This is a genomic window from Paracidovorax citrulli (assembly GCF_900100305.1).
GTDB lineage: Bacteria > Pseudomonadota > Gammaproteobacteria > Burkholderiales > Burkholderiaceae_C > Paracidovorax > Paracidovorax citrulli.
Genome location: NZ_FNEY01000013.1, coordinates 1 through 112,233 on the forward strand (window position 1 = coordinate 1; position 112,233 = coordinate 112,233).

Here is a 112,233-nt window from a genome sequence, read left to right on the forward strand (position 1 = left end):
CCTTCGTTGCGAAAGCGGGCCATCCACTTGTAGCCGGTGCGCAGGCTCACGCCTGCGGCTTCGCTGGCTTGGCGCATCGTCCAGTTCTGCTGGAGCACTCTGTCGACCAGAAGGGCTCGACCTGCGCGGGTCAATCGCGCATGCTTATGACTGTTCATCCGGTGTCCTGTCCTGAGTTGCTGGGGCCTGGTAACCACAGCTTCCCAGGTCGGGCCTGGATGAACAACCTATTGAGACATCACACCTAGAGCCGGCTCTCCGCCCCCCAACCCCTTCAGGATCACCGACCGTGGACATAACAATCTCTCCCCCCGCGCTGCAGTACCGCGTGAACGGCGCGCGGCTGTGGCAGTCGCTGATGGACCTGGCGCGCATCGGCGCCACGCCGAAGGGCGGCGTGTGCCGGCTGGCGCTCACCGCGCTGGACGGCGAGGGCCGCGACCTGTTCGTGCGCTGGGCGCGCGAGGCCGGCTGCAGCGTGCGCATCGACGCCATCGGCAACATCTTCGCGCGCCGCGCCGGGCGCGACGACAGCCTGCCGCCCGTGATGACCGGCAGCCACATCGACACCCAGCCCACCGGCGGCAAATTCGACGGCAACTACGGCGTGCTGGCCGGCCTGGAGGTGGTGCGCAGCCTGAACGATGCGGGCATCGAGACCGAGGCCCCCATCGAGGTCGCGGTGTGGACCAACGAGGAAGGCTCGCGCTTCGTGCCCGTGATGATGGGCTCGGGCGTGTTCGCCGGCGCCTTCACCCTGGAGCATGCGCTCGCGCAGCGCGACGGCCACGGCACCAGCGTGGCGGAGGCGCTGGCCGCCATCGGCTATGCCGGCCAGGCGGTGCCCACGCCCGCGGTGGGCGCGTACTTCGAGGCGCACATCGAGCAGGGGCCCGTGCTGGAAACCAACGGCTGCGTGATCGGCGTGGTGCAGGGCGCCCTCGGGCAGCGCTGGTACGACGTGACCGTGCAGGGCATGGAAGCCCACGCGGGCCCCACGCCCATGGACCTGCGCCGCGACGCGCTGCTGGCCGCCGGCAGCCTGGTGGAAGAGGTGAACCGCATCGCCCTGGCGCACGCGCCGCACGCGCGCGGCACGGTGGGCGTGCTGGAGGTGTTTCCGAGTTCCCGCAACGTGATCCCCGGCAGCGTGCGCATGACCGTGGACCTGCGCGCCGCCGACGACGCGGTGCTGCTGCAGATGGACGCCGCCCTGCGCGAAGCCTGCGAGCGCATCGGCGCCGCCCGCCGCACGCCGGTGGCGGTGGAGCAGGTGGTGTACTTCCCCCCGCAGCCCTTCACCCCCGAGCTGGTCGAAGGTGTGCGCGCCGACGCGGCTGCGCTGGGCTACAGCGCCATGGACGTGGTGAGCGGCGCCGGGCACGACGCCGTTTACCTGGCGCGCCTGGCCCCCACGGCCATGGTCTTCGTGCCGTGCGCGGACGGCATCAGCCACAACGAGATCGAGGACGCCGAACCCGAACACCTGGAAGCCGGCTGCAACGTGCTGCTGCACGCCATGCTGCGCAGCGCGGGGGTGGCCGCATGACGATGAAGTTCCTGATCGCGCGCCTCAACCACGAGACCAACACCTTCTCGCCGGTGCCCACGCCGCTGGAAGCCTTCTCGCCCCGCTACGGGCAGGAGGCACTGCAGGACAACCTCGGCATGCGCACCGCCATGGCGGCCTTCATCGACCTGGCCCGGAGCCTGGACGCCGAGATGGTGACGCCCGTGTCGGCCATGGCCAACCCCAGCGGCCCGGTGCATGCCGCCGCCTACGACGAGCTCACGCGCCGCATCGTCGAGGCCGCGCCCGGCTGCGACGCCATCCTGCTGGACCTGCACGGCGCCATGGTGGCCGAGAACAGCCCCGACGGCGAAGGCGACCTCCTGGAGCGCGTGCGCGCGGCCGCGCCGGGCGTGCCCGTGGCCGTGGCGCTGGACCTGCACGGCAACATCACGCCCAGGATGATCGCCCACGCCGACGTGATGGTGGGCTTCAAGACCTATCCGCACATCGACATGTACGAAACCGGCGAGCACGCCGGCCGCCTGCTGCTGGACATGCTGCAGGGCCGGGCGCGCTACACCGTGCGCTGGCATCCGCTGCCCATGATGGGACACACCCTGCGCAGCACCACGCTGCAAGGCGCGATGCTGCGGGCGGTGGACGCGGCGCGCGCGGCCGAGGCCGAAGGGGTTCCCGCCGCCACGGTGTTCGCGGGCTTCTCGCTCGCCGACATCGAAGCCCCCTGCATGAGCGTGGTCGTCACCGCCGACGCCGACGACCCCGCGCCGGCCCAGGCCGCCGCCGACCGCATCGCCGCCGCGATCTGGGAGGAGCGTGCGGAATTCATCTACGACAGCGAACCGCTGGACGCGTCGCTGCGGCGCGCCCAGGCCCTGGCCGAGGGCGCCGACCGCCCCGTGCTGCTGCTGGACCACAGCGACAACTGCATGTCGGGCGGCACCTGCGACTCCATGGACGTGCTGCAGGCCGCGCTGGCCGAAGGCCTGGAGGACATCGCCGTGGGCCCGCTGTGCGACCCCGAGGCCGTCGCCGAACTGGTCGCGGCCGGCATGAGCGCGCGCACCACCGTCCGCCTGGGCAACAAGGTGCCGCTCACCCAGCTCGGCGTGGCCAAGGAGCCAGTGGCCGTCGAGGGCACGGTGGTGGCCATCAGCGATGGCGAATACACCGTCACCGGCCCTATCTACACCGGCCAGCGCTGCGCCATGGGCCGCACGGTGCTGTTCGACACGGGCAAGGCGCGCATCGTGGTGACCGAGCGCACGCACGAACCCTGGGACCTGGGCGTCTTTTCCTGCGTGGGAGTGGACCCGGCGGCCCACCGCTTCGTGCTGCTCAAGTCGCGCATGTACTGCCGGCCGGTGTTCGTGCCGCTCTCGCACGCGCTGGTCGAATGCGACAGCCCCACCGGGGTGACGACGTCCAACTACGCGCTGTTTCCGTTCAGGAACGTGCGGCGGCCGGTGTTTCCGCTCGATCCGGCCTGAGAACGTGGGCGTGGCGCAGACGGAGCGGGCGCACCGTCCTCAGGCCTGCAGGCTACTGCACGAGCTGCCAGAAGGTCACCTGCGCGAACTTGGCATCGCTGGCCCAGGGGTCCCATATGGTCTTGTCGCCCTTGCTGCGGGCGCCGGGCCAGCCGCCGCCGACGATGAGCGCACCGCCGCGCGCCAGCGCCCCCACCTGCGACGCAGGAACGGAGCGCCAATGGCGCTGGCCCTGCACATGGTCCATGAGCGCATTGGCATTCATCCACGGCTGGTTGGGCAGGTATTGCTGAATCACGTACCAGACCGAATGGCTGCAGGAATTGGGATAAAGGGCCGCGGCCTTATCGCAGGCCTGCTGGAGTTTGGCGACCGCTGCAGCATCTACGGGCATGGGGTGTGGTCCTGTGTCGATGAAGCCTTTGCGGTCTTCGCGGGGGAGGCACGGTAAAGGCGGGCTGCGCTGTCCCACCGCAGCGTGGGCAGGCGGTAGTCGCCGCCCTGCGCAGGCGAGCGCACCTGCAGCCGGATTTCCTGCGGAAGGCCGTCGCGCCAGCGACCCGGGCGCACCTCGAGGTCCTCGGGCGGGTCCACGGGAAAGAGGTGCGGCAACTGGGCCAGGCAACGGCCCGCCTCGTCCACCAGCAGCGGCAGGGGAAAGCGCTCCCATGGGGCATCCGCCGGCAGGTTGCGGTAATAGACATCGGTTAAACACCGCCACCAGGCGGACCCTGGCCGGCGCCCGGGCCGGTGCCTTGCCCACCGGGCGTTCGGTCAGGGCACACACGCGCGTCGCGTCGCGGTAGGGCGCCCACGCTGCAGGCAGCACCAGGTCGGCGCCGGGCGGCTGGCAGTGGGCGGGGTCGATGGCCGGGGACGCCTTGGTCCCCGCCTGGACCGCAGTGGACAGCGCAGCGGCCACCAGCCAGCCGGACCATGAAAGAACTGCGTTCATGGATGCATCAGGAAAAATGGAATGTTTCGGGCGCTTGCAGAGGCCTGGAGCCTCTGGCACGCATGGGACTGCAGGCGCGAAGTCTCGCCGCGGATTGCGGCAAATCGCTGCAAAACCCATCAGTTGGAAACTAATTGATTCAAAAATAACAGGCACAGCACAAAAAAGGTCGGGCGGCGCGGCAGAACGGTTGCGCCCCGCGCATACCCGTCGGTCCGGCGTTGCACCTCCAGGTCACGGCTGCTTCACCCTGGTTAAGCACAATTGCGTACCAGGGTTTCTACGGCAGGCTGACTACAATCTCACACCCTAAAACGCCGGCCCGCCCTGGAGCGCCCGCTTCCTGGCGAGGTCCGGCAGCCCTTCACAGAGCTGGAGACCCCTTGATGTCCGATACCCCCCCGGTCAACACCACGCCTGACAAACGCGCCCTGCTGCGCCAAGCGGCCCTCGAATACCACGAGTTTCCGAAACCGGGAAAGATCGCCATCGCCGCCACCAAGCAGATGGTCAACCAGCACGATCTGGCGCTGGCCTACTCGCCGGGCGTGGCAGCGCCCTGCGAGGAGATCGTCAAGGACCCCGCCGCCGCCTTCCGCTACACGTCGCGCGGCAACCTCGTGGGCGTGATCTCCAACGGCACGGCGGTGCTGGGCCTGGGCGACATCGGCGCACTGGCCTCCAAGCCCGTCATGGAAGGCAAGGCCGTCCTGTTCAAGAAGTTCGCCGGCGTCGATGTCTTCGACATCGAGATCAACGAGAAGGACCCGGCCAAGCTCGTCGAGGTCATCGCCGCCCTGGAACCCACCTTCGGCGCCATCAACCTCGAGGACATCAAGGCCCCCGACTGCTTCTACGTCGAGCGCGAACTGCGCAAGCGCCTGAACATCCCCGTCTTCCATGACGACCAGCACGGCACGGCCATCACCGTGGCGGCGGCCATGCTCAACGCCCTGAAGGTGGTGGGCAAGGACATCGGCGAGGTGCGCCTGGTCACCTCCGGCGCGGGCGCCGCGGCGCTCGCCTGCCTGAACCTGCTGCTGAAGGTGGGTCTCAAGCGCGAGAACGTGTTCGTCACCGACCTGGCCGGCGTGGTCTATGAAGGCCGCACCGAGCTGATGGACGAGGACAAGATCCAGTTCGCCCAGAAGACCGACGCCCGCACCCTGGCCGAAGTCATCGAAGGCGCCGACGTGTTCCTGGGCCTGTCGGCCGGCGGCGTGCTCAAGCCCGCCATGGTGGCGAAGATGGCGGCGCGCCCGGTCATCTTCGCGCTGGCCAACCCCAACCCGGAAATCACGCCCGAGGACGCCCACGCCGTGCGCGGCGACGTGGTGATGGCCACCGGCCGCACCGACTACCCGAACCAGGTCAACAACGTCCTGTGCTTCCCCTACATTTTCCGCGGTGCGCTCGACTGCGGCGCCACGACCATCACGCTGGAGATGGAGATCGCCGCGGTGCATGCCATCGCCGAGCTGGCCCAGGCCGAGCAGAGCGAGGTGGTGGCCGCGGCCTACGTGGGCGAGCCCCTGGCCTTCGGTCCCGAATACCTGATCCCGAAGCCGTTCGATCCGCGGCTGATGATCAAGATCGCGCCGGCCGTGGCCCAGGCCGCCGCCGACAGCGGCGTGGCCCAGCGCCCCATCGCCGACATGGACGCCTACCGCGACCACCTGCAGACCTTCGTCTATGCCTCCGGCACGATGATGAAGCCCATCGTCAATGCCGCCAAGCTGGCCGCCAGGAAGCGGGTGGCCTACGCCGAGGGCGAGGAAGAGCGCGTGCTGCGCGCCGCCCAGATCGTGGTGGACGAGAAGATCGCCCGCCCCACCCTGATCGGCCGCCCGGCCATCATCGCCCAGCGCGTCGAGAAGTTCGGCCTGCGCCTGAAGGAAGGCGTGGACTACGACGTGGTCAACGTCGAGAACGACCACCGCTACCGCGACTTCTGGCAGACCTACCACCGCATGACCGAGCGCAAGGGCATCACCGTGCCCATCGCCAAGATCGAGATGCGCCGCCGCCTGGCGCTGATCGCCTCCATGCTGCTGCACAAGGGCGAGGTGGACGGCATGATCTGCGGCACCTGGGGGCACACCGCGCACCACCTGAACTACATCGACCAGGTGATCGGCAAGCGCGCCGGCGTGAACACCTACGCCTGCATGAACGGCCTGTTGCTGCCCGACCGCCAAGTGTTCCTGGTGGACACGCACGTCAACTACGACCCCACGGCCGAACAGCTGGCGGAGATCACCGTGATGGCGGCCGAGGAAATGATGCGCTTCGGCATCAAGCCCAAGGCGGCATTGCTGTCGCACTCCAACTTCGGCTCCAGCACCCAGCCCAGCGCGGTGAAGATGCGGCAGACGCTGGAACTGCTGCGGGTGCAGGCTCCCTGGCTCGAAGTGGACGGCGAGATGCACGGCGACGTGGCGCTGGACGCCGCGCTGCGCACCCAGGTCATGCCGCACAGCACGCTGGCCGGAAGCGCCAACCTGCTGGTGCTGCCCAACATCGATGCGGCCAACATCTCCTACAACCTGCTCAAGACGGCGGCCGGCGGCGGCATCGCCATCGGCCCCGTGCTGCTCGGCGCGTCCGAGCCGGTGCACATCCTCACGGCCAGCGCGACCGTACGGCGCATCGTCAATATGACAGCGCTCACGGTGGCGGACGCCAACGCCGCTCGCTGACCGGCTCGGCCATAGCGAGCGCTAACTTTAAGAGGCTCCGAACCCCTCCGGCGCCTGCTCAATTATTGAGCAGGCGCTTGCTTTTTGGGGGTCTTTACGTCACACTACTGGCTCGAAATTTCGGGTAAACCCGTAGTTTCTGAAAGGTGTAGTTGATGCTGAAGGCCATCGCCATCCGGGCGTACACGGCAGGTATTGCATACGCTCTGGGTGCCGCGTTCGTTCTGGCCCCTCTCTCGGGGGAAGCCCGGAACGCTCCGTCCCCGGGCGGAACCGACACCATCGCATTGGCCGAACTTCCCACGCAAGGACGCGCCACCTTCCGTCTCATCCGCGAAGGCGGCCCCTTCCCCTACGACAAGGACGGCAGCGTCTTTGGCAACCGGGAGCGCCTGTTGCCCTCGCACAAGCGGGGCTACTACCGGGAATACACCGTCAGGACGCCGGGAGCGAGCAACCGTGGTGCACGGCGGATCGTATGCGGCGGCCCCCCGCGCACGCCGGACGCCTGCTACTACACCAGCGACCACTACGCGAGCTTTCGGAAGATCGTGGAATGACTTGGCTCCGGGCCTTTGCGGGCAGGAGCCGATGCACAGAACGATCACGGGCCTGCCGACTCTTTTCCTGAAAACCGCGCCATCCGGGCGGTTTCCGGCGATATTCCTCATTGGTGACTACATAAAGAAAGAGCAGCGGAGATGGAAATGCCACTTCGTAACGACCAGGACAACCCACTGCGCGGCGTGCGCCCCAACATAGTGCAGTCGATCCGGGCCTTCCGCGTGCAGGATCTGCAGGCCTCCGCCCAGGCGCTCGGCCAGCACTTCCTCTATGCCAACCTTGCGCACGCGCAGACCAAGCAGGACGTCCTGGAACTCATCGCGAGCCAGTTCATGTTCCCCGCGCACTTCGGCAAGAACTTCGATGCGCTGTACGACTGCATGACCGACCCCTTGCACAAATCGGGCCCGCAGCCCGGCTTCATCGTGGTACTGGAGCAGATTCCCACGACGGTGAAGTTCGACAAGGAAGCCCGCGAGCAGCTCCTGGACATCTTCCGCGAAGCGGCGGACTACTGGGGCGACCGCAAGATCGCCTTCCGGTGTTTCTATTCTTTTCTGTAGCCCGTTCTGCATCCAACAGCCAGGCAGAACGGGCGAACGAGGCTAAAGAGGCCGTGGCAGAGCCCATCCAGATCGCTCTCGCTGCAGGCGCCGAGAAGATGCCCACCGACAAGCTCGTGGACGTTTCCCCGCTCGCGCTGCGCATGAGCAGCCCGTTCAATGCGGGTTACTGGCTCGCTGCTGCCTGATTCGGTACATCCCCCTGAGGCGCTGCGGGCCTCCGCGCCGCCGCCAGAAGCGGCTGCTCTTCGGGCACGTCCCCAGCCTGCGCAGGCAGGCTGTGAGCCGCGGCCCTCAGCCCCTTCTCTCTACGCGCTTCGCGCTACGGGAAGGGGGACGCAGCCGGCGCGGCGGGGCGGCCCTTGCGCGGCTGCTGCCGGCCTGGGCCGTGACCGTTTCAAGCGCCGTGACGGTATCTTGCTGCGGGGTTACATGGGTCAGGCGCAGGCCTGCGCCAGGGCCACGTAGTCGGCCACGGGTACTTCCTCGGCGCGGCGCTGGGTATCGAAGGTGCCGGTGAACTGGCGGGCTTCGAGCCAGCGGCCCAGGGTGTGGCGCAGCAGCTTGCGGCGCTGGCTGAAGGCCACCTGCACGAGTTCCTCGAGCAGCCGGGGCGCCACCGGCGCGGGAGCGGCGTGCGGCACCATGCGCACGACGGCGCTGTCCACGCGCGGGGGCGGGTCGAAGCTCTCGGGCGGCACGAAAAGCACGTCTTCCATGGCGTAGCGCCATTGCAGCATCACCGAAAGGCGGCCGTAGTCGCTGGTGGCGGGTTGGGCCACCATGCGGTCGATGACCTCTTTCTGCAGCATGAAGTGCTGGTCCTCGACGACGTCCACGTGCTCGAGCAGGTGGAAGAGGATCGGGGTGGAGATGTTGTAGGGCAGGTTGCCCACGATCCGGATGCGGGTCGCGCCCAGGTCCGCGGCCACCGCGGAGAAATCCACCTTGAGCACGTCGGACTCGATCACGTCGAGCTGCCCGTGGCTGCGCAGGCGCTGGGCGAGGTCGCGGTCCAGCTCCACCACCGTCAGGCGGCCGAGCCGCTCGACCAGCGGCTGCGTGAGCGCGGCGAGGCCCGGGCCGATCTCCACCATCGGCTGGCCGGGCGCCGGCGCGATGGCACGGACGATGGCGTCGATGATGGCCTGGTCGGCCAGGAAGTGCTGGCCGAAGCGCTTGCGCGGAATGTGCTTCATTGCGGCGCGTCGCGGTATTCCACGTAGGCGCGGGCACGGGCTTCCTGGGCCCAGTTGGTGAACGCTTCCTCGAGCTTTTTCTCGCGCACGGCATCGCGCACCATGTCGCGCTGCTCGCGCTGCGTGAGCTTGGCCTCGCGCCGCTCCAGCAACTGGATCAGGTGCACGCCGAAGCGCGACACGACGGGCTGGCTGATCTCGTCCGGCTTGAGGGCGTCCACCGCCTCCTCGAACTCCGGCACATAGCGACCCGGGCCGGCCCAGCCCAGGTCACCGCCCTGCTTGGCGCTGCCGTCCTGGGAGTGCTCGCGCGCGAGCGTGGCGAAATCGGCCTGGCCCGACAGGATGCGGCGGCGGTACTCGGCCAGCCGCTCCGCGGCGGCGGCTTCGGTCAACTGCGGCCCGGTGCGCAGCAGGATGTGGCGGACATGGTTCTGCAGGGCCGTGGCGGGAATGCCCGCGCGCGAGCGTTCGATCACGCGCAGCACATGGAAGCCGGCGGGCGAGCGCACCGGGCCGGCGATGCCGCCCACAGGCACCTGCTGGACGGTCCGCAGGAAGAGGTCCGGGTAGCGGTCGGCCGGGCGCAGGCCCAGTTCGCCGCCGGTGGGCGCCTCCGGGGCGTCGGAGAGGTCGCGCGCAACCTTGGCGAAGTCCTCGCCGGCCCGCACGCGGTCGGCGGCCTGCTGCGCGCGCTGGCGGCGCTGCTCCACCACCTCCGGGCTGGCGTTCTCGGGAACGGAGACGAGGATGTGGCCGAGATTCAGCTCGATCTTGGACGGATCGGACATCGCGGACTGCTGCTGGTCGCGCATGTACTGGTCCACGTCGAGATCGCTCACGCGCACGCGCGACTCCACGTCGCGCTCGCGCAGCCGCTGGATCAGCAGCTGGTTGCGCAGTTCGCTGCGGAAGCGCTCCGGGCTGATGCCGTCGGCCGCGAGCCGGCGGTGCATTTCCGGAATGCTCACGCTGTTCTGCCGGGCGACGGACTGCTCGGCCTGGGAAACCGCGTAGTCGTCCACCTTGATGCCGCTCTCGGTGGCCATCTGCACCTGGATCTTCTCGTTGATCAGGCGTTCGAGCACTTCGCGGGCGATCACCCGCCGCGGCGGCCGTTCGCCGCCCTGGGCGGCCAACTGGTGCTCCACGCGCGCCACGCGGGCCTGCACCTCGTTGTTGGTGATCGGCTCGGTGTTCACCACGGCGACGATGTAGTCGGCCTGCCGGGCCGTGTCGGCGCCGCGGGCCGAGGGGCCGGGGTCCGGCAGCGTGATCTGGGGGGCGGCGCGCAGCGATGGCGAGGCCGACGGTGCCGACAGCCCCGTGCCGCCGGGCACGCGCAGGCCCTGCGCGCCCGCGGGCGCGACGGAAACGATGGCGGAGGCGAAGCCCGCGAGGCCCAGGATGAATGCTCGATGGTTCATGGAAAAGCGTCGGATGCGGATCGGGGCGATGGATCGGGGAACGGGCCGTCAGTCGTAGTTGGTGAACCGGCTCGGCGGAGGCACCGGCTCGCGCAGGTACTGGTAGCGCGGGATGTTCTGCTTGAGCGTCTGGATCGGGTCGGAGCCCAGCGACAGCCGGGAGAAGCCCACGAATTCGATCTGGAAGAGCAGCCGGGTGGTGGCCGTGGTCACGCTGCTCTGCAGGCGCTCGAGCACCACGCGCCCGATCCAGCAGCAGCTGTCGTATTCGAAACCGATCACCGTGTCCACGAGCTTGCGGTCCTGCAGGCTGTAGTTCAGGCGGCCCACGGAATACCAGCGCCCCCCGCCCTGCCCGCGGCCCGGGCCCAGGTTCTGGCCCTTGTCGCCCCAGAGGTCGTTGATGGGCCACTGCCACCCGACGTCGATCTGCTCGCTGGTGCCCCGCTGGAAGCGGTAGGCCGCGTTGATGACGCGGTAGTCGCTGGGGTTGTAGCGCGCCCCGATGGTAGAGCGGATGGAACGGCTGGTCTTGGGGTTGTACTGCACGGTGGAGTCGAAGCCCCACTGGCGCGTCCAGTTGATGCCGGCGCCCACCAGCACGTCCGAGAGGCGCTCGCTCACGGGCGCCTCGCCCGGCATGACCACTTTCTGGTCGCTGAAGCGCAGGCGCTGGGCAATGCCGAAGCGCGCCGCCTCGCCGCCGTCCTCGGGATCCAGAAGCCGGGTGGTGACGCCCAGGGTGAGCAGGTTGTTGTCCGCGATGCGGTCGCTGCCGCTGTAGCCGTTCTCGGTGTAGATGGTGGCGAAGTTGAAGTCGTTCGCCGCCGTGTCGTACACCGGGATCATGCTCTGGTCGCGGAACGGCGTGTAGGTATAGAAGGCGCGCGGCTCCAGCGTCTGCAGGAAGTTGCGGCCGAAGTAGCGCGCGTCGCGCTCGAAGACGAGGCCGCTGTCCAGGCTGAAGGTGGGCAGCACGCGCGATGCCGTGCGCCGTCCCGTGGAAGGCAGGGCGCTGTCGAAGTCGTATTGCGTGGCGTGGAACTGCAGCCGCGGCGTGATGAACCCCGCAGGCGCCAGGAACGGCCGGCTGAACTGCGCCATGGCGTAGCTGCGGCGCGCATTGGGCTGGCCGGTGAGCGCACGGTCCGCGCGGAAATCGGTGTAGTCGGCCTCGACGCTACCATCGAAGCCGCCGGGCAGCGACGACGGCATGTAGCCCCAGTGGATCTGGGGCATGCGGTCGTAGGGTGGCACGATGCGCGCGTTCACGTCCTGCAGCGTCTGCCACTTGAGGGTGCGCAGGCTCAGCGACATGTCGTTGGCGCCCCAGAACAGGGTCGCGTCCGCCGGCAGCAGACGCTGCGTGAGCTGGCTGATGCCGCCGTTGGTCCGGGTGCTGAAATCGCGCCAGTAGTTGTCGTCGCTCACGCGCGTCGCGTCCACGTTCAGCCCGATGCCGCCGATGCCGGTGTCGAAGACGCCGCGGTGCTTCAGGCCCAGCGCCCAGCGGTCGCGGTTGCGCAGCCGGTCCGACGGCATGTAGTCGCCCCGCAGCTCGCCGCTGTAGGTCGGCTCCAGGTAGCGGAATTCGCCGCTGGTGCTGACGCCCCGCTTGGACATGACCATGGGGGTGATGGTGGCGTCCCGGTTGGGCGCGATGTTCCAGTAGTAGGGCTGCGAGTACACGACGCCGCTCACGCTGTCGATGCCCACGGTGGGCGGCAGCAGGCCGGTCTTGCGCTTGTCGGACAGCGGGAACGTGAAGCTGCCGGGCACCGGCAGGATCGGCACGCCCTGGAACTCCAGCACGCCCCCTTCGGCCGTGCCCACCTGCTCGGCATTGTCGATCTTGATGCTGCGGGCGCGCACGATCCAGGCCGGTTTCCAGGTGGACTCGTCGTTCTTCTGGCAGGTGGTGTAGGTGGCTTCGTGGACCAGGGCGCGGTCGCGGTCGATGAAGTCCACGCGGCGCGCGTCGCCATAGGCGCCGTTCGCGAGGAAACGATAGCTGGCGTCGTCGAAGAAGCCGGAGAACGCATCCACCTGCAGCTCGAGCACCGACCCCTCGTACACGTTGCCGGCACGGTTGATGCGCACGTTGCCGCGCGCCTTGGCGAGGTCGTCTGGCACCGCGTAGTCGAGCCGGTCGGCGTGGATGATGGTGTCGCCGCGCCGCAGCTCGGCATTGCCTTCGACGGTGGCGTTGATGTCGGGCTGGCCGGACACATGGTCGCCCCGCACGAAGATCGGCAGCTTCGGCCGCGCGTCTTCGGGAATCTTCTCCTGCAGCAGCGGGCTGGACCGCAGGGCGGGTGCGGGCTCGGCCGTGGCGCCGGGGCCGGGGTCGGTCTGCGCGAGCGCTGCCAGCGGCAGCCCGCACACCATCCAGGCGGCCAGACGGGCCAGCGCCCGCTGCTCGAACCGCGGGGGTTCGGCACGGTCCCGGCGGCGGGCAGGCAGGCGGGAATGCGTCGGTCGGAGAGGATCGGGCAAGGAAGAAAGGTCCATGGATTCAACCGGTCGGCGGCGCGCCCGCTCGGGGCGGGCACCGCAGGCCACCCGGACGGGAGAGACCGGGTTTGTAAAATCGGATTATCCATGAGCCACCCCCGTCCCCCCTCCCCGGCCGCCGCTGCCGGAGCCCACGCCGTCGCGTGGCCCGATCCCGCCCGCCGCGCCGCGTTCGATGCCTGGCTGGCTCCGCTGGCGACCGCGCACGGCCTGGTGCCGTCCAGCCTGCGCCCCGCCTCCGCCGACGCGAGCTTCCGCCGCTACCTGCGCATCGACGGCGTGGACGGCGCGAGCCGCATCGTCATGGACGCCCCGCCGGACAAGGAAGACTGCCGCCCCTTCGCGCACGTGCAGCGGCTGATGGCCGAGGCGGGCCTGAATGTGCCGCGGATCCTGGCCTGGGACGAAGCCCACGGCTTCATGCTGCTGTCCGACCTGGGCCGCGAAACGGTGATCGAGCGCCTCGACCCGGCGCGCCCGGCCGACGCCCACGCCTGGTACCTGCAGGCCACCGACGTGCTGCTGCAGTGGCAGCAGGCTTCGCAGCCGGACACGCTGCCGCCCTATGACGCCGCGCTGCTGCGGCGCGAGCTGGCGCTGTTTCCCGACTGGTACCTGGCCCGCCACCGGGGCGTGGCGCTGGACGACGGACAGCAGGCGACGCTGGCGCGCGCGTTCGACACCATCGTCGCGGCCAACCTCGCCGCGCCCCCGGTCCATGTGCACCGCGACTTCATGATGCGCAACCTGATGGTGCCCTCCGAAGCCGGCGCCCCCCTGGGCGTGCTCGATTTCCAGGATGCCGTGTGGGGCCCCGTCACCTACGACATCGCCAGCCTGCTGCGCGATGCCTTCATCAGCTGGGACGAGGATTTCGTCATCGACATTACCGTACGTTACTGGGAGAAGGCCCGGCGTGCGGGCATTCTCGGCAGCGGCAGCGCCTCCGGCTGGGGCGACGACTTCGGCGAGTTCTACCGCGCGGTCGAATGGATGGGGCTGCAGCGCCACCTGAAGGTGGCCGGCATCTTCGCGCGGCTCACGCTGCGCGACGGCAAGCCCCGGTACCTGGCCGACACGCCCCGCTTCATCGGCTACATCCGCTCCACGGCCGGGCGCTACCGCGAACTCGTGCCGCTGCTGCGGCTCATCGACGCCATCGAGGGCACCGAAGCCGTGGCCGGCTACGCCTTCGGCCGGGTCTGAAGGGGACGGCCCGGGCTCCCGGGCCTTGCCTCCACAACACCGGGTGCCGCCCACCGCATTCCCCACTCCATCATCCTCCAACACCGACGACGCCAGCGTGAACATTCCCCGCTTCCATTGCCCCGAGCCGCTGTCCAGCGGAGCCGCGCTGGCCCTGCCGCCCGCTGCCGCGCGCCACGTGCAGGTCCTGCGCCTGCAGCCCGGCGACGCGATCACGCTGTTCGACGGGCGCGGCGGCGAGTACGCGGCCACGGTGGCGCGCATGGGCCGGTCCGATGTCGAAGTCCTGGTGGACGCGCACGACCCGGTGGAGCGCGAGGCCGGCCGCAGCGTCCACCTCGTCGTGGGCATGCCGGCCAACGAGCGCATGGACTGGCTCGTGGAGAAAGCCACCGAACTGGGCGTGGCGCGCATCCAGCCCGTGGCGGCGGCCCGCAGCGTGCTCAAGCTCTCCGGGGAGCGGGCGCTCAAGCGGCAGGCGCACTGGCAGGCGATCGCCGCGGCGGCCTGTGAACAGTGCGGGCGCAACCGCGTGCCGCGGGTGGAAGCCCCCTTGCCGCTGGCGGACTGGCTGCGGCTGCCTCCCGCGCCCGGTGCCGCGCGGCTGGTGCTGTCGCTGCGCGAAGGCAGCCGGCCGCTGCACGACGCCGCGGCGGGTGCCGCCTGCGTGCAGGTGCTGCACGGCCCCGAGGGCGGCCTCGCCCCGCACGAGGAAGACCTCGCCCTGGAGCGCGGTTTCCTGCCCGCGAGCCTCGGCCCGCGCGTGCTGCGCGCAGAAACGGCCTCGGTGGCGGCGCTTTCGCTGCTGGCGTGCGCATGATGGCGGCGCGCATGGAATCTTCCTCCCCGGCTCCCGGCGCCGACGCCCCCTGGGCGGACCTGGCGGACGCCGATGCCCTGCTGCCCGGCGGCCCGGACGAGGCGTCGGGCGCCCTGTTCGACTTCTTCCGCGACACGGACGCCGCCACGGACGATCCCCTGCTCTGGCGCATCGCGCGCGAGCAGGAGCTGTCGCAGGCGTTGAGCGGGCTGTTCCACGGCCCCGCCGCGCTGGTGCAGCTGCGCCTGTGGGCGTTCCTGCAGCTCGCCCGCCAGGGCGAGTCCCAGCTGTCCCGCGAGCGCATCGACGAACTCTTCCACGCGCTGCGGCCCGAGGCGCTGGACACCGTGCTCAAGCGCTTCCGCGACGTGGGCCTGCTGGCCTGGGATGACAGCGTGCGCGCCTATGCGCTGCCCCCCCTCGCGCAGCGCGTGGCCGGCCTGCTGGCGCCGCTGGCCAGCGGCGACGCGGCCGGGCAGGACGCCGAAGGCGGCGAACTGGCCGCGCTGCTCGGGCAGGTCGTGGGCGCGAACCAGCTCGGGGCGCTCGACGCGGGGCAGCTGCAGATGCTGCAGGCGCAGCTCACCCGGCTGCACGGCGAGTTCGCGGACGCGATCGCGAGCGGTTCGGAATTCCGGCTGCGCGCGGCGCGCCAGCGCTACGACCGCGCGGCCCTGCTGATCGACCGGGCCTCCGACGCCATTACCGCCATCATCGGCCATGCTCACGGCCACATCGCCATGGAACGTGCGGCCCGCGCCCTGGGTCAGGCGCAATCGCGCCTACTGGCGATGGCCAGCCAGTTCAACCGCGCGCTGCAGCAGGTGGACCGCCAGCGCGTGACGCTCGGCACCACCGGCATCACCAGCACCGATGTGAAGCGCTGGCTGCAGACGCTGCGCCAGCCTGCCGCGCTGCTCGACACCGCGCTGGCCGTGCCGGTCGGCCTGTGCGCCCTGGCCCCGCATGAACTGCTGGACGTGACCGAGGCCGAGTTCGAGCGCGACCGCCCCACCCAGGGCCCCGCGGAAGACCTGCCCGGCGCCCAGGAAGCCCCGGCCGGAACGCTGGCCGCCGTGGCCCTGCCGCGCGAACTGGGCGATCTGTCCGATCTGCTGGCGGCCTGGACGCTGGAGGCGCCCGCCGGAGAAGCGGCCGGCGGGCCGCGCGACGTGGCCGCCGCGCTGCTCGGCGCCGAGCCTCATTCCGCCCGCTATGCCCAGGTGGCCTACAAGGCCCAGTTGCTGCCGCTGCTGGGCGATCCGCAGGCCGGCGTGCTGCCCGGCGCCACCGGGGCGCTCGCGCGCCAGCCCTGGCGCGTGGAATGGGAGGCGGCCATCCAGGCCCTGGACCACCCCCAGGTGGAACTGGTGAGCCGGGGCCGGCTGGTTCCCGCGGACCCTCCGCCGGATACCGCCGGCTGAAGCTGCGGCCTGTTGCCTGCTCCCTGTTTTGGTTTCGTTTTTTCCTGACTGCCTTTTTCGTTTTCGGATGGACCGCTGCCCATGGACGACGCCGCCCTGCTGATCGCAGAACTCCTCACGCGCCGCTGGCTGCCGCGCAGCCACCCGCGGGTCAAACGCGCGCTGGTCGATGCCGAACTCTTCGCGCAGGTCGAGCAGCGCCTGGCGCAGTCCGGGCTGCGCTTCGTGGACAGCATCTACGCCGACCATGTCAGCCTCGCCCTGCTGCAACCCGCGCAGAACGCCGTGCTGGGCGAAGGCGCGCTCAACGCCAACAACAACCTGGACCTGCCGCGCGACGCGCAGGCCCTGCTGGTGGTGCTCTGGGCGCTCATCGTTTTGCCGAAGCGCGAACGCCAGACCAGCCGCACCGAGGCCGAGGGCGATGGCCAGAACGACTTCTTCCCCGGGGCCAAGCCCCTGCCTTCCGCGCGGCTCGTGAGCCCCGTGCTCTCGTACAAGACACTGCTGGAGGACTACGGCAACCAGCTCGGCAAGAAGCTCCGCCTGGATGCCAACCTCAAGCTGCTGGAGCGCCACGGCTTCATCACGCGGCGCCAGGACGAGATCGGCGAAGGCCCGCTGCTGGACGTGCTGCTCGATTACGACGTGCTCGCGCCGCGCATCCTCGACGGCGCCCTGGCCGACGTGCTCGCGCGCGAGCGCGCCGCGGCACCGGCGGCACCGGACGCTGCCGCCGACGCCGCCGCCCCTTCTTCCGGGTCCGAGACCCCCACGGCCTGACCGGGCCTCTCCACCCGCACATGTTCCACCTGCAAACCCTCGAACTCGTCCACTGGGACTACTGCCAGCGCGTCGCGCTGCCGCTGGACGCCTCCATCATCACCATCGCCGGCCCCAACGGTTCGGGCAAGACCACGCTGCTGGACGCCATGCGCACGCTGCTGGGCCTGCGCTGCTCGGCCCCGCGCGACTACCGCACCTATGCCCGCCATGCCGGCGCGCAGACCGCGTGGCTGCGCGCGGTCGTGGACAACCGCCCGCAGGGCCGCCAGACCTCCAGCCGGCCCTTCGCGCGCCGGCTGCTGTACGCCGATCAGGTCACGCTCGCCTGCCGCATCGACAAGAACGGCGGCGACTGGCAGCGGCGCTACTGCCTGCTCGACGGCGATGTCTCCATCGAGCAGTTGCGCGATACGCCCGAGAAGGATCTCGGCTTCATGGGCGTGGAGGCCTGGGGCCGCGTGCTCGGCGCGGCCGGCCTGTCTCCCGCCATCGCCCGCGTGCTGTCGCTCGAGCAGGGGCAGACCGACCGGCTGTGCGAATTCAGCCCGCGCGAACTGCTTCGGCTCGTCTTCGACGTGTTCGGCGACCAGCAGGTGCTCGATGCCTACGACCAGGCGCGCGAACACCAGCAGCAGCTCTCGCGCGAAATGGCGCAGGCCGAGCGCGAGCTCGACCACAGCCGCGCCCAGCTCACGGAACTGAGCAACCGCGTGACCAGCTACAAGACCTGGCAGCTCAAGCTGGCCGAACGCGAGCGGCTCGCCACCGAGGTCCTGCCCGTGCTCGGCTGGCACGGTGAGCGTGAAGGCCTGGCGAAGCAGGCGCGCGAACTGCGGCGCCAGAAGACACAGCACCGCGCCGCGCTGGCCGAGCAGGCCGCGCAGAACAAGCGCCTGCTCACGCTGCTGGACGAAAGCACCCGCGCCCAGGCCGATGCCGAGCGCCTGCGCGCCGAACGCGACGAAGCACGCTCGGCCCTGGACGACGCCACGCGCCACGAGGCACCGCTGGAGCAGCTGGCCAAGCGCGAGGCCGAACTGCTCGCGCTGGTGGACAAGGGCAGCAACGCCGACGAGCTGCAGGCCCACCTGCGGCAACTGCAGGAGCAGGAGTCCGCAGCGCAGGACGAGCGCTCCGCGCTGCAGCAGCGCCGCCGGATAGCGCAGGACGCCCTCAAGGCGCTCGAAGGCCAGTCGCTGCCGCCCCTGCCGCCCGAGGTGCAGCAGTTCCGCAGGCGTCTCACGGCCCAGGGGATCGGCCACCAGTTCGTGGCCGAGGTGATCGAGGTGGTGGACGAGGCCTGGCGCGCCGCGATCGAAGGCGTGCTACGCGGCCACCGCTGGGTGGTGCTGCTCGACAAGGAAAGCGATCTGGCCGAGGCCTACGACATCGGCGAGCGCGAGCGCTACCGCCATTACCTGGTCGGCCCCGGCGAAAAGCCGCTGCGCGGCGAGCCCGGTACCCTGCTCGCCCATGTGCGCTTCACGGCGCCCGTGCCGCGCTGGCTGGTGCAGCAGTTGCAGCAGCTGCGCTGCGTGGCCGACCCGCGCGAAGGCAAGCGCCTGGGCGGCACCTGGATCACGCCCCAGGCCTACATGCACGACGGGCGCGGGGCGCGCTCCATGTGGGTGGAGCCGCGCGACCACCAGTTCGGCGCCGCCGCCGTGCAGGCGCGCCGCGCCGCCGCCGAGCGCGACCTCGCGCAGATCGACGGCCAGCTCGCGCCCGTGCTCGACCGGCTCATGGCCCTGAAGCGGCAGATCACCGATACCCGCCGCGCGCTCGAAGGCCACAGCGCCGCGGAAGAGCTGGCGCGCCGCAGCGAAGAGTTCGCCCAGGCGCGCGAGGAACTGCCGGCGGCCAGGCAGGCGCGCATCGCCGCGGCCCAGCGCTGGCAGCGCCTGGACACCGAGGCTGCGCGTGTGCACGACCGCCACCGCGCCTTCACGGAGGAACACCAGCGGCTGGAGCAGCAGCTGCGGCGCTCGCGCAGCGATACCGAACGCGCCGCGCAGGAATGGACCGCGCGCCGCCGCGGGCACGTGGAGGCCGCAGCGCGCAGCCAGGCGCAGCGCCGCCAGTTCCCCGCCCGCTGGACGGCCGCGGAGACACTGAGCGCACTGGTGGACGAGTACGTGAACGACACCCAGGCGAAGCTGCGCCTGGCCGCCGTCGAGCAGGAGCTGGAACAGGGCACCTGGGAGCAGGACGCCACCGTGGAGGAGCGCTATCGCCGCATGGAAGCCACCGTGCGCGAGCAGGGCCTGAGCCTGTCGGACCACCAGGTCAAGAACGCCCAGGCCGGCACGGCCGTGATGAACGCGCGCGAAAGCTACATCGAGGTGCTGCGCAGCACCGTGCGGCGCTACCGCAAGAACATCCAGGAACTCGGCGCCCTGGCGGGCGTGGAGGTGGCGGCCGACCTGCCGCTGCTGGAGAACGACGACACCGTGCTCGCCCAGGCGGGCCTCAAGGTGCATTTCGCGTTCGACGGCAAGGGCAGCATCGGCCTCAACGACGGCGAGGCCTCGGGCGGCCAGCAGGTCATCAAGTCGCTGATCCTGCTCGTGGGGCTGCTCAAGGACGAGGAAAGCGGCTCGGGCGGCTTCGTCTTCATCGACGAGCCCTTCGCCCACCTGGACGTGCGCAACATCCAGCTGGTGGGCCACTTCCTGCGGTCCACCCAGGCGCAGTACGTGCTGACCACCCCCATCACCCACAACCTGGAAGTGTTCGAGCCGGCCGAGATCACGCTCGTGACCAGCAAGAAGCCCCAGGGCTCGCGCTGGGCCCCGCCCATCGCCGTGGCCAAGCGGCGCGGCGTGCCGCAGCTGGCGCCGATGGCGGGATAGCGGGGAGGCCGTGGCGGCGCTCGTGGTGCCGGCGGACCGCTGCGACCCGGACGGCTCGAGGAAACGCTCGAACGCGCCGACCGGCGCTCTACACGGCCAAGCGGGGGGGCCGCGACCGGACCGTCGAGCAAGCGCTTGACCCTGACACCATGGAAGCATGCAAGATCCGGCCATGACCTCCTCCCTCCGCCGCCCTCTGGGCCTGCTCGCCCTCTGCCAGGGGCTGTTCCTCACCAACAACGTCGTCTTCATCGCCATCAACGGGCTGGTGGGCCTGCAGCTCGCGCCACGCGGCTGGATGGCCACCCTGCCGGTGATGGGCTACGTGGTGGGCGGAGCACTGTCCACCGGCCCCGTGGCCCGGGCCCAGAGGCGCTGGGGGCGGCAGGCCTCCTTCCAGATCGGGCTGGCCGTGGCGGCGGCGTCGGCCTTGCTCTGCGCGCTGGCCGTGTGGATGCACGCGTTCTGGCTGCTGTGCGCTGCCACGCTGATGGCGGGCTACTACAGTGCCAACGGCCAGCTCTACCGCTTCGCCGCGGCCGAGATCGCGCCCGCGCCGCAGCGGGACACGGCCATGTCGCTGGTGATGGCCGGCGGCCTGCTGGGCGCGGTGGCCGGCCCCAACCTGGCCAACCACACGCGCGACCTGGTCTCGGTGCCATTCACCGGGGCCTACCTGGCACTGTTCGTGGTGGCCCTGGTGTCCATGGCCTGCATGGCGGGCATCCGCTTTCCGGCCGCTCCACCGGCGTCGGCGGCCGGCGCTGCCACGGGCCGCTCGGTGGCGCAGCTACTGCGCGATCCGGTGTTCGCGGTCGCGATGCTGGGGGCGGCGCTGGGCTACGGAGTGATGAACCTGCTGATGGCGGCCACGCCGCTGGCCATGCAGGTGTGCGGGCACGCCTTCGGCGACGCGGCCTTCGTGCTCGAATGGCACGTGATCGGCATGTTCGCCCCGGGCTTTTTCACGGGCCACCTGATCCGGCGATTCGGCGTGCTGCGCATCATGGCGGCCGGCGTGGCGCTCAATGCCGCCTGCGTGGCGATCGCGCTCTCCGGCGTGGAACTGGCGCATTTCGTGGCCGCGCTCTTCCTGCTGGGCGTGGGCTGGAACTTCCTCTTCACGGGCAGTACCGCGCTGGCGATGCGCGCCTACCGGCCCGAGGAGAAGGACCGCGCCCAGGCCGCGATCAATTTCGGGGTCTTCGCCACCATGGCGCTGACATCCTTCGCGTCGGGGGCGCTGGTCACCACCCAGGGCTGGACGCTGCTGAACTACGGCTCCCTGCTGCCCATCGGGCTCACCGGCGCGGGGCTCGCGTGGCTGGCACTGCGGCAACAGCAGCGTCAACCGTGACCCTCAGCCCTCCGCGCCCGGCTCCGGCAGGCTGACCACCACCTGCGCCACGGCGGCCGTGAGCTTCTTGGCGTAGGGCACGTGCAGGAACTCGTTCGGGCCGTGCGCGTTGCTCTTGGGCCCGAGCACCCCGCAGACCATCATCTGCGCCGTGGGGAAGCCCTGGCTCAGCATGTTCATGAGCGGGATGGTCCCGCCCTGGCCGATGTAGCCGCAGGGCGCGCCGAAGTGCGCCTGGCTCGCGGCATTGAGGGCGTTCTCGAACCACGGCGTGATCGCCGGCGCGTTCCAGCCGCTGGCGGCGCTGCCGGGCTCGAACGTCACGCGGGCCTGGTAGGGCGCGTTGTACTCCAGCAGGGCCTTGAGCTTCTGCACGCTTTCGGCGGCATCCACCACGGGCGGCAGGCGCAGGCTGAGCTTGAAGGCGGTATAGGGCCGCAGCACGTTGCCCGCGTCCTGCAGCGCAGGCAGGCCTTCAGCGCCGGTGACGCTGAGCGTCGGCGTCCAGGTGCGGTTGATCAGCGCCTGCACCGGGTCGGTGGTGGTCGGCAGCGCGAACGTGGTCGAGCCGCCGCAGTCGTAGTGCGCCCAGGGGAAGCGTTTCGTCACCTCGTCGCCCAGGATCGCGGCCGTGGCGCGCGCCTGCGCCAGGCGCTCGGGCGGCACCTCGCAGTGGAAGCTCGCGGGCAGCAGGCGGCCGGTGGCGCTGTCCTCCAGCCGGTCGAGCACCTGCCGCATGATGCGGAACGACGAGGGCACCAGGCCCGACGCATCGCCCGAGTGAACGCCCTCGGTCAGGATCTGCACCTTGAGCGTGCCGCTCACCATGCCGCGCAGGCTGGTGGTGAGCCAAAGCTGGTCGTAGTTGCCCGCCCCGGAGTCCAGGCAGATCACCAGGGCCACGTCGCCCAGGCGCGGGCGCAGCAGGTCGATGTAGGGCAGCAGGTCGCGCGAGCCGCTCTCCTCGCAGGTCTCGATGAGCCCGACGATGCGCGGGTGCGGCACGCCCTGGCGCTGGATCTCCTGCACGGCGGCGATGCTGGCATAGACGGCATAGCCGTCGTCCGCCCCGCCGCGGCCGTAGAGTTTCCCGTCCTCGTATTTCGGCGACCAGGGGCCCAGGTCCTTGCGCCAGCCGTCGAACTCGGGCTGCTTGTCCAGGTGGCCGTACATCAGCACCGTCTGCTGCGAACCCCGCCGCGTGGCCTCCACCTCGAAAAACAGCACCGGCGTGCGGCCCGGCATGCGCAGGATTTCCAGGCGCAGGCCGGGGACCTTCTGGGCCTCCACCCACTCCGCGGCATTGCGCAGCACGCGGTCGAGCAGGCCCTGTTGTTCCCAGTCGGGCGCGAAACCGGGCGATTTGGCGGGAATGGCGATGTATTCGGTCAGCTGCCGCAGGATGTCGCCGTCCCAGCGCTGGCTGAGCTGGGACAGGGCCTGGTCGGGCTGGAAGACGGTGGCGGGTACACGGGCGTTCATGGGGGCTCTCCTGCTGCTGCGCGGGACATGCCGCGACGAGCCGATGATTGTGCTACAGGGCCTGCGGGGCGCGCCGGCGCAGGGTTTGCGAAGGCGCCTCCCCGAAGAGGGTCTTGTAGTCCTGGGAGAAATGGCCCATGTGGAAGAAGCCCCAGCGCTCGGCGATTTCCTGCACCGTCTCGCCCGGCGCGGCCGTGCGCAGCGCGCGGCGGCAGGCGTTCAGGCGCACCGCCTTCAGGAACTCGGCGGGCGACTGGCCCAGCACGGCGTGGAAGTGGTTCTGCAGCGTGCGCCGGGTCACGTGCAGATGCCGGCACAGGGCGTCCACGTCCCGGGCGTCGCCGCAGCACGGCTGGCCGGCCCACGCACGCGCCGCCATCACCAGCGCGAAACGGCGCTGGGCTGCGCCCTGCGGAGGTGCCACGGCGGGTGCCGCTGCGGCGGGATCGCCGCACAGCTGGCGCAGCAGCCGCCGCACCAGCGCCTGGTGCCGGCCGGTGCCCGCCGGCTCCGGGGCCGCCTCGGCGATGCGCAGCAGCGATTCGATGGTGGCGCACAGCGCGGCATGCGCCGCGGCGTCCACGGGCACGGCGTGTGCGGGGCTGGACAGCAGGACGGCCGCGCCGCGCAGGCCCATGGCATCGGCCTCGGCACGCAGCCATTCCTGGTCCATGACCACGCCGTAGATGCCGAAGTCTTCCGGCGTGCGCAGCGTGAAACCATCGCTGGCCCGGGCGCGCAGCACGAAGCGCTGCGCATCGGTGCGCCGCTCGCTGCCGCAGAAATGCAGGGGCCGCGCGCAGCGGGCGTCGGGCACCCCGAACCACACCGAGCCCCGCCAGGGCGCGCACTGCTGGCTGGTGGGCGGGGAGGTGTGCTCGTGGAAGACCTGCAGGCGCGGGCCGCCCAACCACAGTTCGCGCACCCGGCCGGCGAAACGGCCGCCGCGCAACTGGTCGTACTGCTGCGACCAGTCCGAGAGCTGGTCGGCATGCTCGTCCACGTCCTCGCTGGCACGGACCCGCCAGCGCAGTGCGCCCGCAGCCGTGGAAGGCACCAGGGCAGTGCGGGAGGAAAGCGCGGCAGCCATGTCGTGGAGCGTTCGGGCGTGGAGTAGGGAATGTGATGCAAGAAAAGCGCCAGCCCGTGCGAGAAAACCCCGACCCCGCTATCCCGGATCGGAAAAAAACCGGCACGGCCCGGTTTTTCCGAATCCGGATAGACGCCGGCGGCCCGGAATGGGTGCAATGGCGGCACGTCGTCCGTCGGCTTTCCGAACCCAGCAAGGCACTCCATGCACACCTGCGCCTCCACCCCTTCCGATCCGGCCCACGCACCGCACCTGAAGAAGGTGCTGGGCACCTTCCAGCTCTGGGGCATCGCCGTCGGACTGGTGATCTCCGGCGAATACTTCGGCTGGAGCTACGGCTGGGCCAGCGCCGGCACGCTGGGCTTCCTGGTCGCCACCGTGCTGGTGGCCGCCATGTACACCAGCTTCATCTTCAGCTTCACCGAACTCACCACCGCCATCCCGCACGCGGGCGGCCCCTTCGCCTATGCGCGGCGCGCCTTCGGGCCGGCGGGCGGCTTCGTGGCGGGCTACGCCACGCTGGTGGAATTCGTCTTCGCGCCGCCGGCCATCGCGCTGGCCATCGGCGCCTACCTGAACGTGCAGTTCCCGTCCATCAACGCCAAGACCATCGCCCTGGGCGCCTACGTGGTGTTCATCGGGCTGAACTGGGTGGGCGTGGGCATCGCGGCCACGTTCGAGCTGATCGTCACGCTGCTGGCCATCTTCGAGCTGCTGGTGTTCATGGGCGTGGTCAGCCCCGGCTGGTCGTGGGCGAACTTCGCCCACCTGGGCTGGGCCGGCAGCGACACCTTCAGCGGCGCCACCGTGGCGGGCATCTTCGCTTCCATCCCGTTCGCGATCTGGTTCTTCCTGGCGATCGAGGGCGCGGCCATGGCCGCCGAGGAAGCGCGTGATCCGCAGCGCACCATTCCACGCGCCTACATCGCCGGCATCCTGACACTGGTGGCGCTGGCCTTCGGCGTGATGGTCATGGCCGGCGGCGTGACCGACTGGCGCCAGCTCTCCAACATCAACGACCCGCTGCCCCAGGCGATGAAGGCCCTGCTGGGCGCCAACAGCGGCTGGCTGCACATGATGGTGTGGATCGGCCTCTTCGGGCTGGTGGCCTCGTTCCACGGCATCATCATGGGCTACTCGCGCCAGATCTTCGCGCTGGCGCGCGCCGGCTACCTGCCCCGTGCCTTCGCCCGGCTCAGCCCGCGCTTCAACACGCCGCACCGCGCCCTGCTGGCGGGCGGCGCCGTGGGCGTGGCCGCGATCTTCAGCGACGAATGGGTCCAGTTCGGCGGCCAGACGCTCACCGCCAACATCGTCACCATGGCGGTCTTCGGCGCCATCGTGATGTACATCGTCTCCATGGCCGCGCTGCTGCGCCTGCGCCGCACCGAGCCCGGCATGCACCGCCCCTACCGCGCGCCGCTCTACCCCTTCTTTCCCCTGCTGGCGCTGGCCCTGGGCGTGGTGTGCCTGATCGCCATGGTGTGGTTCAACACCGTGCTGGCAGCGGTGTTTCTCGCGCTGATGGCGCTGTCGTGGTTGTATTACGCTGGCACTGCCAGCCGCCGCGCGCAGGCCGCGCCCGACGCGCTGCTGGATGCCTCCCCCCGGTAACGAAGGGATTCCGCCATGCGCTACCACGCCACCCTGGGCGGCCAGGGCCATGTCTTCGACGATCTCCGCCAGGTGATGGCCCACGCCAGCCCGGCGCGCTCGGGCGACTACCTGGCCGGCGTGGGCGCGGCCACCGCGCAGCAGCGCATGGCGGCGCGCCACGTGCTGGCCGACCTGCCGCTCGCCACCTTCCTGAACGAAGCACTGGTGCCCTACGAGGACGATGCCATCACCCGCCTGGTCATCGACGGGCACGATGCCGCCGCCTTCGCACCCATCCGCTACATGACGGTGGGCGACTGGCGCAACTGGCTGTTGGGCGACGGGGCCACGCCCGAAGCGCTGGCCGCGCTCGCGCCCGGGCTCACGCCCGAGATGGTGTCGGCCGTGAGCAAGCTCATGCGCAACCAGGACCTGATCGCCGTGGCGCGCAAGTGCCGCGTGGTCACGCGTTTCCGCAACACGCTGGGCCTGCCCGGCCGCATCGCCGTGCGGCTGCAGCCCAACCATCCCACCGACGACCTGCGCGGCGTGGCCGCCTCGGTGCTGGACGGGCTGATGCTGGGCGCGGGCGATGCGGTGATCGGCATCAATCCGGTGTCCGACAGCATGGCCACGCTGGAGGGCCTGTGCCGCATGTTCGACACGCTGATCCAGGGCCTGGAGATTCCCACCCAGGCCTGCGTGCTGACCCACGTCACCAACACGCTGCAGCTCATGAACGCGGGCGTGCCGGTGGACCTGGTGTTCCAGTCCATCGGCGGCACCGAGAAGACCAACAGCGGCTTCGGCGTGAGCATCTCCGTGCTCGACGAAGCCTACGACGCCGCCCTGCAGCTGCGGCGCGGCACCGTGGGCGACAACGTCATGTACTTCGAGACCGGCCAGGGCAGCGCCCTCTCGGCCGGCGGTCACCATGGCGTGGACCAGCAGACCTGCGAAGTCCGCGCCTATGCGCTGGCGCGCCGCTACCACCCGCTGCTGGTGAACACCGTGGTGGGCTTCATCGGCCCGGAATACCTCTACGACGGCAAGCAGATCATCCGCGCTGGCCTGGAGGATCACTTCTGCGGCAAGCTGATGGGCCTGCCCATGGGCTGCGACATCTGCTACACCAACCATGCCGAGGCCGACCAGGACGACATGGACACGCTGCTGGTGCTGCTGGCGACCGCCGGGCTGAACTTCCTCATCGGCGTGCCGGGGGCGGACGACATCATGCTCAACTACCAGAGCACCTCGTTCCACGATGCGCTCTTCCTGCGCGACACGCTGGGCCTGCAGCGCGCTCCAGAATTCGAGGAATGGCTGCAGCGGCAGGGCCTGACCACGGCCGGGGGCCGGCTGCGCGACGGCGCCGCGCCGCTCGCGCTGGCGCACGTGCTGGGCACGCAGGCCCGCTGAACAGCCCCACCGCCCCCGACGCCCCCACCGCACGGAACGACATGGACGACTCCTCCCGCGACGACCAGGCCGCCGACGCGGCTCCCCGGCTCCCACCCCTGCCTGCGGCCACAGGTTCGCAGCCCTGCGTCACCGCCATGCCCTGGCACCACTGGCGCCAGGCCACGCCCGCGCGCATCGCCCTGGGCCGCGCAGGCGTGGCGGTTCCCACCGACGAGGCACTGCGCTTCGGCTGGGCGCACGCCATGGCCCGCGACGCCATCCATGCGCCGCTGGATGCCGAAGCCCTGGCCGCCGCGCTGCGCGATGCCGGGTACGAGGTGGTGCAGGCCCGCAGCCGCGCCGAAGACCGGGCCACCTACCTGCGCCGTCCCGACCTGGGCCGCCAGTTGCACCCGGAAGACGCCATGGCCCTGCAGGCGCATGCCGCGCGCGCCGGGGCAACGAAGCCCGCGCTGTGCGTGGTGGTGGGCGACGGCCTTTCGTCGCTCGCCGTGCAGCGCCACGCCGTGCCGCTGCTGCAGGCGCTGGCGCCGCTGCTGCCCCCCGATACCAGCATGGCGCCGGTCGTGGTGGTGCGCCAGGCCCGCGTGGCGGTGGCCGACGAGGTGGGCGAACTGCTGGGCGCGGGCCTGAGCGCGATGCTGATCGGCGAACGGCCGGGCCTGAGTTCGCCCGACAGCCTGGGCATCTACCTCACGCACGCGCCCCGGCGCGGGCGCAGCGACGCGGAGCGCAACTGCATCTCCAACGTGCGGGCCGAAGGCCTGGGCTATGCCGCCGCCGCCTTCAAGCTGGCCTGGCTGATGCGCCAGGCCCGGCGGCTGGGCGCCACCGGCGTGGCACTCAAGGACGACAGCGACGCCGAATGGGCCCTGCAGGCACAGCGGGCGTCAGCGCGGCTGGGCGGTGGCTGACTCCGCGCCCGGCGCGCCCGCCGCGGGCGGGGGCACCTCGGCCGTGGTGGCCACCTGGTTGCGCCCCGAGCGCTTGGCACGGTACATGGCCTCGTCCGCGGCCGCGACCAGCCCGTCCCAGCGATCGCCGGGCTCGAGCACGCCGCCGGCCACCCCGATACTGAGGGTAACGGGCACCGTACGGCCGGCGAACTCGAAATGCGCCTGCTCCACCGCGGCGCGCAGTTCGCCCGCCAGCACCTGTGCGCCAGCCAGAGGAGTGCGCGGCAGCAGCACCAGGAACTCCTCGCCGCCATAGCGGCCGATGAGGTCCTGCGATCGCAGCCGCTCGCCCAGCACATCCACGACGCCGCACAGCACCTGGTCCCCCGCCAGATGGCCCAGGCCGTCGTTGATGCGCTTGAAATGGTCGATGTCCAGCATCATCACCGACAGCGGCTCGCCCGAACGCACGGCCTGCGCCACGCAACGGTCCAGCGCCGCGATGGTCGCCCGGCGGTTGGGCACGTCCGTGAGCGGATCGCGCGCGGCCATGCGCTCGTTGGCGGCGTCGGCGCGGTCCCGGGCCATGAAAATGAAACCGAAGGACGAAGCCTGCACCGTGATGAAAGTGGCCAGAAAGGTCGCGTGCTGCCAGAAGTTCGCCTCCAGCAGGCCCGAAGCCGGCATGTGCCCCGTGATCGCCGCCAGCGCCCGCACCACCAGCACGACGGCCTGCAGCCAGATGCCCGCGGCCACCATGCGCGCGCCGTAGCCTTCCGAGCGGTGCCGGCCGAGCGTCCACAGCACCAGCCCCAGCTGGGCCGGGTAGATGAGGCCCGCCAGTACCAGCCGGGCCGTGTAGTCCCCCAGGAAGGCCACGAACAGGGCGATCGTCAGGAGGACCGGCGGCACGGTGTGCAGCCATGGCACCGGCCGCCGCAGGAACTGGTACACGGCCGCCAGCAGGCTCGCGAACACCCCGGCCAGCAGGCCGTTGGCCACCACGATCGACAGCACGTCGGGAATCCGGCCGCGCAGCGCGAGCAGCACATAGGCCAGCGACTGCATCAGCAGGGCCGCCGCCCACAGGCCCAGCCCCTCGCGGCGGCGGCGGGCCGCCACCAGCAGCATCCCCGCCGCCATGACCAGCGAGCCCACGACGGTCATCACCAGCATGGTCGGCAGGTGCAGCAGGGACTCGGACATGGCGTGGAGCGAAAAAAGAGCGGTCGTGCCGGGCGCCGGAGAATACGCGAAGGCGCTGCGGCACGCTGCCGCCAGGGTTACAGGCCATGGGCGATGGCGGCGTGCAAAGCGCCGGAACGCGTCAGTCGTGCTCGAAATGGAACACGGCCGTGCCGGCCATGGCGTTGGGCAGCCAGCGCACTTCCCGCCCCTTCTGCAGGCCGAACGCGTCGAGAACGCGCAGCCGGTTCTTGTGCGCGAGCACCTCGAAATCCTTGAAGGTGCCGACACGGATGTTGGGCGTGTCGTACCACTGGTAGGGCAGCCGCCGCGTGACGGGCATGCGCCCGCGCAATACCGACAGCCGGTTGGGCCAGTGCGCGAAGTTCGGGAACGCGACGATGCCCGCCCGCCCCACCCGCGCCGTCTCGCGCAGCATCACCTCGGCGTTGCGCAGGTGCTGCAGCGTGTCGATCTGCAGGACCACGTCGAACGAGTTGTCGCCGAACATCGCGAGCCCCTCGTCCAGGTTGAGCTGCACCACGTTCACGCCGCGTCGCACGCAGGCCAGCACGTTCGCATCGTCGATCTCGACACCGTAGCCCGTGCAGCCGCGCTCGCGCTGCAGCATGTCGAGCAGCGCGCCGTCGCCGCAACCCAGATCGAGCACGCGCGCGCCATGGGGCACGAGACGCGCGATCGCGTGCATGGTGGATGGATCGCTCATGCGGAGGTCTCCCTGGCAATGCCGTCGAAGTAGGAACGCATCAGGCCCATGTAGCGCGCATCGTCGAGCAGGAAGGCATCGTGGCCGTGGGGTGCGTCGATCTCGGCGTAGCTCACGTCGCGCCGGTTCTCCAGCAGGGCCTTGACGATCTCCCGGCTGCGCGCGGGCGAGAAGCGCCAGTCGGTGGTGAAGCTCACCAGCAGGAACTTCGCCCGGGCGCGGGCGAGCGCCAGAGTGAGGTTGCCGCCGAAGGCGAGCGCCGGATCGAAGTAGTCCAGCGCCCGCGTGATGAGCAGGTAGGTATTGGCATCGAAGTAATCGCTGAACTTGTCGCCCTGGTAGCGCAAATAGCTCTCGATCTGGAACTCGATGTCCTGCGTGCTGTATCGGGGCGCCAGTCCTTCGCGCAGCTGCCGGCCGAACTTCTCGTTCATCACGTCGTCCGACAGGTACGTGATGTGGCCGATCATGCGCGCGATGCGCAGCCCCCGCTTCGGGATGGTGCCGTGGCGGTAGAAGTGCCCGCCGTGGAAGTCCGGGTCGGTGACGATCGCGCGGCGCGCCACCTCGTTGAACGCGATGTTCTCCGCGGTGAGATTGGGCGCGCTCGCCACCACCACCGCATGCCGCATGCGCTCGGGGTACTGCAGCGTCCACGACAGCGCCTGCATGCCGCCCAGGCTGCCGCCCAGCACGGCGGCGAGCTGCTGCACGCCCAGGCGGTCCAGCAGCCGCGCCTGGGCGTTCACCCAGTCCTCCACCGTCACCACGGGAAAGTCGGCGCCATAGACCTCGCCCGTGTCCGGGTGCGTGTGCATCGGTCCGGTGGAGCCGAAGCACGAGCCCAGGTTGTTGATGCCGATCACGAAGAAACGGTCGGTGTCCACCGGTTTGCCCGGGCCGATCATGTTGTCCCACCAGCCCTCGCTGCGGGGCTGCCCCTCGTACACGCCCGCCACGTGGTGCGAGGCGTTCAGGGCATGGCACACCAGCACCGCGTTGGAGCGGTCGGCGTTCAGGGTGCCGTAGGTTTCGTAGGCCAGCGTGTAGTCGCGGATCGACGCGCCCCCCTGCAGGGGCAGCGGCTCCGCGAAGTGCATGGATTGCGGTGTGGCGATGAACGACATGGATGAAAAAACCCGGCATCGCTAAAAACGAGGCCGGGTCGTCGCACTGCACCAACGGTCGGGTCTTTAGCTGGATTTATAGAGCGCCCGCAAGCGGTGGCAAATCGGCGCGTGTCCGGCGATTATGCCAAAGGACCGGGGGCCGGTGCGAACAGCGCGACAAGCCCCAGCACCACGAAGATGACGGCCGACACCACGTGCACCGCGCGGATCGGCACGCGCCGGGTGATGCGCTCGCCCAGCCAGACCACCGGCGCGTTGGCGAGCATCATGCCCAGCGTCGTGCCCGCCACCACCCAGAAATAGGCGCTGTACTGGGCGGCCAGCATGACGGTGGCGACCTGCGTCTTGTCGCCCATCTCGGCGAGGAAGAACGCCACCAGCGTGGTGCCGAACACGCCGAAGCGCGGAGTGCCGCCCGTCTCGTCGTCGTCCAGCTTGTCGGGAATGAGCATCCACACCGCCATGGCGATGAACGACAGGCCGAGGATCCAGCGCAGCATCTGCGGCCCGATGACGGTGGTCACCCAGGCGCCCACGGCACCGGCGAGCGCGTGATTGGCGGTGGTGGCCACCAGGATGCCCAGCACGATGGGCCAGGGCTTGCGGAAGCGGGCCGCCAGGACGAGGGAGAGGAGCTGGGTCTTGTCGCCCATCTCCGCGAGCGCGACGATGGACGTGGATACGAGGAAAGCTTCCATGGGGTGGGGTTATCCGGCCGGATGTGTGGACAGCATTGACTGCGCCCCGACTCCGGCCTTGGGATCGGTGCACAGTCAATGGTCTCGCCCAGTCCGGCTGAACCGCGTGCGCCATAGGCCGAGAGGGCCCAAGTTTGTTGACGCATGCCCCCGTGCGCGCATGGCGCCGGGCGGGCTACTCCCCAGAGACTGCGGTGATTGTAGTGCACGCGGCTGTGGCCCCCTCGGGAGCACGGCAGCTCATCCGTAATGGAAAGTTCGGGTAAACACCCATCGCGAACGTTGCAAGCACGCCAATTTCCCTGCTCCAGGCTGGAACAGTTGGTTGATAATGGTTCGGCTTTTCTGCCTGCAGGAATGCACGTTGCGGTGTTTGGTCGGTTTCGCGTCTCTGAAATCGTCAGGTTTGCTGATTGCGTCGGGCTCCATCGCGTTTTCATGTTTCTTTAAGGAGTCCTTCATGGGCAACAAACTCTACGTGGGCAACCTGCCCTATTCCTTCCGCGACGACGATCTGCAACAGACGTTCAGCCAGTACGGTTCCGTGGCCAGCGCCAAGGTCATGATGGAACGCGACACCGGCCGCTCCAAGGGCTTCGGCTTCGTCGAGATGGGCAGCGATGCCGAGGCACAGGCCGCCATCCAGGGCGCGCACGGCCAGAACTTCGGCGGCCGCGACCTCGTGGTCAACGAAGCCCGTCCGATGGAACCCCGTCCCCCCCGCAGCGGTGGCTTCGGTGGCGGCAACGGCGGCGGCTTCGGCGGTGGCCGCAGCGGCGGCGGCTACGGTGGCGGCAATGGCGGTGGCTACGGCGGCGGTCGCGGCTACTGATGTGCCAGCAACCTCCGGGTTGCGAATGGATACAAAAAAGGGCCTCTCGAGGCCCTTTTTTTATTGATGCACAGGCGCAGCAAGGGTGTGGTTCCGCTTGATCTTTTGCAGGCTTTATGGACCATAATGCTTCGGCGAAAAATGTTTTTTTCGCGTTGCATTGCGGGGATCCGTCAGTTTCGCGCGTAGGGGCTCTTTGTGACCGACCGGCTGCGTTTTCGGGACTCCATCGCTTTTTCCATGTGTTTTTGAGGAGTCCCGTGATGGGCAACAAACTGTACGTCGGCAACCTGCCGTACTCCGTGCGCGACAACGATCTCGAGCAGGCGTTCGGCCAGTTCGGCGCCGTGACCAGCGCCAAGGTCATGATGGAGCGGGATACCGGCCGTTCCAAGGGCTTCGGCTTCGTCGAGATGGGCAGCGATGCCGAGGCGCAGGCCGCCATCAACGGCATGAACGGGCAGGCCCTGGGCGGCCGCAGCATCGTGGTGAACGAAGCACGCCCCATGGAGCCGCGCCCGCCCCGTAGCGGTGGCGGCTTCGGCGGCGGTGGTGGTGGCGGCTACGGCGGTGGCCGCAGCGGTGGCGGCTATGGCGGTGGCGGTGGTGGCGGCTATGGTGGCGGCTATGGTGGCGGCCGTGGCGACGGCGGCGGCGGTTACGGCGGTGGCCGCGGCGGCGACAGCGGCGGCGGCTATGGCGGCCGCGGCGACGGCGGCTTCCGCAGCCCGTACGGCTCGGGTGCCCGCAATGGCGGCGGCGGTGGCCGCGGCGGCTACGGCGGCGGCAACAACGGCGGCTATTGAGCCCCTTGCCGGCACGCCCCTCTCGCGGGGGTCCGTGCCAGCCAGCCACTCCAGGATTTCCCAGGCCCCTTCCAAGGGGCCTTTTTCTTTTACGGCGGCATGCGCCCGCCGATCAGGAGGCCGGGCCAGCCCCGCCGCGCCTGTGCTTGCGCGGCCGTCCGGCCAGCAGCCGGTCGAACAGGCTGCCGGGCAGCATGCGCAGCAGCTTGGCCACCACGCCCATCTGCCAGGGAATCACACGGTAGCGCGCGCCTGCCGCGATGGCCGCATACGCCTTGTCCACGAAGTCCCCGGGCTGCATGAGAAACGGCATGGCGTAGCGGTTCTGGCGGGTGAGCGGCGTATCGATGTACCCCGGGCACAGGGTGACCACCCGCACGCCGCTGGCCCGCAGCTCGCCCCGCAGGCTCTCGCAATAGCTGATCACGGCGGCCTTGCTGGAACAGTAGGCGCCGTGCCCGGGCAGCCCCCGTATGCCCGCCACGCTGCCGATACCCACCAGCGCGCCGCTGCCGCGCTCGACCATGGCGGACACGAACGGATGGAAGGTGGCCGCCATGCCGAGGTTGTTGGTCGCGAAGGTCTGCGCCATGACATCGAGATCCTCGCGCTCCGCCGTGTCCATGCCCACGCTGATGCCGGCATTCGCGATCACCACGTCGGGCAGTCCCAGTTCCGCGATGCAGGCCTTGCCGGCCGCGATGATGCTGTCGGCCTGCGCCACGTCGGCGCCGTACACGCGGAAGTCGTCCGCCGCGAGGCCGCTGGCGGCCGCCCAGGCCTGGATCTCCGCGGTGCGCCGCGCCACCAGCGCCAGGCGGAACCCGGCCTGCCGGTAGCGCAGCGCCAGGGCTTGCCCGATACCGCTGGAGGCGCCGGTAATGAAGGCCAGGGGACGAGGGTGCATGGTGGCCTCTTGGGTTGGATGGCTGGCCCGGATCTCAGCGTGCCGGCGGGGGAATGAGCATTCCGCGCACCCGGCCGCGCAACTGCATGATCTGGTCCAGATTGTCGTAATCCATGTTGTCCGCGGTGAACTGGTCCGAACCACGGATCAGCGTGACCGGCTGGTTCGAGCGGACGCGCTCGCTGTTGAGCCAGGCGTGCAGGAACTCCCCGCGGAACTGCAGCCGCGGCAGGGGGTCGCGGCCCGGCCGGTTGAGCGGTTCGCGCGTGACGACGGCATTGCCGAAGAGCTGCACTTCGGAAGCATCCGCATTGGTGAGCGCCCGCTTCGCCGTGGCCACCGTCACGCGCCCGTCCAGGGCCACGGAGCGCATGTGGGCATTGTCGATTTCCAGCGTATCGGTATCCGGGTAGTGCCGCGCGACATCGCCGCGGATCTCGCTCTGCAGGCGGCCGTTCGCATCGAAGTTCTTGACCGAGAAGCCGCGCATGAAATAGTCGGGCTCGTGCGTGGGCGCCACTTCCTGCGCGGGGCGCACCGGCTTGGGGGCGTTGCGCACCAGCCACCAGGTGCCCAGGGCCATCAGGCCCATGAGCACCACGGGCAGGTAGAGGGATATGCGGTCCCATGCCTGGCGCAGGCGGCCCATCATGCGGCGTGCGCCTCCAGCAGCGCCGCGTAGCGGCCACTGGCCACCAGCAGCAGGTCGCAGAACTCGCGCGCCGCGCCGCCGCCGCCGGGGGCTGCCGTGACATGGTGGGCCACGGCACGCGCTTCGGCATGGGCGTGGTACGGCGCGCAGGCCAGCGCGCAGCGCCGCATCACGGGCAGGTCGGGCCAGTCGTCGCCGATCGCCGCGGCCTGGTGCCAGCCCAGCCCCAGCTCGGCCAGGATGGCCTCGGCGGCGGGGCGCTTGTCCTCGGTGCCGAAGCGGGCATGCACCACGCCCAGCGCCTGCAGCCGCAGGCGCAGCGCGGGCGAATCCCGCCCCGTCACCACGGCCGGCACGATGCCGGCCTGCCGCAGCAGCTTGAGGCCGTGCCCGTCGAGGGTATGGAAGCGCTTGAGGGTCTCGCCCGCCTCGGAGATGTAGAGCCCGCCGTCGGTGAGTACGCCATCGACGTCGAAGAAGGCGACGCGCACATCCTGCGCGCGCAGCAGCAGCGCGGGGTCGAACTGCAGAACGGGCCGCAGGGCCGGCAGCACGGCCGTGTCCAGCGTGGGGCCGCCCGTCGGGGGCGTGGGAACGATCCGGCGGTCCATCAGATGACCTTCGCCCGCATGAGGTCGCCGATGTGGACCACGCCCGCCAGCACGCCGCCTTCCGAGGCGACGAGCACGCTGGTGATGGCATGGCGCTCCATCATTTCGGCCGCGTCCGCCGCGAGCGCATCGGGGGCGATGGTGCGCGGCCCTGCATGCATCACCTCGCCGGCCGTGACGCTGCGCAGGTCCGCGCCGGCCTCGATGCGCCGGCGCAGGTCGCCGTCGGTGAAGATGCCCAGGATGCGGCCCTGCGCGTCCGTGATGGCCGACGCGCCGAGCCGCTTGGCGCTCATCTCGCGCATCAATTCGCTGAACGAGGCCTCCGGCGGCACGCGCGGCACGTCGGCGCCCGAGCGCATGACGTCGCTCACGTGCGTGAGCAGCTTGCGGCCCAGCGCGCCGCCAGGATGGGAGCGCGCGAAATCCTCGGAGCGGAAGCCCCGGGCGTCCAGCAGCGCCACCGCCAGGGCGTCGCCCATGGCCAGCTGGGCCGTGGTGCTGGTCGTGGGAGCCAGGTTGAGCGGGCAGGCTTCGCGCTCCACGCCGCAATCGAGCACCAGATCGGCATGGCGGGCCAGGGTGGATTCCAAGCCGCCCGTCATCGCCACCAGCGGCACGCCCAGGCGCCGGAGCACCGGCAACAGCACGGTCAGCTCGCCACTCTCGCCGCTGTTGGAGATGGCCAGCACCAGGTCGCCGGTCGTCACCATGCCCAGGTCGCCGTGGCTGGCCTCGGCCGGATGCACGAAGAAGGCCGGCGTGCCGGTGGAGGCCAGCGTCGCCGCGATCTTGCGGCCGACGTGGCCGCTCTTGCCCATGCCCATGACCACCACGCGGCCGGAAGTGGCCAGCACGCGGCGCACCACGTCCGCGAAGGCTCCGCCCACGCGGGCGGCGAGCGCCGAGAGGGCGGCAGCCTCGGTATCGAAGGTTTCGCGGGCCAGGCGCACGGCCCGTTCGGCGGAGAAAGGCGCAGGCGGCAGGGCCTGCCCCTGCGCGGGGGGGGCGGAAAGCATCCGCGGATTCTATTCGGCGGCTCCGCACCCGCATGCCCGCGGGCCCGAAAGCCCTCCGCGGCCCGCGTCACGGTGCCTCTGGGGCGTCCGGCAGGGAAACCCCCGTGAAACCGCCCGCGCTCGGCTAGCATCGGGCATGTCCTCCCTCGCCTTGACGCTGCTCTACCTGCTGGCCGCCGTGCTGGGCGTGGTGGCCTGCCGCAGCCTCAAGCTGCCGCCGATGCTCGGCTACCTGGCCGCGGGCATCCTGATCGGCCCGCACGCGCTCGCGCTCACCCAGAACTCCGAGGGAGTGCGCCACCTGGGGGAGTTCGGGGTGGTGTTCCTGATGTTTTCCATCGGCCTGGAGTTCAGCCTGTCGAAGCTGCGCGCCATGCGGCGGTTCGTGTTCGGGCTGGGCCTGCTGCAGGTGGCGCTCACCCTCACCGCCGGCATGGTGGGGATGCTGCTGCTGTCGCATTTCGCGGGCGGGCTGTGGCGCATGGGCTGGCAGACCGCGCTGGCGCTCGGCGGCACCCTGGTCATGAGCAGCACGGCCATCGTGGTCAAGCTGATGAGCGAGCGCGCCGAGCTGGAAAGCGAGCACGGCCGCCGCGTACTGGGCGTGCTCCTGTTCCAGGATCTGGCCGTGGTGCCCCTGCTGGTCCTCATTCCCGCCCTGGGCTCCTCGCCCGAACGGCTGCTGGTGGCGCTCGGGCTCGCCCTGCTGAAGGCCACCGTGCTCGTGGGCGTCCTGCTGGTGGGAGGCCAGCGCGTGATGCGCTGGTGGCTCACCCTGGTGGCGCGGCGCAAGAGCGACGAACTCTTCATGCTGAACCTGCTGCTCATCACGCTGGGCCTCGCCTGGCTGACCGAGGCGGCCGGGCTGTCCCTGGCGCTGGGCGCCTTCATCGCGGGCGTGCTGGTGTCCGAGACGGAATACCGGCACCAGGTGGGCACGGACATCCGTCCCTTCCACGACGTGCTCCTCGGGCTCTTCTTCATCACCGTGGGCATGATGCTGGACTGGCACATCCTGCTGGAACGCTGGGCGCTGGTGCTGGTGCTGCTGACAGTGCCCCTGCTGCTCAAGGCCGGCGTCATCCTGCTGCTGGCGCGCGGCATGGGCGCCACCACGGGCGTCTCGCTGCGCACCGGCCTCTACCTCGCGCAGGCCGGCGAGTTCGGCTTCGTGCTGCTCTCTCTCACGCAGGAGCACGGCCTGGTCGAGCCAGCGCTCATGAACCCCGTGCTGGCCGCGATGGTGCTGTCCATGCTGGCGACGCCTTTCCTGATCCAGTACAGCAACCCGATCGTGATGAAGCTGGTGGCCAGCGACTGGCTGCAGCAGTCGCTGCAGATGACCACCATCGCGCGCAAGGCGATCAACACCAGCGGCCACGTGCTCATCTGCGGCTACGGCCGCTGCGGCCAGAACCTCGCCCGCATGCTGGAGCGCGAGCACATCCCCTACATGGCGCTGGACCTCGACCCCGATCGCGTCCGGCAGGCGGCCGCCGCGGGCGACTCCGTGGTGTATGGCGACGCCACGCGGCTGCAGGCGCTGATGGCCGCCGGCCTGGTGCGGGCCAGCGCCGTGGCGGTGACCTACCTCGACATTCCAGCCACCCTCAAGGTGCTGGCCAACACCCGGGCGCATGCGCCCCAGGTGCCCGTCGTGGTCCGCACGCAGGACGACCTGTACCTCGACAAGCTGCAGGCGGCCGGCGCCACCGAAGTCGTGCCCGAGGCCATCGAAGGCTCGCTCATGCTCGCGAGCCATGCGCTGGCCCTGGTGGGCGTGCCCATGCGGCGGGTGCTGCGGCTGGTACAGGACCAGCGCGAAGCCCGCTACAACCTGCTGCGCGGCTACTTCCACGGCGCCGACGACGACACGGCCTCCGAGCGCGACCAGGAGCGCCTCGCCACGGTGACCCTGCCGCCCGGCGCCGGCACCGTGGGCCGGCCACTGTCTGAACTGCCGCTGCACGCCATGGGCGTGCGGGCGGTCAACCTGCGCCACAAGGATGGGCGCAGCTCCACCCCCACCGACGACAGCGTGCTCTCCGAAGGCGATACGCTGGTGATCTCCGGCCACCCCACGGCCCTGGCCCTGGCGGAAGACGCGCTGCTGCGCGGCTGAAGGCCGCCCGGGCCGGCGCGGCCGGGAACGCCCGGCACAGCGGCAGGCTCTAAACTGCCGCCCTTTCCCGCCGCGCGCGCCGTGGCCCATCCCTTTTCCCGCCCCCGCCATGCAAGACCTCAGCGTCAACGAATACCTTCGCCAGTACATCCGCACCGTGCCCGACTGGCCCGCGGCGGGCGTGCAGTTCCGCGACATCACCCCGCTGCTGCAGGATCCCAAGGTGTTCCGCGTGCTCATCGATGCCTTCGTGCACCGCTACATGGACCGGGCCCTGCGTCCCGACGTGGTCGCGGGCCTGGATGCGCGCGGCTTCATCCTCGGCGCCGTCGTGGCCTACGAATTGAACGTCGGCTTCGTGCCCATCCGCAAGAAGGGCAAGCTGCCTTTCACCACGGTCGAGGAAACCTACGAACTCGAGTACGGCAGCGCCACGGTCGAGCTGCATGCCGATGCGGTGAAGCCCGGCGACCGGGTGCTGCTGATCGACGACCTCATCGCCACCGGCGGCACCATGATGGCCGGGCGCAGGCTGCTGGAGCGGCTCGGCGCCACGGTGACCGAAGGCGCCGCCATCGTCGATCTGCCCGAACTGGGCGGTTCCTCGCGGCTGCGCGAATCCGGGCTGCCGCTCTACACCCTGGTGGACTTCGCGGGGCATTGAAGGAGAGCTTCCCCGGAAGGCAGAGCCCGGCACGCCCGGATAGAATGACAATCATTCGCATGGCAAAGGCCTGGTGGAGCCCTCTGCCGGGCCATCCGTGCCTTCGCCTTCCCCCCCATGGCCCTCGATCCCGCGCACCCGCATGCGGCGCCCGTCCGCATGCCTCCTTCCACCCCGGCCGCGCCGGACCATCGGCGCAGGGCATTCGCATGGCCCGGGCTGCGCGCCGCCGTCGTCCAGTTGCACTGGTTCGCCGGCATCACGGCCGGCACCCTGCTCGTGGCCATCGGCCTGTCGGGCGCGCTGCTGGCCTTCCGCGAGGAAATCCTCGACCTGCTCAATCCGGGCGTTCGGCATGTCGCCCCCCAGGCCGGCCCGGCGCTGACGCCGCCCCAGTTGCTGGAAGCCCTGGCCCGCGACGGCGCCGCCGGGCGCCGCGTGAATGTGCTCACCGTGCAGTCCACGCCGGGCGTAGCCGCACGGGTCGGCTTCGCCGCCCTGCCCGGTGAGCGCCGCGGCGATACGGAATACCTGCATCCCTACACCGGCGCCGCGCAGCCCGCACTGCGCGGGGACGGCTTCTTCGAATGGGCCGAAGCCCTGCACCGCTGGCTGCTGCTGCCGCGCGAGCCGGGCCGCGTGGCCTCCGGCGTGCTGGCCCTGTGCCTGCTGGGCCTGTCGCTGTCCGGGCTGTATCTGCGCTGGCCCCGCCACCCGCTGCGCTGGCGCGCCTGGTTCGCGCTCGACACGCGCCGCAAGGGCCGTCCCTTCCTCTGGAGCCTGCACGCGGTGGCCGGCACCTGGGTCCTGGCCGTCTATGTGGGGCTCACCGCCACCGGGCTGTACTGGGCCTTCGACACCGTCCGCGACACCGTGGACGCATGGGCCGGACAGCCGCGCCCGCCCCGCCAGGCCACGGCCGCTCCAGCGCACGCCGCCAAGACACCGGCCCAGGCAGATCCGGCCCGACCCATGGATCTCACCGCTGCCTGGCGCGCGTTCTCGCAGCGGGCCCCGGACTGGCAGACGGCCGTGCTGCGGATGCCCCAGCGCGCGGACCAGCCCCTGCAGATCCTCTGGCTGGACCGCAACGCACCGCACGACCGGGCCCGCCACCGCATGGTGATCGACACGGTGACCGGCGCGGTCGCCACGGACGACCGCTATGGCCAGCGCAGCGCCGCGGTGCGCGCGCTCTCCACCTTCTACCCGCTGCACATGGGCACGTACTTCGGCCTGCCCGGCCGCATAGCGGTCACCGCCGCCGCCCTGGCCCTGCCGCTTTTCGCCGTGACGGGCTGGATGCTCTACCTCGGCCGGCGCCGCCAGCGCAGGGAGGCCGAAACCGCCCGGCAGGCCGTGGCGGTGCCGGCCGGCCCCCTCACCGCCAGCGGCTCCGCGAACGCAGCGGACACCGTCCTGGTGGCCTACGCCAGCCAGTCGGGAACGGCCGAGCGCATCGCCCGGCAGACGGCCGCGGCCCTGCACCAGTCCGGCCTGCCTTCGCAGGTCCGCGCGCTGCAGCATCTCGCGCCGGAAGACCTCGCGGGCCAAGCGCGCATCCTGGTGGTGGCAAGCAGCTTCGGCGAGGGCGAGCCGCCGGACACGGCGCGGCGCTTCATGCGCCTCCTGCAGCGCGGACCGTCGCGGGGCGCCCATCCGCTCGCGTCCGTGCGCTATGCGCTGCTGGCGCTCGGCGACCGGCACTACACGCACTTCTGCGGCTTCGGCCATGCCCTGGACGGGGAGCTGCGCCGCTGGGGCGCCCAGCCCCTGTTCCCGCTGATCGAGGTGGACGGCGGCGATGCCGGCGCCCTGGCCCGCTGGCGCGAAGCGCTCACGGCACTGGAGGGCGCGCGCGCCTGGGCAGCCGATGCCCCGGCCCTGCAGGCCCCGTCCCTTTCAACGGACCTGGAGTCCTGGCGGCTCGAAAGCCGGGAGACGCTCAACCCCGGCAGCCTGGGCAATCCCCTGGTGGAGATCACGCTCAAGCCCGCGGTGGCCGGCACCCCGCTCCACTGGCCGGCCGGGGCCCTCGTGGACCTGCTGCCTCGCCAGCCCGCGGACGCGGTCGGGCGCTGGCTGCGCGAGGCAGGCCTCGACGGCCAGGCCCCCGTCCAGGCCGGTGGAGCGCCCGAGCGGCTGGCCGACGTGCTGGCGCGCAGCGTGTTGCCCGCCCTGCCGCTACCGGAACGCCTGCATGCGCAGGCCTGCGCGGATGCGCTCGTTCCCCTCGCGCCCCGCACCTACTCCATCGCCTCCCTGCCGGAAGACGGCGCGCTGCAACTGCTGGTGCGACAGGAGCGGCATGCCCAGGGCCTGGGCATCGCGTCCGGCTGGCTGACCGCGCATGCCCCGCTGGGCAGCATCCAGACGCTGCGCTTCGTCGAGAACCCGTGCTTCGGCCTCGAAGGCACCGAAGGGCGCCCCTGCCTCTTCATCGGCAACGGCTCCGGGCTGGCGGGCCTGCGGTCGCTGCTGCGCGCCCGCGTGCGCGCCGGACAACAGCGCAACTGGCTGCTCTTCGGCGAGCGGCAGCGCGCGGCCGACACCCTGTGCGCCGGGGAAATCGCGCACTGGCAGGCCCGGGGCTGCCTGCCGCGCCTGGACCTGGCGTTCTCCCGCGATGCCGATGCGCCGCACCGCTACGTCCAGGACGCCCTGCGGGCGGCCATGCCGGAACTGCGCCGGTGGCTGGACGATGGGGCCGTGGTGTTCGTTTGCGGCAGCGCCGAAGGCATGGGCGCGGGCGTGGACCACGTGCTCTCCGACGCGCTGGGCGCCGAAGGCATGGATGCGCTCATCGACGCCGGCCGCTACCGCCGCGACGTCTATTGACGGAAGGCGGCGCGGTCCGCGCAGCCGCCCTTTCAGCGCAGTTCGCCGTACTGCGTATTGCTCAGGTCCGAAGCCGCCCGGTCATGGCCGGACATCTCGGTGTCCTCGACACCGTGGGCCGAAGGCGCGGGCGGCAGCAACGGCCCGGAACGCACCGTGGTGCCCGGCACGCTGGCCGCGGGCTGGGCACGGCCCGTGGCCGCGGCGCTGCCCAGCGCCCGCCGGAAGGCAGCGACTTCGTCCGCATCGATCGGGTCGTAGCCCTTGCCGGCCGCTGCGCCGGACCGGGTCCCCTCCACCGGCGCGTACGATGCCGGCGACGGGGGAATCTCGCGCGGTGCCAGCAGCGACACCGATTCGGCCGCCACGGGCGCCGCATGCACGGGGGCATGGGTGGGCGTGGGCGCTGTGCGGGGCGGCAGCAGGGGCGCCGGCGCCGAGGCAGGCCCCTGCTTCGGGTGGGCCTGCCCCGGGGCGGGGCCGGCGTGAGAAGGCGCGATCGGGGGATGCGCAGCACCCCGCCCCGGCACCCCCACCGCCACATGGTCGTTGATGCGCCAATAGACGGCCGTGACGAGGATGTCGAAGCGCGACTTCGCGGTCTGCGCGATCAGGGCTTCGATCTCGCTCAGGCGCGCGGTCTCTCCGCCATATTCGCGCCCCAGGTCGATCATCACCAGGAACTGCCGGCCCCTCTGGTCGAGCGACAGCACCTTGAACTTGTAGCCCGCCGACAGCACGCTCGCGCGCACCATGGCATCGCGCACCACCGTGTAGAGCAGTTCGCGCCGCTCCATGCGCTCGTTCTTGCGGTTGGCGGCGTGGTCGGCCGGAGCCGCGAGCACCGCGGGCTTGCCGCTGCGGCCCGGCATGAGCGGAACCGTGGCATCCGCGTCCAGCAGCCCGGCCGGCTCCACCGCGGGACGCGGCCGGGACGAGGGCTTTTTGCGGGAAAACCAGCTGAACAGCGACATGCGGAAGGCCTCTTGCGAGGATGCGGGCGAATGACAGCCAGTGTAGCTGCGGCTCCGCGCCCCGCCAGAACCCCGCACGGGAACCTGCCGGCATGGTCATTGTCCCGGCGCCCGGGTGTCAGGTTGCCGCAACACGACGGCGCCGGTTGCCCAGGCGCCGGGCCAGTACCGAGCCTGCCGCCATCGCCAGCGCCAGCGCCACGGCCGGCTGCCGGTTGGACAGCTCGGAAAACCGCAGCGCCGTCAACGTCCACAGCTTGCTGGGCGAACCCGCCTGGACCGTGGCGCTGCGCGGCCGGTGCGAGAAGAAAGCCCCCTCCCCCACCACGGACCCGGCACCCACGATGGCCAGGCGCAGGCGCCCCTTCTCGTCCTCGTAGTGCACGCTGCAGTTGCCGCTTTCGATGAAGTAGAGCGTCCGGTCCTGCACCCCCTGGGTGAAGAGCGTGTGGCCCGCCTCCACCTGCATGGGCAGCAGGTAGCCGGCCAGCAGGTCCCACTGCTCCGGCGTGAACGGGTTGTGCAGCCCATCTTCCGCCGTGGACTGGGACACGGCCTGCACGAGGCCGCCGAGATCGGCCTGGAGCACGGTCGAGGAAGCGGGAGGGGTGGAGGACAGGACGGCATTCATGGTGGCGGGACGGTATCCCCCCGCACCCCGGCACGCAAGGCAGGTTTACGTCTTCTTACATACGCCGATCCGCCCCGCGGAAACTTGCTGCCGCGCGCTACTTCCCGATGCAGAAACTCGAGAAGATGACCCCCAGCAGATCGTCGGACGTGAACTCCCCTGTGATGGCGTTCAGCGCCTGCTGCGCCAGCCGCAGCTCCTCGGCCAGGAGGTCGAGCGCGGGGCCGTCGCACTGCAACTGCGCCGCCGCCTCCATCAGGTGCATGTCCACCGCCCGCAGTGCTTCCAGGTGGCGCGCACGCGCGGTGTAGATGCCCTCCGGCGCGGACTGCCAGCCGGCGATGTCCAGCAGCACGCGCCGCAGCCCGTCCAGGCCCTCGCCCGTGCGCGCGGACAGGCGCACGGCGGCAGCCCGGCCGGACGCGGACGCCGTGGCGACTCCGCCCTGCCCTGCTGCTGCGGAGCCCTCCGCGCGGTCGCTCTTGTTCCACACATCGACCACGGGCACATGCGCCGGCGCCATGCGGGCGAGACGGGCCGCGATCTCCGCATCCGCCGCTTCGTAATCCGGCTGGCCCGCGCGCGTGAGATCGTGCAGGAACAGCACCGCGTCGGCCGCGGCGATCTCCTGCCAGGCGCGCTCGATGCCGATCCGCTCCACCTCGTCGTCGCTCTCGCGCAGGCCCGCCGTGTCGATCACGTGCAGCGGCACGCCCTCGATCTGGATGGTCTGCTGCACCTTGTCGCGCGTGGTGCCGGCGATCGGCGTCACGATGGCCAGCTCCGCGCCGGCCAGGGCGTTCAGCAGCGAACTCTTGCCCGCGTTGGGCTGGCCCGCGATCACCACCTTGATGCCCTCGCGCAGCAGCGCGCCCTGCCGCGTGCGCCCCATCACCTCCGCCAGCGTGCGCTGCAGCGCCGCCAGCTGGCCATGGGCATCCGCCTTGCGCAGGAAATCGATCTCTTCCTCCGGAAAATCGAGCGTGGCCTCCACCAGCATGCGCAGGTGCACCAGCGCATCGCGCAGCCGGTGGATCTCGTCGGAGAAGGCACCCGCCAGCGAACGGCTGGCGCTGCGCGCGGCGGCTTCGGTGCTGGCGTCGATCAGGTCGGCGATCGCCTCGGCCTGCGCGAGGTCGATCTTGTCGTTCAGGAACGCGCGCTCGGTGAACTCGCCGGGCCGCGCCAGCCGCAGGCCCGGCAGGCGCGGCCGGCCCGTGGCACGGTCCGCCTCGCCGGCGGCCTGCAGGCAGCGGGCCAGCAGCAGTTGCAGCACCACGGGGCCGCCGTGCGCCTGCAGCTCCAGCACGTCCTCTCCGGTGTAGCTGTGCGGCGCGGGAAAATACAGCGCCAGCCCCTGGTCGATGGCCTGCCCCCCGGCATCGCGGAACGGCAGGTAGGTGGCCTCGCGCGGGCGCAGCGCACGCCCGCAGAGCGCTTCCACCAGCGGGCCGATCCCGCGGCCCGACACGCGCACGATGCCCACGGCGCCCCGCCCCGGTGCGGTGGCGATGGCGGCGATGGGATCGGTGTGGCGGGGCAGCATGGGCAGGACGGCCGCGGGGCGGCGGCAGGGGATGAGGGGAGGCGCGCATGATAAGCCCGCCCCCTGCCTCGGTTGCCCGTCGCCTCCCCCAAGCTGGGCCAAGGCCCGGAGCTGGGGGCCGGCCCGCCGGCCCGGCTTACTTGATGGTGGTCCAGGCCGGCATCGGGCGGTCGTCCGCGCGGTGCGGCGTGTCCATGCCCTTGCGCATCGCCCAGGGGCGGATCTGGTGGTGCAGCGGCAGGTAGTAGTACTCGTCCTTGACCAGCTTCAGGGCATCGGCGAGCAGCGCGTCGCGCTTGGCCTGGTCCATCTCCACCTTGATCTGGCCGATCATGCCGTCGAGCTTGGCATCGCTGAACCGGCCGCCGTTGTACACGCCCGCCGAGGTCTTGCCGTCCTTCGTGGACATCAGCGAATCCAGCGAATAGAGCGCATCGAACGTGGCCACGCCCCAGCCGAACAGGTAGGCATTCACGTCGTTGTTCATCACGCGCGTGACGAACTGCGACATCGGTGCCGTCTGCAGCGTGGTCTTCACGCCGATGCGCGTCCACATGGCCGTCACGGCCTGACAGATCGCTTCATCGTTCACGTAGCGGTCGTTCGGGCAATCGAGCTTGATCGCGAAGCCGTTGGGGTAGCCGGCATCGGCCAGCAGCTTCTTCGCGGCCTCGACGTCGTACTTGGAGGCACGCTCTTCCAGGGTCTTGCTCCAGCCATGCACCATCGGCGCCACCATGGTGCCGGTGGGCACCGAGAGGTTGCGCATGGTGCGGCTGTGGATGGTCGCGGAATCGATGGCCTGGTAGAGCGCCTGGCGCACGCGCTTGTCCTTGAGCGGGTTCTTGCCCGGGGTGCCGGCGCCCGGCAATTCGTCACGGAACTGGTCCAGGCCGAGGTAGATGGTGCGGTTCTCGGCCCCTTCGATCAGCTTGATGTCGGGGCTGGACTTCATGCGCGCCAGATCCTGCGGCGGCGGATCGGGAACGAAGTCCACCTGGCCCGAGATGAGTGCGGCCGAGCGCGTGGCGGCCGACTTGATGGGCGTGAACACCACCTCGTCGATGTTGCCCGTCGGCTTGTCCCACCAGTTCGGGTTCTTCTTGAGCGTGACCTTCACGTCGGGCTGCCAGCCCACCATGATGAAGGGCCCGGTTCCGTTGGCGTTGCGCGAGGCGTAGTTCTCTTCCTTGCCGGCGTAGTCCTGCGCCTTCACCGAGTTGTTCTTCTCGGCCCAGGCCTTGTTCATGATGCGCGCCTCGGTCAGCTCGCGCAGCAGCACCGGGCTCGGTCCCTTGAGGATCAGGTCCACGGTGAAGTCGTCAACCTTCTTCACTTCCTTCACGCTCTGCACCGACGACTGCATGTTGGACGGCGGCGTCATCGCCCGCGTGAGCGAGAACACCACGTCGTCCGCCGTGAACGGGGCGCCGTCGTGGAACTTGACCCCCTTGCGCAGTTCGAAGCGCACCTGCGTGGGCGAGACCAGCGTCCATTTCGTGGCCAGCGCGGGCTCGACCTGGTAGTTCTTGTCGTAGCGCACCAGGCTCTCGTACACCTGCTGCAGGAAGGCATGCGTGGTCTGGTGGTTCTGCGCGTGCGGGTCCACGGTCAGGATGTCGTTCGCGCCGGCCCAGCGCAGGGTGGCCGCATGCGCGGCCCCGGCGCCGAGGAGCACGGCAAGGGCGATCGTTCCGAGGGATAAATTCAAACGCTGCTTCATCTGCAAGCCTCCGGTCAAAGGGGGTCGATGGAAAGACCACTAGCCTAGCAATCCTCGTACCCAAAAGACAACGGCCACACGCAGGTGGCCGTTGGGGATTGCCCGGATGGCGCGCCGAAAAACGGCATCCGGATCACGCAGCGAAGCGGATCAGTTCACGTCAGCGGAACTTCGGCAGGTTGAACTGCGGCGGCACGCCCATGCGCTTGTTGATGATCCACTGCTGGGCGATCGACAGGATGTTGTTCGTCAGCCAGTACAGCACCAGGCCGGCCGGGAAGAAGAAGAACATCACGCTGAAGATCAGCGGCATGAACCACATCATCTTGGCCTGCATCGGGTCCGGCGGCGCGGGGTTGAGCGCCGTCTGCAACAGCGAGCTGGCCGTCATCAGCAGGGGCAGGATGAAGAACGGATCGGGCGAGGACAGGTCGTGGATCCAGCCGATCCAGGGCGCATTGCGCATTTCCACGCTCGACAGCAGCACCCAGTACAGCGCGATGAACACGGGGATCTGGATCATGATGGGGAAGCAGCCGCCCATCGGGTTGACCTTCTCCTCGCGGTAGATGCGCATCATCTCCTGCTGCATCTGCTGCGGCTTGTCCTTGAGGCGCTCGCGCATCTCCATGATCTTCGGGTTGATGGCCTTCATCTTGGCCATGGAGGCGTATGCCTTGGCGTTGAGCCAGTAGAAGGCGATCTTGAGCAGCAGCACCAGGCCCACGATGGACCAGCCCCAGTTGTTCAGGATCTTGTGCAGTTGCTCGAGCAGCCAGTAGAGCGGCTTGGCCAGGATGGTGAGCCAGCCGTAGTCCTTCACCAGTTCCAGGCCGGGCGACAGCTTCTCCAGCATGGTTTCGATCTGCGGGCCGGCGAACAGGCGCGCGTCCAGCGTCTTCGACTGGCCCGGGGCGATCTCGCCCACGGAGGTAATCATGCCCACCGAATAGAGGTTGGTGTCCACCTTGCGCACGAACAGGTCGCGCTGGATGCCGTCGGCCAGCAGCCAGGCGGTCGCGAAATAGTGCTGCACCATGGCCACGTAGCCGTTGGTGGACGACTTGTCGATCTCGGCCTTGCCGCTCTCGATGTCCTTGAACTCGACCTTGTGGTACTTCCTGGCCTCGGTATAGACGGCCGGGCCGGTGAAGGTGGAGTAGAACGACGACTCTCCCGGCGGCTTGTTGCCGTCGCGCACCAACTGCATGTAGAGCTGCGGCGACACGGGCGTCGTGCCCGTGTTGACCACCTCGTGCTTCACGGCGATGTCATACGCGCCGCGCTTCACCGTCCAGGTCTTGACCAGCTTCACGCCGCCCAGGTCGGGCGACTCGAAGCGGATGCTGATGTCGTTCTGCCCGTCCTGCAGGGTGCGGTTGCCCGGCACCACGGTCATGGGCGTCTTGTGCGTGGGGTAGTTCGCGCCACCGATCAGGCCGGTCTGCGCCACATAGACGCGCTGGGCGCTGTCGTCCAGCAGCGTGAACGGGCGGGACTTGTCCGCCATGTCGGGATAGCCCAGCAGTTCGCCGTGCGTGAGGGTGCCGCCTTCGCTGTCGAAGGTCAGGCGCAGCACGTCCGTGGTGACGGTCACGCGCTCGCGCGGCGCTGCAGGGGCCGCGGCCGCCGTGCCGCCGGGCACCTGCTGCGTACCCGCCGCGGGCGCCGCGCTGGGCGTGGGCACGCTGCCCGGGGCGCTGGCGCCGCCGCCGGCCGGCGCGGACGCCACCTGGGCCGGCACGGGCTCCGGGAAGAACGTGGCCTTGTGGCCGTTGTGTACTTGCCATTTGTCCCACAGCAGAACCATGGAAAAGCCAAATATCACCCACAGGATGGTACGGCGAATGTCGTTCATGAAGTCTTCTTTGGAGAGGAAGGGGTGGGGGTCGCGGCTGCGGCGGCCGTTGCCGGCCGCTCGGTCAGCCGGGAAAACAGGCGTGTCGCGCGCGGCGCTTCGGCAGACACCGGATCATGGCCGCCATCGCACCACGGATGGCAGCGCGCGAGGCGCCGCAGGGTGAGGTAGGAACCCGCGCCGGCGCCGTGCCGCTCCAGCGCCTGCAGCGCATAGGCGGAGCAGGTGGGCTCGAAACGGCAGGCCGACCCGAGCCACGGGCTCAGGAAGAAACGGTAGCCGCGCACCAGCGCCATGAGGAGCGAGCGCATCATGGCCGCGCGGCCTCCGGCACGGGCTCGGAAGCCGGCACGGCCGCCGGTGCCGGTGGCCGTGCCGACGGAGCGGGCTTGCCGCCGCGCTGCGGGCGGACGGCCTGCCCGAAAAGCTGCAGCAGCTCCTCGCGCACGGCGCGCCGCAGCGCGTCGGAGGTCGCGCTCGGAAACTGCTTGCGATCGAACCCCGCGCGCAGGCGCACCACGTGCGCGGCATGGCCCAGCTGCGGCGCGAACTCCGGCGCCACGGCGTAGATCTGCCGCTTGATGGTGTTGCGCGTCACCGCGCGCCGCGCCCAGCGCTTGGGCACCATCGCGCCCAGCCACGGGCCGGCGGCATCATGCACGGCAAACAGGGCCTGCGGAGCCTGCCGTTGCGGCAGGGCTCCGGGCCCTGGATGGGAATCGGAAAGGGTGGCAGAGCCTGCATCGAGGCGCAGGCGGTGCAGGGCGAAATGCGCCGTCCGGGAAATGGTTCCCCCGGCCATGGCGGCCTGGAACTGCGGACGGGTCTTGAGCCGGTGCATGGAACCATCCTCGCCCGCGTCACGGGCGGGACGCCGTGGCGGCCTCATACGGATCGGCAATCAGGGAAGCGAACGGAACGCGCGGCGGCGAGCGGTGCGGCAGCACGGCCAGGCGGAGCAACGCGGCGGCCTCCCTGAGCGCGAAGCCGTATCAGACGGCCAGGCGCTTGCGGCCCTTGGCGCGGCGTGCGTTGATGACGGCACGGCCGCCGCGCGTCTTCATGCGCACGAGGAAACCGTGGGTGCGCGCGCGGCGCGTCTTGGAAGGCTGGTAGGTACGTTTCATGATCGATTCCTCGAAGGTTCTTGGGTTTGCAGGCCCGGCTTCGATCGGCCGGACCCGTTGCGCGGACCACTCATAGAAGTGCCGCGCGAGCCGCACGCGCCGCCTGCCCTGAAATCACCGCATCGCACAAGGCAAAGCAGCAAGGCAGGAAGCCGCCCGGGCTTCATCGCCCTGAACGCATTCAGGGAAACCGGCGATTATCACAGGCTTGGCGGCAAGTGGCAATGCTCGGGCTGCGGATGCCCGGTGGCCGCACGGTTATAGCAGGCCCGCGGCCACCCCGCCCAGCTTGTGGATAACCCCTTGAAAAGCTACAATCCCAGGCCCTGATCCGTTCCTCCTATCCACAAAAAGAACCCGCCTTCATGACCGAGGAACCCTCCCGCAGCCCCGACTTCGACACCGACGCCGATCCCGGCCAGGGGCTGTGGCAAGCCTGTGTCGAGCAGCTCGCGCAGGACCTGCCCGAACAGCAGTTCAACACCTGGATCAAGCCGCTCGTCGCCCAGGTCGCTCCCGACTTCTCCAAGGTCACCCTGCTGGTGGCCAACCGCTTCAAGCTCGACTGGATCCGCGCCCAGTACGCGGGCCGCATCACCGCATTGCTCGAGGGCCTGTACGGCCAGCCGGTCACGCTGGAGTTAGCGCTCGCTCAGCGGGAAAGCGTTACCCGTACGGTGGTTCGCCCCGTGGTGCAGCAGCCCGCGGCCCCGGCGGAGACGCCCATCGGCTCCGCCCCGTCGGACGAGCCAGCGGCCGCGCCGTTCCGCTCGCGCCTCAACCCGGCACTCACCTTCGAGACCCTGGTGGAAGGCACGGCCAACCGCATGGCGCGTTCCGCCGCCATGCACGTCGCGGGCTCGCCGGGGCACCTGTACAACCCGCTCTTCATCTACGGCGGCGTGGGCCTGGGCAAGACCCACCTGGTGCATGCCGTGGGCAACCGCCTGCTGCAGGACAAGCCCGACGCCAAAGTTCTCTACATCCATGCCGAGCAGTTCGTCTCGGATGTGGTTAAGGCCTACCAGCGCCGCACCTTCGACGAGTTCAAGGCCCACTACCACTCGCTCGACCTGCTGCTGATCGACGACGTGCAGTTCTTCGCCAACAAGGACCGCACGCAGGAGGAGTTCTTCAACGCCTTCGAGGCGCTGCTGGCCAAGAAGAGCCACATCGTGATGACCTCGGACACCTATCCGAAGGGCCTCGCGAACATCCACGAGCGGCTCGTCTCGCGCTTCGACTCCGGCCTCACCGTCACCATCGAGCCGCCCGAGCTCGAGATGCGCGTGGCCATCCTGATCAACAAGGCCCGGGCCGAGAGCGCCGAGATGCCCGAGGAAGTCGCCTTCTTCGTCGCCAAGAACGTGCGCTCCAACGTGCGCGAACTCGAAGGCGCGCTGCGCAAGATCCTGGCCTATTCGCGCTTCAACCAGAAGGAAGTCTCCATCCAGCTCGCCCGCGAGGCGCTGCGCGACCTGCTGTCCATCCAGAACCGGCAGATCAGCGTGGAGAACATCCAGAAGACCGTCGCCGACTACTACAAGATCAAGGTGGCGGACATGTACAGCAAGAAGCGCCCCGCCTCCATCGCCCGGCCGCGCCAGATCGCCATGTACCTCGCCAAGGAGCTCACGCAGAAGAGCCTGCCGGAGATCGGCGAGCTGTTCGGGGGGCGCGACCACACGACGGTGCTGCACGCGGTGCGCAAGATCGCGGGCGAACGCCAGCAACTGACCGAGCTGAACCAGCAGCTGCACGTGCTGGAGCAGACGCTCAAGGGCTGAAAGCGGCCCGCAAGACCACGGTGAAGCCCGCCCGCGTCCAGGAAATGCCCCGGTTCCCGGGCAAAATGCCAGGTTGGCCGAGGGGTGCCGGCAAAGGCATCGCCCACGCGGCCGCCGGGCGGCCCGGCACCGTCGCACAAATCACTAGGGGTTGAAGACATGATCGTCCTGAAGGCAACACAAGACAAGGTTCTCGCGGTACTGCAATCGGTCGCGGGCATCGTCGAGCGCCGGCACACGCTGCCCATCCTGGCCAACGTGCTGATCCGCAAGACCGGCAATGCCCTGCAGCTCACCACCAGCGACCTGGAAATCCAGATCCGCACCACCGCGGAACTCGGTGGCGACACGGGCGACTTCACCACCACCGTGGGCGCGCGCAAGCTGATCGACATCCTCAAGACCATGCCCGCCGACCAGACGGTGAGCCTGGAGTCGCAGCAGTCCAAGCTGGTGCTCAAGGGCGGCAAGAGCCGCTTCACCCTGCAGTCGCTGCCCGCGGAAGACTTCCCCCTGGTGCAGGAATCCGCCGCCTTCGGCCCCGCCTTCAGCGTGCCGCAGAAGGTGCTCAAGGACCTGCTCGGCCAGGTGTCGTTCGCCATGGCGGTGCAGGACATCCGCTACTACCTCAACGGCATCCTGTTCGTGGCCGAGGGCAACACGCTGAGCCTGGTCGCCACCGACGGCCACCGCCTCGCCTTCGCCAGCGCCACGCTGGATGTGGAAGTGCCCAAGCAGGAAGTCATCCTGCCGCGCAAGACCGTGCTGGAACTGCAGCGCCTGCTGTCGGACGCCGGCGGCGAGAACCAGCCCCACATCGAGATGCAGTTCGCCAACAACCAGGCGAAATTCACCTTCGGCGGCATGGAGTTCGTCACCAAGCTGGTCGAGGGCAAGTTCCCCGACTACAACCGCGTCATCCCCAAGAACCACAAGAACAGCGTCACCCTGGGCCGCGCGCCCCTGCTGGCCAGCCTGCAGCGCACGGCCATCATGACCAGCGACAAGTTCAAGGGCGTGCGCCTGAACATCGAACCCGGCACCCTGCGCGTGGCGTCCAACAACGCCGAGCAGGAAGAGGCCGTGGACGAGCTCGACATCGACTACGGCGGCGACACCATCGAGATCGGCTTCAACGTCACCTACCTCATCGACGCGCTCGCGAACATGGGCCAGGACATGGTGCGCGTGGACCTCTCCGACGGCAACAGCTCCGCGCTGATGACCATCCCCGAGAACGACAACTTCAAGTACGTCGTGATGCCCATGCGCATCTGACGCACCGGTCCCCTGACTTTCTTTCGACCCCACCGGAAGCCGCGCGCGGCTTCCCCGGACCCCAAGGCCTTCCATGACCGCTGAGAACACCCTGCCCGAGCCCACCCTTCCCACGGGCGACAGCCAAGCGCAGTCCGTCGCAGCCCCCGACTCCGTGCCCGCCCAGGCCGCCGCGCCCAGCGACGGCTACGGCGAAGGCGCGATCCAGATCCTGGAAGGCCTGGAGGCCGTGCGCAAGCGCCCCGGCATGTACATCGGCGACACGTCGGACGGCACGGGCCTGCACCACCTCGTGTTCGAAGTGGTGGACAACTCCATCGACGAGGCGCTGGCCGGCCACTGCGACGACATCGTCGTCACCATCCACTCCGACAACTCCATCAGCGTGGTGGACAACGGCCGCGGCATCCCCACCGGCGTGAAGATGGACGACAAGCACGAGCCCAAGCGCTCGGCCGCCGAGATCGCCCTCACCGAACTGCACGCGGGCGGCAAGTTCAACCAGAACAGCTACAAGGTCTCGGGCGGCCTGCACGGCGTGGGCGTCTCGTGCGTGAACGCGCTCAGCAAGATGCTGCGCCTCACCGTGCGCCGCGACGGCAAGGTGCACCTGCTGGAATTCAGCCAGGGCTTCGTGCAGAACCGCATCCTGGAGACGGTGAACGGCGTCGAGGTCTCGCCCATGCGCGTGACCGGCGAAACCGACAAGCGCGGCACCGAAGTGCACTTCCTGCCCGACACCGAGATCTTCAAGGAGAACAACGACTTCCACTACGAGATCCTCGCCAAGCGCCTGCGCGAGCTCTCGTTCCTGAACAACGGCGTGCGCATCCGCCTCAAGGACGAGCGCACCGGCAAGGAAGACGACTTCTCCGGCGCGGGCGGCGTGATGGGCTTCGTGCAGTTCATCAACGCCAGCAAGAAGGTGTTGCACCCCAACGCCTTCCACGCCACGGGCAGCCGCCCCGCGGAGACCTACGGCGGCATCCCCGGCACCGAGATCGGCGTGGAAGTGGCCATGCAGTGGAACGACGGCTTCAACGAATCCGTGCTCTGCTTCACCAACAACATCCCGCAGCGCGACGGCGGCACCCACCTGACCGGCCTGCGCGCCGCCATGACGCGCGTCATCGGCAAGTACATCGAGCAGAATGAGCTGGCCAAGAAGGCCAAGGTCGAGGTGAGCGGCGACGACATGCGCGAAGGCCTGTGCTGCGTGCTCTCCGTGAAGGTGCCCGAGCCCAAGTTCAGCAGCCAGACCAAGGACAAGCTCGTCTCCAGCGAGGTGCGCGCGCCCGTGGAAGACATCGTCGCCAAGGCCCTCACCGACTACCTGGAAGAGCGCCCCAACGACGCCAAGATCCTCTGCGGCAAGATCGTGGAAGCCGCCCGCGCCCGCGAGGCCGCGCGCAAGGCCCGCGAGATGACGCGCCGCAAGGGCGTGCTCGACGGCATGGGCCTGCCCGGCAAGCTCGCCGACTGCCAGGAGAAGGACCCGGCCCTGAGCGAGATCTACATCGTCGAGGGCGACTCCGCCGGCGGCTCCGCCAAGCAGGGCCGCGACCGGAAGTTCCAGGCCATCCTGCCGCTGCGCGGCAAGATCCTGAACGTGGAGAAGGCGCGCTACGAGAAGCTGCTCACCTCCAACGAAATCCTCACGCTCATCACCGCCCTGGGCACCGGCATCGGCAAGGCCAGCGCCGACGGCACCGGCAAGGGCGGCGCGGACGACTTCAACGTGGACAAGCTGCGCTACCACCGCATCATCATCATGACCGATGCCGACGTGGACGGCGCGCACATCCGCACCCTGCTGCTCACCTTCTTCTACCGCCAGATGCCCGAACTGGTCGAGCGCGGCCACATCTACATCGCCCAGCCGCCGCTCTACAAGGTGAAGAACGGCAAGGAAGAGCTCTACCTGAAGGACGGCCCCGCGCTGGACACCTTCCTGCTGCGCGTGGCCCTGCGCGACGCCAGCGTGACCACCGGCGGCGAACAGGCCCGCACCCTGGACGGAGAGACCCTGAGCACCCTGGCGCAGAAGCACCAAGTGGCCGAGGCCGTCATCGAACGCCTCTCCGCCTTCATGGACCGCGAGGCCCTGCGCGCCATCGCCGACGGCGTCGCGCTCAACCTGGACACCGTGGAAGACGCCGAAGCCAGCGCCGTCGCCCTGCAGGCCAAGCTGCGCGAACTCACCACCACCGGCGTGCCCGCCGAAGTGGCCGGCGAATTCGACGCCCGCACCGACAAGCCCGTGCTGCGCATCAGCCGCCGCCACCACGGCAACATCAAGAGCAGCATCATCACGCAGGACTTCGTGCACGGCGCCGACTACGCCGCCCTGGCCGAAGCCGCCCACACGTTCCGCGGCCTGCTCGGCGAAGGCGCCAAGGTGCTGCGCGGCGAAGGCGAACGCCAGCGCGAGGAGAAAGTGAGCGACTTCCGCCAGGCCATGGCCTGGCTCATCAAGGAAGCCGAACGCACCACCAGCCGCCAGCGCTACAAGGGCCTGGGCGAGATGAACCCCGAACAGCTGTGGGAAACGACCATGGACCCCGAAGTGCGCCGCCTGCTGCGCGTGCAGATCGAGGACGCGATCGAGGCGGACCGGGTGTTCACGATGCTGATGGGGGATGAGGTCGAGCCGCGAAGGGACTTTATTGAGACAAATGCGTTGCGGGCGGGGAACATTGATGTCTAACGACATCGATCTTTGTTGTCTAAATAACGCTTAAAAACCGCGCTAGACAATATACAAATCAATAACTTAGGACAACGCCATGGTTAAACAACCCTGGTGGTTGTCTAGCTAGCTACGGGTCAACACAACCGCCAAACCGCAGCTGAGCGGGCCCCATGGGGACGGATCAGTCCAGCCCGCTTCATGCTTTGCATCAAGTTTTTGACCTTGTTGGCTTTCTGCACGTCAGTCAAAACATCTGGCAGCTTGCGAAGTAGCAAGGCGTCCAGATCCGTTCTAGTGGCTTGACCATACTGCTGCAGATAGTCCAGCACCAATTTTTGGTAGTACCGGTCATCCAGACCCCGCTGGTGGATGTACTTCGCCTTCTGCCCCAAGGCATCCGCCATCTTGGCCGAGATGAAATAGCCGGGCGCACGTCCTTCAATGAGCCCAAGATCGCGCAAACTCCGGGCCTCTGAAGGTGAGAGAGTCAGGCCCTTCTGCACCCTGTCCAGCAGCAGAACCTGGCCCAAGCCCAAATCCGAGCGCGCCATCAACACCCGCGCGAACTTGGAATCCAGCATCCGCCCCTGCAAGGTCAATTCCACGCGCGGAAACCCCTGCGCGGTCTGACCAAACTCGTAGTCGGGCAACGGAAACAGCCGCTGGCGCTGAGTCGTAAACATCCGGCGTATTCCGCTGCCCGCCTGCTCGATCATGCGCAGACGAATCATCGCGTCGACAAGCCACTGGTTGCGATAGTGCTCCGGCGGCGACTGGTGCTCCAGCATCCACGCCACGCTCTCCGGTATGAACTGCCCCAGATTGCTGAACACCAGCCGATCCGGGTGTTCCACCACATTGATCTTGCCGCCCAGCCCATAGTCTTGGTGCGCCACGCAGTTGTGCAGCGCCTCGCGCAGCACCCAGTTGTCGTACTGCGGCACAGGCGTGGGGAACAGCGAACCATCGGGCATGTGGTCCAGCGTCACATTGCGAATGCGGGCGCACAACTGCTCCGTGGCCAGGAGGAAGGGGACGCCAAACGGCTGTGACGTGACCGTATCGTTGCCCGCATCGCGCAGCACCCAGGTCATCTTCGCGTCCGCAGGAGCCAGGAAGTGCGAGGACTCATCCTTGCCCAACAGCAGCAGGGCTGCCCTGGTCACCCGTCCCTGCTTGGTCACACGGGCCTTGTTCAGCAGCGTGGGCACCGTCAATGCCGCCACCTCGGTACGGATCGCCTCGTGCTTTGAAGCGTCGGGCTCGCCACGCACCAAGTACTCGGCGTACCGCACCCGTGCGGCAGCAACGGCCTGAGGGTCCAGATCATGCAGCGTTGCCTCAGGCACCACCACGCCCGTCCAGTCTTCTGATGTGCCCAGAGCATTCCACAAGCGCGCTTCGTGGCTGGGGTAGTCCGCCAGTTTCACCAGGTGGCTGTCCACGCGGATGTAGCGTGTGTGTTGAAAGGCCATGGGCGCAGCGCGTGCGGAATGAATTTCGAGCATCACCACCCGCAGACCGTCACAGTCCAGCTCGTGGAAGGCAAAGTCGGCACGGGGCTGCGTCATTACCTGCAGCCACATCTGCAGAGACTGATTGCCAATCTTCTGCCCGAACGGATCGAACACCGTACCCAGCACCCGATGGCTGCCATCTTCCACGCCCCACACCAGCCAGGCGCGGTCGCGGCCTTGCAATGCAGCCGTGTTGGCCAACCCTGAAATGTAGGCACCGATCTTCTCGGGATCGGCCAAATTCGACTTGAACTCCACCACCGCCTGCTCACGCGGCAGACTCCGCAAGGACTCCAACATGGCTCGCAGGGCGGTGGGATTCATCAGCAAGGCTCCGAAGAAAAGCTAGCGGTCTCCACCAGCGCCTCGGCCAGACGGGCCTGCACGGACTGGCGTTTGGCCAGGCGCTGGCGCAGGTCGGCGCACAGGCGGCGCAGGGCGGTGACGCGGGTGACGATGCCGACCACTGCCAGCGGAACATTGGGCCTGTGGAACAGGACGTAGTCCGCACTCAAGATACTGTTCTTATCGCGAAATGCAGTATTTCCACGCACCACCACCCGTCCTGCACGCAACGTGTACTCGCGCAGCACCTGGGTGATCAGATCCCAGCCAGCGCAGGCAATGGCCGGACTGATGCGCTTCTCGCAAACGTCGGTTTCGCTCCAGTTTTTCTTGTCCATGGCTCCTCGCCCGTTCTTCCAGCCCTGGCCTCACCTATCCACGGCAGGAAGGATCATTATCCGAGAGGAATCCGCATGCAGGCACCTACCCCCGCACCGCCTCCCACTCCAACCCGAACTTGAGCAAATACTTCCGCAGCCGGTCCGCATCATTGACCACCGACCGCTGCGTGCGCGACTGGTCGAAGAGCCGCCGCCCCGCCTCCGAGAGCGTGGCGCACTCCCTGCAGACACGCACCACGGCCTCCAGTTGCAGGCGGTCGAACAGGTCCAGCGTGCGGGCCATGCCAGCGGGCAGCAGGCGGTCCAGCTCCTGATCCAGGTCGGCATACGGGCCTTCGCCACGGCCCCCGAGGCCCGCGGCTGAGCCGCCTGTCTGTGCATGGCGCAACTCCCCCGCCGGCTGCCAGAGCCACCGCAAGCGCTGGATCTCCGCATCGACCAGGGCGGTGGAAATCCGCCCCCGTCCGCCAGGGTCGCCATGCGGGTCACGCTGGCCGACAGGTCGCGGAAATTCCCGTTCCACGTGGCTTCCGGCGACCGTGCGAACTGCAGGTAGCGGGCCTTGGCCCCGGCGCTGAAGCGCACGGCGCGGCCGGCTTCCTCGGGCACGCGCGCGAGCAAGTGGTCCACGTTGGGCTCGATGTCCTCGGGGCGCCGCGCGAGGCCGGGCAGCACGTAGGACCAGAGGTTGATGCGGGCGAACAGGTCTTCGCGGAAGCGCCCCTCGGCGATGACGATGTGCAGATAGCAGTTCGTGCCGGTAACCCCGCTGGAAGTTGCAACCTTGTCTCGTCGAGCATCAGCTCTGAGCCAGGATTCAACGCGCAGTCAGAAGATCGGCCCGGTGCGCCTGCAACCAGTTCTCGGTGTGCGCCAGCAATTGCGCGGCCTGCTCTACGCAGGCCTGCAGCGTGGCAGTGGACACAGGGTCGCCCTCATAGTCGCTCACGCCGCGCTGCCTGCAGCAGTTTGGTGATGCCCGCGGCATCAGGCTGGTGGGCCTGCAGCCGCCCGATCGCCAGCAAGTTCTGCAAACTCATCGGCTCCTCCCTGGATGAACAATTTTGGCTTGGCCAGGATGTCGCGCGCAAATGCATCGCCGCTGCGCGCACGCGTCGCGAATTCCTCAGCCGTATAGAGCACAGGGTTCACCTCGCGGCCCAGTGCCGCATGCAGCGGAAAAATCACCTGTGCCAGTTCCACGAACCCTACGTCGCCCAGCACCAGCAGGTCCACGTCGCTGCCTGGCGATGGCGTCCCCCGTGCCACCGAACCGAAAACGAGCGCGATGCGGATCCGGTCAGCCAGTGGTGCCAATGCATCGCGCAGTGCTGGGACCACGCCATGCGTCTTGCGAAAGATCGATGACAGATCGCTGAACAGCGGGTGGCTTGTGTTCGCTTGATAGCGCACTTGGTTGCCCTGCTGGCTGCGCAGCAGCAGACCCGTAGCGGTGAGCTTGTCCACTTCGCGCGCCAGTGTGCCGGCATGGCTACCTGTAAGCCGTGCCAGCTCACGGAGATGGAACGTCTGCTGTGGCTGCAGCAACAGCGCAGCCAGTACCCGCTGCCTTGCGGCGGGGAACAGCAGATCCATCAAGGACGAAGTGTTGCTCATCGGGCTACGATTGTCGCCTTAAAGGCGACGATTACAGGATCATCGTGCTCGATCAAAGATTTATCTCTTGCACGACAATCCCGTGCCTGCCGATTCCACCCACCCATGCGCTCCCCCATTGCCATCGTCGATGTCGACAACCCCGCCACCTGGACCCGCTACCGCGCCGGCCTGTGCGCCACCTGCGCGGCCAACTGCTGCACCATGCCGCTGGAGGTGCAGCTGTCCGATCTGGTGCGGCTCGGGCTGGTGGATGCGTTCGAGGCGGAGCACGAGGAGCCGCGGCACATCGCGAAGCGGCTGCAGAAGGCGCGGCTGATCGACCACTTCAACCACAAGAACGTGGTGTTCACGATGGCGCGGCGGGCGAGCGGGGACTGCCATTTCCTGGACGCGGCCACGCGGCGCTGCACGGTGTACGAGGTGCGGCCGGACACCTGCCGGCTGCATCCGCAGAAGAAGAGCCCGCGCCCCGGCTGGTGCGCCTATGGCTCGGCCACGCAGGGGCAGGACGGCGGCGCACGGCAGCGCTGAGCGCGACCCGAGGGCCGTGCGGAAGAGCGACCTCGCGTGACGAAGGTCGTGGAACCGTTGAACTGGACTGTAGGACACGGACGGGGCCGTGGGCGCTCCCTGCGCCCACGCGCACGCGGCGCGAGCCATGCTGTGATGGCGGTTTGTCCCACCCACCGCAAAAGGAGTCCGCATGTCCGAGAAAACCGCTTCCGTCCATTGGCAAGGTGCCGGCAAGACCGGTCAGGGCCAGATCAGCACCGAGACCGGCGCGCTGAAAAGCTACCCCTACGGCTTCGGCAGCCGCTTCGGCGACGACCGCACGGGCACCAATCCGGAAGAAATCGTCGGCGCGGCGCATGCCGCCTGCTTCACCATGGCGTTCGCCTTCGCCTGCGAGAAGGCCGGCATCGCCACGGAAACGCTCGACACCACCGCCAGGGTGCGCCTGGCCAAGGAAGGCGAGGGCTTCAAGATCGACCGCATCGCGCTCACGCTCAAGGCCAAGGTGCCGGGCATCGACGATGCGAAGTTCCAGGAGATCGCGGCCGGCGCCAAGGCCAACTGCCCGCTCTCGAAGGCGCTCGCCGGGGTGCCGGAAATCACGCTGGACGCACAGCTCGTGGGCTGAGAGTCCGCGCTGGCATCATTGCCGGCAGCACGCCAGGACCGTGGCCGTGCCATCGCCTTGCCGGCCGTCCATGCCCCCTTCCACCCCCAAAGCCCTGCCCGCCATCGATCCCGACCGCTGCACGGGCTGCGGCCGGTGCGTGGCGGTCTGCGCACCGCATGTGCTGTCGCTGGACACAGGGGGCAGCCCCGGCCGGGAAGGTGCGCCTTCGCTGCCCTGGGGCCCCAAGCGGTCGGTGCTGCGCGACCCGGCGGGCTGCACGGGCTGCGCCCTGTGCGCCGTCCACTGCCCATTCGATGCCATCCGGATGGAGCGCACCGGGCCGCGGTGAAAGTCCGGCATTCCTGTACACTGCATCGCCATGTCGTTCGCACGCATCCCCAGCCCCCTGTTCCGCGCCCCCGTGGCCGCGGCGGCCTGCTGCGTGCGAATGACGATGATCACCATTACCACCGCGGCTGCCTAGCCTGCGCGCTGGGTGGCCGTTCCGACGGTCGCCTGGTGTCATTCCCTCCTCGAACGAACCCGGCCCGACCGCCGGGTTTTTCGTTTCCGGGCCTGAGCGCCCTTCGTTCGAGAGAAAGAGAGTGACCCGATGTTCAATGATCCCCAATGGCGTCCCCTTCCTGCCGCCGCCCCCGCCAGCGGTGCGGGCCTGCGTCCCCTGCGCGTGGGCATGATCGGCATCGGCACGGTGGGCCTGGGCACCTGGCAGGTGCTGGCACGCAATCAGGCGCAGATCGCGGCGCGCGCGGGCCGGGGCATCGAAATCGTGGCGGTGGCGGCCCGCGACCTGGCGCGCGCCAGGCGCGTGCTCGGCGACGGGGCCGCTGGCGTGGAGCTCACCGGCGATCCGCTGGCGCTGGCCACGCACCCTGGCATCGACGTGCTGCTGGAGGTGGCCGGGGGCACGGATGCCCCGCGCGAATGGGTGACGGCGGCCATGGGCCTCGGCAAGCCCGTGGTCACGGCCAACAAGGCGCTGCTGGCGGTGCATGGCAACGCGCTGTTCGCCCAGGCGGAGTCGCGCGGCGTGCCGCTCGCCTATGAAGCGGCCGTGGCCGGCGGCATCCCGATCGTGAAGGCACTGCGCGAAGGTGCCGCGGCGAACCGCGTGGAATGGCTGGCCGGCATCGTGAACGGCACCAGCAACTACATCCTGAGCCGCATGCGCCAGGCGGGCCTGGCGTTCGGCGACGCGCTGGCGGAAGCCCAGGCCCTGGGCTACGCGGAGGCCGATCCCACCTTCGATGTGGACGGCATCGATGCCGCGCACAAGACCGCCCTGCTGGCGGCCAACGCTTTCGGCATGCCCGTCCGCTTCGACCGTGCCCATGTGGAGGGCATCCGTGGCGTGGATGCGCTGGATGTGGCCGCGGCGCGGGAGTGGGGCCATGCCGTGAAACTGCTGGGCATCGCGCGGCGGCAGGGGGAATCGGTGGAGCTGCGGGTGCACCCTGCGCTGGTGCCCGCCACGCACCTGCTCGCGCAGGTGGAGGGGGCGATGAACGCCGTCATGCTGCGAGGGGATGCGCAGGGCATCGCGCTGCACTACGGCGCCGGGGCGGGAGCGGAGCCGACCGCCTCCGCCGTGGTCGCCGATCTGGTGGACCTGGCCCGCCAGACGGTGGCGCAGGCCGGCGGCCCCGTCCGCTGCACGGTGCCGCCGCTGGGCGTGCCGGTCGCGGCATGGGTCGATCGCCCCGTGCTGTGCATGGACGACGTGGTGACCCGGCATTACCTGCGCGTTCCCTTGCGCGAGGATGCCGAGGGCATCGCGCCGGCCGCACTGGCGCAGTGGCTGGCGCAGGCCGGTGTCGCCGTGGAACGGCTGGATGCCTGGCGTCCCCGGGGCCACGGCAGCGACCAGGCCCAGTTGCTGGCGCTCACCCGGCCTGCGCGGGACGGCGCCGTTCGCGACGTCCTGCAGCGCGCCGCCCAGGCGGACTGGTGCCTTGGGGCACCGGCGCACCTGCGCGTCGAAAACCTGGAATGACGGCCGGCAGGCCGCGGGGCGAACGGTGATTCAGCGCTTCTGCTTCTGGTAGGCCTCGTGGGCCGGGACGCCGCGGTCGGTGTCCTTGAGGCCCCGCTCCAGGTCGTCGTGGGCCTGCTTGATCTCCGGATCCGGGTGGCCGTCCGTCATGTCCACGGCCTGGTCGCGTTCGTGGGGCAGGCGCGCCTCCGGGCTGTTCAGGTTCTGCTGCTCGGCATCCGGTGCGGGGTGTTTCTGGGTGGTGTCGATGCGGCGCTCGACACGTTGGGGCACGCGGGCGGAAGCGGTGGGATCGGACCCTTGCTGGTCGGAGGAACGGGGGGCTTGGGACATGGGAAATCTCCTTGTGGGCACCGCCGGGAAGGGCGGTTGGCAGGCAGCTCGGGGTCTGTGGCTTTCCATGCTAGAAAGCGGGCCGCGCCCCGTCTGTAGTCCGCCGCGCACTGGCCTGGCCGGTACACTACCACTGTATGTCTCAACAGGAGTGGGCCGCGCAGGCCCTGCAGTCTTTCGATGCGGTGGTGCAGGCCACCGAGGGCTTGCGCAGCCGCGGCGGGCAGCGGCGCATGGCCGAGCAGGTGGCGCACACGTTCGCGCGGGCACAGCTCGGCAAGGTGGAGGCCGAAGACGGCGACAGCGCGCCTGCGCCGCCCGCGCGCTCCATCGCGGTGGTGCAGGCCGGGACGGGCGTGGGCAAATCGCTCGCCTACAGCGTGCCGGCGATCGCCATGGCGCTTGCGCGCGGCACGCGCGTGCTGATTTCCACGGCCACCGTGGCGCTGCAGGAACAGCTCGTGCAGAAGGACCTGCCGGCGCTCGCGGCCCGCATGCCGCAGCCCTTCCAGTTCGCGCTGGCCAAAGGGCGCGGCCGCTACGTGTGCAAGCTCAAGCTGGAGCGCCTGGCCGGCACCGGGGAGGCCGGTGACGAGGGGCCCGAGGACGACCTGTTCGCCGAGGAGGAGGCCGCGGCCCGCGCCGCCCGCCCGCGCCACGAGACCGAGGCACGCATGAAGTTCTACGCCACCATGGCCGACGTGCTCGCGCGCGGCGCGTGGGACGGCGACCGCGACACGCTGGAATCCCCGCCCGAGCCCGAGGTCTGGAGCCCGGTGGCGGCCGAGGCCAGTTCCTGCACCGGCAAGCACTGCCCGGCCTTCGGCCAGTGCACCTACTACGACCGGCGCAAGGCCCTGGTGGCCGCGCAGGTGATCGTGGCCAACCACGACCTGCTGCTGTCCTCGATCGGGGCGCGGCTGCTGCCCGAGCTGGACAACTGCCTGCTCGTGGTGGACGAAGCCCACCACCTGCCCTCCACCGCGCTCGACCAGTTCGCCTGCGAGGCGGACCTGAGCCGGCTGAACTGGATCGACAAGCTCGCGAGCCGCGCGCTGCGCATCGGCACGCTGATGGAAGTCGAGGAAGTGGCGGACATCCCCAACCATTCCGCACGGCTGCGCGCCGCGCTGCAGGACGCGGCGCGCATGGTCATGGACGTGTACGGCGACGAACTGCGCGCACCGCGGCCCGCCTGGGGCGGAGGGCGCACCGCATCCACGCAATCCTCCCGCATTCCCGCGGCCGCGGCGCCCACGCGCGCACGCGTCCCGGGAGGCGCGCTGCCCGAGGCGCTGGTGGAGCCCTTCAGCCAGGTGGCGCACCATGCGGCGGGCTTTCTCGACGCGCTGCGCGCCATCGCCAAGGCGCTGCGCTCGGAAATGCGCGACAAGCCCGACGAGGCGCGGCGCCTGTCCACGCTCTATGCGCAGATCGGCGCGCTCGCGCCCCGGCTGGAGGGCGTGCACGACACGGCCCAGCTGCTGCTGCAGGACGCGCCGGAGGGCGCCGTGCCGGCAGCCAAGTGGTTCACGCTGGCGGTGGATGGCGACTTCATCGTCGTCAAGGCCCATGCCAGCCCGGTACTGCCGGGCAATACGCTGCGCAACCACCTGTGGTCGGCCGTGCGCGGGGCCGTGCTCACCTCGGCCACGCTCACGAGCTGCGGCCAGTTCGATTTCTTCCTGCGCGAGGCCGGCCTGCACGGCGACGACGCCGTCACCACCCTGGAAGTGCCCAGCCCCTTCGACTATGCGCTGCAGGGCACGCTCGTGGCCACCGAGACCCAGGCCGATCCCCGGCAGGCGGCCGACTACACCGCAGAAATGGTGGACGCGCTGCTGAGCGACCTCGCCATGGTCGAGGCCGGCGCCCTGGTGCTGTTCACCTCGCGCGACCAGATGCGGCAGGCCGTGGACGCACTGCCCACCGCCATGCGCAGCACGGTGCTGGTGCAGACGCAGATGCCGCGCTCCCAGCTGCTGGCACGGCACCGAGAGCGCGTGGCGGCGGGCGAGCCGTCGATCATCTTCGGCATGCAGTCCTTCGGCGAGGGGCTGGACCTGCCCGGGGCGCTCTGCGAATCGCTCTTCATCACCAAGCTGCCTTTCGCGCCGCCGGACGACCCGGTGGGCGAGGCGCGGGCCGAGTGGCTGCGCGGCGCGGGGCGCGACCCGTTCAGCGAACTCGTGGTGCCCGCCACGGCCATCCGGCTCGCCCAGTGGGTGGGACGCGCCATCCGCACCGAGGAAGACCGCGCCCACGTCTATTGCTACGACAGGCGTCTGGTGCGCACGGCCTACGGCCAGCGGCTGCTCAAGGGCCTGCCGCCGTTCACGCTGCAGCGCCGCACCGCGGCGTAGCGCGCCTGGCGCGGGTCCAGGCGCTGGACATCGGCGCCGCGGTGTCGGACGCACCCGACAGCCATGCGGCGGCGGGGCCGACCCCGGCAGGACTGCATGCGGCCTACAGTGGGTTTTCCACACCGGGTCGCCGCGCGCCCGGCCACGCATATCTACCGGAGGCTCTCCCATGACCCAGGATTCCCCCCAGACCACGCTCTGGAAACTGATCAAGGACATCCGCTTCGGCATGCTCACGCACCGCTCGGCCACCGGCCAGCTGCATGCGCATCCGCTGACCACGCAGAACAAGGACATCGACGAGCAATCGGAGCTGTACTTCTTCATCCCCCACGACGGCGAGCTCGCGCAGCGCCTGAAGGCCGATGCCCAGACGAACGTCACCTATGCCAACCCGGAGAAAGACAGCTACGTGTCCCTGTCCGGCTCGGCCGGCTTCATCGAGGACAAGGCCCGCAAGGAGGCGCTGTGGTCGCCCCAGGCCAAGGCCTGGTTCCCCCAGGGCATCGACGATCCCAACCTGGCGCTGCTGGTGATCCGCATCCAGCACGCCGAGTACTGGGACGTGAAGGAAAGCAAGATGACCCAGCTCTTCAAGATGGCCAAGGCGGCCGTCACCGGCAACCCGCCGAACATGGGAGAGCACAGGGAACTATCGCTGTCCTGATACGGCCGATCCGGCCCCAACCTTTGAAGGAGACAGGCATGTCCGACAAGCAGCAGCCCGGCACGGGCAAGGTCGAGAACGACCACAACCAGCAAGGTAACCAGGAACCCACGCAGCGCAACGAGGGCCAGCGCACGCCGCAGAGCCGGCACGACCGCGATGCGCACGTGGGCAGCAGCAACCAGGTGCAGTCGCGCCAGGGTGGCGGCGGCCCCTCCACCGGGGGCGGTGGCCGCGGGGCGGGCTGACAGCGCCGACCTGGCCCGGAAGCGGGAAGGGCGACAATCGCCCCATGCCGTCCCGTATCGCCGTCATCGATTTTGAAACCACCGGCATGACGCCCTCGCAGGGCGCCCGTGCCACCGAAGTGGCCATCGTGCTCATGGAAGAGGGCCGGCCCGTGGACCGGTTCCAGAGCCTCATGAAGACCGGGGCCTGGCTGCCCCCCTTCATCATCCAGCTCACGGGCATCACGCCGGCCATGCTGGACACCGCGCCGCCCGCCGAGTCGGTGATGCGCGAGGCCGCCCGCTTCGTCGGCGATGCGCCCATGGTGGCGCACAACGCTTCGTTCGACAGCCGCTTCTGGGCCGCGGAGCTGGCCCGCGCGGATCTGCCCGCGCCCCACGCCTTCGCCTGCACGGTGCTGCTGTCCCGCCGCCTGTATCCCGAAGCAGCGAGCCACCAGTTGGGCCGCATCGTGGCGCACCTCGGCCTGCCGCCCGCTGCGCGCGCCCACCGTGCGCTGGCGGATGCGGAAATGGCCGCGGCACTGCTGGGGCGCATGCAGCACGACCTGCGCACCCGCTACGGCATCGCCGATCCCGGCCATGCGCTGCTCGCGTCGCTGCAGCGCTGCGCACGCAAGGGAATGGACAAGCTGCTCGCACGGCATGCCATGGGCGGAGACCTGTGGCGGGACGCTGCCCACTGCGAGCCGGCAGCCCCGCTGCCCTGAAAGCCCGAGCCAGCTCCCGCACGGCACCGTCCAGTCAGAACACCGCCCTGGCCGCGGCGGGCGCGAGGGCATCGGCCAGATCGCGTGCCAGGGGCCCGACTTCCGGGCCCGCGAGATCGCCCAGGCTGATGCGTACCGCCGGGCCGCTGGCGATGCGGAAAGGCGCCCCTGCCTGGGCCGCCCAGCCCCGGGCGGCCAGCGCGGACAGCACGGCGCTTTCGTCACGCACCGGAACCCACAGATGCAGGCCCTCGCCGGCCGTGGCTCCGGTGGCCACCGGATCCGACGGTTGCGACCGCAGGGCGAACTCCAGCGCCTGCCGCCGCCGCGCATAGGCCTGGGCCGCCTGGGCGAGCTGACCTGAACGCAGGGCATCCCGCCAGAGCCCGGCGGCCAGCGCCTGGAGCAGCCGGCTGACCCATCGCGCACCCGCAGCCTGCTGGGCACGCAGGGCATCGATGAGCGCCGGCGTGCCGGCCGCGAGCGCCACGCGCACGTCCGGCCCGAGGAACTTGCCCACGGAGAGGACGTAGAGCCAGAGCGGGGGCAGTGCGGCCGCCGGAGCCAGCGGTTCCTGGCTGAGCGGCCCCCAGTGGTCGTCCAGGATGCACAGCAGGTGGGGGCGGCCGTGCAGGGCACGGCGCAGGGCCTTCCACCGCGGTTCGGAGATCGCACAGCCGGTGGGGTTGTGGGCGCGCGGCGTGAGCACCAGCGCGGCGCAGCCGTCCAGGCATTCGGCAGACGGCACCTGCACGCCCTGCGCATCCACCGGCAGGGGCACCGCCTTCAGCCGCAGTGCGTGCAGCAGCGCGACCATCGGGGGCCAGCAGGGATCTTCGACCGCGACGCGGTCGCCAGGGCGCGCGTGGTGGCGCAATGCGGCTTCCACGGCATCCAGCGTGCCCGAAAACACGCCCGTGGCCTCGTGGGGCAGCCCCTGGCTGCCCAGCCACTGCAGCGCCATCTCGCGCCAGAGGGGGACCTCGGCGGGCCCACCATGGCCGGAGCCCGCGTCCAGCTGCACACCCTGCCAGCCGCCGGAGGGGAGCCGCGGAAGAAGGGCGCGGTCCCCGTGGCCGCCAGCGAGATCGCGCAGGCCGGCGGGCAGCGCCATTGCCTCGGCCACCGGGGGCCGGGCCGAGGCCACGCGCGTGCCGCGACGGCCGTCGGTCACCAGCCGGCCGGCATCGCGCAGGCGCGCATAGGCAGCGGCCACGGTATTCGGATTGACGCCCAGCTGCGAGGCCAGCGCACGCACGGCCGGCAGCGCATCCCCGCACGAAAGCGCCCCGGAGCGCAGATGGGATTCGATGCTGTCCGCGATTTCCGCCGCCGACGATCCATCGAAATTCATTGTCTTCATACATTCATTTTAATGTACTAGTACAAATCCCATTTGTATGCATACAGCGATTCGACCGGTGCGAAGACGGGTTCCACTTCACCTCGCAGAGCTCGGGGAAATGTCCCGAAAGCGCTGCGCAAAGGGGGAAAGGGGATGAAAAAAAAGGCCCCGGAAACCGGGGCCGTGGGTGTGGAGGGGAGGGCGGCGCGCAGGAGCCGGCGGGCGTTCACGCCGGGTCGGGCGCGTATTTGTCACCCACCTGTTCGCGCAGGGGGTGCGTGTCATAGACGATGTGCATGTCCTGGATCTCGGCGCTTCCTTCGGCGAAGCGAAAGACGTCCACGCAGGTGAAATGGATGATCTGCCCGTCGTTCAGCGTCCAGTCGTACCGGAAGTAGGCGGCCACGCGCACCAGGCCCGCCTCGGGCTCGGCGGAGACCAGCAGGTCGATCGGCGTGATCACGCTGGCGGCCGAGGATTCCGCGAGCTTCCTGAAGAACTCGCGGGCCCGCATGGTCCCCAGGAACGGCGAATGCACGAGGCCCTCGCTTTCGAAGCAGGCGATGAGGCCGTCGGTGTCGCCCGCATGCAGGCGGGAGAGGTAGGTTTTCACGGTGGCGATCTGGAGCTGGGTCATCGGAGGTCCTTTACCGGGCGAAGAAGCAATGAAGAAGAGGAACGAAGGACATCAGCCAAGCGCTGCCGCACCGCCATGATGCGGATGCAATGCGGGATACGGCCGGCATGGAGGCTTTTCGCACGGGCTTTACCGCCGCGTGGCGCCTGTGCTAGCATGAACGCTCAATCCCGCACACCATGCAACGCAGCCGCATCCTATCCACCCTAGCTCTAGGCCTAGTGCCTGGCCGGGGTCTGCCTGCGTTCGCCATCCCCGTTGCCCGCTGATCCGGCCCCTGAGCCGCCAGTCCGCGCAACACCGACCTTCCCCTGACCCCGGCCCACGAACCAGCCTCCACCCGCGTGGAGGGCTGCAGGGAACGTCGCACCGGTCCTTTCTTCCGTTGATTGTTTCAGCCCTGCCGTGGCGGCCACCTGCCCCACATACCTTCGCCCCGCGGCGATGGCCTGCCCGGCACGGCACCGTTTCGTGGAGCCCGTCATGATGATTTCCAAGCCCGCCACCAAGTACCAGCCCACCGCCAGCGTGTCCCTGCCCGACCGCACGTGGCCCACCCGCAGCATCACGCAGGCGCCGATCTGGCTTTCCACCGACCTGCGCGACGGCAACCAGGCGCTCTTCGAGCCGATGAACGGCGAGCGCAAGATGCGACTCTTCGAGGAACTCGTGCGCATCGGCTTCAAGGAAATCGAGGTGGGCTTCCCTGCTGCGTCGCAGACGGATTTCGATTTCGTGCGCCGCCTGATCGAGGAAAACCGCATTCCCGACGACGTGACCATCATGGTCATGACCCAGTCGCGCGAAGACCTGATCGAGCGCACGGTGCAGGCCGTGCAGGGCGCGCCGCGCGCCATCGTGCACCTCTACAACGCCACGGCACCGGCCTGGCGCCGCATCGTGTTCGGAATGAACGTGTCGCAGGTGATGGCGTTCATCGGGCACCACGTGTCGCTCCTCAAGCGCCTCACCGACGCACAGCCGGCCACCGCCTGGACGCTGCAGTATTCGCCCGAGACATTCAGCGCCACCGAGCCCGAAGTGTCGCTGCGCGCATGCCAGACGGCGATCGCGGCCTGGGGCGCCGGCCCGGGCCGGCCCATCATCATCAACCTGCCGACCACGGTGGAGAACGCCACGCCCAACGTGTTCGCCGACCAGATCGAATGGATGCACCGCCGTCTCGCGCCGCGCGAGCACATCGTGCTTTCCGTGCACCCCCACAACGACCGCGGCACGGGCGTGGCCGCGGCCGAGCTGGCGATGATGGCCGGCGCCGACCGCGTGGAAGGGTGCCTCCTCGGCAATGGCGAGCGCTGCGGCAACGTGGACATCGTGACGCTCGCGCTCAACATGTACACGCAGGGCGTGCACCCGAACCTCGATTTCTCCGACATCACGCACGTGGCGCGCGTGGCCGAGGAATGCACCTCGCTGCCGGTGCATCCACGCCATCCGTATGCGGGCGACCTCGTCTTCACCGCGTTCTCGGGTTCGCACCAGGACGCGATCAAGAAGGGCTTCGCGGCGCAGGACCCGGCGGGCCTCTGGGAAGTGCCCTACCTCCCGATCGATCCGGCGGACCTCGGCCGCACCTACGACAGCGTGATCCGCGTGAACAGCCAGTCGGGCAAGGGGGGCATCGCCTTCCTGCTGGAGCGCGAACGGGGCGTGGTGATGCCGCGCCGGCTGCAGGTGGAGTTCAGCGCCGTGGTGCAGCGCGCCACGGACGCGAGCGAGGGCGAGATGGACGGCGATGCGCTCTGGAGCCTGTTCTCGCAGACCTACATCGCCGCACCGGCGCAGGGCACGCCCGGCGCGCTCACGCTGCATGGGCAGCGCCTGGATGAAGACGGCCAGGGCATCTCGCTGGACGTGACCATCGACGGCGTGCGCCAGACCCTGCAGGGCCGGGGCAACGGTCCGATCGACGCCACGGTGGACGCCATCGGCCTGCCGTTGCGCGTGGACCACTACGAAGAGCGCGCCACCGGCGCGGGGGCCGGCGCCCAGGCGCTGGCGATCGTGGAGGCCGCGCTCGAGGGCGTGCCGGGCGCGACCTTCGGCGTCGGGCTGGACCACAGCATCGTCAGTGCGTCGGTGCAGGCCGTGGTGGCGGTGACCAACCGGCTGATCGCGCGGCGCGGCGCGAAGGCCGACGCGGTACAGGCAGCTCCGGCGACGGCCTGATATCCGCACCGCGGCGCGGGGGCGCCGCTTGGACGGAGCGAGGGCAGGGCGCGGATCGGAAGCGGCCTGCGCCGTGCCACGCCGTTGCCACGGCATGGCCGCTGTCCGGAAAGCCCCGCGCAAACCCGGGAAAACACCGCCGGTTTCGCACCTGCGGTAATCTGCCGCGCCATGCAGTCCGAGTTCCCCCTTGCCCGCAGCGCCCGCGGTGACGGTGCCGCCGCGGGAACTTCCTCCCGCCGGGTCGTGCTCGCCGCAGCATCGCTGGCGGCCGTGCTGCTGCTGCCGGCCTGCGGCACGTCGCCCTCCCGCGGCCGGCGCGGCGCGGCGCCCGGTTACACGTATTCGCGCCTCACGCCCGAGCAATCGAGCGACATCGCGATCCACGCGATGGGCCTGGTCGGCACGCCGTACCGCTACGGCGGCAACACGCCCGAGGGCGGGTTCGACTGCAGCGGCCTGATCGGCTACGTCTACCGCAGCCTCGCCGGGATTCCGCCGCCGCGCACCGTGGCGCAACTGAGCGATTTCGGCGCCCCGGTGGAGGCGGGCGAGGAGCGCACCGGCGACCTGGTGATCTTCGGCTCCGGCCGGCCGACGCATGCGGGGATCGTGGTGGAAGGCGGCCGCTTCGTGCATGCTCCCTCCACCGGCGGCACGGTGAAGCTGGACCGTTTCAGCTCGGGCTACTGGTCCCGCCAGCCGATCGCGTTCCGCAGGCCGTGAGGCCTGCGCCGGACGGCGCGGACCGTCCGGTGCGATCTGGAACAAGGCGCGTTTTCGCGGGCGCGCGACAATTGCAGCCCATGAACCGCACCATTTCCCAGGACGCCGGCGGCGTCGCCTCCGCTTCGCACGTCCACCGCGCCACGCCGCAGTCCGGCACGCACGACACCACCCGCATCGACGACACGCGCATCAAGGCGGTGCGGCCGCTGATCACGCCCGCGCTGCTGCAGGAGTGGCTGCCCGCCTCGGACGACGCCCGGGCCCTGGTGGAATCCAGCCGCGCCGCGCTTTCGCGGGTGCTGCACGGCGAGGACGACCGGCTCATCGTGGTGGTGGGGCCGTGCTCCATCCACGACCATGGCCAGGCCATGGAGTACGCGAAGGCGCTCAAGGCGCAGGCCGACCGGCTGTCCGCGGAACTGCTGGTGGTCATGCGCGTGTATTTCGAGAAACCCCGCACCACGGTGGGCTGGAAGGGTTACATCAATGACCCGCACCTGGACGGCAGCTTCGCGATCAACGAAGGCCTGGAGATGGCGCGCAAGCTGCTGCTGGACGTGCTGGCGCTCGGCCTGCCCGTGGGAACGGAATTCCTGGACCTGCTCTCGCCGCAATTCATCAGCGACCTGGTGAGCTGGGGTGCGATCGGCGCGCGCACCACCGAGAGCCAAAGCCACCGCCAGCTGGCCAGCGGCCTGTCCTGCCCCGTGGGCTTCAAGAACGGCACCGATGGCGGTGTGAAGGTGGCCTCCGACGCCATCCTCGCCGCACAGGCGCCGCATGCCTTCATGGGCATGACCAAGATGGGCCAGGCCGCCATTTTCGAGACGCGCGGCAATCGCGACTGCCACGTGATCCTGCGCGGCGGCCGCCAACCGAACTACGGGGCGGCCGACGTGGACGCGGCCTGCGGCCTGCTGCGCGGCACGGGACTGCGCGAGCAGGTGATGATCGATGTCTCCCATGCCAACAGCAGCAAGCAGCACCGCCGCCAGATCGAGGTGGCGGCCGACGTGGCGGCGCAGGTCGCCGCCGGCGACGGCCGCATCACCGGCGTGATGATCGAAAGCCATCTGCGGGAAGGCCGCCAGGACATCGTGCCCGGGCAACCCCTGCAGTCCGGCGTGTCGGTGACGGACGCCTGTATCGGCTTCGACCAGACGGTGCCGGTGCTCGAGGGACTCGCAGCCGCCGTTCGGTCGCGCCGCAGCCACCGCTGATCCGCGGCTGTTGTTTTCTGCACGGATCGGCCGCCCCTGTCCGTCATTCAGACGGTTGGCAGGGTGTAGCATTCGGAAACATGCAGGCCGGATCGTCTGCCGCTCCGGCGGGCGGGCCCGGAAACGCGATCCCATCCACCCCCATCACGCCCACTCCATGCAGGTGCAGCCGCCCCCGCTCCAGATGCCGCGCGTTCCAGAGCGCCGGGCTTCCACCCGTCTCCAGGAACGCTGACCATGCCTGCGCGCACGGATCCGGATTACCGGCGCCTGGTGGCATTGCACGCGTGCGCCATTCTCGAGACCCCGGCCGAGGACACCTTCGACCAGCTCGCCCGCCTGGCGGCCCACCTGTGCGGCGCCGCCGTCGCCGCCATCGGGTTCATGGACGCGGGCCGCGAATGGTTCAAGGCCAGCGCGGGCATGGAACTCGGCACGCTGCAGAACCTGGCGGGGGACCATTCCCTGTGCAGGCTGGCCCTGGGGGGCCGCCTGGTGCAGGTGGAGGATGCCCAGGTCGATCCCGTGTTGCGCAGCCATCCCCTGGTCCAGGGCCCTTCGCGCATGCGCATGGCCGCCTGCATGCCGATCAAGACCACCGATGGATTGACGCTGGGCGCGGTCGTGGTCCTGGACACGGCCCGGCGGGCGCTGGAAGAGTCCCACCGGGAGGCGCTGGTCGCGATCGCGAGCCAGGCGATGGCCCTGCTGGAACTGCGGCGCCAGCGCCGCGACGTGGCACGGCGCGCACAGGAGCGGGCCCTGTCCGAAGAGCGTTTCCACCTCGTGGCACGCGCCACCGCCGATGCGATCTGGGACTGGAACCTCACCGATGATTCGATGTGGTGGAACGAGGGGATGGAAGTCCTTTTCGGAGTCCCGCTGCACACGTTGCCGCACGACAGCACGTCCTGGACGCAGCGGCTGCATCCGGAGGACAGCGACCGCGTGCTGGAGAGCATCCATGCCGCCATCGAAGGCGATGCGCTGCACTGGATGGACGAATACCGCTTCCGCCGCCAGGACGGCACCTATGCATGGATCCGCGACCGCGGCTTCGTGATCCGCGATGCCCAGGGGCAGGGCCAGCGCATGGTGGGCGGGATGACCGACATCAGCGCCCAGAAGCAGAGCGCACTGCAGGCCCAGCGCGATGCCGGCGCCCACGCGGAACTGGTGCGCGTGCAGCAGCGCATGAGCGCGCTGGACCTGCCCATGGAGGAAGTCCTGCTGCTGGCGGCGCGCACCGCGATGGACCTGGGGGACGGGCAGGGCGCCATGGTCGTGCTGCGCGAGGGCGACCGGCTGCGCGTGCGCGCCAGCACCGGGCCGCGCGCCGCGCCGCTGGACGATACACGGCCGATGCTCGGCTATCCGCTCTGGCAGCAACTGGAAGCCGAGCAGACGGTGCTGCACAGCGATGGATCGCAGCAGCATGCGCTGTTCGCCACCGACGAGGGCCAGCACGGGCTGCTGTCGTTCATCGCGGCGCCCCTGCGCGCGGGGGACACGGTGCTCGGCATGCTCAAGGTGAATGCCGATCCGGTGTTCACCTTCTCCCAGCGCCAGGTGGCCTATGTGCAGATCCTGGCCGAATCGCTGGGGGCCGTGCTGCAACTGCGCAGCTATGCCGCGCAGCTGAGCGCCTCGGAACTGCAGTACCGCTCGCTCTTCGACGCGCATCCGCAGCCGATGTGGGTCTATGAACGCGGCAGCCTGCGCATTCTCGCGGTGAACCGCGCGATGGTGCGCCACTACGGCTACGAGGAAGCCGAGCTGCTGCGCATGACGACCGCCCAGCTCTGGCCCGAACAGGAACGTTCGCGCCAGGAGATCGAGGCCCGGGCCCTTCCGCCCGGCGTGCGGCGCGACGCGGTGCACCGCCGCCACTGCAAGAAGGACGGCACGCCCATCGACATGGAGGTGTACGCGGGCGACACCACCTTCAATGGCCGGGCCGCGCGCCAGGTGCTCGCCACCGACGTGACGCAGCGCATGCGCATGGAACGCGAACTGGCGCGCGTGGGCACCGTGCAGCGGCTGCTGGGCGCCTGCAACGAAGCCCTGGTGCGCGCCACGGGAGAAACGGCCCTGCTGTCCGAGGTATGCCGCATCGCCCGGGAAGTGGGCGGATACCGCAGCGCCTGGGTGGGCATGGTGCGCCACTGGAACGGCACCGGGCGCCAGAGCATCGAACCCGTGGCCTGGGCCGGCCTGACGGCGGTTGGCGTGGAGACCCTGCGTCCGTCCGGTACGCCCGACGCGCCCTGGACACCCCACAGTCCCGGTCCGTCGGGGGAGGCATTGCGCAGCGGGCGGCCGGTGATCGTCCGCGACCTGCGGCAGGCGCCGGACGCCGACCTGTGGGCCCGGCCGCTGCGGCAGCTCGGGCTGCCCGCGGTCATCAGTCTGCCGCTGCGCGATGCCGAACAGGTCTTCGGCCTGCTCACGCTCTATCCGGAGGAGGTGCTGGAAACCGGCGCGGAGGAAACCGAGCTGCTCCAGCAGCTCGCCAACGACATCGCCTTCGGCCTCGGCAGCCTGCGCACGCGCCAGGACCAGCAGCGCCTGCAGGCCGTGGTGCTCAAGGCTGCGGCTGCCGTATCGGCCAGCACCGGAGCGCAGTTCTTCAGGCAACTGGCCAGCCACATGTGCGATGCCCTCGGCGCCCAGGCCGGCTGCGTCACGCGGCTGCTGCCGCAGCCGGGCGGCCAGATACCGCGCGCGGTGACGCTGTCGCGCGTGGAAGAGGGGGTGGTCCAGCCGAATGCCGAATACGCCCTGGAAGGCACGCCCAGCATGCGGCTGGTGAACGAGGCCGAGTGCGTGATCCCCGAAGGCATCGCCGAGCTCTATCCGGGTTCGCCGGTGGCGCGGCTCGGGGCACAGGCCTACGTGGGCCTGCAGTTGCGCAGCGCGGAAGGACAGCCCATCGGTTTCGTCTTCGTGGTCTTCCGGGAGCCGCTGCAGCAGCCCGGCATGGTGATTTCCACGCTGCGCATCTTCGCGGCACGGGCGGCGGCGGAGATGGCCCGCCAGGCATCGGACGCGCACATCCGCCGGCAGGCCTCGCTGCTGGACAAGGCGCGCGACGCCATCATCGTGCGCGACCTGGACCACCGCATCACTTTCTGGAACGAAGGCGCCGAACGGCTCTACGGCTGGACGCGGGAGGAAGCGACCGGGCAGTCCATCGCCGAGCTGCTCTACCAGGATACGCAGGAATTCCTGCGGGCGACCCGGGCCACGCAGGAGCAGGGGGAATGGGCGGGGGAGATCGTCCAGTTCCACCGCGACGGGCGGCGCCTGGACGTGGAAGGCCGCTGGACGCTGATCCAGGGCGAGCAGGGGCAGCCGGACGCCATTCTGGCCATCGATACCGATATCGGCCAGCGCAAGGCCACGGAGCGGGAGATCCAGCGGCTGGCGTTCTACGATTCGCTGACCGGACTGCCCAACCGCATGCTGCTGATGGACCGCATGCGCCATGCCCTGGCCACGGCGCAGCGGCGCCGGCAGGGGGGTGCGCTGCTCTTCATCGACCTGGACAACTTCAAGACGCTCAACGACACCCTGGGCCATGACCAGGGCGACGTGCTCCTGCAGCAGGTGGCTGCCCGCCTGAACACCTGTGTACGCTCCGTGGACACCGTGGCCCGGCTGGGCGGCGACGAATTCGTGGTGATGATCGAGGGCCTCAGCACCCATCCCGGCGAGCTGGCCATGAGCGCCCGCACCGTGGGCGAGAAGATCCTGGCCGTGCTGGCCACGCCGTACGTGCTGCAGGGCTACCACTACCGCAGCACGCCCAGCATCGGCGTGGCGCCTTTCGGCGACGGCCGGACTTCGACCGTGGGCGAACTCCTCAAGCAGGCCGACCTCGCCATGTACCAGGCCAAGACCGCGGGGCGCAATACGCTGCGGTTCTTCGACCCGGGCATGCAGGCGGTGGTCACCGCCCGCGCGGAACTGGAGAACGACCTGCGTACCGCACTGGCGCGGGAGCAGTTCATGCTGCACTACCAGCCGCAGATCGACCGCCGGGGCAGCGTGACGGGGGTGGAGGCGCTCGTGCGCTGGCCGCATCCGCAGCGCGGCATGGTGTCCCCGGGGGAATTCATCCCGCTGGCCGAGGAAACCGGCCTCGTGCTGCCCCTGGGCCGCTGGGTGCTGCACACGGCCTGTGCCCAGCTGGCGCGCTGGCAGCACGTTCCCGGGCGCGGGCATCTCAGCATGGCGGTGAACGTGAGTTCGCGCCAGTTCCACCACGAGGCTTTCGTGGAAGACGTGGTGCGAGCCATCACCGCGACAGGCGCGCCGGCATCGCGGCTGAAGCTGGAACTGACCGAGAGCCTCTTCGTCGAGGACATGGAAACCACCATCGCCACCATGGCCGCGCTGCGGTCCCACGGGGTGGGGTTCTCTCTGGACGACTTCGGAACGGGGTATTCCTCGCTGAGTTATCTCAAGCGCATGCCGCTGGACCAATTGAAGATCGACCAGAGCTTCGTGCGCGACCTGCTCGCCGACCCGAACGACGCTGCCATCGTGGACACGATCATCGCGCTCTCGCGCAGCCTGGGCCTGGACGTCATCGCCGAGGGCGTGGAAACCGCCGAACAGCGCACCCGCCTGGAACAGGCGGGCTGCCGCGCCTACCAGGGTTACTTCTTCAGCCGGCCGCTGCCCGAAACCGCCCTGGAAGATTTCCTGGTCCAGAAGCTGCCCTCGCGCTGACCGTGCGGCAGGGTGCGCGCGCACTGGCGGCACGCACAGGAAAACACGCCTCCAGGCCTCCCGGAGGCTGCACAAGCCCGCGGAAAGACCACGCGGCAGCCCCCCTACTGCCTCCCCTCCGAATGCGCCCCTGCGGCCTTCTCATGCCCATCCATGGGCAGGACGACGTAAGGATGGCACCTGCGCATCGGCAGCACATGGACAGGTCCTCGAATCGCCTTGCGCGCTTCCCGGGTAGTCCGGTTCGGCTCCGGCCCCCGGTTGTTCCTTGTTCTTCCTTGTATGTCTTTATAAAACCATAGTCGTAGTAGTAAGGCCGGGCTGCGGCTGTGGACAACCGGAATTTTCCGTTGCGGGACAAGGCACTTGCCTCGCCGGCAACCATGTGGGTGGAACAGGGCTGCCGCTGTCGTCCCGCCGGGGACAAATGCAGCGGGACGGCCTTCGCTGTGGACAAGGCGGCACTTGTGCGAAAGATGTCCCCAGGTTTGTCCCGGAATCCGGGCGCGGCGGCCTTGCCGAGGCCCGGACCTGGCGCGATGCCGACGCTGACGGGGCGGCCTCGGCCTTTGCCACGGCCCCGGAGGATGTTCCTTGTTATTCCTTGAAAGCTTTTATAAAACCATAGGAATAGTAGTAAGGGGGCGCCCTCGGTGTGGACAAGCCCTTTTTCCCCAATGTTGGCAAGCACTTGGGATCTCTACAAGCCTGTGGCCTGCGGACGGGTGAACGCGGGCGCAGCCAGACAACAACTTCGCCCGCCGGCCGGTGGCGGTGGATAACCCGGAGATGTGCCTGAAATTCTCCCCAGCTTTATGCACAGCCCGTGGCCGGCAGGCCGCTTCAGCCGGGCTGCGCCAAAGAAAAAGCCCCGCAGGGCGGGGCTTTGAAAAGGAGGGGAGAGGGCGCCGTCAGAAGTGGTACGCATACCGCAGCTGGACGAAGTTCTCTCCCGGATTGGGGCGCTTGATGCCGGCGTTGGAGAGATGCTGCACGCGGATCGCGATCTCGTGCTGGCGCTGGGCTCCCAGGCTGTAGCCCAGGCCCAGATGGGACGCGAAGTTGTACCGGGTGCTGAATTCCTTGTGGGACGTGTGATAGCGCTTGTCCATGTACGTGATGCCGATCCCGCCTTCCAGGAACCACGGGGAGCGGCCGCTGTCGGGACGCAGCCGGAAAGTGGGCGTGACGCCGGCCAGGGTGGCGTGGCCGGAGCCGCCGGACTCACCGTCGTAGGACCACCGGCTCGCATAGATGTCCCAGTAGCCGCGCACTTCGCTGCCCCAGAGCTCGCTGCGCCAGGATGTCCATGGCAGGGTGACGCCGAGCGTGGCGGAGTCGGTCTGGCGCTCCGCCCAGCCTCCCTGCACGTACACGGAAGGGCGCTCCGGGGCAGCCTGGGCCTGGGCACCGGCTGCGGAGACGACCGCCAGAATGAAAAAAGCGCCCCGGGCCGCCAGAGGGGCCACGAGGCGCTTCGTGAATGAATGGTGCATTTTGCGAATTCCCGGTTATGTCGCAACCGTAAGGTTACACAATCGACGTAACCCACTGTAGGACAGGGGCTGGGAGGCCCGCTGTAGGTGGCCGCCGCATGCGCGGCGGACCCGCATTACTGTGGTGCCGGAGCCGCAGGGGCCGGTGCCGTGCCGCCGTGCCGGCGGGCAGGCCCGTTGTCGCCGTGCATCCCCTTGTGGCGGGGGCCGTGCATGCCGACGTGTTCGGCGTCGAACACCTTTTGCTGTGCCGGGGTGAGCGCGGCATAGAAGGTTTTCGTGGCGTCGTCCCGGCGGTCCGCTTCGGCGTTGTGCTGGGCGCGCAGTGCCCGCATGCGGTCGATGCGTTCCGGCGTGGTCAGCTGTGCCATTCCGGCCATGTCCGGGCGCGGGCCCTGCGGGCGCATGGCCGCGGTGAAGGCGTCCCATGCCGGTTGCTGGGCCGGCGTGAGCTGCAGCTTCTGCCGGAGGGCCTCTGCACGCTGGGCCATGCGGGCTTCGCGTTCCCCGGGGGCGGGCATGCGGTGCGGGCGTTCGGCGCCGGCCGTGGGGGACGCGGCCGGCGTGGCGGGCTGCTGCGCGAAGGACGGAGCCGCCAGCAGGGCCGTCAGTGCGGCGGCCGTGGCTGCGGTGGCGAAGCGTCGTTGCAGGAAAAGTGCGGTCATGGCGATGTCCTTTCATGTCCCCTTCGGGGGGGCGTTGCCGCCGCGACCGGTGCGGTGCGGCGGTTGGAAGCCAGTGTCGGCCGCCCGTGTATCCCCGCCATGAGGGGGGCGTGTGGCTGTGTAAAGTTGTGCCAAGGTTCTGTGACCCCGCCGGGGCGCGCAGCAACGACAATGGCGCCCTTTTTCGCCGGCACCGCGGCCGGCGTGCCCGCCGCAGGGCGATATCGCACACAAGGAATTCCGTGTTCAAGAACATGATCATCTACCGCATCGCCGAGTGGCATGCGGAACTGCCCCAGCTCGAGGAAGCCCTGGCCCGCACCCCGTTCGTGGAATGCGGCGCCACCCAGGAAAAATCCGTGGGCTGGGTACCGCCCCGGGGCGAGGCCCACGGCGCGCTCGCCGAATCCGTGGGCGGCCAGTGGATCCTGCGTTTCATGACCGAGTCCAAGATGCTCCCGGGATCGGTCCTGGCGCGCAAGGTCAAGGACAAGGCCGCTCGCATCGAGAAGGAAACCGGCCGCAAGCCGGGCAAGAAGGAAACCCGCGAACTCAAGGAAGAGGCCAAGCTCGACCTGCTGCCGATGGCGTTCACCAAGCAGGGATCGATGTGGGTCTGGATCGACACCGAGGCGCGCCTGCTGGTGCTCGACACCGGCAGCCAGGGCCGGGCCGACGAGGTCGTCTCGCTGCTGGTGGAAGCGCTGCCGGGCCTGTCGGTCTCCCTGCTCGATACGCAGACTGCGCCGCAGGCGGCCATGGCCCACTGGCTCAAGGAGCAGGAACCTCCGGTGGGCTTCAGCGTGGACCGCGAGTGCGAACTCAAAAGCGCCGATGAATCCAAGGCCGTGGTCCGCTATGCGCGCCATCCGCTGGACATCGACGAGATCCGTGAGCACATCGCCGCCGGCAAGCTGCCCACCAAGCTCGCGATGAGCTGGGACGACCGCGTCGCCTTCGTGCTGACCGAGGGCTTGCAGATCAAGAAGGTGTCGTTCCTCGACACGGTGTTCGAGGGCCGGGGACAGGACGATTCGGGCTTCGACACCGACGTGGCGATCGCCACGGGCGAACTCTCCAAGCTGATCCCTGACCTGATCGAGGCGCTGGGCGGCGAGGGCCGCACGGGCCTGGACGGCCCGGCGCCGGCACCCGGCGAGCGCCAGGCCGAGGCGGGTGGTGCCGCCACCGCACAGGCCGCTGCCACGGCGGACGCGGACGACGACGCACCGTTCTGACCGGGCGGCACGGTCCGGCCCTGACGCGGACCGGTGCGGCTACCATCGCCCCCCATGGCGCTCAACTGGGTCTGGATCGGCTTTTTCACCATCGCGTTCGTGACCGCCGCCACGCGCTGGGCCCTGGGCGACGCGGATGTCTTCCAGGCGCTGCTGGCCGCGATGTTCACGGCCGCGCGCTCGGGTTTCGAGATTTCCATTGGCCTGGCCGGCGTGATGGCGCTCTGGCTGGGCCTGATGCGCGTGGGCGAGCGCGCCGGCATGGTGGAACTGCTCGCGCGCGCGGCCGGTCCGCTGCTGCGGCGCCTCTTTCCCGGGGTGCCGCAGGGCCATCCGGCGCAGGGCGCGATGACCATGAATTTCTCGGCCAACCTGCTGGGCCTGGACAACGCGGCCACGCCGCTCGGGCTCACCGCCATGCGCGAGCTGCAGTCGCTGCACACCGGCCCGCGCGATACGGCCAGCGATGCGCAGATCATGTTCGTGGTCATGAACACGGCCGGGCTCACGCTGATCCCCACCTCGGTGATCGCGATCCGCCAGAGCGTCGCGGTGCAGCAGGGGCTGGGCGCGGGCTTCAACGCGGCGGATATCTTCCTGCCCACGCTGCTGGTCACCTTCATCGCGCTGATCGCGGGCGTGCTGGCCGTGGGCCTGTGCCAGCGGCTGCCGCTCTGGCGCCCCCGGCTGCTGCTGCCGCTCGCAGCCGTGTCCGGGCTGCTGGGCGCGGCCGTGTGGGCGCTGGGCCGGCTGCCCGCCGAGCAGGCGTCCCGCATCGCGGGCACCCTCGGCGCGGCGGTGATCCTCGGCATCGTGATGCTCTTCATCCTGGCCGGGGCGGTGCGCCGCATCAATGTGTACGACGCCTTCATCGATGGCGCCAGGGAAGGCTTCGGCGTGGCGGTGCAGATCGTGCCCTACCTGGTGGCGATCCTGGTGGCCATCGGCGTCTTTCGCGCGGCCGGCTGCATGGACGCGCTGCTGGCGGCCGTCGGCGCGGGCGTGGCAGCGCTGGGCTGGAACACGGATTTCCTGCCGGCCCTGCCGGTGGGCCTGATGCGGGTGCTGTCCGGCGCGGGCGCGCGCGGGCTCATGATCGACGTGATGCAGGCGCACGGCGTGGACTCGTTCGCCGGGCGGCTCGCCGCGGTCATGCAGGGCTCCGCCGAGACCACCTTCTACGTGCTGGCGGTGTACTTCGGCAGCGTGGGCGTGAAGCACACACGCCATGCCCTGGCCTGCGCGCTGTTCGCCGATGCCGTGGGGCTGGCCGCGGCGATCGCGGTGGGGTATGCGATGCTGCGGTGAACCGTTCTACGGTGCCTTAGCCACTGCCGGAATCGTGCCAGCGACGGGCGCGCCTTCCTTCTCGGTCGAGCGATCGAACACCAGCGTCTGGCCGAACACCAGCTGTACCCAGGTGGGGTAGGTATAGGCCGTGCCCTTGTTGTGGTCGATGATGGCGCCGATACCGCCACCGAAAATGATGTTGCCTGCCAGGCCTGCGTTGGCCCGCGAGATGCCTCGGCCGACGGCGTCCGGGTGCCGCGGGTCCTTGCAGACGATGTCCAGATCCTTGCCGGAGCGGCGGACCTGCGACGTGACGCCGGACTTGACCGCCGTCGTGCCGTAGTCATTCGTGACACTGCATTCAGCCCCCGAGACAAGCTCGCCCTTGTCGTTCTTGGTGTCGATCTTCATCGGCTGGGTCGTGTCGTTGACCACCGAAGCGCAGCCCGTGAGTGCCAGGGCCGTGGCGATCCCCAAAATCATGCGTTGCATGCATCCCTCCATTTCCTTGCTGTTGAGCAAGGGGATTGTAACTATATGAAACCACAAAAGCGTTCGATAGTTGCAACCGTTGCCGGACAATCCGACGTTCCTTCCTTCTTTGAACCGATCCAGGACACCCCCGTGACCGACGCAGTGCAACGCCCCGAACTCCCCGACCACCTCTCCATCGACCCGCGCAGCAAGTTCCACGTGCCCGCCGTCTTCGAGCACGACATCGGCATCCGCTTCAACGGCAAGGAGCGTTTCGACGTGGAAGAGTATTGCGTGAGCGAAGGCTGGATCAAGGTGCCGGCCGGCAAGACGGTGGACCGCAAGGGCCGGCCGCTGCTCCTCACGCTCAAGGGGACGGTGGAAGCGTTCTACAAATAAAAATCACTCGCACCGGAACTGCACCTGCAGCGCCGGTGGATCTCCGGCGGTGCGCGACGTGGCCGTGCACCGCTTCGCCCCATCGTCCATGCGCCGCACCAGTCGCACCGTGCCGCCCGCGTAGTCGCACGAGGCGAACTTGCCTTGCGGGTAGTCGCCCTCGAACACCCACGTGGCGGTGGATTCGCTTTTCGCCCCCTTCGCCCCCTTCGTGCCCTTGCCGGGCTTGTCCGACGTGGGCACCAGTGCGGCACCCTGGGCGGGCGGGCCGTCGAAAAAGTTGTATCCGGTCAGGCGCAGCGGGCGCGCATCCAGCACGATCTCCGTGCCTGCGGGCAGGCCGGATGCCGTGGCCCGGGGGGCTTCGAGCTGGACCGTGGCCGGGCATTCCAGCGCGGCGGACGCAGCCGTACCGTTGGGCGTGGCCGCCGCAGCCGCGCCGGGCAGGCCGGTGGCCGCGACGAGGAGGCAGGCCAGGGTCGCGGACCGGCTGGCCGTGAAGGGGAGGGCAGAAGCTGGAGGCATCATGGAGATCCCGGTGTCGTTCTTCGTGTGCACTTTCATCATTCGATGACGGAATACGCTGCGGCGTTGTTGCTCGGGTCGGCGAAGTCGCCGTTCTTGCGCTGGGGCTTGGGGCGCACGTAGCGCATGGACACCTTGGGCTTTTGCGTATCGCTCAGCCACTGGTCCATGATCCAGATGCCGCCGGGATCCTGCGAGATGAAGAACGCCGCATGGTTGCCCGTGGGCAGGCTGCCGTACTTGCCGGCGCTGTTGAACGTGGCGATGGCCGTGCCCTTCTTGATGTTGGCATTGCCGAACACGGTTTCGCCCGGCTTCCAGTTGCTGGTGTGCGGCAGGTGGGCATAGTGCTGGAGGAGCGCCACGCAGTGCTTGCTGCCGACCTTGTCGGTTCCCTCGAGCGCTGCGGCATTCTGGTAGAGGTATGGCATCGGTTGTGTGGTGGTCGCGCAAAGGAGGCGATCCTAGTTGGCCTCGCCCGGTTTGCCGTGGATGTTTCCAATCGTTTCAAACGCGCTCGAAAATGGCTGCGATGCCCTGGCCGCCACCGATGCACATGGTGACCAGCGCATAGCGGCCGCCCGTGCGGTGCAGCTCGGCGATGGCCTTGGTGGTGATGATGGCGCCCGTGGCGCCGACGGGGTGGCCGAGCGAGATGCCCGAGCCGTTCGGGTTCACCTTGGCCGGGTCCAGCCCCAGTTCCTGGATCACGGCGCACGCCTGGGCCGCGAAGGCTTCGTTGGCTTCGATCACATCCATGTCCTGCACCGACAGGCCCGTGCGCTGCAGCACCGCGCGCGTGGCGGGCACCGGGCCGATGCCCATGTAGGCCGGTTCCACCCCGGCATGCGCGTAGCCGACCAGGCGCGCCAGCGGCCTGGCGCCCAGCGCGGCAGCGCGGTCGCCCGCCACCAGCACCACGGCGGCCGCGCCGTCGTTGATGCCCGAGGCGTTGCCCGCGGTGACCGTGCCGCCGTCCTTCCTGAACGCGGGCTTCATGCCGGCCAGCACCTCCACCGTGGTGCCGCCGCGCACGTGCTCGTCGGTGTCGAACAGCGTGGCCGTGCCCTTGCGGCCGGGGATTTCCACCGGGACGATCTGCTCCTTGAAATAGCCCGCCGCGATGGCGGCGGCGGCGCGGCGCTGGCTCTCCGCGGCCAGCTGGTCCTGGGCTTCGCGGCCGATGCGGTAGCGCTCGGCCACGTTCTCGGCGGTGATGCCCATGTGCATCTTCTGCCACGGATCGTGCAGGATGCCCAGCATGTAGTCGATGCTCTTCGCATCGCCCATGCGCGCGCCCCAGCGCGAAGCGGTGTCGAAGTAGGGGCCGCGGCTCATCGATTCGCTGCCGCCGCCGATGGCCACGTCGCAGTCGCCCAGCGCGATCGCCTGCGCCGCCGACACGATGGCCTGCAGGCCCGAGCCGCACAGGCGGTTGACGTTGAAGGCCGGCGTCTCCACGGGGCAGCCCGCGTCGATGGCGGCCACGCGCGAGAGGTACGCGTCCTTCGTGTCGGTGGGGATCACGTTGCCCATCACCACGTGGCCGACCGCGTCGGCCGCGATGCCGCTGCGCTCGATGGCCGCGCGCACGGCGGTGGTGGCGAGCTGGGTGTTGGGAATGTCCTTGAGCGAGCCGCCGAAGGTGCCGATGGCGGTGCGGGCGATGGAGGCGATGAGGATGTCGCGGTGCGCAGAAGTCATGGAGGTCTCCGGTGGAACAAGGGGCCGTGATGCACGTCCGGGCCCCTGCGGGTGATGGCGTCAGGTATATCGCATTGCACGGCCCGGTCCTGCCGCGAGGGTGACGCACGGCGTTCAGTTCACGCCCGCCAGATCATCCAGGATCGGACAGTCCGGCCGCCCGTCCCCCTGGCAGCAGCCCACCAGCTGCTGCAGCGAGCGCTGCATGGCCTGCATGGCGGCGATGCGGCGGCCCAGGTCGTCGATGTGGGCCTGGGCGATGCGCTTGACCTCGCGGCTGGCGCGGCGCTGGTCCTGCCAGAGCCCGAGCAGGGTGGCGATCTCTTCCATGGAGAAGCCCAGGTCGCGCGCGCGGCGGATGAAGCGCAGGGTGTGGACATCCCTCTCGGTGTACTGGCGGTAGCCGCTGTCCGTGCGCGCCACGTCCCGCAGCAGGCCGAGGGCCTCGTAGTGGCGGACCATGCGCTGCGAGACGCCCGCCCGCGCGGCGGCCGTGCCGATGGGCACGGGATCGACCACCGTCGTGGCTGGGGGGGCCTGTGCCATGCCGGACGGCGGGCCTGCGGGCCGGGCGCGGCGTCGTTTCGGTACCGCGCTCATGCAGCGACGGTGTAGCCCTCTTCGGTGATCGCGGCGGCCAGCGCCTCGCGAGGGCTGTCGCTTTCCACCACGACGCGGCCGGTGGGCAGGTCCACCTGCACGCTGGCGTCGGTATCGACGCTGCGCACGGCGTGGACGACGGCGCGTTCGCAATGGCCGCAGGTCATGCCCTGGACCTGGAAACTGTGTTGCATGGCAGGCTCCTTTTCAAATGCCGGTGGCGGGATGCAGGGATGATGAACCCTGACATGGTGGCAGAGTCAAGCGCCGTCCGTGGCCCTTGACCTTGCCATGATGTCAGGGGTTAACGTGCCGGCATGGCCGATTCACCTTCTCCTCTTCTTTCCTTTCCCGATGCTTCCACCGCCACGCTGCCTGAGCAGTCCCTGGACCTGGGCATCGGCGGCATGACCTGCGCGAGCTGTTCGGGCCGCGTGGAGCGCGCGCTGCGCAAGGTGCCGGGCGTGCGCAGCGCCGAGGTCAACCTCGCCACCGAGCGTGCCCATGTGGTCTATGCCGCCGCGCCGGATGGAGCGGTGGCCTCGATGGAGGGCCTGCTGCGCCGCGCTGTGCGCAATGCGGGTTACGAGCCGCGCGCGGCGGATGCGCCGGAGCCGCCGGACGCGGCCTCGCCCTGGGCCGGCTTCGGACCGGTGGCGGCGGGCATCGCGCTGTCGCTTCCGCTGGTGCTGCCCATGCTCGGCGGCCTGGCGGGGCGGGACTGGATGCCGCCGGCCTGGCTGCAGTGGCTGCTCGCCACGCCCGTGCAGTTCGTGCTGGGCGCACGCTTTTATCGCGCGGGCTGGCATGCGCTGCGCGCCCGCGCCGGCAACATGGACCTGCTCGTGGCCATCGGCACCAGCGCGGCCTACGGGCTGTCGCTGTGGCTGTGGTTCACGGCCGCGCACGGCAGCGAAGGCCATGCGCCGCACCTGTATTTCGAGGCCTCGGCCGTGGTGATCACCCTGGTGCTGCTGGGCAAGTGGCTGGAAGCGCGCGCCAAGCGGCAGACCACGGAAGCGATCCGTGCGCTGCATGCGCTGCGGCCCGAGGCCGCGCACTGGATCGGTCCGGACGGCGAGGTGGACGTGCCCGTGGCCGAGCTGATGGCGGGCGACCGTATCGCCGTGCGCCCCGGAGAGCGCCTGCCGGTGGACGGCACGGTGCTCGAAGGGCATACGCAGGTGGACGAATCCATGCTGACCGGCGAACCGCTGCCGGTGGCACGGGGCCCAAGCGACGCGGTGACGGGCGGATCGATCAACGGCGATGGCCGCGTGGTGGTGCGGGTGACGGCCGTGGGCGCCGAGACGGTGCTCGCGCGCATCATCCGGCTGGTGGAGGACGCCCAGGCCGCCAAGGCGCCGATCCAGCGGCTAGTGGACAGGGTTTCGGCCGTGTTCGTGCCGGCGGTGCTGGTGCTGGCGCTGTGCACGCTGCTGGGCTGGCTCGCGGCGGGTGCGGGCCTGGAGGCTGCGCTCATCCATGCCGTGGCGGTGCTGGTGATCGCCTGTCCCTGCGCGCTGGGCCTGGCCACGCCGGCCGCGATCATGGCAGGCACGGGCGTGGCCGCGCGGCACGGCATCCTCATCAAGGACGCGGAGGCGCTGGAGACGGCCCATCGCGTGGACACCGTGGTGTTCGACAAGACGGGCACGCTCACGCTCGGCCAGCCACGCCTGCAGGCGTTCGAGGCGGCGCCCGGATGCGACGCGGGGGCGCTGCTGGCTACAGCGGCCGCGTTGCAGGCGGGCAGCGCGCATCCGCTCGCGCATGCCACGCTGCAGGCCGTGCGCGAGCGGGGACTGTCCCTGCCGGCGGCCGCGGATGCAGTGCAGGCGGTGCCGGGCCGTGGCACGGAAGGGCAGGTGCAGGGCACGTCCTGGCGCATGGGCAGCCTGCGCTGGATGGACGCGCTCGGCGCCGACGTGCCGCCCGCATTGGCTGCACGCGCACGGGCCTTGCAGGACGGTGGCGCGACGGTATCGGCCCTGGCGGAACGGCTGCCCGGCGGCGGCGATGCCGTGCGCGCGCTGCTGGCCTTCGGCGACGAGCCCAAGCCCGGCGCGGCCGCGGCGGTCCAGGCGCTGCGGGCGCGCGGGCTCCGGGTGGTGATGCTGTCGGGCGACAACCGCGGCGCGGCCGAGGCGATGGCGCGCCGGCTGGGACTGCGGCCCGGGGCGGGCGAGGTGATCGCCGAGGTGCTGCCGGCCGACAAGGCGGCGCAAGTGGTGCGGCTCCAACGCGACGGTAGGCAGGGCCCGGGGTCGCCCGGAGCGCGCACGGTCGCCATGGTGGGGGACGGTGTGAACGATGCGCCCGCCCTGGCAGCGGCCGACGTGGGTATCGCCATGGGCAACGGCACCGATGTGGCCATGCATGCCGCGGGTATCACGCTCATGCGTGGCGATACCGCGCTGGTGGCGGCGGCGCTGGACGTATCGCGCCGCACCGTCGCCAAGATCCGGCAGAACCTGTTCTGGGCTTTCGCGTACAACGTGGCAGGCATCCCGCTCGCCGCGCTGGGCTACCTGAGCCCCGTGGTGGCCGGCGCCGCGATGGCGCTCAGTTCCGTGAGCGTGATGGCCAATGCCTTGCTGCTCAAGCGATGGCGTCTTTGAGAATTACTCTCTGTTCGGTTACGCTTGCCCCATCAGTCTGCTACGTTTTGTTTCATTCATAGCCGGCCCGCATCAGCGGTCTGGGGGATTAAGGAAGGCAATCATGAAATTCGATTCGCTCATGCGCGGGTTCACCATCCGCGTCCGCATGCTGGGGGCCATCGCGGTCGTACTGTCGCTGCTCGGGCTGCTGGGTGGGGCCGGCATGCTGGGCATGTTCCGCATCCACGCGATGAGCGAGGAGTTCATCGGCCATTCCTTCTCGGAGGTCAGCGCCATGGCCGAGCTGCGCGGCGAGATGGGCAACATCCGCCAGTACGAAAAGGACATGATCATCCAGTACGAAAAGCCCGAGGGCGTGCAGAAGGCGCACGCGGCCTGGCTGGAAAGCCTGGACCATGCCAGGAAGGTGGCGGCGCGATTCCAGGACGGCGGGCAGGACAGGGACAACCAGCTCGCCACCGACATCGTGAAGCGGCTCGAAGCCTACCGGGGCCAGTTCGCGAGCGTCGCGCGCCAGCTCGAGGCCGGCGGCTACGACAGCGCCACCATCGCCAACCGCATGAGCACCAAGGCCGTGGCGGAATTCGCCGAGGCCGACAAGCTGCTCGCCCAATTGGACAGCGAGCTGCGCAAGGAGGTGGCAGAGGTGACCGCGCGCCAGCAGACCGTGTCCGAGCAGACCAAGTGGCTGTTCGTGCTGGCGGTGCTGATCACCGTCGCGGTGGTGGTGCCGCTCACGCTGCTGAACATGAATTCCATCTGCCGCCCGCTGGTGGAGGCGCGCCGCATGGCCCAGGCCATCGCTGGCGGCGACCTGTCGCAGCGCATGCACGTGGAAGGCCGTGACGAGGTGGCCGACCTGCAGCGCGCGCTGCTGGGCATGCAACAGGGCCTGAGCGCGCTCGTGTCGCAGGTGCGCGATGCGAGCGGCAGCATCGCCACCGCGAGCCAGGAAATCGCCTCGGGCAACCAGGACCTGTCGTCCCGCACCGAGCAGACGGCCAGCAACGCGCAGGAGGCCGTGGCCTCGCTGTCGCAACTCACGGCCACGGTGCAGCAGACGGCCTCGTCCTCGCAGGTGGCCAACCAGCTCGTCGCCTCCGCATCGGGCATCGCCACGCGCGGCGGCAGCGTGGTGGAGCAGGCCGTGGCCAGCATGCACGAGATCTCGGCCTCCAGCCGCAAGATCGGCGACATCATCGGCCTGATCGATTCCATCGCCTTCCAAACCAATATCCTGGCGCTGAATGCAGCCGTGGAAGCAGCGCGTGCCGGCGAACAGGGCCGCGGCTTCGCCGTGGTGGCCGGCGAAGTGCGCAGCCTCGCGCAGCGCAGCGCCCAGGCGGCCAGCGAGATCAAGGGCCTCATCAGCTCCAGCGTGACGGCCGTGAACGGCGGCGTGCGCCACGTGGAGGACGCCGGCACCGCCATGAAGGAGATCGTGGAGAGCGTGCAGCGCGTGACCGACATCATCGGCGAGATCAATTCCGCGTCCGCTGAGCAGTCCGCGGGCATCGGCCAGGTCAACGGCTCCGTGGGCGAGATCGACCGCATGACCCAGCAGAACGCCGCGCTGGTGGAGCAGTCCGCCGCGGCCGCCCAGTCCCTGCGCGAGCAGGCCGCGCGGCTGTCGCAGGTGGTGCAGCAGTTCCATCTGGACGATGCGGCGACGGCAGGGGGCTATGGCATGGGAGCGTCCGGCTCCGCGTCTGCTTCTGGCTACGGTGAATCGGCGGCGCTGCCAGCCGGAGGGCGGACGGCGTTGCTGTCGGCTTGAGGGCAAGGAGAGGCGGGGGGGCTCTGCCCCCTGCCTCAGTTGCCGGGCGGTACGACTTCTTCTCGCTACCCTGTGTTGTTCAGAGATGGCTCTGAACTCTCGACTACTTCAGGGGCAGGCCGGCGATGGCATCGCGCAACTGGCGAGCCCGGATGCCGTTGAGCTCTGCAATGCACGCTGAACGCAAGATTTCACGAGAATTGCCGGCTCCTCCTCCGCTCAAGGATGCCCGGAATTTGCAGTGTGCATCGCGGTACTTTTCGAAGACCTTGTCGGATGCAGTCAGTTCGGCCTTGGCTCGGCCGGTATATTGTGCGTCCTCATCCCACTTCGACAGAGCGCTGGTTGCATCATTCCTTGCCTGTCGTAAATCATCCTGACTATCTGCGGCCTTTTTCGAAAGGCAATCACGCATTCCAGCTTGGGAGAATGCACTGCACGCCTCTCGCAGAGCACGTTCTTCGGTGGCATGAGCGGATGCAGTTGCAATAAATGATGCGAAAAGCAAGCTCACTGGAAATAATGTCCCGAAAACTATTTTTCGCATACTGCTACCTTTCCTTTACGCAGCAAGGGTAATACATAGTCAAGTTTCCTTGCATAATTAGGATCACCGCCGCCATTGTATCTCTGTGCTGCCATTTGGGTTGACAGAATCCGCCAGTTTCTGATAATTCGCTGGACTGATGATTTCTGGTATTTCAGCATCTGTCCAGGTCTCAAGAGCAAAATGTGTGGATTCAACTTTCGTATCGTCTCCACCGTACTGCCATTTTTTCTTGCGATCTTGTCAAAACTGTCGCCCGGGCTGACCACGACCTCATAGAGTTTTCCGTCTGCACTCGGCAGGCTACGATATTCGTAGTTGCCCATCCTCATCAGCAAATAACCTATACCTGCGCGAAGGTTATGCTGGGGTATGGTTCTGATCGAATTCGGCGTTAATTTGGACTTCCAGTGGGGTGGTAATATTAAATCACCGCCTTCGTTGCCACTGAGAAGCGATGCCATTCCAGGGTCTCCGGGAACGCCGATTTGCATCGGTTTGATTTTCCATTCGGAACTGTTCGCACCGGTCTCCACCCAAACCATCGATTTGATGAAATACCAATCCAGGGGTATATAGCCTGCTATACCGGCAAGGTGTTGGTTGTATTCATTGACGGCCGCCTGGATCTCGCAATCCCAGTAATTCCAACGCTCATCCTGCGCTGCTTTGTCTATGCCCTCCTGCCACCTCTCAAATCCTGTCTTCATAGAGTCTTGCGTTATCATCAAAACCTCTCTTTGCCTTATGCCGTGAGCTATTGCCGTTTGCTTTTATTCATGGCACACGGTATGAGCAATCGAAGATAACGTGGAGTAGCTTGAAATCACGTAACTTCCATTCATGCTTTGCATAAGCCGAGAGTTGGATGAGTTCGAACCCTCGCGGCAAGCGCGTGAACCGCTCTTTCCCTATCCGCCGCCCTCCAGCGACAAGAAAAAAGGCCTGTCCCGCGGAGCCGCCTCCGCGCGAACAGGCCTTGCCTACCGACCACTGACCGGTATCACGCGAGCACGCCAGGCTCCTCCTGCCCCTTCTTCGGCCCGAACCACGCCACGTACAGCGCCGGCAGCACCACCAGCGTGAGCATCGTGGCCGTCACCAGGCCGCCGATCACCACGATGGCGAGAGGCCGCTGCGTCTCGGAGCCGATCTCGTGCGAGAGGGCCATGGGCAAGAGGCCCAGCATGGCGAGCATCGCCGTCATCAGCACGGTGCGCAGGCGCTGCATGGAGCCCTGGCGCACGGCCTCGACCACGCTGGCGCCGCCGGCCTGCAGTTGCTGGAACACCGAGAGCATGACCACGCCGTTGAGCACGGCCTGCCCCGAGAGCGCGATGAAGCCGATGGCGGCGGACACCGACAGCGGGATGCCGAAGGCCCAGAGCGCCACGAAGCCGCCGATGAGCGCCAGGGGCACGTTCAGCAGGATGAGCGAGGCCATCTTGACCGACTTGAAGGCATCGAACAGCAGCACGAAGATCAGCAGCAGCGAGATGGGCACGACCACCGAGAGGCGCTTCATGGCGCGTTCCTGGTTCTCGAACTCGCCCGACCAGTTGACCTGGTAGTTGTCCGGGATCTTCACGTTCTTCTCGACGCGGGCCTTCATGTCGGCCACGACGGAGCCCATGTCGCGCCCGGCGATGAAGATGCCGATGGCCGTGGTGCGGCGGCCGGCCTCGCGGGCGATGTTCATGGCGCCCGCGCTTTCGCGGATCTTCGCGACGTCGCCCAGCTGCACATAGCCGCCGTCCGGCGTGGCGATAGGCGTGCGCGGCAGGTTGGCGATGGTGCGCTCGTCGGACGGCAGGCGCACGGCGACGGCGAACTTGCGCTCGCCTTCCCACAGGTTGGTGGCGGCCTTGCCGGCCAGCGCCGCCTCGATCACGTCCTGGATGTCGCTCACGTTCAGGCCGTAGCGCGCGGCGCGGTCGCGGTCGATGTCGATCAGCAGCTGCGGCACCTGGCCTTCGCGGTCGATCTCGGCGCGGGCCACGCCGCGCACCTGCTTGACCTCGCGGGCGATCTCTTCCGTGATGCGCTTCATCTCGGCCAGGTCGTCGCCGGCCAGCTTGATCACGATCTGGCCCTTGATCTGCGAGATCGATTCGAGCACGTTGTCGCGGATGGGCTGCGAGAACGCCGGGTCGATGCCAGGGATGGCCGAGAGGGCCCGGTTCATTTCCTCGGTGATCTTCGCGCGCGTCATGCCGGCGCGCCACTGGTCCTCGGGTTTGAGGTCCACGAAGATCTCGGCCATGGAGATGGTCTTGGGGTCGGTGCCGTCCTCGGGCTGGCCGGCCTTGGAGACGGTGGTGCGCACCTCGGGTACCGACAGCAATGCCTTGCGCGCCATGCGCAGGATGCGCGAGGCCTCGGCGGTGGAGACGTTGGGCGAGAGGCTGAAGTTCACCCAGGTCGTGCCCTCATCCAGTTCCGGCAGGAATTCCGAGCCCAGGCGCGAGGCCGCCACCATGGCCACGCCGAACACGGCCAGCGCGATGATGACCACCGTGCGGCGGCGCTCCAGCGCCCAGTCCAGTACCGGCGCGTACAGGCTCTTGGCGCGCGTGACCACGCGGTTGTCGCCGTGCGGCAGCTTGCGGCGCAGCAGCCAGTAGGCCAGCAGCGGCACCAGCGTGAGCGAGAAGATCAGCGAGCCGATGAGGGCCGTGGTGACCGACAGCGCCATGGGCTGGAAGATGCGGCCCTCGTGGCGCTGCAGCGCGAAGATGGGGATGTGCGCCGCGATGATGATGAGCATCGAGAACAGCGTGGGCCGGCCGACCTCGCCCGCGGCCTCGATGATGGTGTCGCGCCGGTCGCGGTCATTCATGTCCTCGCCGCGCTCGGCCAGGCGGTGCATGATGTTCTCGATCACGATCACCGCGCCGTCCACGATGATGCCGAAGTCCATCGCGCCCAGGCTCAGCAGGTTGGCCGGCACGCCCATGACCTTCAGGCCCATGAAGGTGGAGAGCAGGGCGAGCGGGATGATGACCACCACGGCCAGGCTGGCGCGCAGGTTCGACAGGAAGATGTAGAGCACCAGCGAGACCAGCAGCGCACCTTCCACCAGGTTGTGGAAGACGGTGGTGAGGGTCTTGTCCATCAGCCAGGTGCGGTCGTAGAAGGGCACGATCTGCACGCCCGGCGGCAGGCCGCGCTCGTTCAGCTGCGCGATCTTGTCCTTCACGCCCTTGAGCACCACGCTCGGGTTCTCGCCTTTGCGCATCACCACGATGCCGGTGACGATGTCGTCGTCCTGGTCCTGGCCCACCACGCCGAGCTGCGGCACGGCGCCGATGCGCACCTGGGCGATGTCGCGGATCAGCACGGGCGTGCCGCCGCGCGAGGCCACGACGATGCGGCCGATGTCCTCGGCCGAGCGCAGCAGGCCCAGGCCGCGGATGGTGTACTGCTGCGCGCCCTGCGCCACGTAGCTGCCGCCCGCGTTGGCGTTGCCGCGGCCCAGCACGTCCAGCAGGTTCTGGAAGCTCACCTTGTACGCGCGCAGCTTGTCCATGTCGGGCTGCACTTCGTACTGCTTGATGGCGCCGCCCATGGCGACCACGTCGGCCACGCCGGGCACCTGGCGCAGCGCGCGCTCCACCGTCCAGTCCTCGATGGTGCGGATGTCGGTGGTGGTGAGGCCGTCGCCCTTTAGGCGGTAGCGCATGATCTCGCCCACCGGCGTGGCGTTGGGCGCGATCTCGGCCTGCACGCCCTGCGGCAGATCGACGGTCGAGAGCCGCTCGGCCACCTGCTGGCGCACGGTGTTCACATTGGCCGCGTCGTCGTACGTGACCACGGTGAACGACAGCCCGAACTGCGTGTGGGAGAACACGCGGATGGAGTTGGGCAGGCCGGCCAGGGCGGTCTCGATGGGCAGCGTGACCTGCTTTTCCACTTCTTCCGGCGCGCGGCCGGGAAAGAGCGCGATCACGGTGACCTGGGTGTCGGTGACGTCCGGGAAGGCCTCCACCGACAGGTTCTTGAAGGCGATCACGCCCGCGAGCGCGAACAGCAGCACGCCCAGGATGATGAACAGGGGCTGGTGCAGCGCGTAGTGGATGAGACGCTTCATGGGGCCTCTTTCTTCGCGGTGGCGGCGTCTTCGGCCATGGACTGGAACTGGCGCGCCAGCAGCAGCGCGTTCTGGTTCACCACGGCTTCGCCGGGCTGCAGGCCGGCGGAAACGAGCACTTCGGCGGGGCCTTCATGGGCCAGTTCGACCTTGCGCGGCTCGAACACGCCGGACTCGCGGCGCACGAAGACGAGGTGCTGCGTGCCGTCCAGCACGATGGCGCTGGCGGGCACCACCACGCCGCCGGCGCGGCTTTCCTGCACGCGGGCGCTGGCCAGCATCTCGGCCTTCAGGCGGCGGTCGGCGTTGGGCACCACGCCCCGCACCTTGATCGTGCGCGTGCCCGGATCGATGGCATCGGCCGTGGCCGTGACCTTGCCGGCGAAGGTGGCTCCGGGGTAGGCCGGCACCTGCAGCGTGATCGGGTCGCCCGGGCGCAGGGACGACAGGTCGGTTTCGCGCGCGTCGATCTGCACCCAGAGGGAGGTCGGGTCGGTCACCACGAAGAGCGCCGGGCCGGACTGGTCGGGCCGCACTTCCTGGCCGGGGTTGAGGTTGCGCTCGACCACCACGCCGCCGATGCCGGTGGAGAGGGCCAGTTGCTGGTTCACGCCGCTGGCGCTGCCGTAGAGGCGCGTGCGGGCCGCGGCGCGGGCCACTTCGGCCTGGGCTCCGGCGGCGTCGGCCTCGGCCTGCTCCAGGTCCTTGCGGGCGATGATGCCGGCCTCGAACAGCTCGCGCTGGCGCTTGAGCGATTGCTGCGCCAGCGATTGCCCGGCCTGGGCCTTGGCGGTGTCGGCCTGGGCCTGGCCGAAGTCGGGCGAGGCCAGCAGGGCGAGGGGCGCGCCGGCCTTGACCGATTGGCCCAGGTCGGCCTGGATGGCGGTCACGCGGCCGGCGAAGGCGGGGTAGATGCGCTGGGTGCGCTCTTCGTTCCACACCAGGCGGGCGGGCAGGTCCACCGCCACGTCCCTGGCGGCACGGGCTTCCACGGTGCCCAGCAGGGCGAGTTGCGGATGGCCGGACGGAAAGCGCAGCTGGCCGGCCTGCATCACGGGCGGGGCGGGTTCGGGCGGCGTGGCGGCGGCTTCCGCGCCGGACTTGCCGCAGCCGGGCAGCAGCGCGCAGGCGGCGCCGAGCGCGGCCAGGGCCAGCAGGCCGCGCGCGGAAGGACGCCGCGCGGGAAGGGAGAGAAGGGGAGCCATCATGGTCGGGAGGTCCGGAAAGGAATGCGGTGGAAGGCGGGAAGGCAGTGCTGTGGCGCGGCGTTCAGGCCGGGGTCAGGGCGTGCCGGTGAGCAACTGCGGGCGGGTGCGCAGCAGCCAGGCGCCGCGCGCCTTGGCGTAGTCGGCGCGGGCGGCCAGCGCGTCCAGCAGCGTGGCGCGCAGGGTGCGCTGGGCGTCCAGCAGGTCGGTGAGGGCGATGGCGCCCTTGCGGTAGGCCAGCTCGGCGCTGTCGGCCACCTGGCGTGCGCGGGGCAGCACGCCCTGGTCGTAGTCGGCCGCGCGGCGGGCGGCGCTCTCCTGTGCCTGGCGCAGGCGCTGCAGGTCCAGCAGGGCGAGCCGGCGCGTGTTGTCCAGCGCGTCCTGCGCCTTGGCGTAGTCGGCCTGGGCGCGGCCGATCTCGCCCTGGTACTGGTAGCCCCACTGCAGCGGGATCTGCACGCGCAGTTCGACCTGGCGGGTCGAAGTGCCGGGGAAATGGTCGATGGAGGCGCCCACCGTCCAGTCGGACTTGCGCAGCGCGTTGGCACCGTCCAGCGCGGCCTGGGCCGCCTGCGCGCGCGCCAGGGCGGCCCGCACGTCGGCGCGGGTTTCGGCCCAGGCGGCCAGGTCGGCGTCGGTGGCGGGCGGGTCGCCGGCCAGGGGGGGCCAGGGCGTGTCCACGGCCTGCAGGCGGCTGCCGGTGCTGCCCGTGACCTGGGCCAGTGCCAGGGCGGCGTCGTCGCGGGCCTGTTCGGCCGCGCGGGTGTCGGCCCGGGCGCGCTCGGCCTCGATGCGGGTGCGCGAGGCGTCCTGCACCGAGAGATCGCCCGCCTTCACGCGGCGGTCGGCCATGCCGGCCACGTCGGCCAGGCTGCGCTCGATGGCGGCGACCTCGGCGAGGCGGTCCTGCGCGGCCAGCAGGTCGTAGTAGGCCCCCAGGGCCGCCTGCAGCTGCTGGACCTGCGTGTCTTCCACGTCGGCTTCCGCGGCGTTGGCCATGCTCTCGGCCGCCTTCTTGCGCAGCGCGCGCTTGTCGCCGCGCTCCCAGGTCCAGTCGATGCCGACGGACTTGTCGATGCGCTTGCGCGTGAACACGTTGCCCGGTCCGGGGCCGTGCTGCAGGTCGATGGAGCCGGCCTTGGTGGTCAGGGAGGGCAGGGGCGCGTGGTCGGCGCTGAGCACGTCGGCGCGCGCGCCGGCCAGTTCCTGCCGGGCCTGGTGGACTTCGCTGTTGTCGCGGGCGGCGGCCAGGGCCTGGGACAGCGTCCAGCCGGTGCCGCGCGGGGCAACTGCCATGGCGGGCGCGGGGACGGGCCGGGAGGGGGCGGGCATGGCCGCCGTGGCCTGGGCCTGGGCCTGGGCCTGGGCCTGGGCCTGGGCGGGGTGCGGCCCGGCCAGCCAGGCGCCGCCGCAGGCCAGGAGTCCGGCCGCGATCCGCAGCGCGGTGCCGCTGCGCAGGGAAAGGGAAGGGGGATGGGAACGCATGCCGTGTTTATCGGCGTGCGAGCCTGACCACGGCCTGACCTGGCGTGCCGCCGGGCCCCGGGCACGACACAATGCGGCTTGTGGGCCACGGTGCGGCTGGCCGTATCCGGACGCGGCTTTTTTCTCTTTCTTTTTTCTTTTTCTTTCCTTCCCTTTCTGGTGCAGCACCCATGCGGATTCTCGTAGTCGAAGACGATGCCGTGTTGCGCGGCGTGATGCAGCGCAGCCTGGCCGATGCGGGCCACCGCGTGGACGTGGCCGCCACGCTGGCCGAGGTCGACCATTTCTGGAAGGTGCAGCCTTTCGATGCGGTGCTGCTGGACCTGAACCTGCCGCAGGATGCCGCCCATGCCAGCCCGGTGGGCAGCGGCCTGGCCGTGCTGCGCGCCGCCCGCGCGCGCGGTGACCGCACGCCGGTGCTGGTGCTCACCGCCCGCGACCGCACCGAGGAGCGCATCGCCGGCCTGGATGCGGGCGCCGACGACTACCTGGGCAAGCCCTTCGATCTGGCCGAGGTGGAAGCCCGGCTGCGCGCCCTGGTGCGCCGCACGCAGGGCACGGACGATCGCACCAGCGCCGGCACGCTGGTGCTGGACCGGCGGGCGCGCCGCTTCACCCTGCATGGCCAGCCCTTCGACCTGCCTGCGCGCGAGTTCGAGGTGCTGTGGGAGCTGATGACCCCGCCCGGGCGGGTGGTGAGCAAGCGCAGCCTGTCGGACAAGCTGTCGGACTTCGATGACATGCTGGGCGACAACGCGCTGGAAGCCTTCATCTCGCGCCTGCGCAAGAAGCTGCAGGGCAGCGGCGCCGGCATCCGCACGCTGCGCGGGCTGGGCTACATGCTGGAGGCGACCGACGCCTCCGCGACGCAAGGGGATGCATGAGCGGCGGTACGCCTGCCGCGGCCCTGCCGCAGAGGCCGGCCCCCTCGCCGCCCTCGCTGCGTGCACGCCTGTTGCGCCATGTGCTGGTACCACTGGCGCTCACCTGGTTCGCGGGCACGGCCATCTCGGTGCTGGTGGCCAACGGGTTCACGCAGCGCGCCTTCGACCGGGCGCTGCTGGACGACGCCTATGCCATCGCGGCCAATGTGCGGGTCAAGGGCGGGGCGCTGGACCTGGCGCTGAGTTCGCGCGAGCTCAAGTCGGTGCTGTTCGACCAGGCGGAGACGGTGTATTTCGCCGTGCTGCTGCCCGGCGGGTCGATGCTCTCGGGCAATGCCAGCCTGCCGGTGCCGCCGCCGCCGCGCGACGAGGCCTATCGCTTCTCCGACATCAGCTACCGCGGACGGGCACTGCGGGCCGTGCGGGTGCGGGTGAACGAGCCGCAGGCCTTCGAGGTCATCACCGCCCAGACGGTGCATGCGCGCAGCGCCATGCTGCGCGGCGTGCTGCTGTATTCGGTGGTGTCGCAGGTACTGCTGCTGGGCGCGCTGGCGTTCTGGCTGCGGCGGGCCATCCAGTCGGACCTGCAGCCCCTGGCGGCGTTCCAGTCGGAGCTGGCGGGCCGCGATGCGCGGGACCTGGAGCCGGTGGCGGTGCAGGCCTCCACGCGCGATCTGCAGCACCTGGGCGCTGCCGTGAACGGCCTGCTGGCGCGGGTGGCCGAGGGCGTGCGCGCGCAGCGGGAGTTCGCCGGCAACGTGGCGCACGAGCTGCGCACGCCGCTGGCGGGCATCCGGGCGCTCGCGGCCTATGGCCTGGCCCACAAGGACCCGGCCGTGTGGCACGAGCAGCTCGCCGGCGTGGCCGCCAGCGAGGCCCGCGCCAGCCACCTCGTGGACCAGTTGCTGGCCCTGGCGCTGGCCGACGAGGTGCGCGGTGCCGTGCCGCGCCAGCCCGTGGCGCTGGACGATCTGGCGCGGGATGCCGTGCTGCGCTTCCTGCCGCGTGCCGACGCGGCGGGCGTGGACCTGGGTGCCCGCGGGCTGGACCAGCCCGTGGTGGTGCAGGGGCAGACCGTGCTGATCGAAGGTGTGCTGGGCAACCTGATCGACAACGCGCTGCGCTACGGCCGCCCGGCGCAGGAAGGCGTGGGGCCGCGCATCACCGTGGAGATCGCTCATGAGCAGGCGGAAAACGGGACGGGCGAGGTCGTGCTGTCGGTGGTGGACAACGGCCCTGGCATCCCGCAGGGGCTGCGCACCGACCTGATGCAGCGCTGGGCCCAGGGCCGCGAGGGCGAGCGCCTGGGGCAGGGCGCGGGCCTGGGCCTGGCCATCGTGGCGCGCTATGCCGAGCTGCTGGGCGCGCGCCTGGTGCTGGGCACGGGCCCGGACGCGGAGGGGCTGCGGGTGGGGCTGGTGTTCGTTCCCGTGGAGCCAGCCTAAGCCGGCCCGGTGCCGAACACCGGCCGGAAGAAACTGCGCTCGTAGCTCACGATGCAGCGGGTCTCTTCCGCGTACCGGAAGGCCGCGAGGCATTCGGCGTCCTGCATCGATTGCTGGCGGTAGGTTTCGTAGGCGGCGAACGAGGGAAAGGTGAACATCGCCAGCGCGATGTTGTTGGCGCCTTCCGAGGGCAGGAAGTAGCCGTGGTGGCGGCCGCCGAACTTCTCCACCAGCGGAATCCAGAGCCGGCCGTAGTGCTCGAACTCGGCGAGCTTGTAGGGATCGATGACGTAACGCAGGGTGCAGGTGATCATGGGCCGATTTCACCGCATTTCCGGGGCGATGCGGTCTGGCCGATGGCTGACCCTCGGAAATGGCGTTCGGGCCTCCACAGGCCTTCCAGGGGCCTTGACGGGCCCCCGGCGCCCTGTCGGGCGGCAGGGGCGTCCGCGGCAATGGGGTGCTGCGGCGGCGCGGCGCCGGTCAGCCGAGCGTCGGGTAGTCGGTGTAGCCCTTCTCGCCGCCACCGTAGAAGGTCTTGGAATCCCACGGGTTGAGCGGTGCGTCCTTGCGCAGCCGTTCGACCAGGTCGGGGTTCGAGATGAAGGCCCTGCCGAAGGCGACGATGTCGGCGCGGCCGCTGGCTACCGCTTCCAGCGCCAGCGCGCGGTCGTAGGCGTTGTTGACCATCCAGGCACCCTGGCCCCCCGCCTCGCGGTAGGCCTTCTTCAGGGCTTCGTAGTCGAAGGGGCGGCCTTCCACCTCGCGCGGGCCACCGGTGGAGCCTTCGATGACGTGGACATAGGCCAGGCCCAGCGGGGCGAGCTGGCGGATCACGTAGTCGAACAGCGGTTGCGGATCGGCATCGACGATGTCGTTGGCCGGCGTGACGGGCGAGAGGCGGATGCCCACCTTGCCGCCGCCGATCGCGTCCACCACGGCACGGGTGGCCTCCAGCAGCAGGCGGGCGCGGTTCTCGATGCTGCCGCCGTAGTCGTCGGTGCGCTGGTTGGCGCCGGTCTTGAGGAATTGGTCCAGCAGGTAGCCGTTGGCGCCGTGGATCTCGACGCCGTCGAAACCAGCGGTCTCCACCGCATTGCGCGCGGCTGCGGCGTAGTCGTGCACGATGCCGGGCAGCTCTTCGGCATCCAGCGCACGGGGTTCGGACGTGGCCGCGAAATGGCCCTGGCCGGTGGCCTTGTCGATCAGGTAGGTCTTGGCCTTCGCGGCATGGCGGAGGGCGCCACGGGGGCGCCGCCGTCGGGCTGCAGGTCATTGTGGGAGATGCGGCCCACATGCCAGAGCTGGGTGACGATCCTGCCGCCGCGCTCGTGCACCGCCGCGGTCACCTTCTTCCAGCCGTCCAGCTGGTCGGTGCCGTAGAGGCCCGGCACGTCCGCGTAGCCCTGGCCCTGGTGGCTGATGGCCGTGGCCTCGGTGATGAGCAGGCCGGCGGTGGCGCGCTGGGCGTAATAGGTGGCGGTGATGTCCTTCGGGACCGCATTCGGCGAGCGGTTGCGCGTGAGCGGCGCCATGGCGATGCGGTTGGCGAGCTGCAGGTCGCCGGCCTGGACGGGATCGAAAAGCGTATGGGACAAGGAGATACCTCTTTCGAAAAAGTGGGGGTGGGGCAGGGGCCCGGGCCGGGCCCTCCACGGCAGAGAGCGACGTTACCGCGTTTGCGCTTTTCCTGCAGTGGGACTGCGCCGCGACGGGATATGCGAGTCGTGCTAGCAAAATCGCAGCAACCGGCGGCGCACCGTGCCTTCTCCGGGACGGCTCGCTTATCTGTTTTCCGCATGAGCATGCGCGCAAACGGCGCTTAGCTGCCGGAAAAGAGATTCCTATGATGGGTACAACCAATCCAGCAAAGGGGTTATCCAGATGCCATTCCCGCCGGGCCAGAGCACACCATCCAACCGCCGCCGCGCCCTGCAGGGCGCGGCCCTGGTGCTGGCAGGCAGCCTGCTGTGCGGCGTCGCCACGGCGCAGGCGAAGAAGGAAGTGGTGATCGGCTACCAGGACATGGTCGTGCCCTGGCGCCATGCGCAGGAGACCAAGGAGGTCGAGCGCCGCACCGGCTACCACGTGACCTACCGCAAGCTGGGCAGTGGTGCCGAGGTGGTGCGCGCGCTCGCCTCGGGCGCCATCCAGATCGGCGAGGCGGGCTCGTCCCCCATCGCGGCGGCGCTGTCGCAGGGCGTGCCGATCGAAGTCTTCTGGGTGCTGGACAACATCAACGACGCGGAGGCGCTGGTCGCGCGCAACGGCTCGGGCGTGAATTCGCTGGCCGACCTGAAGGGCAAAAAGATCGGCCTGCCTTTCGTCTCCACCACCCACTTCCATGCGCTGGTGGCGCTGCAGGACGCGGGCGTCGACCCCAAAACGGTGGACATCTTGAACCTGCGGCCGCCGGAGAACCTGGCCGCCTGGGAGCGTGGCGACATCGACGCCACCTTCGTCTGGGACCCGGTGCTCGCCAAGGTCAGGCAGAGTGGCAAGGTGCTCGTCACTTCCGGGCAGATCGCGGCGAAGACCGGCAAGGCCACGTTCGACGCACTGGCCGTGAACCAGGAGTTCGCACGCGCGCACGATGCCTTCCTCACGCAGTTCGTGCAGGTGCTGGCCGATGCCGATAAGGCCTACACCGCTCACAAGGCGGCGTGGACGGCGGATGCCGCGCCCGTGAAGTCGATCGCCAAATGGTCCGGTGCCCAACCCCAGGCCGTGCCGGCCAGCCTCGCGCTCTATGCGTTCGTGCCGCCGGCCGAGCAGGCCGGACCGCAATGACTGGGCGGCGGGAAGGAGTCGGGCGTGGCGAAGTCACTGGCAGCTACGGCCGCCTTCCTGAAAGAGCAGGGGACGGTGCCATCCGTGCTGCCCGATTATTCGGTGGGCGTGAACCCGGCGTGGGTGCGGCGTGCGCGCTGAGCCGTCCGTGCGAGCCGCAGGGGTGGGCGGCGCTGCTGGCCGCGGGGGCGGGGGCGCATTGTCCCTGCGTGACGTGAGCGTGCGCTACGCCGGCACGGATCAGCCCGCGCTGCAGGGCGTCGATCTCGATATCGCCGCGGGCGAACTGGTGGTGGCGCTGGGAGCCTCCGGATGCGGCAAGACCACGCTGCTGAACTGCATGGCCGGCTTCACCGAGCCCTCCGCCGGAAGCATCCTGCTGGATGGCCGGCCGGTGACGGGGCCGGGCGCCGAGCGCGGCGTGGTGTTCCAGAAACATGCCCTCATGCCATGGCTGAACGTGATCGACAACGTGGCGCTGGGCCTGCGGCTTCGCGGTGTTTCACGTGAAACGCGCCAGCGCCTGGCGGGCGAGCGGCTCGCCCAGGTAGGTCTGGAAAGCTTCGCGCAGGCGCCCGTCTGGCAACTCTCGGGCGGCATGCAGCAGCGCGTGGGCATTGCCCGTGCCCTGGCCAGCGACCCGCAGGTGCTGTTGATGGACGAGCGGTTCAGCGCGCTGGATGCGTTCACGCGCCAATCGCTGCAGGAGTTGGTGCTGCGGCTGTGGCAGGGCACGGGCAAGACGATTTTCTTCATTACGCACGACGTGGAAGAGGCGTTGTTCCTCGCCTCCCGCCTGATCGTGATGGCGCCGCGCCCGGGCCGCATCGCGCGGCAGCACGGGCTGGATTTCAACCGGCAGTTCCTGGCGGGCCGGCCCGCCCGTGCGGTGAAATCCAGCTCGGCTTTCATCGACGGGCGTGAGCGTGTTCTGGACGAGGTGGCGCCATCGCTGGCCCCGCAGGCAGCGGCCCGGCAACCGGAGCACGTGGAGCATGTCCATGCCTGAGGAAGCGTTGATGCCGTCGCTCCCCGGCATGGCGGCGCAGCCCCGGCGCGAGGCTGCTGCGCCGGGTCCGACCCTGGCGCCTGCGGAGGCCGCCCCGTCGCCCGCCTTGCGGGCCGTTGCCCCGTACCGCCTGCCTGGCCAGGGGCCGAGCCGGGGCCTGAGCGTGGCCTGCGTCGCCGCATTCGCGCTGCTGTGGTGGCTGGCCACGCAGTTGCAGTGGGTCAAACCGCTGTTCCTGCCCGCACCCCAGGCCGTGCTGCTGGCGCTGCGCGATGCCTGGGAAGGGCGCATCCAGGGCGGGGAACCCCTGTGGCGGCACCTGCAGTGGAGCGCGATCCGGGTCTTCGGCGCTTTCGTGCTCGCGGCCCTGACGGCGGTTCCCGTCGGCATCGCCATGGGGGTGAGCCGCGTGGCGCGCGGCGTGTTCGATCCACCCATCGAGTTCTACCGGCCGCTGCCGCCGCTGGCCTACCTGCCGCTCATCGTCATCTGGTTCGGCATCGACGAGACGGCCAAGATCCTGCTGATCTACCTCGCCTGCTTCGCGCCCATCGCGCTGGCAGCGCGGGCCGGAGTGCGCAGCGCGAGCGTGGAGCAGGTCCATGCCGCGCTGTCGCTGGGCGCGAGCCGCTGGCAGCTGGTGCGGCACGTGATCGTGCCGGCGGCACTGCCCGAGATCCTGGTGGGGCTGCGCATCGCCATCGGTTTCGGCTGGACGACGCTGGTAGCCGCGGAAATGGTGGCGGCAACGGTGGGCATCGGTCAGATGGTGCTCAATGCCTCGAACTTCCTGCGCACCGACCTCGTGGTGGCCGGCATCCTGGTGATCGGCCTGGTGGCCTGGACATTCGATCTGGTCATGCGCTGGGTGGAGGCCCGCGCAGTGCCCTGGAAGGGACGGGCCTGAACGCGGGCCCGTCCTGTTCCTGCAAGCCTGGGAAGGCTTACTTCTGCAGGCCCTCTGCCTTGAGGGCGGCCTGCACGGCCGGGCGGGAGCCCACGCGTGCCAGATAGGCCTGCAGGTTCGGCAGGCCGGACAGGTCCACGCCCACGTGCTTGCCCCAGCCGCTGACGGTGAACAGGTAGCCGTCCGCCACGGAGAAGTGCTCGCCCGTCAGCCATTCCCTGCCGGAGAGCTGTTCGTCCACCCACTGGAAGCGCGACATCAGCTTCTCGCGCACGATGGGTTTGTACGCATCGGGCGTGTTGGGCTGGAACAGCGGGCTGTGGCCCTTGTGCAGTTCCGTGCCGATGAAGTTCAGCCATTCCTGCAGGCGATAGCGCGCCAGCGTGCCGTTGGCCGGCGCCAGGTTCTTGTGGGGCGCCTGGTCGGCGATGTATTGCACGATGGCGGGGCCTTCGCGCAGGCGGGTGCCGTCGTCGAGTTCCAGCACCGGCACATAGCCGAGGGGGTTGATGGTATAGAAGTCGGTCCCGTCCTGGAGCTTGTGGCTCTTGGTGCTCGCGAGCACGGGGGTGAAGGCCAGGCCGGCCTCGTGCAGGGCGATGTGCGGGGAAAGCGAGCAGGCACCAGGACTGTAGTAGAGCTTCATGGTCAGGTTGTGAAGGCAGTGGAACAAGCCTGCCATGCTATAGCGAAGCGGAAATCCGTGCTGTCGGCCTGCGAGCCGACGCACAGGGCGGCCACCCCGGCCGTCACGCAGGCAGGGTGGCGGCTTCCAGCCGGCCGAGCCAGACCAGGGCATGCTCCCTGCCGGGGCCGCACATGTCTTCGGAGGGCCGCAGGGATGCGCAGACCGCCGGCCGCTCGGCGCTGCCGAAAATCCGGCAGCGCAGCTGGCTGTCGAGCTGGACGCAGGGAACCCCGGCAGGCTTGCCGGAGGGCATGCCGGGGATGGGGCTCGTGATGGAGGGGGCGATGCAGCAGGCGCCGCATCCCGGCCGGCATGCCAGGGCCATGGGCGGTCAGGTACCCAGGCGGCCAGCGGCCCAGAGCACCTGGTCCACGACGGCGCGCACGCGGCCGTGGTGGGCGGCATCCACGAAACCGTCCTGCGCGTCGAAGGCGCTGCCCGCATGCCCGAGGGCGAAGGCCTGCGGTGCCAGCCAGCACTCCAGGTTGATGAGCAGCGGGGCCAGCTGGCTTTGCGACCGCAGGCCGCCCAGGCCGCCCGGCGAGGCGCTCAGCATGCCCACCACCTTGCCGCGGAAGGGCAGGGTGCCGTCGCTCCACACCGGGTGGCCCGCCACCGGGCTGGAGGCCCAGTCGATGGTGTTCTTGAGCAGCGCGGTGTAGCTGCCGTTGTATTCGGGCGAGCACACGATCCAGCCTGCGTGGGCATGCAGGATCTCCTTGAGCCGCACCACGTCGGCGGGGGTGCCTCGTGCCTCGAGGTCCGCGTTGTAGAGCGGGATGTCGAAGTCCGACAGCTCCAGCAGCGTGGTGTCCGCGCCCGCGGCGTGGGCGATGTCGGCGGCGGCGCGCGCCAGCCGGCGGTTGAGGGATTGCTGGCGGGTGCTGCCCGCGAAAACGAGGATTTTTGGCATGGCCGCATTGCAACACACCGCCGGGACAGGAATCCTGCAAGCAGTGTTCCACGTGAAACATCGGGGCGGACACCCCGCCCGTGCCCGGGGCGTTCCGCCCGAGGGTGGCGCGCGCATGGCCGAAGTGGGAAAATCCCCGCCTTTCCCCAATCACCCATCCGCTGACCCGGATTCGGTGGCCCCGGCCTGTTGCCGGTGCCAGCAGGGTCAAGGTGTGCGCCGGAGGCCCGGTGTGCGCCCCTTATCGGTAACGGGCCGCCCCCTCGTCCGAGGTCCCGGAGCAGTTTGCATGTTGTACCCCCAGGAATTTGATGTCATCGTCGTCGGCGGAGGCCATGCCGGCACCGAAGCCGCATTGGCCGCTGCCCGCATGGGCAGCAGGACGCTGCTGCTCACCCACAATATCGAGACGCTGGGGCAGATGAGCTGCAACCCCAGCATCGGGGGCATCGGCAAGGGCCATCTCGTGAAAGAGGTGGACGCGCTCGGCGGTGCCATGGCGCTGGCGACGGACGAGGGCGGCATCCAGTTCCGCATCCTCAACAGCTCCAAGGGCCCGGCCGTGCGTGCCACGCGCGCGCAGGCGGACCGCATCCTGTACAAGGCCGCCATCCGCCGCATGCTGGAGAACCAGCCCAACCTGTGGCTCTTCCAGCAGGCCGTGGACGACCTGATGGTGGAGGGCGACCGGGTGGTGGGCGCCATCACGCAGGTGGGCATCCGGTTCCGGGCCCGCACCGTGGTGCTGACCGCGGGCACCTTCCTGGACGGCAAGATCCACGTCGGCCTGAACAACTACTCCGCCGGCCGGGCAGGGGACCCGCCCGCCGTGTCGCTCAGCGCGCGCCTGAAGGAATTGCAGCTGCCCCAGGGCCGGCTCAAGACCGGCACGCCGCCGCGCATCGACGGCCGCAGCATCGATTTCAGCCAATGCGAGGAACAGCCCGGTGACGGCATGCCCGGTGGCGTGAACGAAGGCACCCTGCCGGTGTTCAGCTTCATGGGCAGCACGGCGATGCACCCGCGCCAGGTGCCGTGCTGGATCACGCACACCAACGAGCGCACGCACGAGATCATCCGGTCGGGCTTCGACCGCAGCCCCATGTTCACCGGCAAGATCGAAGGCGTGGGGCCGCGCTACTGCCCCAGCGTGGAAGACAAGATCAACCGCTTTGCGGACAAGGACAGCCACCAGATCTTCCTCGAGCCGGAAGGGCTGACCACGCACGAGTTCTATCCCAACGGCATTTCCACCAGCCTGCCGTTCGACGTGCAGTACGACCTGGTGCGCTCGATGCGCGGCCTGGAGAACGCCCACATCCTGCGCCCCGGCTACGCCATCGAATACGACTACTTCGACCCGCGATCGCTCAAGAGCAACTTCGAGACACGCCAGATCCAGGGACTTTTCTTCGCCGGACAGATCAACGGCACGACGGGCTATGAGGAAGCCGCCGCGCAGGGCCTGTTCGCGGGCATCAACGCCGCGCTGCAGTGCCGCGGCGAATCCGCATGGCTGCCGCGCCGTGACGAGGCCTACCTGGGCGTGCTGGTGGACGATCTCATCACCAAGGGCGTGACCGAGCCCTACCGCATGTTCACCAGCCGGGCCGAATTCCGGTTGCAGCTGCGGGAGGACAACGCGGACATGCGGCTGACCGAGGCCGGGCGCCGCATGGGCCTGGTGGACGACGCGCGCTGGGATGCCTTCAGCCGCAAGCGCGATGCGGTGGCCCGGGAAACCGAGCGCCTGAAGTCCACCTGGGTGAATCCCCGCAACCTGCCTGCCGAGGAGTCGGCCCGGGTGCTGGGCAAGTCCATCGAGCATGAATACAACCTGTTCGACCTGCTGCGCCGGCCGGATGTCACCTATGACGCGCTGACGGGCATGGACGGAGGCAAGTACGCCAGTACCGCTGTTTCACGTGAAACACTCGGTGAGCTGAGCGCGCCGGTGATCGAGCAGGTGGAGATCGCCGCCAAGTACGCGGGCTACATCGACCGCCAGAAGGACGAGGTGCAGCGCGCCTCCTATTACGAGAACCTGCAGCTGCCCCAGGAGCTGGACTACATGCAGGTGGCGGCACTGTCGATCGAGGTGCGCCAGAAGCTGCAGAAGCACCGGCCCGAGACACTGGGCCAGGCCTCGCGGATTTCCGGGGTGACGCCGGCCGCGGTATCGCTGTTGCTGGTGCACCTGAAGAAGGGCGGCTTCCGGGGCTTCACGGCCCAGCAGGCTGACGAGGTGGCCGCGTGACGGTGGCTGCCGACGCTTTGTCGGCACCTCTGCGTGCAGGGGCGGAGGCCCTGGGCCTGGATCTGTCGGAGGCCCACCTGGGGCAATTGCTGGAGTTCCTGGCCCTGCTGCAGAAGTGGAACCAGGTCTATAACCTGACGGCGGTGCGTGATCCGCAGGAGATGCTCACGCACCACCTGCTCGACAGCCTCGCGGCGGTGGCGCCGCTGCAGCGCCATCTCCGGGGGATGCAGGACCTGCCGGGCAGCGCGGGCGATGGCGCCAAGCTGCGCCTGCTGGATGTGGGTTCGGGCGGTGGCCTGCCGGGCGTGGTGTTCGCCATCTGCTGTCCCGCGCTGGACGTGAGCTGTGTGGATACGGTGGCCAAGAAGGCGGCCTTCATCCAGCAGGCCGCCGTGTCGCTGCGGCTGCGCAACCTGCGAGGCATCCATGCGCGTGTGGAAAACCTGGCGGGGCCGTTCGACGTGGTGAGCTGCCGGGCGTTCGCCTCGCTGCCGGATTTCGTGGCGTGGTCGCAGGCGGCTATCGCCGCGAACGGCGTTTGGCTGGCGATGAAGGGCCGTGACCCGTCCGATGAAATCACCGGACTGCCTCCCATCGCGGAAGTGTTCCACGTGGAACAACTCGCCGTGCCGGGCCTCGACGCCGAACGGTGCATTGTCTGGATGCGGCCGCGAAAGGGTGCCGAAGCCGGCGCGGATGGCGTGGGCGGTCCAGCCCTGCCTTAAACTCCCGCTTCCAATTTTCGGGGGTGCTGATGTTTGGCATTGCGGACTACGGCGCATTCGTCGCCGCCATCCTGTTGTTCCTGGCCATTCCCGGCCCGGGCAATCTGGCGCTTGTCACCTCCACCGGCAAGGGCGGCGTGCGCGCCGGGATGGCGGCCACCCTGGGCGTCATCGCGGGTGACCAGGTGCTGCTGTGGATGGCGGTGGCCGGCGTGGCCGCGATGCTCTCCGCGGTGCCGGCGGTTTTCCATGCGGTGCAGTGGCTGGGTGCCGCCTACCTGGCCTGGATGGGCGGGCGCATGCTGCTGGCCCGGCCCGGTTCGGCACCAGTCATCGCCATCCAGCCCCGGCACTACTTCCGCCAGGCCGCGCTCATCACGCTGCTCAACCCCAAGGCCATCATGTTCTACATGGCGTTCTTTCCGCTGTTCGTCGATCCGGCCCGCCACCGCGGCCTGTTGACCTTCGGCGTGATGGCCGCCACGATCGCGGTGCTCTCGTTCTTCTACGGGCTGGGCGTGGTGCTGCTGACGCACCGCATGGCCGAGCGCATGCGTGCCCGGCCCGCGCTGGGCCGCGCGCTGGAGCGTCTGGCGGGCACGTTCCTGATCGGTTTCGGCATCAAGCTGGCCGTGGCCCGCTGACCCTTCCCCACCTACTGGCTGCAAGGCCCCATCCCTTCCATTCCCATGGCCAAGATTTTCTGCATTGCCAACCAGAAAGGCGGCGTCGGCAAGACGACCACCTCCGTCAACCTCGCCGCAGGCCTCGCCAAGGTGGGCCAGCGCGTGCTGCTGGTGGACCTCGATCCCCAGGGCAATGCCACCATGGGTTCGGGGGTGGACAAGCGCGCGCTCGAACTCACCGTCTATGACGTGCTGCTGGAATCGGCCTCCGTGCAGGAGGCGGCGGTGCTGTCGGAGCAGTGCGGCTACCGCGTGCTGGGCGCGAACCGCGAACTGGCGGGCGCCGAGGTGGAGCTGGTGGCCCTGGAGCAGCGCGAGCGGCGCCTCAAGAGCGCCCTGGCGCCGGTGGACAAGGATTTCGATTTCATCCTCATCGACTGCCCGCCGAGCCTCTCGATGCTGACGCTCAACGGCCTGTGCAGCGCGCACGGGGTGATCGTGCCGATGCAGTGCGAGTACTTCGCGCTCGAGGGCCTGACCGACCTCGTCAACACGATCAAGCAGGTGCATGCCAACCTGAACAAGGACCTGCAGATCATCGGCCTGCTGCGCGTGATGTTCGATCCGCGCATCACGCTGCAGAGCCAGGTCAGCGAACAGCTCAAGGACCATTTCGGCGACAAGGTGTTCGACACCGTGATTCCCCGCAATGTGCGCCTGGCGGAGGCGCCGAGCTACGGCCTGCCGGGCGTGGTATTCGACCCGGGCGCCAAGGGCAGCCAGGCCTTCGTGGACTTCGCGCGCGAGATGGTCAAGCGCGTCAGGCGCATGTGATCGGTTGCTATCAAATGAATAGCATGAATCCCGACGACGTGCTCATCCTGCCGGGCTGGCAGAACTCCGGACCCGACCACTGGCAGAGCCGCTGGGAGCGCCGCTACGGCTACCGCCGCGTGGAGCAGCACGACTGGATGCGCCCGCTGCGCGGCGACTGGTCGGCGCGGCTGGAGGACGTGGTGGGCGACGCGCCCCGGCCGGTGGTGCTGGTGGCGCACAGCCTGGGCTGCATCCTCACGGCCTGGTGGGCCGCCCACACGCGGCATGCCGGCAAGGTGCGCGGCGCGCTGCTGGTGGGGCCTGGCGACGTGGAGCGGCCCGACATCGCGGCGCTGCTGCCCGGCTGGACGCCCGTCGCGCGCGCCGCGCTGCCGTTCCCCGCGGTGCTCGTGGGCAGCCACGACGACCCCTATTGCTCACTGGAACGCGCCCGGGCGATGGCCTCGGACTGGCATGCGCGCTTCGTGGATGCGGGGGCGCGTGGCCACCTGAATGCCGACTCGGGGCTGGGCGACTGGGACGAGGGGCATGCACTGCTCGCTCCCTGGACGGAAACGCGCTGAATCTTCCACTTTCATTCGGATCACATCGCATGGCAACCAAGAAACCCAAGGGCCTCGGACGCGGCCTCGAAGCGCTGCTCGGCCCCAAGGTCGCGGAGGCGGCCCCCGGCGCCGAAGGCGGCGCATCCACCGCCGCCGCCCCCGGCGCGCCGTCCACCCTGGCGCTCGACGAGATGGTGCCCGGCATCTACCAGCCCCGCACACGCATGGACGAAGGCGCGCTCTACGAGCTGGCCGAGAGCATCAAGGCCCAGGGCATCATGCAGCCCATCCTGGTGCGCCGGCTGGCGCAGGGCGAGAACGCGGGCCGCTACGAGATCATCGCCGGCGAGCGGCGCTTCCGGGCCGCGCGCATCGCGGGGCTGGCCGAGGTGCCGGTGCTGGTGCGCGAGGTGCCCGACGAATCCGCCGCGGCGATGGCGCTGATCGAGAACATCCAGCGCGAGGACCTGAACCCGCTCGAAGAGGCCCAGGGCCTGGCGCGCCTGGTGAAGGAGTTCGGCCTGACGCACGAGCAGGCCGCGCAGGCCGTGGGCCGCTCGCGCAGCGCCGCGAGCAACCTGCTGCGCTTGCTGAACCTCGCCGAGCCGGTGCAGACCATGCTCATGGCGGGCGATATCGACATGGGCCACGCCCGCGCGCTGC

General features: G+C 69.4%; 97 protein-coding genes, 4 pseudogenes and 1 riboswitch (1 of these 102 only partly in view). Of the genes and pseudogenes, 51 read left to right on the top strand and 50 right to left on the bottom strand.

The genetic code is table 11. The features are described 5' to 3' along the window. Nucleotides 1-158: leucine zipper domain-containing protein (locus BLR99_RS10600; protein WP_139160157.1), on the bottom strand; the 158-nt coding region annotated here is incomplete at its 3' end. Between the two features lie 137 nt (nucleotides 159-295). Here BLR99_RS10600 and BLR99_RS10605 point away from each other — a divergent pair. Continuing rightward, complete coding sequence (locus BLR99_RS10605) at nucleotides 296-1,549, top strand: Zn-dependent hydrolase (protein WP_434799983.1); 1,254 nt, start codon at nucleotides 296-298, stop codon at nucleotides 1,547-1,549. 2 nt (nucleotides 1,550-1,551) lie between these two features. Next, entirely contained in the window at nucleotides 1,552-3,021 is a 1,470-nt protein-coding gene (locus BLR99_RS10610; protein ID WP_046060575.1) for a M81 family metallopeptidase, read from the top strand. 52 nt (nucleotides 3,022-3,073) lie between these two features. On the opposite strand, the gene BLR99_RS10615 is transcribed toward BLR99_RS10610, so the two are convergent. After that, on the bottom strand, nucleotides 3,074-3,415 hold the full coding sequence (locus tag BLR99_RS10615) for a hypothetical protein (protein ID WP_046060574.1): 342 nt from the start codon (nucleotides 3,413-3,415) through the stop codon (nucleotides 3,074-3,076). Next, a complete protein-coding gene (locus tag BLR99_RS23455; RefSeq protein WP_233423810.1) occupies nucleotides 3,406-3,663 on the bottom strand; it encodes a hypothetical protein in 258 nt (85 codons plus the stop codon). Before BLR99_RS23455 ends, BLR99_RS10615 begins: the two co-directional genes overlap by 10 nt. A gap of 699 nt (nucleotides 3,664-4,362) precedes the next feature. Here BLR99_RS23455 and BLR99_RS10625 point away from each other — a divergent pair. The 4 genes from BLR99_RS10625 to BLR99_RS23665 all read left to right on the top strand — a co-directional run bounded on the left by BLR99_RS10625 (nucleotide 4,363) and on the right by BLR99_RS23665 (nucleotide 7,990). Next, nucleotides 4,363-6,675, top strand: coding sequence for an NADP-dependent malic enzyme (locus BLR99_RS10625; protein WP_011797756.1), 2,313 nt, complete (start codon nucleotides 4,363-4,365; stop codon nucleotides 6,673-6,675). Nucleotides 6,676-6,830: 155 nt separating this feature from the next. After that, nucleotides 6,831-7,235, top strand: coding sequence for a guanyl-specific ribonuclease (locus tag BLR99_RS10630; RefSeq protein ID WP_011797757.1), 405 nt, complete (start codon nucleotides 6,831-6,833; stop codon nucleotides 7,233-7,235). 141 nt (nucleotides 7,236-7,376) lie between these two features. Continuing rightward, a complete protein-coding gene (locus tag BLR99_RS10635; RefSeq protein ID WP_017438762.1) occupies nucleotides 7,377-7,802 on the top strand; it encodes a barstar family protein in 426 nt (141 codons plus the stop codon). A gap of 53 nt (nucleotides 7,803-7,855) precedes the next feature. Further along, nucleotides 7,856-7,990: a hypothetical protein gene (locus tag BLR99_RS23665; protein ID WP_017438761.1), complete on the top strand. Its 135-nt coding sequence runs from the start codon at nucleotides 7,856-7,858 to the stop codon at nucleotides 7,988-7,990. A 249-nt stretch (nucleotides 7,991-8,239) separates the two neighbouring features. On the opposite strand, the gene rsmA is transcribed toward BLR99_RS23665, so the two are convergent. Genes rsmA through BLR99_RS10650 form a run of 3 tightly spaced genes read right to left on the bottom strand, consistent with a single transcriptional unit; the run spans nucleotide 8,240 to nucleotide 12,939 of the window. After that, the gene (rsmA, locus tag BLR99_RS10640) at nucleotides 8,240-9,001 is read right to left on the bottom strand and encodes a 16S rRNA (adenine(1518)-N(6)/adenine(1519)-N(6))-dimethyltransferase RsmA (protein WP_046060573.1); all 762 of its coding nucleotides are present in this window, start codon (nucleotides 8,999-9,001) and stop codon (nucleotides 8,240-8,242) included. Then, on the bottom strand, nucleotides 8,998-10,428 hold the full coding sequence (locus tag BLR99_RS10645; protein ID WP_011797760.1) for a peptidylprolyl isomerase: 1,431 nt from the start codon (nucleotides 10,426-10,428) through the stop codon (nucleotides 8,998-9,000). The genes rsmA and BLR99_RS10645 overlap by 4 nt, the downstream gene beginning before the upstream one ends. A 48-nt stretch (nucleotides 10,429-10,476) precedes the next feature. After that, the gene (locus BLR99_RS10650; RefSeq protein ID WP_011797761.1) at nucleotides 10,477-12,939 is read right to left on the bottom strand and encodes an LPS-assembly protein LptD; all 2,463 of its coding nucleotides are present in this window, start codon (nucleotides 12,937-12,939) and stop codon (nucleotides 10,477-10,479) included. Nucleotides 12,940-13,029: 90 nt separating this feature from the next. On the opposite strand from BLR99_RS10650, the gene BLR99_RS10655 reads away from it, so the two are divergent. From BLR99_RS10655 to BLR99_RS10680, 6 genes are all read left to right on the top strand, one after another. After that, nucleotides 13,030-14,148, top strand: coding sequence for an aminoglycoside phosphotransferase family protein (locus tag BLR99_RS10655; RefSeq protein WP_011797762.1), 1,119 nt, complete (start codon nucleotides 13,030-13,032; stop codon nucleotides 14,146-14,148). 103 nt (nucleotides 14,149-14,251) lie between these two features. Continuing rightward, a complete protein-coding gene (locus tag BLR99_RS10660; RefSeq protein WP_048857460.1) occupies nucleotides 14,252-14,968 on the top strand; it encodes a 16S rRNA (uracil(1498)-N(3))-methyltransferase in 717 nt (238 codons plus the stop codon). Beyond that, nucleotides 14,965-16,392 (top strand): hypothetical protein, encoded by a 1,428-nt coding sequence (locus BLR99_RS10665; protein WP_082081953.1) that lies wholly within the window; start codon nucleotides 14,965-14,967, stop codon nucleotides 16,390-16,392. Before BLR99_RS10660 ends, BLR99_RS10665 begins: the two co-directional genes overlap by 4 nt. A gap of 81 nt (nucleotides 16,393-16,473) precedes the next feature. After that, the gene (locus BLR99_RS10670) at nucleotides 16,474-17,175 is read left to right on the top strand and encodes a hypothetical protein (protein WP_011797765.1); all 702 of its coding nucleotides are present in this window, start codon (nucleotides 16,474-16,476) and stop codon (nucleotides 17,173-17,175) included. 20 nt (nucleotides 17,176-17,195) lie between these two features. Continuing rightward, complete coding sequence (locus tag BLR99_RS10675) at nucleotides 17,196-20,030, top strand: ATP-binding protein (protein ID WP_011797766.1); 2,835 nt, start codon at nucleotides 17,196-17,198, stop codon at nucleotides 20,028-20,030. A 172-nt stretch (nucleotides 20,031-20,202) separates the two neighbouring features. Next, nucleotides 20,203-21,387: an MFS transporter gene (locus BLR99_RS10680; RefSeq protein ID WP_017438862.1), complete on the top strand. Its 1,185-nt coding sequence runs from the start codon at nucleotides 20,203-20,205 to the stop codon at nucleotides 21,385-21,387. Nucleotides 21,388-21,390: 3 nt separating this feature from the next. On the opposite strand, the gene BLR99_RS10685 is transcribed toward BLR99_RS10680, so the two are convergent. Both BLR99_RS10685 and BLR99_RS10690 read right to left on the bottom strand, forming a co-directional pair. Then, on the bottom strand, nucleotides 21,391-22,869 hold the full coding sequence (locus tag BLR99_RS10685; protein ID WP_074687155.1) for a M20 family metallopeptidase: 1,479 nt from the start codon (nucleotides 22,867-22,869) through the stop codon (nucleotides 21,391-21,393). 52 nt (nucleotides 22,870-22,921) lie between these two features. Then, nucleotides 22,922-23,959 (bottom strand): helix-turn-helix domain-containing protein, encoded by a 1,038-nt coding sequence (locus tag BLR99_RS10690; RefSeq protein WP_011797769.1) that lies wholly within the window; start codon nucleotides 23,957-23,959, stop codon nucleotides 22,922-22,924. A 204-nt stretch (nucleotides 23,960-24,163) separates the two neighbouring features. On the opposite strand from BLR99_RS10690, the gene eat reads away from it, so the two are divergent. The 3 genes from eat to eutC are packed head-to-tail and all read left to right on the top strand — an operon-like array spanning nucleotide 24,164 to nucleotide 27,894. Beyond that, entirely contained in the window at nucleotides 24,164-25,573 is a 1,410-nt protein-coding gene (eat, locus tag BLR99_RS10695; RefSeq protein WP_048857441.1) for an ethanolamine permease, read from the top strand. Nucleotides 25,574-25,588: 15 nt separating this feature from the next. Beyond that, on the top strand, nucleotides 25,589-26,977 hold the full coding sequence (locus BLR99_RS10700; RefSeq protein WP_048857440.1) for an ethanolamine ammonia-lyase subunit EutB: 1,389 nt from the start codon (nucleotides 25,589-25,591) through the stop codon (nucleotides 26,975-26,977). Nucleotides 26,978-27,018: 41 nt separating this feature from the next. Further along, nucleotides 27,019-27,894 carry an ethanolamine ammonia-lyase subunit EutC gene (gene eutC, locus BLR99_RS10705; RefSeq protein WP_011797772.1) on the top strand — a complete coding sequence of 292 codons (876 nt, stop codon included), beginning with the start codon at nucleotides 27,019-27,021 and terminating at the stop codon, nucleotides 27,892-27,894. On the opposite strand, the gene BLR99_RS10710 is transcribed toward eutC, so the two are convergent. The 4 genes from BLR99_RS10710 to BLR99_RS10725 form a co-directional block, all read right to left on the bottom strand. Next, entirely contained in the window at nucleotides 27,871-29,082 is a 1,212-nt protein-coding gene (locus tag BLR99_RS10710; protein ID WP_011797773.1) for a GGDEF domain-containing protein, read from the bottom strand. The two genes, eutC and BLR99_RS10710, sit on opposite strands and share 24 nt — an antisense overlap. A gap of 121 nt (nucleotides 29,083-29,203) precedes the next feature. Continuing rightward, entirely contained in the window at nucleotides 29,204-29,788 is a 585-nt protein-coding gene (gene metW, locus BLR99_RS10715) for a methionine biosynthesis protein MetW (protein ID WP_011797774.1), read from the bottom strand. Then, nucleotides 29,785-30,915, bottom strand: coding sequence for a homoserine O-succinyltransferase MetX (gene metX, locus BLR99_RS10720; protein WP_017438859.1), 1,131 nt, complete (start codon nucleotides 30,913-30,915; stop codon nucleotides 29,785-29,787). Before metX ends, metW begins: the two co-directional genes overlap by 4 nt. A 122-nt stretch (nucleotides 30,916-31,037) precedes the next feature. Then, on the bottom strand, nucleotides 31,038-31,616 hold the full coding sequence (locus BLR99_RS10725; protein WP_011797776.1) for a TMEM165/GDT1 family protein: 579 nt from the start codon (nucleotides 31,614-31,616) through the stop codon (nucleotides 31,038-31,040). Between the two features lie 6 nt (nucleotides 31,617-31,622). Beyond that, nucleotides 31,623-31,812: riboswitch (yybP-ykoY riboswitch) on the bottom strand. A 264-nt stretch (nucleotides 31,813-32,076) separates the two neighbouring features. Here BLR99_RS10725 and rbp (BLR99_RS10730) point away from each other — a divergent pair. Continuing rightward, the gene (rbp, locus tag BLR99_RS10730; protein ID WP_011797777.1) at nucleotides 32,077-32,448 is read left to right on the top strand and encodes an RNA-binding regulator; all 372 of its coding nucleotides are present in this window, start codon (nucleotides 32,077-32,079) and stop codon (nucleotides 32,446-32,448) included. Nucleotides 32,449-32,711: 263 nt separating this feature from the next. Further along, a complete protein-coding gene (gene rbp / locus BLR99_RS10735; protein ID WP_074687157.1) occupies nucleotides 32,712-33,254 on the top strand; it encodes an RNA-binding regulator in 543 nt (180 codons plus the stop codon). Between the two features lie 112 nt (nucleotides 33,255-33,366). On the opposite strand, the gene BLR99_RS10740 is transcribed toward rbp (BLR99_RS10735), so the two are convergent. From BLR99_RS10740 to BLR99_RS10755, 4 genes are read right to left on the bottom strand one after another with little or no spacing between them, the layout of a single operon-like run. Continuing rightward, on the bottom strand, nucleotides 33,367-34,161 hold the full coding sequence (locus tag BLR99_RS10740) for an SDR family oxidoreductase (RefSeq protein ID WP_074687159.1): 795 nt from the start codon (nucleotides 34,159-34,161) through the stop codon (nucleotides 33,367-33,369). A 34-nt stretch (nucleotides 34,162-34,195) separates the two neighbouring features. Then, the gene (lptC, locus tag BLR99_RS10745) at nucleotides 34,196-34,813 is read right to left on the bottom strand and encodes an LPS export ABC transporter periplasmic protein LptC (RefSeq protein ID WP_011797780.1); all 618 of its coding nucleotides are present in this window, start codon (nucleotides 34,811-34,813) and stop codon (nucleotides 34,196-34,198) included. Next, entirely contained in the window at nucleotides 34,810-35,424 is a 615-nt protein-coding gene (locus tag BLR99_RS10750) for a KdsC family phosphatase (RefSeq protein ID WP_011797781.1), read from the bottom strand. Before BLR99_RS10750 ends, lptC begins: the two co-directional genes overlap by 4 nt. Continuing rightward, the gene (locus tag BLR99_RS10755; protein ID WP_011797782.1) at nucleotides 35,424-36,443 is read right to left on the bottom strand and encodes a KpsF/GutQ family sugar-phosphate isomerase; all 1,020 of its coding nucleotides are present in this window, start codon (nucleotides 36,441-36,443) and stop codon (nucleotides 35,424-35,426) included. The genes BLR99_RS10750 and BLR99_RS10755 overlap by 1 nt, the downstream gene beginning before the upstream one ends. A gap of 136 nt (nucleotides 36,444-36,579) precedes the next feature. Here BLR99_RS10755 and BLR99_RS10760 point away from each other — a divergent pair, with 136 nt between their 5' ends. The 3 genes from BLR99_RS10760 to BLR99_RS10770 all read left to right on the top strand — a co-directional run bounded on the left by BLR99_RS10760 (nucleotide 36,580) and on the right by BLR99_RS10770 (nucleotide 42,067). Beyond that, nucleotides 36,580-38,565, top strand: coding sequence for a monovalent cation:proton antiporter family protein (locus tag BLR99_RS10760; RefSeq protein WP_011797783.1), 1,986 nt, complete (start codon nucleotides 36,580-36,582; stop codon nucleotides 38,563-38,565). Nucleotides 38,566-38,674: 109 nt separating this feature from the next. Beyond that, nucleotides 38,675-39,229 carry an adenine phosphoribosyltransferase gene (locus tag BLR99_RS10765; protein WP_011797784.1) on the top strand — a complete coding sequence of 185 codons (555 nt, stop codon included), beginning with the start codon at nucleotides 38,675-38,677 and terminating at the stop codon, nucleotides 39,227-39,229. A gap of 117 nt (nucleotides 39,230-39,346) precedes the next feature. Next, entirely contained in the window at nucleotides 39,347-42,067 is a 2,721-nt protein-coding gene (locus BLR99_RS10770; protein WP_170838041.1) for a PepSY domain-containing protein, read from the top strand. Between the two features lie 32 nt (nucleotides 42,068-42,099). On the opposite strand, the gene BLR99_RS10775 is transcribed toward BLR99_RS10770, so the two are convergent. From BLR99_RS10775 to rpmH, 8 genes are all read right to left on the bottom strand, one after another. Further along, the gene (locus tag BLR99_RS10775; RefSeq protein WP_011797786.1) at nucleotides 42,100-43,041 is read right to left on the bottom strand and encodes a hypothetical protein; all 942 of its coding nucleotides are present in this window, start codon (nucleotides 43,039-43,041) and stop codon (nucleotides 42,100-42,102) included. A 118-nt stretch (nucleotides 43,042-43,159) separates the two neighbouring features. Continuing rightward, nucleotides 43,160-43,672, bottom strand: coding sequence for a Crp/Fnr family transcriptional regulator (locus BLR99_RS10780; RefSeq protein WP_011797787.1), 513 nt, complete (start codon nucleotides 43,670-43,672; stop codon nucleotides 43,160-43,162). A 97-nt stretch (nucleotides 43,673-43,769) separates the two neighbouring features. Next, nucleotides 43,770-45,218, bottom strand: a complete 1,449-nt coding sequence (mnmE, locus tag BLR99_RS10785; protein WP_011797788.1) for a tRNA uridine-5-carboxymethylaminomethyl(34) synthesis GTPase MnmE — start codon at nucleotides 45,216-45,218, stop codon at nucleotides 43,770-43,772. A gap of 136 nt (nucleotides 45,219-45,354) precedes the next feature. Then, nucleotides 45,355-46,941 (bottom strand): ABC transporter substrate-binding protein, encoded by a 1,587-nt coding sequence (locus tag BLR99_RS10790; RefSeq protein ID WP_011797789.1) that lies wholly within the window; start codon nucleotides 46,939-46,941, stop codon nucleotides 45,355-45,357. Nucleotides 46,942-47,101: 160 nt separating this feature from the next. Continuing rightward, nucleotides 47,102-48,799: a membrane protein insertase YidC gene (gene yidC, locus BLR99_RS10795; RefSeq protein ID WP_011797790.1), complete on the bottom strand. Its 1,698-nt coding sequence runs from the start codon at nucleotides 48,797-48,799 to the stop codon at nucleotides 47,102-47,104. Then, entirely contained in the window at nucleotides 48,796-49,113 is a 318-nt protein-coding gene (yidD, locus tag BLR99_RS10800; RefSeq protein ID WP_011797791.1) for a membrane protein insertion efficiency factor YidD, read from the bottom strand. The genes yidC and yidD overlap by 4 nt, the downstream gene beginning before the upstream one ends. After that, the gene (locus BLR99_RS10805) at nucleotides 49,110-49,640 is read right to left on the bottom strand and encodes a ribonuclease P protein component (RefSeq protein WP_011797792.1); all 531 of its coding nucleotides are present in this window, start codon (nucleotides 49,638-49,640) and stop codon (nucleotides 49,110-49,112) included. The genes yidD and BLR99_RS10805 overlap by 4 nt, the downstream gene beginning before the upstream one ends. A 151-nt stretch (nucleotides 49,641-49,791) precedes the next feature. Further along, nucleotides 49,792-49,926, bottom strand: coding sequence for a 50S ribosomal protein L34 (gene rpmH / locus BLR99_RS10810; RefSeq protein WP_005798102.1), 135 nt, complete (start codon nucleotides 49,924-49,926; stop codon nucleotides 49,792-49,794). 365 nt (nucleotides 49,927-50,291) lie between these two features. On the opposite strand from rpmH, the gene dnaA reads away from it, so the two are divergent. The 3 genes from dnaA to gyrB all read left to right on the top strand — a co-directional run bounded on the left by dnaA (nucleotide 50,292) and on the right by gyrB (nucleotide 55,698). Further along, nucleotides 50,292-51,713, top strand: a complete 1,422-nt coding sequence (gene dnaA / locus BLR99_RS10815; protein ID WP_017438449.1) for a chromosomal replication initiator protein DnaA — start codon at nucleotides 50,292-50,294, stop codon at nucleotides 51,711-51,713. Nucleotides 51,714-51,872: 159 nt separating this feature from the next. Next, the gene (dnaN, locus tag BLR99_RS10820; RefSeq protein WP_011793198.1) at nucleotides 51,873-52,991 is read left to right on the top strand and encodes a DNA polymerase III subunit beta; all 1,119 of its coding nucleotides are present in this window, start codon (nucleotides 51,873-51,875) and stop codon (nucleotides 52,989-52,991) included. Nucleotides 52,992-53,064: 73 nt separating this feature from the next. Continuing rightward, nucleotides 53,065-55,698, top strand: coding sequence for a DNA topoisomerase (ATP-hydrolyzing) subunit B (gyrB, locus tag BLR99_RS10825; RefSeq protein WP_011793199.1), 2,634 nt, complete (start codon nucleotides 53,065-53,067; stop codon nucleotides 55,696-55,698). 119 nt (nucleotides 55,699-55,817) lie between these two features. Here the strand turns inward: gyrB and BLR99_RS10830 are convergent, their stop codons facing one another. The 5 genes and pseudogenes from BLR99_RS10830 to BLR99_RS10845 all read right to left on the bottom strand — a co-directional run bounded on the left by BLR99_RS10830 (nucleotide 55,818) and on the right by BLR99_RS10845 (nucleotide 59,503). Then, nucleotides 55,818-57,524, bottom strand: coding sequence for an RNA-binding domain-containing protein (locus tag BLR99_RS10830; RefSeq protein WP_046060553.1), 1,707 nt, complete (start codon nucleotides 57,522-57,524; stop codon nucleotides 55,818-55,820). A 137-nt stretch (nucleotides 57,525-57,661) separates the two neighbouring features. Then, nucleotides 57,662-57,883, bottom strand: a pseudogene (locus tag BLR99_RS23770) (hypothetical protein); the annotation flags it as partial. Nucleotides 57,884-57,968: 85 nt separating this feature from the next. Next, nucleotides 57,969-58,651, bottom strand: a pseudogene (locus BLR99_RS23730) (AAA-type ATPase lid domain-containing protein); the annotation flags it as partial. 52 nt (nucleotides 58,652-58,703) lie between these two features. Further along, entirely contained in the window at nucleotides 58,704-58,835 is a 132-nt protein-coding gene (locus tag BLR99_RS23670) for a hypothetical protein (RefSeq protein ID WP_017438813.1), read from the bottom strand. 38 nt (nucleotides 58,836-58,873) lie between these two features. Further along, nucleotides 58,874-59,503: a nucleotidyltransferase domain-containing protein gene (locus BLR99_RS10845; RefSeq protein WP_011793202.1), complete on the bottom strand. Its 630-nt coding sequence runs from the start codon at nucleotides 59,501-59,503 to the stop codon at nucleotides 58,874-58,876. Nucleotides 59,504-59,608: 105 nt separating this feature from the next. Here BLR99_RS10845 and BLR99_RS10850 point away from each other — a divergent pair, with 105 nt between their 5' ends. The 4 genes from BLR99_RS10850 (at nucleotide 59,609) to BLR99_RS10865 (ending at nucleotide 62,643) form a co-directional block, all read left to right on the top strand. Next, the gene (locus BLR99_RS10850; RefSeq protein WP_011793203.1) at nucleotides 59,609-60,037 is read left to right on the top strand and encodes a YkgJ family cysteine cluster protein; all 429 of its coding nucleotides are present in this window, start codon (nucleotides 59,609-59,611) and stop codon (nucleotides 60,035-60,037) included. 172 nt (nucleotides 60,038-60,209) lie between these two features. After that, the gene (locus BLR99_RS10855) at nucleotides 60,210-60,647 is read left to right on the top strand and encodes an OsmC family protein (RefSeq protein ID WP_011793204.1); all 438 of its coding nucleotides are present in this window, start codon (nucleotides 60,210-60,212) and stop codon (nucleotides 60,645-60,647) included. A gap of 70 nt (nucleotides 60,648-60,717) precedes the next feature. Further along, nucleotides 60,718-60,978: an ATP-binding protein gene (locus BLR99_RS10860; RefSeq protein ID WP_017438814.1), complete on the top strand. Its 261-nt coding sequence runs from the start codon at nucleotides 60,718-60,720 to the stop codon at nucleotides 60,976-60,978. A gap of 264 nt (nucleotides 60,979-61,242) precedes the next feature. Further along, nucleotides 61,243-62,643 (top strand): homoserine dehydrogenase, encoded by a 1,401-nt coding sequence (locus BLR99_RS10865; protein WP_046060552.1) that lies wholly within the window; start codon nucleotides 61,243-61,245, stop codon nucleotides 62,641-62,643. Between the two features lie 30 nt (nucleotides 62,644-62,673). Here BLR99_RS10865 and BLR99_RS10870 read toward each other — a convergent pair whose 3' ends face one another. Then, nucleotides 62,674-62,976, bottom strand: a complete 303-nt coding sequence (locus BLR99_RS10870) for a hypothetical protein (protein ID WP_011793207.1) — start codon at nucleotides 62,974-62,976, stop codon at nucleotides 62,674-62,676. Nucleotides 62,977-63,113: 137 nt separating this feature from the next. Here BLR99_RS10870 and dinG point away from each other — a divergent pair, with 137 nt between their 5' ends. The 4 genes from dinG to BLR99_RS10890 all read left to right on the top strand — a co-directional run bounded on the left by dinG (nucleotide 63,114) and on the right by BLR99_RS10890 (nucleotide 66,964). Further along, nucleotides 63,114-65,339, top strand: a complete 2,226-nt coding sequence (gene dinG / locus BLR99_RS10875; protein ID WP_046060551.1) for an ATP-dependent DNA helicase DinG — start codon at nucleotides 63,114-63,116, stop codon at nucleotides 65,337-65,339. A 169-nt stretch (nucleotides 65,340-65,508) separates the two neighbouring features. Beyond that, nucleotides 65,509-66,006 (top strand): pyridoxamine 5'-phosphate oxidase family protein, encoded by a 498-nt coding sequence (locus tag BLR99_RS10880; protein ID WP_011793209.1) that lies wholly within the window; start codon nucleotides 65,509-65,511, stop codon nucleotides 66,004-66,006. A gap of 38 nt (nucleotides 66,007-66,044) precedes the next feature. Next, nucleotides 66,045-66,254, top strand: a complete 210-nt coding sequence (locus BLR99_RS10885; protein ID WP_011793210.1) for a hypothetical protein — start codon at nucleotides 66,045-66,047, stop codon at nucleotides 66,252-66,254. 44 nt (nucleotides 66,255-66,298) lie between these two features. Beyond that, complete coding sequence (locus BLR99_RS10890; protein WP_046060550.1) at nucleotides 66,299-66,964, top strand: 3'-5' exonuclease; 666 nt, start codon at nucleotides 66,299-66,301, stop codon at nucleotides 66,962-66,964. Between the two features lie 34 nt (nucleotides 66,965-66,998). On the opposite strand, the gene BLR99_RS10895 is transcribed toward BLR99_RS10890, so the two are convergent. Beyond that, entirely contained in the window at nucleotides 66,999-68,327 is a 1,329-nt protein-coding gene (locus BLR99_RS10895; protein WP_011793212.1) for an aminotransferase class I/II-fold pyridoxal phosphate-dependent enzyme, read from the bottom strand. 208 nt (nucleotides 68,328-68,535) lie between these two features. After that, nucleotides 68,536-68,946: a nuclear transport factor 2 family protein gene (locus BLR99_RS10900; RefSeq protein ID WP_011793213.1), complete on the bottom strand. Its 411-nt coding sequence runs from the start codon at nucleotides 68,944-68,946 to the stop codon at nucleotides 68,536-68,538. A 486-nt stretch (nucleotides 68,947-69,432) separates the two neighbouring features. Between BLR99_RS10900 and leuA the strand changes: the two genes are divergently transcribed. The 4 genes from leuA to BLR99_RS10920 all read left to right on the top strand — a co-directional run bounded on the left by leuA (nucleotide 69,433) and on the right by BLR99_RS10920 (nucleotide 77,822). After that, a complete protein-coding gene (leuA, locus tag BLR99_RS10905; protein ID WP_046060712.1) occupies nucleotides 69,433-71,136 on the top strand; it encodes a 2-isopropylmalate synthase in 1,704 nt (567 codons plus the stop codon). A gap of 171 nt (nucleotides 71,137-71,307) precedes the next feature. Beyond that, on the top strand, nucleotides 71,308-71,862 hold the full coding sequence (locus BLR99_RS10910) for a C40 family peptidase (RefSeq protein ID WP_011793215.1): 555 nt from the start codon (nucleotides 71,308-71,310) through the stop codon (nucleotides 71,860-71,862). Between the two features lie 80 nt (nucleotides 71,863-71,942). Further along, the gene (locus BLR99_RS10915) at nucleotides 71,943-73,085 is read left to right on the top strand and encodes a 3-deoxy-7-phosphoheptulonate synthase (RefSeq protein WP_011793216.1); all 1,143 of its coding nucleotides are present in this window, start codon (nucleotides 71,943-71,945) and stop codon (nucleotides 73,083-73,085) included. Nucleotides 73,086-73,322: 237 nt separating this feature from the next. Beyond that, nucleotides 73,323-77,822, top strand: a complete 4,500-nt coding sequence (locus BLR99_RS10920; protein WP_011793217.1) for an EAL domain-containing protein — start codon at nucleotides 73,323-73,325, stop codon at nucleotides 77,820-77,822. Nucleotides 77,823-78,733: 911 nt separating this feature from the next. Here BLR99_RS10920 and BLR99_RS10925 read toward each other — a convergent pair. Beyond that, nucleotides 78,734-79,318: an acyloxyacyl hydrolase gene (locus BLR99_RS10925; protein WP_011793218.1), complete on the bottom strand. Its 585-nt coding sequence runs from the start codon at nucleotides 79,316-79,318 to the stop codon at nucleotides 78,734-78,736. A gap of 116 nt (nucleotides 79,319-79,434) precedes the next feature. Then, nucleotides 79,435-79,983, bottom strand: a complete 549-nt coding sequence (locus tag BLR99_RS10930) for a Spy/CpxP family protein refolding chaperone (RefSeq protein ID WP_017438251.1) — start codon at nucleotides 79,981-79,983, stop codon at nucleotides 79,435-79,437. Nucleotides 79,984-80,225: 242 nt separating this feature from the next. On the opposite strand from BLR99_RS10930, the gene BLR99_RS10935 reads away from it, so the two are divergent. Both BLR99_RS10935 and BLR99_RS10940 read left to right on the top strand, forming a co-directional pair. Then, nucleotides 80,226-81,221 (top strand): recombination-associated protein RdgC, encoded by a 996-nt coding sequence (locus BLR99_RS10935; protein WP_011793220.1) that lies wholly within the window; start codon nucleotides 80,226-80,228, stop codon nucleotides 81,219-81,221. Nucleotides 81,222-81,275: 54 nt separating this feature from the next. After that, the gene (locus BLR99_RS10940; protein ID WP_011793221.1) at nucleotides 81,276-82,529 is read left to right on the top strand and encodes a nucleoside recognition domain-containing protein; all 1,254 of its coding nucleotides are present in this window, start codon (nucleotides 81,276-81,278) and stop codon (nucleotides 82,527-82,529) included. A 6-nt stretch (nucleotides 82,530-82,535) separates the two neighbouring features. On the opposite strand, the gene BLR99_RS10945 is transcribed toward BLR99_RS10940, so the two are convergent. After that, a complete protein-coding gene (locus BLR99_RS10945) occupies nucleotides 82,536-83,003 on the bottom strand; it encodes a hypothetical protein (protein ID WP_011793222.1) in 468 nt (155 codons plus the stop codon). A gap of 132 nt (nucleotides 83,004-83,135) precedes the next feature. Between BLR99_RS10945 and BLR99_RS10950 the strand changes: the two genes are divergently transcribed. Beyond that, nucleotides 83,136-83,384 (top strand): DUF3297 family protein, encoded by a 249-nt coding sequence (locus BLR99_RS10950; protein WP_013592554.1) that lies wholly within the window; start codon nucleotides 83,136-83,138, stop codon nucleotides 83,382-83,384. A gap of 3 nt (nucleotides 83,385-83,387) precedes the next feature. On the opposite strand, the gene BLR99_RS10955 is transcribed toward BLR99_RS10950, so the two are convergent. The 5 genes from BLR99_RS10955 to BLR99_RS10975 all read right to left on the bottom strand — a co-directional run bounded on the left by BLR99_RS10955 (nucleotide 83,388) and on the right by BLR99_RS10975 (nucleotide 86,407). Beyond that, complete coding sequence (locus BLR99_RS10955) at nucleotides 83,388-83,912, bottom strand: STY0301 family protein (RefSeq protein WP_011793224.1); 525 nt, start codon at nucleotides 83,910-83,912, stop codon at nucleotides 83,388-83,390. A gap of 35 nt (nucleotides 83,913-83,947) precedes the next feature. Beyond that, a complete protein-coding gene (locus BLR99_RS10960; RefSeq protein WP_011793225.1) occupies nucleotides 83,948-84,340 on the bottom strand; it encodes a BPSL0067 family protein in 393 nt (130 codons plus the stop codon). A 76-nt stretch (nucleotides 84,341-84,416) separates the two neighbouring features. Continuing rightward, entirely contained in the window at nucleotides 84,417-85,613 is a 1,197-nt protein-coding gene (locus BLR99_RS10965) for an acetyl-CoA C-acyltransferase family protein (RefSeq protein ID WP_011793226.1), read from the bottom strand. Nucleotides 85,614-85,727: 114 nt separating this feature from the next. After that, nucleotides 85,728-86,159, bottom strand: a complete 432-nt coding sequence (gene cueR, locus BLR99_RS10970; protein ID WP_138919926.1) for a Cu(I)-responsive transcriptional regulator — start codon at nucleotides 86,157-86,159, stop codon at nucleotides 85,728-85,730. Nucleotides 86,160-86,209: 50 nt separating this feature from the next. Then, a complete protein-coding gene (locus BLR99_RS10975) occupies nucleotides 86,210-86,407 on the bottom strand; it encodes a heavy-metal-associated domain-containing protein (RefSeq protein WP_011793228.1) in 198 nt (65 codons plus the stop codon). A gap of 123 nt (nucleotides 86,408-86,530) precedes the next feature. On the opposite strand from BLR99_RS10975, the gene BLR99_RS10980 reads away from it, so the two are divergent. After that, nucleotides 86,531-88,834 (top strand): heavy metal translocating P-type ATPase, encoded by a 2,304-nt coding sequence (locus BLR99_RS10980; protein WP_011793229.1) that lies wholly within the window; start codon nucleotides 86,531-86,533, stop codon nucleotides 88,832-88,834. 103 nt (nucleotides 88,835-88,937) lie between these two features. Continuing rightward, a complete protein-coding gene (locus tag BLR99_RS10985) occupies nucleotides 88,938-90,614 on the top strand; it encodes a methyl-accepting chemotaxis protein (protein WP_011793230.1) in 1,677 nt (558 codons plus the stop codon). A gap of 103 nt (nucleotides 90,615-90,717) precedes the next feature. Here the strand turns inward: BLR99_RS10985 and BLR99_RS10990 are convergent, their stop codons facing one another. The 5 genes from BLR99_RS10990 to BLR99_RS11010 all read right to left on the bottom strand — a co-directional run bounded on the left by BLR99_RS10990 (nucleotide 90,718) and on the right by BLR99_RS11010 (nucleotide 97,941). Then, nucleotides 90,718-91,161 carry a lysozyme inhibitor LprI family protein gene (locus BLR99_RS10990; protein WP_011793231.1) on the bottom strand — a complete coding sequence of 148 codons (444 nt, stop codon included), beginning with the start codon at nucleotides 91,159-91,161 and terminating at the stop codon, nucleotides 90,718-90,720. After that, entirely contained in the window at nucleotides 91,149-91,889 is a 741-nt protein-coding gene (locus BLR99_RS10995; RefSeq protein WP_074687161.1) for a LysM peptidoglycan-binding domain-containing protein, read from the bottom strand. The genes BLR99_RS10990 and BLR99_RS10995 overlap by 13 nt, the downstream gene beginning before the upstream one ends. A 275-nt stretch (nucleotides 91,890-92,164) precedes the next feature. Beyond that, on the bottom strand, nucleotides 92,165-95,251 hold the full coding sequence (locus tag BLR99_RS11000; RefSeq protein ID WP_011793233.1) for an efflux RND transporter permease subunit: 3,087 nt from the start codon (nucleotides 95,249-95,251) through the stop codon (nucleotides 92,165-92,167). Next, on the bottom strand, nucleotides 95,248-96,459 hold the full coding sequence (locus BLR99_RS11005; RefSeq protein WP_011793234.1) for an efflux RND transporter periplasmic adaptor subunit: 1,212 nt from the start codon (nucleotides 96,457-96,459) through the stop codon (nucleotides 95,248-95,250). Before BLR99_RS11005 ends, BLR99_RS11000 begins: the two co-directional genes overlap by 4 nt. A 72-nt stretch (nucleotides 96,460-96,531) precedes the next feature. Next, a complete protein-coding gene (locus tag BLR99_RS11010) occupies nucleotides 96,532-97,941 on the bottom strand; it encodes a TolC family protein (protein WP_074687163.1) in 1,410 nt (469 codons plus the stop codon). A 170-nt stretch (nucleotides 97,942-98,111) separates the two neighbouring features. Between BLR99_RS11010 and BLR99_RS11015 the strand changes: the two genes are divergently transcribed. Together BLR99_RS11015 and BLR99_RS11020 are read left to right on the top strand one after the other, a co-directional pair. Then, on the top strand, nucleotides 98,112-98,825 hold the full coding sequence (locus BLR99_RS11015; RefSeq protein ID WP_074687165.1) for a response regulator transcription factor: 714 nt from the start codon (nucleotides 98,112-98,114) through the stop codon (nucleotides 98,823-98,825). Beyond that, a complete protein-coding gene (locus tag BLR99_RS11020; RefSeq protein ID WP_011793237.1) occupies nucleotides 98,822-100,270 on the top strand; it encodes a sensor histidine kinase in 1,449 nt (482 codons plus the stop codon). Before BLR99_RS11015 ends, BLR99_RS11020 begins: the two co-directional genes overlap by 4 nt. Here the strand turns inward: BLR99_RS11020 and BLR99_RS11025 are convergent. Next, a complete protein-coding gene (locus tag BLR99_RS11025; protein WP_011793238.1) occupies nucleotides 100,267-100,584 on the bottom strand; it encodes an NIPSNAP family protein in 318 nt (105 codons plus the stop codon). The genes BLR99_RS11020 and BLR99_RS11025 overlap by 4 nt on opposite strands. A gap of 169 nt (nucleotides 100,585-100,753) precedes the next feature. Further along, a pseudogene (locus BLR99_RS11030) lies at nucleotides 100,754-101,805 on the bottom strand (alkene reductase). Between the two features lie 349 nt (nucleotides 101,806-102,154). On the opposite strand from BLR99_RS11030, the pseudogene tauA reads away from it, so the two are divergent. The 3 genes and pseudogenes from tauA to BLR99_RS11045 all read left to right on the top strand — a co-directional run bounded on the left by tauA (nucleotide 102,155) and on the right by BLR99_RS11045 (nucleotide 104,976). Then, nucleotides 102,155-103,201: pseudogene (gene tauA / locus BLR99_RS11035) on the top strand (taurine ABC transporter substrate-binding protein). Nucleotides 103,202-103,259: 58 nt separating this feature from the next. Further along, a complete protein-coding gene (locus tag BLR99_RS11040) occupies nucleotides 103,260-104,069 on the top strand; it encodes a taurine ABC transporter ATP-binding protein (protein ID WP_011793239.1) in 810 nt (269 codons plus the stop codon). After that, nucleotides 104,062-104,976, top strand: a complete 915-nt coding sequence (locus BLR99_RS11045; RefSeq protein WP_041827171.1) for an ABC transporter permease subunit — start codon at nucleotides 104,062-104,064, stop codon at nucleotides 104,974-104,976. Before BLR99_RS11040 ends, BLR99_RS11045 begins: the two co-directional genes overlap by 8 nt. Nucleotides 104,977-105,013: 37 nt before the next feature. Here the strand turns inward: BLR99_RS11045 and gstA are convergent, their stop codons facing one another. The 3 genes from gstA to BLR99_RS11060 form a co-directional block, all read right to left on the bottom strand. Then, entirely contained in the window at nucleotides 105,014-105,622 is a 609-nt protein-coding gene (gstA, locus tag BLR99_RS11050; RefSeq protein ID WP_011793241.1) for a glutathione transferase GstA, read from the bottom strand. Nucleotides 105,623-105,725: 103 nt separating this feature from the next. Next, nucleotides 105,726-105,989 (bottom strand): YkgJ family cysteine cluster protein, encoded by a 264-nt coding sequence (locus BLR99_RS11055; RefSeq protein ID WP_011793242.1) that lies wholly within the window; start codon nucleotides 105,987-105,989, stop codon nucleotides 105,726-105,728. Between the two features lie 6 nt (nucleotides 105,990-105,995). After that, nucleotides 105,996-106,577, bottom strand: a complete 582-nt coding sequence (locus BLR99_RS11060; protein WP_011793243.1) for an NADPH-dependent FMN reductase — start codon at nucleotides 106,575-106,577, stop codon at nucleotides 105,996-105,998. A gap of 289 nt (nucleotides 106,578-106,866) precedes the next feature. On the opposite strand from BLR99_RS11060, the gene mnmG reads away from it, so the two are divergent. The 6 genes in view from mnmG to BLR99_RS11090 are tightly spaced (at most 45 nt apart) and all read left to right on the top strand, a layout consistent with a single transcriptional unit that may run on beyond the window. Next, nucleotides 106,867-108,834, top strand: coding sequence for a tRNA uridine-5-carboxymethylaminomethyl(34) synthesis enzyme MnmG (mnmG, locus tag BLR99_RS11065; protein WP_017438504.1), 1,968 nt, complete (start codon nucleotides 106,867-106,869; stop codon nucleotides 108,832-108,834). After that, on the top strand, nucleotides 108,831-109,562 hold the full coding sequence (gene rsmG, locus BLR99_RS11070; RefSeq protein WP_011793245.1) for a 16S rRNA (guanine(527)-N(7))-methyltransferase RsmG: 732 nt from the start codon (nucleotides 108,831-108,833) through the stop codon (nucleotides 109,560-109,562). The genes mnmG and rsmG overlap by 4 nt, the downstream gene beginning before the upstream one ends. Before the next feature lie 29 nt (nucleotides 109,563-109,591). Then, nucleotides 109,592-110,206, top strand: a complete 615-nt coding sequence (locus BLR99_RS11075; protein ID WP_011793246.1) for a LysE family transporter — start codon at nucleotides 109,592-109,594, stop codon at nucleotides 110,204-110,206. Between the two features lie 45 nt (nucleotides 110,207-110,251). Continuing rightward, nucleotides 110,252-111,022, top strand: coding sequence for a ParA family protein (locus tag BLR99_RS11080; protein WP_011793247.1), 771 nt, complete (start codon nucleotides 110,252-110,254; stop codon nucleotides 111,020-111,022). A 23-nt stretch (nucleotides 111,023-111,045) separates the two neighbouring features. Then, on the top strand, nucleotides 111,046-111,588 hold the full coding sequence (locus tag BLR99_RS11085; RefSeq protein ID WP_041827172.1) for an RBBP9/YdeN family alpha/beta hydrolase: 543 nt from the start codon (nucleotides 111,046-111,048) through the stop codon (nucleotides 111,586-111,588). A gap of 29 nt (nucleotides 111,589-111,617) precedes the next feature. After that, a protein-coding gene (locus tag BLR99_RS11090; protein WP_011793249.1) for a ParB/RepB/Spo0J family partition protein crosses the window boundary here: on the top strand, nucleotides 111,618-112,233 show its 5' portion. It continues 326 nt past the right edge of the window; only the first 616 of its 942 coding nucleotides appear in the window; it begins with the start codon at nucleotides 111,618-111,620; its stop codon lies off the right edge, out of view.

What these genes read in the sequence shown, in the direction of transcription:
- BLR99_RS10610 (WP_046060575.1), top strand. Translation starts at nt 1,552, where the DNA reads ATGAAGTTCCTGATCGCGCGCCTCAACCACGAGACCAACACCTTCTCG.
- BLR99_RS10615 (WP_046060574.1), bottom strand. Translation starts at nt 3,415, where the DNA reads ATGCCCGTAGATGCTGCAGCGGTCGCCAAACTCCAGCAGGCCTGCGAT.
- BLR99_RS10625 (WP_011797756.1), top strand. Translation starts at nt 4,363, where the DNA reads ATGTCCGATACCCCCCCGGTCAACACCACGCCTGACAAACGCGCCCTG.
- BLR99_RS10630 (WP_011797757.1), top strand. Translation starts at nt 6,831, where the DNA reads ATGCTGAAGGCCATCGCCATCCGGGCGTACACGGCAGGTATTGCATAC.
- BLR99_RS10635 (WP_017438762.1), top strand. Translation starts at nt 7,377, where the DNA reads ATGGAAATGCCACTTCGTAACGACCAGGACAACCCACTGCGCGGCGTG.
- rsmA (WP_046060573.1), bottom strand. Translation starts at nt 9,001, where the DNA reads ATGAAGCACATTCCGCGCAAGCGCTTCGGCCAGCACTTCCTGGCCGAC.
- BLR99_RS10645 (WP_011797760.1), bottom strand. Translation starts at nt 10,428, where the DNA reads ATGAACCATCGAGCATTCATCCTGGGCCTCGCGGGCTTCGCCTCCGCC.
- BLR99_RS10650 (WP_011797761.1), bottom strand. Translation starts at nt 12,939, where the DNA reads ATGGACCTTTCTTCCTTGCCCGATCCTCTCCGACCGACGCATTCCCGC.
- BLR99_RS10655 (WP_011797762.1), top strand. Translation starts at nt 13,030, where the DNA reads ATGAGCCACCCCCGTCCCCCCTCCCCGGCCGCCGCTGCCGGAGCCCAC.
- BLR99_RS10665 (WP_082081953.1), top strand. Translation starts at nt 14,965, where the DNA reads ATGATGGCGGCGCGCATGGAATCTTCCTCCCCGGCTCCCGGCGCCGAC.
- BLR99_RS10670 (WP_011797765.1), top strand. Translation starts at nt 16,474, where the DNA reads ATGGACGACGCCGCCCTGCTGATCGCAGAACTCCTCACGCGCCGCTGG.
- BLR99_RS10675 (WP_011797766.1), top strand. Translation starts at nt 17,196, where the DNA reads ATGTTCCACCTGCAAACCCTCGAACTCGTCCACTGGGACTACTGCCAG.
- BLR99_RS10680 (WP_017438862.1), top strand. Translation starts at nt 20,203, where the DNA reads ATGACCTCCTCCCTCCGCCGCCCTCTGGGCCTGCTCGCCCTCTGCCAG.
- BLR99_RS10685 (WP_074687155.1), bottom strand. Translation starts at nt 22,869, where the DNA reads ATGAACGCCCGTGTACCCGCCACCGTCTTCCAGCCCGACCAGGCCCTG.
- BLR99_RS10690 (WP_011797769.1), bottom strand. Translation starts at nt 23,959, where the DNA reads ATGGCTGCCGCGCTTTCCTCCCGCACTGCCCTGGTGCCTTCCACGGCT.
- eat (WP_048857441.1), top strand. Translation starts at nt 24,164, where the DNA reads ATGCACACCTGCGCCTCCACCCCTTCCGATCCGGCCCACGCACCGCAC.
- BLR99_RS10700 (WP_048857440.1), top strand. Translation starts at nt 25,589, where the DNA reads ATGCGCTACCACGCCACCCTGGGCGGCCAGGGCCATGTCTTCGACGAT.
- eutC (WP_011797772.1), top strand. Translation starts at nt 27,019, where the DNA reads ATGGACGACTCCTCCCGCGACGACCAGGCCGCCGACGCGGCTCCCCGG.
- BLR99_RS10710 (WP_011797773.1), bottom strand. Translation starts at nt 29,082, where the DNA reads ATGTCCGAGTCCCTGCTGCACCTGCCGACCATGCTGGTGATGACCGTC.
- metW (WP_011797774.1), bottom strand. Translation starts at nt 29,788, where the DNA reads ATGAGCGATCCATCCACCATGCACGCGATCGCGCGTCTCGTGCCCCAT.
- metX (WP_017438859.1), bottom strand. Translation starts at nt 30,915, where the DNA reads ATGTCGTTCATCGCCACACCGCAATCCATGCACTTCGCGGAGCCGCTG.
- BLR99_RS10725 (WP_011797776.1), bottom strand. Translation starts at nt 31,616, where the DNA reads ATGGAAGCTTTCCTCGTATCCACGTCCATCGTCGCGCTCGCGGAGATG.
- rbp (WP_011797777.1), top strand. Translation starts at nt 32,077, where the DNA reads ATGGGCAACAAACTCTACGTGGGCAACCTGCCCTATTCCTTCCGCGAC.
- rbp (WP_074687157.1), top strand. Translation starts at nt 32,712, where the DNA reads ATGGGCAACAAACTGTACGTCGGCAACCTGCCGTACTCCGTGCGCGAC.
- BLR99_RS10740 (WP_074687159.1), bottom strand. Translation starts at nt 34,161, where the DNA reads ATGCACCCTCGTCCCCTGGCCTTCATTACCGGCGCCTCCAGCGGTATC.
- lptC (WP_011797780.1), bottom strand. Translation starts at nt 34,813, where the DNA reads ATGATGGGCCGCCTGCGCCAGGCATGGGACCGCATATCCCTCTACCTG.
- BLR99_RS10750 (WP_011797781.1), bottom strand. Translation starts at nt 35,424, where the DNA reads ATGGACCGCCGGATCGTTCCCACGCCCCCGACGGGCGGCCCCACGCTG.
- BLR99_RS10755 (WP_011797782.1), bottom strand. Translation starts at nt 36,443, where the DNA reads ATGCTTTCCGCCCCCCCCGCGCAGGGGCAGGCCCTGCCGCCTGCGCCT.
- BLR99_RS10760 (WP_011797783.1), top strand. Translation starts at nt 36,580, where the DNA reads ATGTCCTCCCTCGCCTTGACGCTGCTCTACCTGCTGGCCGCCGTGCTG.
- BLR99_RS10765 (WP_011797784.1), top strand. Translation starts at nt 38,675, where the DNA reads ATGCAAGACCTCAGCGTCAACGAATACCTTCGCCAGTACATCCGCACC.
- BLR99_RS10770 (WP_170838041.1), top strand. Translation starts at nt 39,347, where the DNA reads ATGGCCCTCGATCCCGCGCACCCGCATGCGGCGCCCGTCCGCATGCCT.
- BLR99_RS10775 (WP_011797786.1), bottom strand. Translation starts at nt 43,041, where the DNA reads ATGTCGCTGTTCAGCTGGTTTTCCCGCAAAAAGCCCTCGTCCCGGCCG.
- BLR99_RS10780 (WP_011797787.1), bottom strand. Translation starts at nt 43,672, where the DNA reads ATGAATGCCGTCCTGTCCTCCACCCCTCCCGCTTCCTCGACCGTGCTC.
- mnmE (WP_011797788.1), bottom strand. Translation starts at nt 45,218, where the DNA reads ATGCTGCCCCGCCACACCGATCCCATCGCCGCCATCGCCACCGCACCG.
- BLR99_RS10790 (WP_011797789.1), bottom strand. Translation starts at nt 46,941, where the DNA reads ATGAAGCAGCGTTTGAATTTATCCCTCGGAACGATCGCCCTTGCCGTG.
- yidC (WP_011797790.1), bottom strand. Translation starts at nt 48,799, where the DNA reads ATGAACGACATTCGCCGTACCATCCTGTGGGTGATATTTGGCTTTTCC.
- yidD (WP_011797791.1), bottom strand. Translation starts at nt 49,113, where the DNA reads ATGATGCGCTCGCTCCTCATGGCGCTGGTGCGCGGCTACCGTTTCTTC.
- BLR99_RS10805 (WP_011797792.1), bottom strand. Translation starts at nt 49,640, where the DNA reads ATGCACCGGCTCAAGACCCGTCCGCAGTTCCAGGCCGCCATGGCCGGG.
- rpmH (WP_005798102.1), bottom strand. Translation starts at nt 49,926, where the DNA reads ATGAAACGTACCTACCAGCCTTCCAAGACGCGCCGCGCGCGCACCCAC.
- dnaA (WP_017438449.1), top strand. Translation starts at nt 50,292, where the DNA reads ATGACCGAGGAACCCTCCCGCAGCCCCGACTTCGACACCGACGCCGAT.
- dnaN (WP_011793198.1), top strand. Translation starts at nt 51,873, where the DNA reads ATGATCGTCCTGAAGGCAACACAAGACAAGGTTCTCGCGGTACTGCAA.
- gyrB (WP_011793199.1), top strand. Translation starts at nt 53,065, where the DNA reads ATGACCGCTGAGAACACCCTGCCCGAGCCCACCCTTCCCACGGGCGAC.
- BLR99_RS10830 (WP_046060553.1), bottom strand. Translation starts at nt 57,524, where the DNA reads ATGAATCCCACCGCCCTGCGAGCCATGTTGGAGTCCTTGCGGAGTCTG.
- BLR99_RS10845 (WP_011793202.1), bottom strand. Translation starts at nt 59,503, where the DNA reads ATGAGCAACACTTCGTCCTTGATGGATCTGCTGTTCCCCGCCGCAAGG.
- BLR99_RS10850 (WP_011793203.1), top strand. Translation starts at nt 59,609, where the DNA reads ATGCGCTCCCCCATTGCCATCGTCGATGTCGACAACCCCGCCACCTGG.
- BLR99_RS10855 (WP_011793204.1), top strand. Translation starts at nt 60,210, where the DNA reads ATGTCCGAGAAAACCGCTTCCGTCCATTGGCAAGGTGCCGGCAAGACC.
- BLR99_RS10860 (WP_017438814.1), top strand. Translation starts at nt 60,718, where the DNA reads ATGCCCCCTTCCACCCCCAAAGCCCTGCCCGCCATCGATCCCGACCGC.
- BLR99_RS10865 (WP_046060552.1), top strand. Translation starts at nt 61,243, where the DNA reads ATGTTCAATGATCCCCAATGGCGTCCCCTTCCTGCCGCCGCCCCCGCC.
- BLR99_RS10870 (WP_011793207.1), bottom strand. Translation starts at nt 62,976, where the DNA reads ATGTCCCAAGCCCCCCGTTCCTCCGACCAGCAAGGGTCCGATCCCACC.
- dinG (WP_046060551.1), top strand. Translation starts at nt 63,114, where the DNA reads ATGTCTCAACAGGAGTGGGCCGCGCAGGCCCTGCAGTCTTTCGATGCG.
- BLR99_RS10880 (WP_011793209.1), top strand. Translation starts at nt 65,509, where the DNA reads ATGACCCAGGATTCCCCCCAGACCACGCTCTGGAAACTGATCAAGGAC.
- BLR99_RS10885 (WP_011793210.1), top strand. Translation starts at nt 66,045, where the DNA reads ATGTCCGACAAGCAGCAGCCCGGCACGGGCAAGGTCGAGAACGACCAC.
- BLR99_RS10890 (WP_046060550.1), top strand. Translation starts at nt 66,299, where the DNA reads ATGCCGTCCCGTATCGCCGTCATCGATTTTGAAACCACCGGCATGACG.
- BLR99_RS10895 (WP_011793212.1), bottom strand. Translation starts at nt 68,327, where the DNA reads ATGAAGACAATGAATTTCGATGGATCGTCGGCGGCGGAAATCGCGGAC.
- BLR99_RS10900 (WP_011793213.1), bottom strand. Translation starts at nt 68,946, where the DNA reads ATGACCCAGCTCCAGATCGCCACCGTGAAAACCTACCTCTCCCGCCTG.
- leuA (WP_046060712.1), top strand. Translation starts at nt 69,433, where the DNA reads ATGATTTCCAAGCCCGCCACCAAGTACCAGCCCACCGCCAGCGTGTCC.
- BLR99_RS10910 (WP_011793215.1), top strand. Translation starts at nt 71,308, where the DNA reads ATGCAGTCCGAGTTCCCCCTTGCCCGCAGCGCCCGCGGTGACGGTGCC.
- BLR99_RS10915 (WP_011793216.1), top strand. Translation starts at nt 71,943, where the DNA reads ATGAACCGCACCATTTCCCAGGACGCCGGCGGCGTCGCCTCCGCTTCG.
- BLR99_RS10920 (WP_011793217.1), top strand. Translation starts at nt 73,323, where the DNA reads ATGCCTGCGCGCACGGATCCGGATTACCGGCGCCTGGTGGCATTGCAC.
- BLR99_RS10925 (WP_011793218.1), bottom strand. Translation starts at nt 79,318, where the DNA reads ATGCACCATTCATTCACGAAGCGCCTCGTGGCCCCTCTGGCGGCCCGG.
- BLR99_RS10930 (WP_017438251.1), bottom strand. Translation starts at nt 79,983, where the DNA reads ATGACCGCACTTTTCCTGCAACGACGCTTCGCCACCGCAGCCACGGCC.
- BLR99_RS10940 (WP_011793221.1), top strand. Translation starts at nt 81,276, where the DNA reads ATGGCGCTCAACTGGGTCTGGATCGGCTTTTTCACCATCGCGTTCGTG.
- BLR99_RS10945 (WP_011793222.1), bottom strand. Translation starts at nt 83,003, where the DNA reads ATGCAACGCATGATTTTGGGGATCGCCACGGCCCTGGCACTCACGGGC.
- BLR99_RS10955 (WP_011793224.1), bottom strand. Translation starts at nt 83,912, where the DNA reads ATGATGCCTCCAGCTTCTGCCCTCCCCTTCACGGCCAGCCGGTCCGCG.
- BLR99_RS10960 (WP_011793225.1), bottom strand. Translation starts at nt 84,340, where the DNA reads ATGCCATACCTCTACCAGAATGCCGCAGCGCTCGAGGGAACCGACAAG.
- BLR99_RS10965 (WP_011793226.1), bottom strand. Translation starts at nt 85,613, where the DNA reads ATGACTTCTGCGCACCGCGACATCCTCATCGCCTCCATCGCCCGCACC.
- cueR (WP_138919926.1), bottom strand. Translation starts at nt 86,159, where the DNA reads ATGGCACAGGCCCCCCCAGCCACGACGGTGGTCGATCCCGTGCCCATC.
- BLR99_RS10975 (WP_011793228.1), bottom strand. Translation starts at nt 86,407, where the DNA reads ATGCAACACAGTTTCCAGGTCCAGGGCATGACCTGCGGCCATTGCGAA.
- BLR99_RS10980 (WP_011793229.1), top strand. Translation starts at nt 86,531, where the DNA reads ATGGCCGATTCACCTTCTCCTCTTCTTTCCTTTCCCGATGCTTCCACC.
- BLR99_RS10985 (WP_011793230.1), top strand. Translation starts at nt 88,938, where the DNA reads ATGAAATTCGATTCGCTCATGCGCGGGTTCACCATCCGCGTCCGCATG.
- BLR99_RS10990 (WP_011793231.1), bottom strand. Translation starts at nt 91,161, where the DNA reads ATGCGAAAAATAGTTTTCGGGACATTATTTCCAGTGAGCTTGCTTTTC.
- BLR99_RS10995 (WP_074687161.1), bottom strand. Translation starts at nt 91,889, where the DNA reads ATGATAACGCAAGACTCTATGAAGACAGGATTTGAGAGGTGGCAGGAG.
- BLR99_RS11000 (WP_011793233.1), bottom strand. Translation starts at nt 95,251, where the DNA reads ATGAAGCGTCTCATCCACTACGCGCTGCACCAGCCCCTGTTCATCATC.
- BLR99_RS11005 (WP_011793234.1), bottom strand. Translation starts at nt 96,459, where the DNA reads ATGATGGCTCCCCTTCTCTCCCTTCCCGCGCGGCGTCCTTCCGCGCGC.
- BLR99_RS11010 (WP_074687163.1), bottom strand. Translation starts at nt 97,941, where the DNA reads ATGCGTTCCCATCCCCCTTCCCTTTCCCTGCGCAGCGGCACCGCGCTG.
- BLR99_RS11015 (WP_074687165.1), top strand. Translation starts at nt 98,112, where the DNA reads ATGCGGATTCTCGTAGTCGAAGACGATGCCGTGTTGCGCGGCGTGATG.
- BLR99_RS11020 (WP_011793237.1), top strand. Translation starts at nt 98,822, where the DNA reads ATGAGCGGCGGTACGCCTGCCGCGGCCCTGCCGCAGAGGCCGGCCCCC.
- BLR99_RS11025 (WP_011793238.1), bottom strand. Translation starts at nt 100,584, where the DNA reads ATGATCACCTGCACCCTGCGTTACGTCATCGATCCCTACAAGCTCGCC.
- BLR99_RS11045 (WP_041827171.1), top strand. Translation starts at nt 104,062, where the DNA reads ATGCCTGAGGAAGCGTTGATGCCGTCGCTCCCCGGCATGGCGGCGCAG.
- gstA (WP_011793241.1), bottom strand. Translation starts at nt 105,622, where the DNA reads ATGAAGCTCTACTACAGTCCTGGTGCCTGCTCGCTTTCCCCGCACATC.
- BLR99_RS11055 (WP_011793242.1), bottom strand. Translation starts at nt 105,989, where the DNA reads ATGGCCCTGGCATGCCGGCCGGGATGCGGCGCCTGCTGCATCGCCCCC.
- BLR99_RS11060 (WP_011793243.1), bottom strand. Translation starts at nt 106,577, where the DNA reads ATGCCAAAAATCCTCGTTTTCGCGGGCAGCACCCGCCAGCAATCCCTC.
- mnmG (WP_017438504.1), top strand. Translation starts at nt 106,867, where the DNA reads ATGTTGTACCCCCAGGAATTTGATGTCATCGTCGTCGGCGGAGGCCAT.
- BLR99_RS11075 (WP_011793246.1), top strand. Translation starts at nt 109,592, where the DNA reads ATGTTTGGCATTGCGGACTACGGCGCATTCGTCGCCGCCATCCTGTTG.
- BLR99_RS11080 (WP_011793247.1), top strand. Translation starts at nt 110,252, where the DNA reads ATGGCCAAGATTTTCTGCATTGCCAACCAGAAAGGCGGCGTCGGCAAG.
- BLR99_RS11085 (WP_041827172.1), top strand. Translation starts at nt 111,046, where the DNA reads ATGAATCCCGACGACGTGCTCATCCTGCCGGGCTGGCAGAACTCCGGA.